This is a genomic window from Winogradskyella aurantia, from assembly GCF_002266855.1.
GTDB classification, from domain to species: domain Bacteria; phylum Bacteroidota; class Bacteroidia; order Flavobacteriales; family Flavobacteriaceae; genus Winogradskyella; species Winogradskyella aurantia.
Map to the genome: position 1 here is coordinate 1 of NZ_NGJN01000004.1, position 115,343 is coordinate 115,343.

The following is a 115,343-nucleotide window of genomic DNA, read 5'->3' on the forward strand; positions in this document are numbered from 1 at the left end:
ATGCGCTGTTAGTGTAATTTGGTTTAACCCTTGTGATGATAACACATTTACTTTAAGATGCTTTGTCTGCGAAGCAGCGCAGATTAAAGTTCGCCTTTGGCGAATGTGTTATCATCGGTCTTGTGTATGGTTAGTTGCGTGTTTAAGCAACTAATTTAGTAAACAAAAACGAACGCGAGAAAATTCCGAAGGAATTTTCCAAATAAGCAACGACCAAAGCAATTAATTATACACGTTGTTGGCAACTGGCTTTATTATTCTATAATTCCGCTAAATGTTTTCGATTCGCTATAAATTTTAATTCCGAAAAGATTCCATTTCAAAATTCCATCAGCAATATATTCCGCTTTTTCATTCGGTTTGTAATTGTTCGTTTGAATCGACTTAAATTCCCAAACGTAACCACTAACAAATCCTGTCAAAAAACTATTGCTTTCAATTGGGATGAATTCGTTTTTTTCAACTGAATATTTTACGTGCATATTTATGTTGAAAGTCAAATTATCTTCGAGTGTTACTTTTTTAATTTTTGAATTATTCTTTTTGTTATAATCGTTATTTATCGTTATTCGATTCGTGCTTTTTTCCGAGTTTGAAGCCGAAATTATTTGAACAATTCCGATTACCATTATAAAAATTGAAACAACTTTAAATTGAGGTTTGAAAATTCGTTTTCCTTTTGCTATAAATCCGACAATCAGATATAGAAAGTACAAAACAATTATTCCGTTTATTATTGACCAAATTAAATGTATCATAGGTCTCTGTTTTTTCAGCTTGTTGCCAACGCCCTGCTAAACGCAGTGACGTTCTGGGTTAAAAATTTATGGTGACTGAAAGTTACATATAAATTTTAAAGACAGGCAGAACGTTGCCAAATTGCTTTTAGGAATTGTTGGGTCGGGTTTTTGGTGTTTTCAAAGTTGTGGCCTAAGGCTTTGAGTCCCAACCGATGTTGCAATTTGGTTTAGCAGGGCGTTGGGACGGATGTCCAAGGGGCGGGAATTGCGCAGCAATGTAGCGACTTGGTAGAAGCCGCAGGCTTTAAATCCGTCCCAACGGTCTCGGCTATGAGTAGTTGCGTGGGTTAGCACTTAACTTTGCAAGTACATACCTAGTTGGAAATTCCGCAGGAATTTCCAAAGTAGGCGAGAAAAAGCAATTACTTATAGCCATTGTTGTAGCACGTTTTTTTAATTTATTTTTTCATTTTCCAATTCCGCAAACTTTTGTTTGTCCGTTGGTTTAATATTAACTAATTCAAATCGGTTTTTGTCCAAAACATTGAAGTCGACAAGACTTAAATAAAGGTCAACAACATTTCTGTCAATCATTATTTTTCCGCTACCAGCCCAATGTCTGTCTGTTCCGTTTTTCTTAATTCCAGAAATCCAATATTCGTCTCCGTTTTCTATGTCATAATAGTTTCCAGATATTCCACGAGCATTTGAATTTTTAAAAGCTTTTCCATTGAAATATACAGTTCTGCCAGATTTTGAAAATTCAGCCATTCCAATCCAAGCAGGACCATTGTCTCCAAATCCAGTTTTTAATTCAATACATTTCAGTTCAGGTTTCATAAATTATTCCATTCGGGATTTAGAGTATCACTATTATTTACTTTTCGTGTATTAGAAATCATCGATTCTTCACAAGCTCCAAACTTGATATAATTTTGCCGTGCTTGTATTAATGAAACTCTATTTGCGCCTCCTACAAAATTTTCATCTTCAAATCCAATAGGGTCATCTTCCCAAAAACAAATTGGACAAATGCAATAATTCAATCTGTCTTTAGGGTCAAATGTGTCGTATCCGCAACAAGGACAATATTCATTCAATTTATGTTTCATTGGATTTTCTCAAATGTGCTACAACGGTTCGGTGTATGGTTAGTTGCGTGGTTAAGAACGTAATTTAGCAAATAAATCACAGATAGAATATTCCGCAGGAATGTTCGTAAGTCGGCAGTGAACCAAGCAATTAATTATACACGGTGTTAGCAAAAGTTATTGATTACATTGCCCATTTATTAAATCATCTAAAGTTGGGTTATATTGGTTTTGAAAAACTTCATAAGCTCCGGGTATGCCACCGTTTATTAGAGAATTATTTAATGCACAGTAGTCTGAAAGATTTTCATTGAGAATTATATTGATTTGAAATCCAACGCTATTCAGGTTTTCTAATCCATTTAAATCAGTCAAAGCTGTTCCCGCAATAATGAGATTTTCTCCAATATTGGTCAGATTGCTTAATTGACTAATGTCGTTCAAATTGTTAACGTTTGAAAGTTGTAATCTTCCACCAATAGTTTGAAAATTATTTAATCCTTCGAGGTTTGTTAATTGCGGACATTCGATAATCTGGATTCCACCACTTAGATTCTCAATATTTGAAAAACAGTTTAAATTTTGTAGGCTAGGATTTTCAGCAACTGTAATGTTTTCAATAAAATCGGGTATGTTAGCAAGTCCATCAATATTTTCTAGTAATGTATTTCTAAATATTGAGATAAATGGTAAAGCAACTGTGATGTTACTTAAAGCGTTAACATTCAGTAGCTCATTGTTATCATAGATTTCGATACTAAATCCAACTGATTTCAATGAGTCAAATCCGTTCAACTGTGTTAAGGCATTACTAGTTTTTATAGTAAACGTTTGGTCAATATTTGTAATTGAGTTCAGTGGGCTTAGGTCAATTATATCATGAATTCCATCTTCTATATCTGATATAACCAAACTTCCAGAAATTGAATTGTAATTATTAGCACCAAAGGAATTCACTTCTTCTTGCGATATGAGTAGAACATCACCATCAAAAGTTAAATTTGATGGCTCGTCATCATTATTTGAATCACATGAGAGTATAAGAATGAATAGGAATAATAATGATGTTCTATAGGTTTTCATTGAGCTTTTTTTTAATTTTTGCTAACGGTTTTGTGTATGGCTCGTTGCGGAAAATCAGCTATGATTTTCCGCCGTAACCGAAAGATAGCAAATTGCAATGAATTTCGATTAGGAATTCAGCCGCAATGAGCTATACACGTTGTTGTGTGTAGTACTTTATTTCAGAAATCTGATTCTTTCTCCAGTGTCAGGGTCTGACAAAAAATACCACAATTGATAATTATTTTTTAATTTATAAATTTCTAAATCCGTTGTAATATTTGATTTGTCGAAATTCAGCTTAATTTTTTTCGTGTTGTATTGTTCAATAATTTTCCACGTTCCAGTTGAGATTCCGTTGTTAATTTCTCGGTCAAATAGATTTTGTGAATTATTCATTTCGAATTTATTATTAGGCTTAAAGGTCAGCACAATACTGTCGTTCTTAATTTCAGAAAGATATTCGTATGAGAATTTGTCCATTTTCCAAGTTCCAATAATATCATTTGAATTTACTTCAACATTTTTTCTCTCAATATTCACATCAATTGGTCCCATAAACTGGCAAGATGTAAATCCTAGAATTAAAATCAATAAAATCCAATAATGTCTTTTCATTTCAGTTTTTGAGTTTGATTGGGTATTACACACAACGCCCTGCTAAACGCAGTGACGTTCTGGGTTAAAAATTTATGGTGACTGAAAGTTACATATAAATTTTAAAGACAGGCAGAACGTTGCCAAATTGCTTTTAGGAATTGTTGGGTCGGGTTTTTGGTGTTTTCAAAGTTGTGGCCTAAGGCTTTGAGTCCCAACCGATGTTGCAATTTGGTTTAGCAGGGCGTTGGGACGGATGTCCAAGGGGCGGGAATTGCGCAGCAATGTAGCGACTTGGTAGAAGCCGCAGGCTTTAAATCCGTCCCAACGTGTTTGTATATGGTTTGTTGCGTGGTTTAAGCACTAAATTTAGCAAATAAAAACCGAATAGAAAATCCGCGAGGATTTTCGTAAGTAGGCTAGAACTAGCAATAAATTATATACGGTGTTAGCAGCAGTTATTTTATCCTATTATTTCTCCTTTATGTGTGAAAATACCATCAAAATATTTTAGTAAAACAGGTTTCAACACTAGGCAATTTTTTAAATGTGTATTTAAAGCAAAAATTAAAAATGCAAAGTTTGCGGCAGCTCTATTTTCTATAGTACTAAACTCCAAATAAACCCATTTATATTCTTTTTTGTTTTCAGTTTTAATAAATTGTGGGAATAATTCAATTGATCCCAAAGTAGATTTATTATTTTCAATAAAAACTTTAGCCTTAACAATCATTCCCTGATCTAATAAGCAGATGAAATTAGGTAAATACTTATCATCAGTTTTGATTAGTAAATCTTTAATGTTATTAATTTTAAAATCATTTGAATCAACAAAAAGTATAAATTTAAAGAGAGGGTTTTTGTAAGGTCTTGTGTCCTGGACTGTAAAATTAATTCCATATCCAAAATTTAATCCAATATCTTGACTTAATTGATTGTGCGGTGTTTCATCTCTGTTTAACTCCTCATAAATTTTGGTAGTTGAATTAATAAACGATTCGACATATTTCTTATTTGCGTAATACGTTGACTTAATTTCGGCGAAAGAATAAATCGATTCAAAAGGAAAATATTCAGTTCCATTTTCGGATGTAAATAATACAGGTGAACCAGTATTATCAGCTATTATTAAATCTAATTGGCTACTTGTTTTGAGTTTTTTGTCAACAATATGTCCTTGGCTAACGTAATACTTTAATGGTAATTTTCTTCTAATAACTCTTCTAACGGAATTTTCAACTTCATCTCCTGAAGCATCAATGTCTTTAGTTTTATGAAGAACTTTACTTTTTTGCCGAGAGCTAAAAATTTCTTCAACATCTTGTTGCAGAATTGACAATATCTCTAGTTTTGGTAGTTCCATTTTAGTATTACTTGTTTTTAATTGCTGCTAACGCCCTGCTAAACGCAGTGACGTTCTGGGTTAAAAATTTATGGTGACTGAAAGTTACATATAAATTTTAAAGACAGGCAGAACGTTGCCAAATTGCTTTTAGGAATTGTTGGGTCGGGTTTTTGGTGTTTTCAAAGTTGTGGCCTAAGGCTTTGAGTCCCAACCGATGTTGCAATTTGGTTTAGCAGGGCGTTGGGACGGATGTCCAAGGGGCGGGAATTGCGCAGCAATGTAGCGACTTGGTAGAAGCCGCAGGCTTTAAATCCGTCCCAACGGTAACGTATAAGAGCAGTAGCGGATTTCAAAGCATTTACCTTTCCGCCATCACAAAGGTTTGTTAGATGCACAGACCTTGAATTTACCACCTTACCCGCTATTGCTTTTATACAATGTTGTAGCCAGTTTTTTTTTGTATTTTCTCTCTATTTCATTCGCAAAAGCCGTTTTATCATTCCTTAGTAATTCCATTGCTTCCGCATTCATAATGCTAGGATGTAGGTCTCTAAGGTTCTTGTCACTCCATGATGCAAGCTCTACAAGAATAGGTGTTAAGGCCAAGCCTTTATCAGTCAAAAGATAGAGGTTGGTCTTTTTATTGTCAGGTCTTTTTGTTTTAATAATGATTCCGACTTCTTCCAAAAGTTTGAGTTTGGCAGAAAGAATATTGGTTGCAATAGCTTCTTCGCTTTCTGTAAAGTCCTTAAAGGTCTCTTTACCTTCTATCAGCATTTGCTTTACAATAACCAGCATCCACTTGTCGCCTAATATGTCAAGGGCAGAGGTAAACGGGCAATCACATCTAAAATCTAGCGGCATCTGTTAAGTCAACATTAAATATTACTTGCAAAATAAAATTAATCTCTAGTATTACTTGCTTATTGAAAGTAATTATCTATTTTTGCTTGCAAAACAAAAGTAATAAATCAAAATCAAATGGCAAAATCAATGAGAACATCATTAAGTGCACTCCTACTTTCAGGTATTCTCGCTTCCTGTAGTATGAGTCAAACTAAAACAACAAGCGAGGTTAATTCAATAAAAACCGCAACAATGAGCAACAAAGAAATCGTAGGAACCTTTCTAGGTGCCGTTCTAAAGAATGACGCAGAAACCATGAGAAAGCTGGCAAATAGCGACTACATTCAACACAACCCTTTTTTACCAACAGGCTTAGAGCCATTCATTCAGATGCTGCCTGTTCTTCAGGAAAATGGAACGACAGCTGAAAATATACGGATGTTCCAAGATGGTAACTACGTTTTCATGCATAACATTTGGCGCAATGCTAAGCCATTCGGAGCGGATGAAATGGTTTCATTTGATATTATTCGAATAGATGAAAATGGCAAAGTAGCCGAGCATTGGGATGCGATGACACCATTGGTTAAAGAAACCGTCAATGGAAGAACCCAAACTGATGGTCCAACAGATGTACGGGATTTAGACAAGACCGAAGCTAATAAAGCACTTGCAAAAGCCTTGGTTGAAGATGTATTGATGGGCAAAAATCCAAACAAAATCACAGACTACATCAGTGCGGAGACTTACCATCAACATAACCCCGACATCAAGGACGGGTTACAAGGAATTGTAGAAGCGGTTGAATATCTCTCTTCTCAAAACAACATGTTTCAATACACTAAAATCCATAAAGTCTTGGGTCAAGGGAATTTTGTTTTGACCGTAAGTGAGGGGAACTGGAACAATACGAATAATGTCTTCTATGATTTATTCCGAATAGATAACGACAAAATTGTAGAACATTGGGATGTGATTCAACCCATACCTACCGAAGGCTTGGCAAATGATAATGGAATGTTTGGGTTTAAAAACGATTAATGATGAAGAAAGCACTAATAATAAACGCACATCAAGAATACCCCTTTGCTAAAGGCGAATTGAATCACGAAATCGCCAAAAGGATTGGTGAACACCTTAAAAATGTCGGTTATGAAATAAAAACAACCACTATGAAAGATGATTGGGATGCTGATGAGGAAGTTGATAAACATACGTGGGCAGATGTAGTCATCTTACAGTCTCCTACCAACTGGATGGGCTTGCCTTGGAGTTTCAAGAAGTATATGGACGAGGTTTATACGGCAGGAATGTTTGGTAAAATGAGCCAAAATGATGGCAGAACAGCAGAATCACCGAAGAAGAATTATGGCAGTGGTGGATTGATGCAGGACACGCAATACATGCTTTCACTGACATTCAATGCACCAGAAGAATCATTTAATGATGAAAAAGAGTTTCTTTTTGCAGGCAAATCTGTGGATGACTTATACTTTCCTCAACACATGAATTTTAAGTTTTTCGGCATGAAGCCCATACCTACGTTTGCTTGCTTTGATGTCATGAAAAATCCGAATATTGAGAGCGACTTCAAGAGACTTCAAAAGCATCTTGAGGAAAATTTTGGATAATCGGTTTTAGTATTTTCAAATACGAGTAAAGTTGAAATCACAAGAATTTCTGTTCTTGTGATTTTTTTGGTTTTACTTTTCTCAAATTGGCTACAACGGTCTAGTGTATGAGTAGTAGCGGATTTTAAGTGCTAACTTTTCAGTTTTGAACTGACCTTTATTTTATGTTCTATCTCTCGTTTTATCACTTAAACCGCTATTACTTATACACATTGTTACCTGCTGGCTTTATTCATTTTCAGTCCGTTAGCGTTGGCGTGAAAGCTCTTTGCAACCGCAGGGACGAGGATTGCAATGTGCTTGAACATTGCGTTGGCTTTAGAATAAGAAATCCTTAGTCAAAATTTCCGTTATTCTCGCCCAATTAAATTCAATTCCTCTACCGACAGTAAAATATCTAGTACCTCTTGTTTTTAAAAGTCCAAGTTTATTCCAAAGTTTTAATTCATCTCTGATATAACTCTCTTTATTTCCTGTGGTGGTTCGACCCTCTTTTCTTTGCCCAATTGAGTTGTTCTCATCTAAATAGGTCTCAAAATCTTTTCTGAATTGAGTACTGTTAGCCAAACTTGCTGAATTAGCTCTTGTTTTGTAATCTTCCAAATCCTGAATCAAAATCAAGTGTTTTCCTTCAATCAAAACAAGTTTTGTAAGGTAATCCATATAAAGACTGCTTTCAATCCCAAAAATCTTTCCTATCGAAATTAATTTATAGCCTTCGGCTGTCAATCTACCTTCTGAAGGTTCAATTAAACCTAATTGAAAAAGTGGGATTTTATAATTTTGCTTTTCACTCCTGTAGTTGGTCTCATTATCAGTCTTAGTTCTTCCAGCACCTTCCCAAGTTCTTGTTTGTCCGTTTACCATTAAACGCCAAAATTCAGGCCAAGCATTGTTTGTATATATGTCTCCTGGTTCACTTGCATATTTGTCAAGAAGGTTTAGTAAAGTGAAAATCTCATAGTGGCTGATATCTCTCCACCAACACCAGTAAGTTTCGTTTATGTGTTCAGTTACAATTTCTCCAGTTCTCTCGTGTTCGATTGGTTTAAATAACTGAATTGAATTGAGCGGGTCTGATTCAAGTGTTCTCTCATTATATCCTATAACTGAAATATAATGTCTTGAAAACACATCAAGCGAAAGAATATTTGTCAAATGTTGAGCAATATTATAACCCTCTACAAATGTGGGTAGAATTATACCTGAATAATGGTGTTTTTCTAGATAAGATAATGTTTGACCAAGACCAGTTAAATATTCTCTTTTAGAATGGTTTGGTGGTTTAAATTCAAATGCGACACTTTGGTCTAAATCATAGTCAAAACAAACATAGTCAGGTCTTGGCCAACTAAAATCCCCTGCTTTATTCAGGTTGTCTGAAAAAACTTGCCCCCAATTGTCTACACGATTAACAATTTTAGAAACAATTGCTCTTCCTGCTTTATCTGCTAATAAGTCGTGATTTGCTCCCATTCTTCTACTAAAATTTGTTTTAAATGTTCCGCAAATATTTTTGACAACTTTACTGGAACTGCGTTACCAACTTGTATGCATTGTTCTTGCCTTGTGCCTTCAAAAATCACATCATCTGGAAAGGTCTGAATTCTTGCAGCTTCTCGAACGGTTAAACTTCTATTTTCTATTGGATGCAAGGGAAAAGCATTGTGTCCAGGAACCATAGTTGTTGCTGGTTTATCTCTGTGTAATCTTTTATAAACGTGACTAAAATTTTTCAATTTATTGTCCTTAAAATCACTTCTTGACCCCTTCAATAGATGTTCAGGAATATTTGGATGTATTCCTCCACCTTCTAAAATATAGCTAATTCTTTCCTTAACAATAGGATTATGATTCATTGGAATATGGTTTGGTACTTGATTTTCTTTGCCAACCAAATCCATTATGTGGTCTCTCAAAGTCTCAGGATTTTGTTTTGAGAATTCTTTTGGGTAATCAATTTCTTGACCGTCTTTAGAGCCAATAAAAAACACTCTATATCTTTTTTGTGGAACACCATAGTCGGCAGCACAAATTATCTTGCATTGAGCATTTTCGTAACCAATTTCCTTAAATCTTTCGAGTAGAATATCTCGGAAATATCCATTTTTTGATGAAACTAAACCACGAACATTTTCCATAATGAAAAAGTCTGGTTTGAGTGTTTTGACTGTTCTCAAAAATTCTAGTATGAGATTATTTCTTTCGTCATTTGGATTTCTGTTTCCAATTGTTGAAAATCCTTGACAAGGTGGTCCGCCAACAACAACATTGACCTTTTTTCCTTTGGCGGACTTTATAAACTCTTCATTGGAAATTTCTCTAATGTCTTTTGAGAGTAGTGGAACGTTTGGATAATTTGTTTTGTGAGTTTCAATAGCTGGTTTCCAATTTTCAACTGAAAATAATGGCTCAAAGCCAGCATCCATAAACCCTCTTAAAAATCCTCCAGCTCCTGAAAATAAATCGACAAAGGTTAATTGCTCACTATTCATATTTATCTAATATTTTTAAAACGTGATTAGCCCAATTTTCTGCTAAAACTGGTGGTACTGCATTACCCACTTGAATACATTGGGCTTGTCTATTCCCTGTGAAAATATAATCGTCTGGGAATGTTTGAATTCTTGCGGCTTCTCTGACTGTTAAACTCCTGTTTTCCGTTGGATGAATTGGGAAAGCATTGTGTCCAGGAACCATTGTTAAAGATGGTTTCTCCCTATGTAATCTTTTAAAAGTATTTCCGAAATTCTTTCTGTATAGTTCTGGTGGTAATTTATCCTCAGGCATTCTTTCGCCTTCAGGAATTAATTTATACCTAGCAATATTTATTTCACCGTGTTTGAGTGGTGCGTGGTTTGGTATTTTATTCTCTTTTCCCACTAAATCATTAATTGCTTGACCAACGGTCTTGTGTTTATGACCATTAATTCCATTTTCAAAATGCGTTTGTTCAGGATATGGATTTTCCTCTAATAAGGTTCTATGACCAAACACAAAAGTTCTATATCTTATTTGCGGAACACCATAATCTGCAGCATTTAAAATTTTATGCGAAATTTTATAGCCAGGAATGGAATTGAACTCTTCCATTACGTCTTCAAAAAAATTACCTTTTCTATAAGTTGTTAAGCCTCGCACATTTTCCATTATAAAGTACTTTGGTCTTAAAACACGAACGTGATTTATAAAATGACCAATTAGATTATTACGGATATCGTATTTTTCCCTTTTATTGGAATTAGATGATGCTCTATTTCCAATTGTTGAGAAGCCTTGACAAGGTGGTCCTCCAATTAATACATCAACTTCTTTTATCCCTTTTTCATCCCAATATTTTTGTTCGTCAATTAGAGATAAATCAACCTTTTCAAAAGGTAGTTCTGGATGATTTTCTTTGTGAAATGATTCACAGTCTTTGTTAAAATCGGCAGCCATTAGCAATTCAAATCTTCCTGTATTTAAAAATCCGCTATGGAATCCACCAATTCCAGAAAACACATCTATTAGTGAATATTTTTTCATTCTAATTCTAATTTTCCTTGTTTGACGTTTTTGTTTCTTATATAGCTTGCTGTTTCTTCTGCTACCGAAAAAATTGTTTCTGAACAATGATATTTTTGAGCCTCTCTTGCAAACTTATCTGCAAAGAACAAGTCAACTACTTTTTGTTTATCTGCTTCAAATAGTTTTGAGAGTAACTCAAGTTTATTTTTACTAAAAGTTTGAGTTCCATTTTCAATTCGACTTACCGCACTAGAATTCACTCCGATTTTAGCACCAAAATCTGTCTGAGTCCATTCTCTTTTTTCTCGTTCAACTTTTATATAATCACCAAAGCTTGCCATTTTTCTGTATTTACGTCAAATGATTTGATATAATTTTAGCAAATATAAAAATGTTTTGCGAATTTACTATCAAGTTTAATAAATTTTTTCGGGTGGTGGTGGGGAAGTGAAAGCTCTTTTTATTTTGTGAGGAATGAGCAAAATGAAATGTGCTTGAACGTGCGGTGGCTTTTTTTCAGCTTGCAGGTAACTTGTTATATCAGAACAAATATATGTGTTTATCGTTTAATATTTCGGGATAACAGAAGTTTTGACCTGTCTTTTTGGGTTTCTGTTATCTCCTTTACAGCTAGGTCTAATGGACTTTTAATTTGCATCAAGTCCCTTTGGGCAACATGGGTGTAGATCATGGTTGTTTCGGGCTTGGCATGGCCTAAAAGCATTTGTATATGTCGTAAATCTACCCCGTTTTCCATTAAATGAGTAGCATAACTATGTCTTAACACATGCGGTGTCACTGTCTTGGTTATACCTGCTTCTTTACATGCAGTTTTTAAAAACCCACGAACACTCTCAGCTGTATACATACCACCACCACGTCCTTCAACAAAATAATATTTAGGATTGTAAGTGTTTACATAGTTCAATAATAATGGCTTTAATACTTCACTCATTATTACAGTTCTGTCTTTTCTCCCTTTAGCCTGCCTCACATGTAACTGATTTCTATCTAAATCCAGATCCTTCAATTTTAAATTTAAGAGTTCGCCAATCCTGAGTCCACTAGAATAAATTATTCCGATAATTGCTCTGTGCTTAAGGTTTTTAGTCACCTGCATGAGGTCTATAATCTCTTCCTTAGACAACACCACCGGTAATCTTTTGCTTTTTTTTGGACGTGTTAATCCTTCGGTGTCAAAATCTTCGAGATTGCAATAACTTCCAAGGTACTTTAGTGCACTCACACTCTGCCTATGGCTGCTGATACTGTAATTCTCCTCAGCCATAACCTTTTCAAAAAACAAATCCATATCGCTTTTTTGCCATGTATCTAAAGGCTTTGGCTTTACAAAATCCAAAAAGCGTAAAATAAAAAAACCATACGTGCGTACCGTACTTGGGCTTAAGCGTTTGCCTTTTAAAAACCCGGTATAGGCTTTAAGCAACGCCTTGTATTCTGCGGGTAGGTCAGTGTGCATGGCGGCCATAGTCATTTCGGGCTTTGTCTTTTTAGTAGCTTTGTAAACCTCTTGCGGCACATTGGAAAAGGCACTGTAGTCCACATAAAAATTATGGTCTCTCAAATAGGTAAACAGTGTATGGAGTCGTGTTTTGGAATAGGCCGTGTAAAAGGTTCGGTGCGTGGCCGACCATTTGCTACCATCAAAGTCGTTAACAATAGATTTTGTACGGTCCGAATATCTAAACGCTATAGCAATTTGCTCAGCACCCCTATGATGCAGTGGTGATAATACAATGGTTTCCTGTACCATAATGACATGAATAGTAAGACAAAATACTGAAAAGTAAGTCCTTAGGCAAGCCATAACTTAAAATGCTACAATTTGTAGCATCAGCAGCACTAGTCTATACGCTTGCCCTGAGTGGTAAAGGACAAGCCTTGCTGGCCAGATGTTGAAATCATGATACCTTCAAAAAAGGGTTCGTTAGAATTTTTGTCAGCATACCAATCAAAGACAAAGTTGCCTCCGGTGCCACCTTTCTTATCTACTTCATTGATCACAATTTCTACAGTTTCCATGGGTTTAAGGTAAATAGGGAAGTCGAAGTAGGTTCTGATTGAATTGCCACCGGAATCAAAATATTCGGCCCTGCGTATATAAATGGAATCTGTTTTATTTACGTTCCGCATACTTACGGTTACCGTTAAACTATGGGTTTTGTGCTGTACCAAACTATAAATTTCAGAGTATACCGAAAGGTAGGTGCTTCCTTGCAATAACGAATCCTGCGGATGTATTGAAGCCCTACGCGCTTCCCAATTTACAGCAGCTACAGGCTCCGCCTTTTGCTCTTTGACGCAAGCAGCCATTAACAGACCGCACAAAATTAGGATAGCTTTTTTCATGATATTATATCTTAATCCATAGAAGCCAGTTAATCGGTAACTTCCTCCATGGTGTGGTACACGTTCTGTACATCATCGTCCTCCTCAATCTTCTCGAGTAATTTTTCCACATCTTCCATCTGTTCTGCCGATAATTTCTTGGTGACCTGCGGAATACGCTCAAAACCAGAGGAGAGGATCTCTATGTTGTGTTCCTCTAAATAAGACTGAATATTCCCAAAACTCTCAAAGGGCGCGTATATCATAACGCTGGTTATCTCATTACCATCTTCATCCTCATCCGTGTCCTCAAAGATCTCTTCAACACCGTAATCGATCAACTCCAACTCCAATTCCTCAAGGTCTAGGTCGTCGCCATTTATTTTGAAGTTACACGTGTGGTCAAACATAAAGACCACGGAGCCCGATACACCCAAACTACCGTCGCATTTATTGAAGTAACTTCTAATGTTGGCTACCGTACGGGTATTATTATCGGTAGCGGTTTCTATTAAAATGGCAATGCCATGGGGCGCATAGCCCTCAAAGACCACTTCCTTGTAATCGCCTTGGTTTTTATCTGAAGCCCGCTTTATGGCGCGCTCAATATTATCTTTGGGCATATTCACGGACTTGGCGTTCTGTATCACCGCCCGAAGACGTGCATTACTGTCCGGATCCGGACCACCTTCCTTAACGGCCATAACGATGTCCTTACCAATTCTGGTAAAGGCTTTGCTCATCGCAGCCCAACGTTTCATTTTACGTGCCTTTCTAAACTCGAAAGCTCTTCCCATATAAAACCTTTTATAGTATTCCCAAAGCTTTGGGAACGCCTTTTAATTAGCGTGTTGCAAAAATAACACGCTGAAGATTAAAAACAAATTACTCTTGTACTTCAACTATCGCTTCAATGGCCTCGGCCAAATCAAAGTCTTTTTGGGTAACGCCATCTGCATCATGGGTAGATAAGGAGATGCGTAATACATTGTAGACATTGCTCCAGTTGGGGTGATGATTTTGGGCTTCGCACTCAAAGGCAATGCGGCTCATGGCACTAAAACAATCCTTGAAGTTTTCAAATTCAAATTCTGCATTTAAGGCGTTATCGTAATAATCCCAATCCGGAAAACGAAGTAATTTTTTTTCTATAATGGCGTCATCTAGTTTCATATAATTCCAATTTTATGTTATAGGAAAAATAGGCAATTATACCAAGCTTGACAAATTATTTCTGAAGTTCTTCCAACACTTGTTGGCTGGTAATCTGAAGGTGCTTTGGTAACTTATTGAACTTGGGCAATACTGCCAGATACCGGTCTTCATTAGTGGTGTACACATGCTTCATCAAAACCTTTTGCCCCGTGAGCAAGGTGATGACATCTTCGATAAATTCATCATGGTGCACTAGATCGGTACTGCCCAAATGAAAAATACCGGTTTTATTACGGTTGATGATGTAATGGATCTGTTGGGTCACCTTTTTGTCCAAGGTGACGTTCATTATCAGATTTGGGAAAATCTCCACAGGCTCCTTTTGCTCTATTTGCTGCTTTATATCTAAAATCCGTGGACAGTTAGGTCCAAAGACCATAGGCAAGCGCAAGATGGCGACTTGCTTTTTGGGCAAGCGCAAGAGCATATTTTCAATCTTAATCTTAAAATGACCGTAAATACTGTGGCTTAAGGTTTTGTCTAGCTCATAGCTAGGGTACTTACTGTAGGCGTCAAAAGCGTTGGCCGAAGACAAAAAGATAAGTTTGGTGTTGTATTGTACGGCGTATTCCGCAACGTGTTGGTGCGCTATGGTTTGCGCATGGAAATCACCGCGCAAGGCGGAAATAACAATGGAGGGCCTGCACGCTTCAAGGATTTCATAGACATCATCCTCTTCAACATTGTATTGAAAGAACTGTTTGTTCCTTTCAAACTCAGAGGTGGATGTCCTGTAGGTACCGTAGGTTCTAAAATAGGGGCCTAACTCCTTATAAATGGCATGACCTAAAAAGCCACTGGCGCCAAGAATTAAAATACGATGTTTCTCTGGGGCTTTCTTCATTAATCCTACATCATTTACTATAAATTATTAGTTGCCTTTGTAAAAGGGCAATTTCACCACAGTTGCGGGTATGGCCTTTTGACGTACCTGGATGTATATTTTACTGCCAAAATCTGAAAATAACGGCGATACATAGCCCAAACCTATACCTTTCTTAAGGCTAGGGGACATCGTACCCGAAGTGACCTTACCAATGGGTTTGCCGTCTTGGTCTACAATGTCATAACCACGTCTTGGAACGCCTTTTTCATTCAGTTCAAAGGCTACGAGCTTTCTGTCAAGGATACGCTTTTTCTGTTCGGACAGATTTTCAGAACTGGTGAAGGACTTGGTAAACTTAACGATCCATCCCAAACCGGCTTCAAAAGGGGAGGTGGTATCATCTATATCGTTGCCGTAAAGACTATAGCCCATTTCCAAACGCAAGGTGTCCCGAGCAGCCAAACCAATAGGCTTAATGCCGTAAGGCTTACCGGCCTCCATTACCTTATCCCATATTTGCTTAACCTCTTCGTTTTTGCAGTAGATTTCAAACCCGCCACTTCCGGTATATCCCGTAGCCGAAATAATAACATGGTCTATACCCGCAAAATCACCGACAATAAAATTGTAAAAGCCTATTTGAAACAAATCGTGAGACGATAGGGTCTGCATAGCCTCAACCGCCTTTGGTCCTTGAATGGCCAATAGGGCATAGTCGTCACTTAGGTTACGCATTGTTGCGCCAACATCATTCTTTGAGGAGATAAAGGCCCAATCCTTTTCAATATTAGAGGCGTTAACCACCAGTAAATAGGTCTCCTCTTTTACTTTGTACACGATTAAATCATCGACAATACCACCATTGTCATTAGGGATACAGCTGTACTGTGCTTTGCCAATCGTTAATTTGGCAGCGTCATTACTTGTAACCTTCTGAACTAAATCCAAAGCCCGAGGTCCTTCAATTAAAAATTCGCCCATATGCGACACATCAAAAACACCCACCGAGTTGCGTACGGTTTCGTGTTCAATATTAACCCCTTCGTATTGCACGGGCATAGAGTAGCCCGCAAAAGGTACCATTTTAGCACCTAGGGCAATATGGGTTTCAGTTAAAGCTGTGGTCTTCATATGTGATGATTTTTTTAATTTCAATGCGCAAAATTAAGGAAATTTTATGGCTTAACTTTATATTTTAAAGGTTTACAAAAAGCAATAAAAAAACCACCTGAAAATGGTGGTTTTATCTATATTATAAGCTACTGATCAGAACTGGTAACGTATCCCTAAAGCGATATCAAAATCCAAATCGTCATTAAAATTTCCCAATCCTAATTCTGGCCTAAAATCCAAGGACAGCAATAAAGGGATATCAAAATTATATTCAATACCAATATTTCCGGCTATAAAAACAAAAGTTTCGTCATCAATACGGTTGTCATCAAAATCGTAGGACGCAATACCAGCACCAGGCCCGGCGTACCAGTTAAAGTTACCATCTAATTGCCAAACCCAATGGTAGAGTCCGGTGAGTTTAAAACCATCATAATCGCTGCCACTACGCCAGCCTAAGTCCAATTCAAGCCTATTGTTATCGCCTAAGGCACGTTGATAGGAGACCTCGGCACCAAAACCGTCACTGTCGCCAAGCCTAAGACCTATGGCATTATCAGCTATCTCTTGTGCGCTTATAAATGTAAATCCGACAAAAAGGGCAAGAATGGAAAAAATCAATTGTTTCATTGTTTCTCGTTTTTTAAAAGAATGAATTATAACGTACAAAAATAACGTTATTAATGCATTTATATTGGAATTCTTCATAGTTTTATAAGCATTTTATCTGCAGAATATGGCGCAAAACATCAGATTGGAAACCCTAAAATCCCAACTTAAGGGCGAATTGTATTTTGATGACTTAATGCGACGATTGTATGCCACTGATGCCTCCGTCTACAGAAAATTACCCCTCGCCGTGGCCTATCCGAAAGACGACGCAGATATTAAGACCATTATTGATTTTGCAAGGTCTAACCAAACATCGCTAATACCACGAACAGCAGGAACCTCCCTTGCAGGGCAATGTGTTGGAGAGGGCATAGTTGTAGACGTGTCGAGACACTTCACTAGAATTATAGATATAGATGCAGTGAACAAAACCGTAACGGTACAGCCAGGTGTTATAAGAGATGAACTTAACAATATACTAAAACCCTACGGTCTGTTTTTTGGGCCCAATACGTCAACCTCTAACCGTTGTATGATTGGCGGTATGGTTGGTAATAATTCCTCTGGGACCACCTCCATTAAGTATGGTGTTACCAGAGATAAGGTCCTTGCCCTAAAAACCATTTTAAGCGATGGAAGTTCAGTGGAATTCAAAGCCTTGTCAGAGAAGGCCTTTCATGAAAAACTGAGATTAGACAACTTGGAAGGTCAAATCTATAGCACTGTTTTTAAAGCCTTGGCGCCTAAGGAAAATCAAGAGCAAATCATTGAACAGTTTCCCAAGCCTAGCATACATCGCCGAAATACAGGTTATGCCATAGACGCACTCATAAAATCCGTACCCTTTTCAGACGATGACAGCGCACCCCATTTTAATATGTGCCAGCTGTTATCGGGCAGTGAGGGCACACTGGCCTTTACCACTGAAATTAAACTGCAACTTGACGATTTGCCGCCGCCTGAATCTGCCATGGTAGCACTTCATTTCGCAACTATTGAAGATTGCCTTAAGGCGGTAAAAACAGCTATGCAGCACAATCTGCATACCTGCGAGATGATGGACAGTACTATTTTAAATCTCACCAAGCACAATAAAACCCAGCAAGAAAATAGACAATTTATAATTGGCACTCCTGCTGCTATTTTGATGTGTGAGCTAAAATCCGTTGACCAAGAGACTTTGCAAACACAAATAGAACATTTTGTCAATACCTTTAAGGGTAAAGACCTGAGCTATGCGGAAGTGGTTTTGGAGGGTGAAGACATTGACAAGGCGCTTGAATTGAGAAAAGCGGGCTTAGGTCTTTTAGGCAATATGATAGGCGATAAGAAGGCTGTAGCTTGTATTGAAGATACAGCGGTAGCGCTTGAAGATTTAGAGCCCTATATCAGCGAGTTCACCGAATTGATGAGAACCTATGGGCAAAACGCCGTGTATTACGCCCATGCTGGTGCTGGCGAGTTGCACTTAAGACCAATTCTCGATCTGAAACAAGCTAAAGACGTTGAGCTATTTAGGCAAATCACAACCGATGTGGCCAAACTGGTAAAGTCTTACAACGGATCCATGTCTGGGGAACACGGCGATGGTATAGTGCGTGCGGAGTTTATTCCTTTTATGATAGGAGAGGCCAATTATGCACTTTTAAAACAAATAAAAACGGCGTTTGATCCAAATAATGTATTCAATCCTGGTAAAATAGTGGAGGCCTATGCCATGGATAAGGATCTACGTTATGAACCAGAGCGTAAGGAACCTCAAATAAAGACCCTACTGGATTTTTCAGGTTCTATGGGAATTCTAAGAGAGGCGGAAAAATGTAACGGTTCTGGGGATTGCAGAAAATTGCCGGAGTTTGGAGGTACCATGTGCCCGAGTTATAGGGCAACACGAGAGGAAAAGGATACCACAAGGGCAAGGGCCAATGCCCTGCGTGAATTTTTGACGCATTCAGATAAAATCAACCGTTTTAACCATGAGGAGCTCAAGGAGGTGTTTGATTTGTGCTTGAGCTGTAAGGCTTGTGCCAGTGAATGCCCGAGCAGTGTAGATGTAGCTGCGCTTAAAGCAGAGTTTCAATACCAATATCAAAAGGCCAATGGTGTGAGTCTAAGGACGAGGCTATTTGCTCATAACAACAAATTGAATGGCCTTGGCAGTCGCTTTCCAAAACTGACCAACGCTATATTTTCTAACCTTATAACGGGGAATATAATTAAGTCGTTAGCTGGTATTGCCAAAAAAAGACAGCTTCCTTTAGTGTCAATTAAAAGTTTAGATAAAGCGTATCAAAAAATTAAAAATGAGTTAGTTATAAATAATTATATAAAGGAGGTATATATTTTTAACGATGAGTTTACCAATTATTTGGATACAAGCATTGGACTAGATGCCATAAGCCTTTTGACAAGACTGAACTACAAGGTCAATATCATTCAAAATGTAGAGTCCGGTAGAGCTATGATTTCCCAAGGCTATCTTGAAATGGCACAAAAACACTGTAATCAAAATATCGCCCTTTATAAGGATGTAATTTCTACCGATACGCCCTTAATAGGTATAGAACCATCCGCCATTTTAACTTTTAGGGATGAGTATCTCAAACTCGCCGATGATATGGATACGGCTAAATCCATAGCATCAAACACCTTTCTCATTGAAGAGTTTATCCAGAAAGAGATAGAACTAGGCCATATTAAGGCTAATCAATTCACAACAGAAGAAAAAGTCATTAAATTCCACGGGCACTGCCATCAGAAGGCCTTGTCTAATCAAAAGTCTAGTTTTGACATCCTCAATTTGCCAAAAAACTACAAGGTGACCATAATTCCTAGTGGCTGCTGTGGTATGGCGGGGAGCTTTGGTTATGAAAAAGAACACTACGACGTGAGTATGGCCGTGGGTGAGCAAACCTTGTTTCCAGCGGTGCGCAAAGCATCGGAAAATATTATCATCGCTGCCAATGGCACCAGTTGCCGGCATCAAATCAAGGACGGTACAGGACGTATGGCCCAACATCCGATAACGATTCTCAAGGAAGCGCTTTTGTAGTTACTTAGGCTTTTTTGTTTTTGTTTGGAGACTTAACTATAGTGATGGCCGCAATTAAATCCTTAACAGTCATGTCCTTTAGTTCCTCATCAGCAAAAAAAGGGGAGAGTTTATCCTTATTGTAATTGTATATTTTCCAGCGTTTGAATTGGTATTCCAATGCCGTGAAGTTTTCTACCCAATCACCGGAATTTAAATAGGTGGTTGTACCGTGCTTATTTTCCATCACCAACATCTTCGGTTGGTGGATATGGCCACACACTACATAATCATAACCGTTTTCAATAGCGAGATCTGCCGCAACCTTTTCAAAATCCTTCACATACTTTACGGCACTCTTTACACTATTTTTAATTTGTTTTGAAAGCGAATAACGCTCCTTGCCCAGTTTTTCAAGTCCCCAGTTCACAAAGCGATTAAGAAGTGTCAGCACATCGTACCCCCAGCCTCCCAATTTAGCGAGCCACTTGGCATTCTGGATGGAAATGTCAAAGACATCACCGTGAAAGAACCAGGCTTTTTTACCATCTAGCTCTAGAACGAGCTTATTTACGATAGAGATGTTGCCAATAGATGTATCGGCGAACTTACGTAGCATTTCATCATGGTTGCCGGTAATGTAATAAACCTCTGTACCGTCTGCTGCAAAATCCATGATTTTTTTGATCACGCTTAGATGCGATTTGGGAAAATACCGTTTTTTAAATTGCCAAATATCTACAATATCACCATTGAGTATTAATTTCTTAGGCTCAATACTGCTCAGATAGGTTAAAAGCTGTTTGGCATGGCACCCGTAGGTGCCAAGATGGATGTCGGAAATGACGGCTATTTCTACTTTTCGCTTTAGATTCACAGCAGGACTTTAATAATGCAAATAACATCATCTGTTATTACCTGATTATAAAGCCATAATTAATTAACTATAAGCAAATTGTTATTAAATTGTTACGTTGTATTAAATTGATTTTAAGCACTCCAGACCCTATTTAATGTAGATTTAAAAGTCCTTGGGTTTTTCTTTCTGTGATAATACATTTACTTTAGCGGAAAATATAATTTAATGGCAGGAAATACCTTCGGAAAATTATTTAAACTAACGACGTTTGGGGAATCACATGGTGTCGCAATCGGTGGCATTATTGATGGCTGTCCGGCTGGCATTCCACTGGATTTTGAAGCGATACAGCAGGACATGCGTCGTAGAAAACCTGGGCAATCGAAGATAGTTACCCAGCGAAAGGAAGCCGATGAGGTAGAGTTTTATTCAGGTATTTTTGAAGGTGTTACCACAGGTACACCGATTGGTTTCGTTATTCATAACACCAATCAAAAATCCAAGGATTATTCACATATTAAAGACGTCTATCGTCCCAGTCATGCCGATTACACTTATGACAAAAAATACGGTGTACGCGATTATAGAGGTGGAGGTCGCAGTTCGGCAAGGGAAACGGCTTGCCGTGTGGTTGCTGGCGCCATTGCGAAGCAAATGCTTGGCGAAATAAAAATTAATGCCTTTACGTCCGCCGTTGGAACCATACAATTAAACACCCCTTACCAAGATTTAGATTTCAGTAAAATAGAATCTAATGTGATTCGTTGTCCAGATACGGATTTGGCAGAACAAATGATAACACGTATCAATGAAGTAAAGAAGCAAGGCGATACGGTTGGTGGTGTGATTACCTGTGTGATTCAAAATGTACCGGCCGGTTTGGGAGAACCCGTTTTTGATAAACTCCATGCAGAACTCGGAAAAGCCATGCTCTCCATAAATGCCGTTAAAGGCTTTGAATACGGTAGCGGTTTTGAAGGTTCTAAAATGTTAGGGAGTGCCCATAACGATAAGTTCAATGCAGACGGTACAACACAAACCAATTTATCTGGTGGTGTACAAGGGGGAATTAGTAACGGCATGGATATTTATTTTAACGTGGCCTTTAAGCCCGTTGCGACTACACTTCAAAAGCAGAACACCATAAATAGCGAAGGCAAAACCGTGGAAATGCAAGGAAAAGGCAGGCATGATCCTTGTGTGGTACCAAGAGCCGTACCCATTGTTGAGGCTATGGCGGCCTTGGTCATTGCAGATTACCAATTGCTACGTAGGCAGGAATCAAAGACATGGTAATTTTAAAATTACAAGCTTTAAAACAGCTTCTATTTTAGCGATGCGGATGAATACACTTTTTTACTGAAAAAGATATCATCCAACAGTATTACAAGGTGTAAAACACAACATAAGAATTATGAAATGCCTGCTGTTGCAGGCCTATAGCGTATGAAAAAACTAGCATTACATTGGAAGATTATTATAGGAATGGTTCTCGGAATTATCTGGGCTTTGGTATCGAGCTCAATGGGTTGGAGCGCATTTACCATTAATTGGATCGATCCTTTTGGCACCATCTTTATAAATCTGTTAAAGCTTATCGCTGTTCCTTTGGTTTTGTTTTCCATAATTAGTGGTGTGGCCAATATTGGGGATCCTTCAAGTTTGGGTAGAATGGGAGGTAAGACCTTAGGGATTTATTTATTGACTACCATTATGGCAATTTCTTTAGGGTTGTTACTGGTAAACCTTGTAAAACCTGGTAAGCTCATGGACGAACAAAGCCGGATAGACAACAGGATTTCCTACGAGATTTGGGCTGATGCAGAGGGCTATAAAATAAAGGACGGGATAAATTATCTTCAAAAACCTGAGTTTTTTAAGCGTGCCCAAGAAATCTCCGAACTGTCCAAAAGTCAGCTTCAAGAGGCCGCAGTAGCCGAGAAAATGGAAACGGTTAAAAAGCGAAAAGAAACTACGCCATTACAGCCTTTGGTAGACATTGTGCCCAGCAATTTTTTCTATTCGCTATCCAATAACGGGCTTATGCTTCAAATTATATTTTTCGCTATCTTTTTTGGAGTCTGTTTGCTTTTTATTCCAACAGATAAATCCCAACCAGTTTTAAACATAGTAGATGGTATCAATGAGGTCTTTCTTAAGATGGTAGATATTGTTATGCAAGCCGCTCCATTTTTTGTGTTTGCCTTATTGGCAGGTGTTGTAAGTAAAATGGCAGGGGATGATATTGGTAAGGTCGTTGAGATATTTAAAGGATTGAGTTGGTATTCCTTAACCGTTTTGGCAGGATTGCTTTTAATGATATTTGTGGTCTATCCTACGATTTTGAAGTTATTTGTAAAGAAAATACCGTATACCGGCTTTTTTAAATCTATGAGTCCGGCGCAAACCTTGGCATTTTCTACCTCTAGTAGTGCCGCTACACTTCCCGTAACCATGGAGTGTGTGGAACAGAACTTAGGGGTTAACAAAAAAATCAGCAGTTTTGTATTGCCTATTGGTGCTACGGTTAATATGGATGGTACCAGCCTCTACCAAGCGGTAGCGGTTATATTTCTGGCGCAAATGCACATGATCGATTTAACTCTTGGCCAGCAAATCACTGTGGTTTTAACCGCAACATTGGCCTCTATTGGTTCCGCAGCAGTACCCAGCGCAGGTTTGGTAATGCTAATCATTGTGTTGAGTTCGGTGGGCTTAAATCCGGCTTGGATTGCTATTATTTTTCCCGTAGATCGTATTTTAGACATGTTCAGAACTGTAGTGAATGTTACGGGAGATGCTACGGTATGCTCCATTATTGCGGATGGCGAAGACATGCTAGACTACCAAGAGCATGAGAACCCGACACAAACCTTTGATTTGGATTCTTAAATTTTTCAACCTCATTAAAAGTACTTAACTTTAAGTCCATAAAATCAGCCAAAATAAGATAACATGAACATTTGCTTTATAATGTATCCTTGGGATGAGATTGATCCAGAAAATGACACGAGTCTAGCCTTAATCAAGGAATGTGTGAAACGTGGTCACGGTGTGGCCATGTGTACACCGGCCAATTTAACCATTAGAGACAGTGTAACCAACGCGTTTTGTAATGTGATCGGTCGTATGGATAAGGTGCCATCAACTTTAAAATCATTCTACAATAAGGTGAAACTACGTGAGGAGATGTTACCCTTAGCTGGTTTTGACGCTCTCTTTTTCAGGGCCAACCCACCTTTAGACCCTTTAATGCTCAATTTTCTGGATTCCGTAAAAGAGGATGTGTTCATAGTCAATTCCCTTGAGGGCATGCGTGAAGCCAATAATAAGCTTTATACCGCGGCTTTTGGTGCATCACACAGTAATATTATTCCCAATACCCATGTGTCCAAAAATAAAAAGTACCTCATTGAGCAAATCAAGGAATCGAAAAGTGACAAAATGATCTTGAAGCCGTTGAACGGTTTCGGCGGATCTGGGGTAATTCTTATTGAAAAATCGGCTATGAGCAATATAAATTCCTTGTTGGATTTTTATATTACAAGTTCAGACGGCAGTTCTAATTACGTTATCCTTCAAGATTATATAGACGGTGCGGACCAAGGTGATGTTAGGATTTTATTGCTTAATGGCGAGCCCGTAGGTGCAATGAGACGTGTTCCTGGATCTGATGATCACCGCTCAAATGTCTCTGCGGGAGGCTCCGTGCAAAAACATACCCTGACTAAGGCTGAAAAAGCACTATGTAAGCAAATAGGACCAAAATTGGTTAAGGATGGCCTTTATTTTGTGGGGATTGATGTGATTGGCGGAAAACTAGTTGAGGTAAATGTTATGTCACCCGGTGGTATTACCTACATCAATAAAGTCTATAAAACTAAAATAAAGGTAGAGGAAAAGGTCATTGATTTTCTGGAAAGTAAGGTTTTGGACAAGCTTCAGGCGTTTGATAGAAGAACCAGGTTGCGGAAGACCGTTGATGAGGCCTAATTGAATAGTTGTAAAACGTAGCACTTAAATTTAATTCCAATTTTATATAAACAATGAAAACGGTTGATTGGACCCGCGATGAACTTTTAGCTTATATCCTACTGTTTGCCGCAAATTCAGATTTTAAAGAGGATAATAAAGAGCGCAATGTGATTATATCCAAAGTAGATGTCTACACATTTCAAGAAATCCATGATGAATTCAACAATGACAATGATTATCAAGGAATTCAAAAAATAATGGCCAGTCTTAGACAGCATAATTACGAGCAGGAGGATGTGGAAATCCTTTTGGCTGATATTAAAACCTTATTCTTTTCGGATGGTAAGTTTAACATCCAGGAACGGAATATGTTGAAATGTTTGAATCGCTTATTTAAAACGCTTTAATGGAAAAACTCCCTATCGAGGCCATCATAAGAAAAATAAAGGCAGAAGAAGTCTTCCACGCCGTTTCTGAGGATTATAGCTTTACGCTAAAAATAGAAAGTTATGCACACTATGTATGCGCTGCCATTCATGATGGTCACCAATTTAGAAAAGACCTTTGGGATAATTGTTTGCATACAGAGTACGACCGTTGGTACGAGGAAGACCCAGAGACCAAGGCTATGGTGCAGTCTCATCCTATAGTTATTGCTGCACGCGATTCGCGTTTTGAATACGACCTAAATCGTTTTCCAGAGGAAGCGGTTTTTGAAACCGCGTGGGGCAAGCAGTTATGGAAACAGCCATTACCAGCTAAGGAAACAGCCAAAAGCCTACAAAAACATACTAATTTTTTTAGGGTCGTTGAAGCCTTAATCTCTAAACTTGAGGACAAATTTGGAGCGTGTATCGTTTACGATATGCACAGCTACAACTGGCAACGCTGGGATAGGGAAGTACCGACGTGGAATTTAGGAACCTCTAATATTGACAATGATAGGTTTGGAGCTTTGATTGAGTCTTGGCGACTGGACTTAGAGAGCATTGAGTTACCCCACCAAATAAAGCAGACAGCAAAAATTAATGATACCTTTTACGGTAACGGGTATTTTTTAAGGTTTATAACCAATACCTTTGACCACACTTTGGTTTTGGCTACAGAAATCGCTAAGGTCTATTGCGACGAGTACAAACAGATTATTTACCCAGAGGTAGTGGATGCGGTAGAAAGACAACTTAAAAGATTAGTACCCAAACACGCACAGGAATTTTACGAGACCTTTATACACTAATGGCCCAAATAAAAACAACGGATGAGTTTCAGGAGATATTTGAAATAGATGCCAATATCAATCGTCTGGTGAAGAAGATTGAATTGCTCAATTACATCAATCCACAAAATATCGCAGCAGAGAAAAAGAAGTTTTTTTCTGCCAAGTACAATTACGAGCCCGAATTTAAGTATCCTAAAATACGTTTTAATGGTTACAAGCTGCACCGCCTGTTTTTTTCTCAGCGTCTTGAGCGGATTGAAGATGACGATATCCGAGCCTTATACGAAGATATTATTTACGACTATTCTGGACTGGTTGAATGTATTGAAACCATAGGGCAGGGCCGTAAGTTTTATTTCAATAGCCTTAAGAGTTTCGGTACTCCGACCGAACGGTCTCTCGACAATGCCAAATTCATTCTTCGCTTTGAGGATTCCGAGTTTAATGAAGAAATGTTGCCATTGTATAATGCTGTAGAGGCCAGGGAATACTTTGATGAATTTTCTAAACGTTACGATTTTAAGTACAATATTAAGATATCCAATAATCTCTCCGCGGCTGCCATGGTTTTGAACAACACACAAACCTTGGTATTGAGGAAAAGCCATAAGTTCAGTTTAAATCAGCTTAAAGTACTCACCAATCATGAAATAGGTGTGCATATGGTTACGACGTTCAATGCCCTGTCACAGCCTTTAAAAATATTCTCTAATGGGTTTCCCAATAATGTTGAGACCCAAGAAGGACTTGCCGTCTATTCAGAATTCATGAGCGGATGTTTAACGGTTGATCGCCTTAAAGAGCTGTCCTTTAGGGTTATTGCGGTGGACAGTTTAAACAAAGGCTATAACTTCTCAGATACGTTTCATTTATTGCACAACCAGCACAAGCTCAATAGAGACAAAGCCTTTGCCATTACATTGAGAGTGCATCGCGGTGGAGGGTTTACCAAAGACCATTTGTATTTAAAAGGTATTCGTAATATCTACAAATACGCCAGGAACGGTAAGGACTTAGGCCTATTGCTAACCGGAAAGGTTAGTGAGGAATACTTACCCGCCATAAATAAACTTTTAGACCTAGGTTTGGCAGTGCCACCAAAATATAGTACTGATGCTTATAGCACCAATGACAACAAAGACCCCAATCTAGATTTTATTCTTAAAAGTCTAAAATAGCTTTTGAAAGTGCTGAGATTCTTTTATCTCAAATGGCATAACCTATCCGGTCTTAATGAGAAGTCTAATAGTTTTTTGCTTTACTACAATTCTTTAAGCCACGTGAAGTTAACTTCGAGTTTTCATATAAAACATAAAACATAGCTCCATGGTTTTATAAGTAACTGATGCAGTTTATAGATGATTTTTACGGGTTGTAAATTTTAATCAAGAATTAAGGCTCTATATCGATTATTTTTTAAAACATCAGTGATAGTATTCTATATTTGAACGGACAAAATAATGTGCTATTAATCAATACTATATGTTCCCTCAATTTAAAAAATTGATATAGAGTTTTTGTTTACATTAAATTAGTTTAAGTAAGTTGTTAATTTAAGAAGGCCTTTTGGAGTTTAATCTAAAAGGCTTTTTTAGTCTAGGAATTTAGCTTGAAGCTCAGGTGTTGGAACCATACAACTTTCTTTTTTACCGAACCACTTGTAACGGTTTTTGGCTATTACGTCATAAGCCCAATTTCTTATAAAGTTGGGTACCAAAAAGAATACGGAATAAAGGTACGTAGGGAAACTAAGATGTCTTGCAATGTGCAAGGCCGCAGATGATTTATACCTTAGTCTGTTTGAGACGGGGTCGTAAAGTAATATTGAGTCAATTTTATGTGTGTCTACATTGAACTTCTGGATAACCGCTTGACCAACCTCACTTTGTAAGGGAGCAAAAATAAATCTATTGTTTTGATCACGCTTAATTATATATAATACACTGGTATTGCATAAGTTGCAAACGCCATCAAACAAAATCAATTGTCGGTCTTTTGGAATATCTAAAATCACAAAACAAAGATAACCTTTGTATCTATAGGGTATTTAAAAATTCCGTTAAATCCACATCCTTGTCCAGTTCAAGTTTCTTTTTTAAACGGTACTTCGATTTAGTGACACTATCGGGCAACACATTGAGCATTGAGGCTATTTCCTTTGTAGAAAGTTTCATACGTAAAAAAGACGCAAGACGTATGTCCTTTTCAGATATATCACTGGCCATTTCCTTAATTTTAACATCAAAATTATTATGTACCTCAGAGAAATAGGATTTAAAGACCTCCCAATCCTTATCTTCCGCACTTTCTTTTCTTAAGAGCATCACCAGACGTCTAAACTCAACTTTAAATAATTCGGGCGATTGTTTGATCTTTTCTAAATTCTCCTTTAATTCTTGTATAAAGGTATTTTTCTGAACCAAATGAAGGGTTTGGGAGGCGAGTTCCTTCTTCTTAAATTCAATCTCTTGCTTGTAGATTTCTTCTTGCTTTTGGCGCTCTATCTTATTTTTTTTCATGCGCTGTTTAAATCCAAAATAGAGCAGACCCGAAATAGCTAGAAACGAAAACATCCCAATGCTATAGATGGTTTTGGTCAGCTTATCATTTTGAGCCTGGGCATTTAAAGTTTTTATTTCCTCATTTTGAAGTGCTATCTTAGCTTTATTCTTGTCGGTCTCATAGATAGTTTTTAGCTCTTCAATTTGTTGTGACTTCTTAATATTGAACAAGCTGTCCTTTATCTTTTGGGATTCTTTTAAATAATAGATTGCAGGGTCAGCCTTTTTGGATTTCAAGAGAATGTCCGACTGGAGTTTGTAAAAATCTGCTAAATAGGGTAGTGCGCCCATAGATTTAGTAATTGAAATCGCCTTATCATTGTAGCTTAAAGCACTTGACAAGTCGTTTAATTCATAATCGATTTTTGATAATCCGTTATAGGCATTGGCCAAACCCAATTGAAGGTTTTCAGTTTCTGTAATTGTCTTTGCTTCATTGAGTAGCGTCTTTGCCTTGGTGTAATTTTTATTCATCAATTCTAATTCCGCAAGATTATGCATACTGTTTGAAAGTGACATTTTATTTTCAACAGCTCTAGAATTTTCAATAGCTAAATCAAATTGTCTTTTAGCTTCATCATAGTTATTTAGGTTTTGAAAAGAAATTCCCAAAGAGTTATGCGCATAGGCCGCGTAAATTTTATCATCGAGCTTTTTGTATATATCGATGGCCTGTTGAAAATAATCAATCGAAGAACTATGATTCCCAAGGGCAGATTCAATATCACCGATTTGCTTCAACACATCTGCTTTTCTTGATTCATGATTAATGTCTTCAAAACACTTTAATGCGGCAAGGGCTTCTTCTAGTGCCAATTTATAACTACCCTTTTCAATGTATATGTTAGCTAATGAATTATGTTGAGCACCAATAAATTTGGTCTTTAAATCGCCATCGGCTTCATTGTCTTTTATGGATTGTAAGGTTTCCTTTGTGAGTGCAATAGCTTCATCCATTTCCCCATTGAGTCGTTTGATATCTGATATAGAGTGATTGATGAAGATGATACCTCTGGTACTATTTATAGCTTTAAAATATTGTTTTCCTATATTGTAATAATATAGAGCAGAGTCGTTCTCACCTCTGTTAGAATGGTAGTTGCCAAGGTGCATATTACCTACACCTAGACCTTTGATGTAATTAATTTTTTTTGAAATTTCTAATTCTTGTAAGGCGTACTGTTTGGCTTCTTCCGGTTGCGAAAACATCAATTTTTCGTGAAGTAGGGTTAAGATGGCGACTTTAACGGAGTCATTTTCACTTCTGTTTTTTAATTCCAGTTTTAGACTATCAATGAGTTTTGTTTGTTGTGAAAAACCGAATTGGAATAATAGGGCAGCTAGTATAATAAAGGTGGTTTTTTTCATAACAGATTGGAATAAAGGTATTAAGACGAACTAAAGATACTAAAGCTTTTGCTATACATCAAGTCTAAGGTTTTGGACATACAATCCCCAATCGTGAGTTTACCCCTAAAATGACGCTTAAAAACCGCTTAACGGGTTATTAGATGGCTTCAACCAATTCTAAAAGATCTAAGCTTACATTGGTCGTAAACATCCCGTAGTTGACATTGGCTTTGTTCTTTTCAATAGAATCAATACTACCGACCGCACGACCATCGTGCATACGTACGCGATCGCCAACCTTAAGGATAGGTTTTGGTTTTTCCACGACGACCTCTTTCTTCTTGGCTTCTTTTTTCTTTTTACGGATGACATCAACCTTTTTTTCGGCCTCTTGTTGTATTTGTTTTTCTTTGGCCTTTTCGGCACGTTTTTGTTTGGCTGACATCTTTTTTCGTTTGGCATTCTCTATTTGCACCAATCTAAAAAGTTCGTTCATCAGTTCGCGCTTGCGTTTGTTGTCAAAGAATTTTTCGGCCAAATCGTTTACCTTTTGCCCTAAGTAAATAAGTCGTTGGTTGCTATCATATAACTCCTGAAAGCTCTCGAGTTTTTTCTGAATTTTGATATTGGTTTCCTCTAACCGTTCAGCCTCGGACAGCTTCTTTTTCTCATTTTCCTTAAGGGAGCGTTCCGTGCGCTCTAACTTACTGCGTTCCTTTTGGAGCTTTGCAATGGTAGCATCAAATCGTACTTTCCCGCGTTCAATCTTCTTTTTTGATTTATTGATTAAACTGTAGGGTATACCATTTTTCTGCGCAACTTCGAAGGTGAAGGAACTTCCGGCCTGTCCAGTGACCAGTTTGTACATGGGCTCTAGACTTTTCTCATTAAATAACATATTGGCATTGGTCATATGTGGTAATTCGTTTGCCAACAGTTTGAGATTTGAATAGTGTGTTGTAATTATGCCATAGGCACCGCGCTCGTAAAATAACTCTAAAAAGGTTTCAGCTAAGGCACCACCTAATTCAGGGTCGCTACCGGTCCCAAATTCATCTATTAAAAACAAGGTATTTTTATTAACCTTCTTTAGAAAGTAGTTCATTTGTTTTAACCGATAACTGTAGGTACTTAAATGATTTTCTATAGATTGGTTGTCACCGATATCACTGACAATTCTGTCAAATAAGCATACTTTACTGCGTTCGTGTACAGGTATGAGCATACCACTCTGTAGCATGGTTTGCAGCAGCCCTACGGTCTTTAGGGTAATACTTTTTCCTCCTGCATTCGGCCCAGAAATCACAATAATCCTACTGTCTTCGCTTAAATGAATAGTTTGGGGAAATGTTTTTTCGTGCTTCTCCTTGTTGGTTAAATAGAGGAGTGGGTGATACGCATCTTTCATGAATACAGTTCTATCCTCCGTAATTTCAGGTAAAATAGCACTCATGCTTTGCGCATATTTAGCCTTTGCTGAAATAACATCGATACGAGTTAGAAAGTCCTGGTAACTTGTGAGAAGGGGTAAATAAAGTCGGATATAGTCTGTAAGGGATTTAAGAATCTTAACCACCTCTTCCTTTTCCTCGTATTCCAAATTATTGAGTTCCCTAGAGTATTGTAATGTGGTTTCAGGCTCTATGTAAACAATGCTTCCCGTCTTACTGCCACCCATAATGGCACCCTTAACTTTTCGACGATACATGGCTTTTACGGCTAAAACACGCTTATTATCGACCACAGATTCACGTATCTCATCCAAATAATCTAAGTTGTGGTAAGTGTTCAACGCCGAAGAAAAGCTGCTATTGATCTTACCCTTGATTTTGTTTATAGAGCGTCTAAGCTCGGCCAATTGCGGTGAAGCATTATCTTTGATATCGCCAAATCGATCGACAACAATATCAATTTGTTCAATGACGGTCTCCGTGATTTCTATACTGCTGGCGTATTGCTGAAGCTTTGGGTAATAATCCTTAAACTTATCCAGAAACTTCAGAATGCTGTTTACCGTTAAAGAGGTACTTACTATTTTTTTTAGGCTTGGTGTTTCGAGAAAGGTATTTTCAATTTTTAAAAGCTTTAGCTCCTTACTTATGGTTTCAAACCCATGATTTGGAATGCGATTGTCATTTTCAAATGAAGATAGGTACTCGTTTACATAAGCCAGTTCCCTAGCTAGTTTGTCTTTATCATTATAGGGCAAAATATTAAGCACCGCCGTGCTCCCCAATTCGGTTAGGCTATGTTCGCTAATTTGTTTTAAAACCGTTGAAAACTCTAAGTCTTTTAAGGTTTTTTCATGTATGCTTATCATGAAGTCACGCTTTCAGAATGCAAATTTAGGGTAAATCAGAGGATATGCCTAGTACTTAACTTTACTTTTGGAATCCTTATTTTTGATAAAATTAATTTAGAATGCAAGTAGACATTCATCCAAGTTGGACACCGTATTTACAGTCTGAATTTGCTAAGCCTTATTTTAAGGATTTGGTTGACTTTGTTAAGCTTGAGTACAGGCATCACCAATGTTTTCCTAAGGGGACTGATATTTTTAATGCCTTCGACCACTGTCCGTTTGAAAACGCCAAAGTGGTTGTAATAGGCCAAGACCCGTATCATGGTCCTGGCCAAGCCAATGGCTTATGCTTTTCTGTTAACGATGGGATTAGCCATCCGCCTTCACTTGTAAATATATTTAAGGAAATAGAACAGGATTTAGGGATTCCATACCCTAGCAGTGGTAATTTGATGCCTTGGGCAGACCAAGGGGTATTACTATTAAATGCCACCCTAACGGTAAGAGCTCATCAAGCTGGAAGTCACCAAGGAAAGGGCTGGGAGTTGTTCACCGATACAGTTATTAAAATAATAAGTGAGAAAAAAAACAATGTCGTCTTTCTGCTTTGGGGTGGATATGCCCGAAAAAAGAAACGTCTTATTGACCTAAATAAACATCATGTTTTGGAATCTGGACACCCTTCCCCCTTAAGTGCTAATAGGGGCTATTGGTTTGGTAATAAACATTTTAGAAAAACTAACTCCCTGTTGGAGCAAGCTGGCGAGAAGGTAATTGATTGGTCGCTATAGAGCGCTTTACCTTATTAAGATTTACAGCCTTATGATTGTCTATGGTCTTTGTGGTTTTATTGCAACTAAAAAATAAAAGGAAAAAATTAAGAGCAACTAAAAAAGATAAAATAAGAACAATCGTTAAAATCATACAGTTTTGGTTGATTAATTAATTAGTAGTATTCTGTGTATAACAAATGTAACTAAAATTTTGAAAAACTAAAAGTAACAGTAGGAATTCGGTGCATTATACTGATTTTCAATTAAATAACATGTAAATCTTTGCAAAAGCAATAGCTTTTAAAGAAAACCCTCTTCATAAAGATACAAATAGCATTGGTTAATCAGATGCTATAGGTCAATTGATCGTAAGGTAAAACCTCAGGAATTATGCTGAGATTATAAAGCTCCTTTTGAACCATATCTAAAGTGGGTTCATCAATTAATTCTTGTGACCATTCGGTGAGGGATAGCCATTCTTGAACGTCATTTATATCCTGTTCGTACCTAATGGCTATGGTTTTGTCTATACTAGGAATATACTTAAACTCCCGTGTCGTTTCGTTGATAATGCGCAATATAGTTTCTAAATCATCCTTATGGTTGTCTATAAAATCGTTACTAACCGCTATAACAAAACATGGCCATGGTGAAGGACAATTGCCAATCCGTCTGAAGACACCATCATCAACGATAGGTTTTGTGGTAAATTTTTCCCACATAAAATAATCGGCTTTACCTCCTTGTAAAGTTTTAATGGCATTGTCTAAGTTCTTAACCACTTCAAAGCGGAGGTCCTGTTCTAAATCCCAGCCATTATTCTTGGCGTTGATGTAGGCCATGAGATGAGACCCTGAACCATATCTACTTATGGCAGCATTTTTACCTTTTATGTCTTCAATAGTTTTAAATGGTGATTTGGCATCAACATGAATGCCCCAAATCAAAGGTGTCTGTACAAATGTTTGAACAATTTTTGAAGGATTGCCAGCTATGATGTCTTTAACTATACCTTCTGTAAGAATAACTGCAATATCGATATCGCCTGACCTTAAACCTTGGCACATGTCTCCAGTACCGCCGTAATAATCATGCCATCTTAAATTAATGTCTTCAGTTTTGTATTCACCATTCTTAAGAGTTAAGTACCACGCTAAATTAAAATGCTCTGGCACACCACCAATATTGACTTTCTTCATTTTATCGTTTATAATTCCTATACTAAATTCTTAAATGTTCACTATACGCTCTAAGGTGTACAGGATTAATTTTTCGACTGTTTTTTTAGGGTTTTTACTGAACCTACCCGTTGCACGATTGGCAATAATGGCATTCAGGGAGAGGGCCTCGTGCCCTAATAGTTTAGACAATCCGTAAATAACAGAGGTCTCCATTTCAAAATTGGTTATACGGAATTCCTTGTAGTTGAAACGTTCTAGTTTAGTATTAAGATTAGGATCAAATAAAGGCAGTCGTAATACTCTGCCCTGTGGGCCGTAAAATCCACCTGCAGTTCCGGTCATACCCTGAAAAATAGTATCACTTTCAAAGTACTTTTGTAAGTACTTACTATTTGAGATAATGATAGGTCGTGCTTTGTTTTTATCCCAACCCGTATGCTGAATGAAGGCATCTTCAATTTCAGGATTACTAATGCCTGCTATTTGGTAAAAGTGGAGCATACCATTAACGTCCAATCCATGAGTACTCATTAAAAAGCCATCAACAGGAATATCGGCCTGCAAGGAGCCAGATGTACCAATTCTTATGATGTTAAGACTGGTGAGATCGGTTTTTGGTTTGCGCGTTTTTAAATCAATATTCACAAGGGCATCTAACTCATTTAAGACGATGTCAATATTATCGGGACCAATACCCGTGGAAATAACAGTGATTCGCCTGTCCTTATAATAGCCTGTTTGGGTTTTAAATTCGCGCTTTTGTGTACTGAACTCTATACTCTCAAAGTAATTGGTTATTTTCTCAACCCTGTCCTGATCACCGACAAAAATGATGGTGTCTGAAATATTTTCTGGCTTGAGATTTAGATGATAAACGCTACCATCTGGATTTAATATTAACTCAGAGTCCTTAATTGCCATTAAAAATGGTTTTTACAAGTTTATTTTCTTCTACACTAAATTGAAATTCTAATCGATTAACGCCACCGTAGGTCATATCATTATTGATTTCTGAAGCGTAATTATACCGTTTCAATAGTGCTTCGTGCCCTTTTCTGTTGAGTTCTACACCATCTTCAGTGACATCAAAGAACAAGGATAGTTTACTTATGATACGTTTCAGCTGAATATCACTAAAGCCATAATAGCCTTGATAATTTAGGCTGTAGCCCAATAAATGATGTTCTGATTTTACATGGTTATCCTTTACTATCCGCAATATGTTGGCTTCTAAAACGCTAAGTCCGCTTTTCTGATGTGGAAACCTTTTGAGATGGGCCTTTAAACAATTACTCATATAGGTAAAATTGGATTTCTTAACTATATAAGGCTTAAATATATTGTGATCCTTGCCGCAATAGGTACGCCATAGGGTAATGGCTAAATCTTTATCGTCATCGGTCAGACGTACCTTATCCTTATAATGATTTCGCAATTGTACAGGTGAAAGCTCACACAAACCCATAAGGTTTTTTTCGCCTTCTACGCGTCCACTAGAAATTAGATAAAGTGGTTTATTGATTTCTTTTTGGTGCAGGAGGTTTATAACCCCCAAAAGATTGATATGACAGAACAAATCAAATTCAAACCATAGATTAATTTCATCATACCTATCGGCATCATCCAATTTCTCTAATTCCTTTTGAAGCTCCGAGTTATTAACCTCTATGTTGTAATATGATTTTAAGAAACTAGCACGCACCTCAAAAAATTCAGTTGAGTTTATTGAAGGTATAGTTGGCCCTTCACACAGCATTTCTTGCCAGGTTAAAATTTCATCCTCAAAATCTAAATCCCTTAAATAATCCGTTAGATTACTCCCATTTGTAATATGTAGAATACGTTTAGCCATAACCCTTTAGCCTCCAACACGTTTCACTTGAAACCCCTTATCCTTTAAGATTTCCATGATTTTTTCACGGTAATCCCCTTGAATAATAATCTTATCGTCCTTAAAACTACCACCAACACTTAAGGCTGTCTTTAATTCCTTTGCCAGTTTTTTAAAATCTTGTGTGGCTCCGGTGTAACCTTCTAAAATAGTAATGGGCTTACCCTTCCGTTTTTCATATTTGCAAATAATAGGGTCGTCCTGTAGCCAGAGGTCATTTTGGTCATTATTATGGTGTTCCGTTATCTCAGGAACGTGATCGGGAAACAAATTCTTTAATTGATCTTTTAAATCCATTAAACTAATATAAATTGTTAGGCCTGTTATTTTTTAATAAGACCTAATTCTACCAAACGTTCATTTAAAAATTCTCCAGCCGTAATATCCTCAAATTGTTTGGGGTGATCTTTGTCAATACAACTTTCAAGTACGTCTAATTTCATGCTGCTAATGGGGTGCATAAAAAAAGGTATAGAGTATCGCGACGTTCCCCAAAGCTCACGTGGTGGATTAATGACTCTGTGAATTGTTGACTTTAATTTATTATTGGTATGTCGTGATAGCATATCACCAACATTGATCATTAATTCATCTGGCTCCGCAATAGCGTCAATCCACACGCCGTCGTGGCGTTGTACTTGTAATCCTCGCCCTTGAGCTCCCATAAGCAGGGTAATAAGATTAATATCGCCATGGGCCGCAGCTCGCACTGCATTCTTTGGTTCTTCCGTAATTGGTGGGTAATGAATAGGACGGAGAATGGAATTGCCGTTATGTATGTAATCATCAAAATAGGTTTCCTTTAATCCTAAATGTAAGGCTAGGGCCCTTAATACATATTTGGCGGTTTTCTCCAACATCCTGTAGGTTTCCTTACCTATTCTATTGAATTCTGGTAATTCCTTGACTTCTACATTTTCTGGATATTCTTTTCGAAGTTCGTCATTATCCTCCACGTATTGTCCAAAATGCCAAAATTCTTTTAAATCGCCCTCCTTTTTTCCTTTAGCACTTTCCTTTCCAAAAGATACATATCCTCTTTGGCCACCGATTCCGGGAATTTCATAACGCTTTTTTACCTCGACAGGAAGTTTGAAGAAGTTTTTTACCTCCGCATAGAGTTTATCAACCAATTGGTCTTCTAAAAAATGCCCCTTTAAAGCCACAAAACCGATGTCTTCATACGCCTTTCCTATGTCATTTATGAATTTTTGCTTGCGCTGAGGGTCTCCCGAAATAAAATCGGTCAAATCTACGCTTGGTATTCTATCCATGAAATTAAAAATTTATAGTAATATACAAATCTAACCAAAATAGTACTAAAAATTGCACTTAGTATTGCACACAAAAAAAAGCCGCGCGTACCATATTGTATCAATTTTACTTACATTTGAACTATACAGAAGGATTAATTTATGCCCACAATAACCAAAAGTAATATCGACTACGATAAACGGAACTTAAGTGATAAGACCTTATTGAAGCTTTACTACAACATGTTAAAGCCTAGGCTTATAGAAGAAAAGATGCTCATATTATTACGTCAAGGTAAGATATCTAAGTGGTTTTCTGGTATAGGTCAAGAGGCCATAGCAGTTGGTGTTACCATGGCCCTTAAAACAAGCGAATATATATTACCTATGCATCGAAACCTCGGTGTATTTACAACCCGAGAAATTCCGTTGCACCGTTTGTTTAGCCAATGGCAAGGAAAGGCCAGTGGTTTTACCAATGGTAGAGACCGCTCATTTCATTTTGGTACGCAAGATTATAATATCGTGGGTATGATTTCTCACCTTGGCCCGCAATTAGGCGTGGCTGACGGAATTGCTCTGGCCAACTTACTGAAGAGCAATGGTCAGGTGACCGCTGTATTTACCGGCGAAGGCGGCACTAGTGAAGGTGATTTCCACGAAGCTCTTAACGTAGCTTCGGTTTGGCAATTACCCGTATTATTCTGTATAGAAAACAATGGTTATGGCTTATCAACACCAACCAATGAACAATACCATTGCAAGCACTTGGCTGATCGCGGTAAAGGGTATGGTATAGAGTCCTTTATCTTAGACGGCAATAATATTATAGAAACCTATACTAAGGTTAAAAAATTAGTCGAAAGCATTAGAAAACGTCCAAGGCCAATCCTCATTGAGTTTAAAACGTTTAGGCGGCGCGGTCATGAAGAAGCGAGTGGCACCAAATATGTCCCCAAAGAATTGATGGAAGACTGGGAAGCCAAAGACCCCATCGAAAATTTCAGAAGTTATCTCTACGCTAAGAAAATCCTAGATCCTATTACTGATGAGACCTATCACAATGATATTAAGACGGAAATAGAGGAGGCCCTAGAGTCGGCATATGCTGAAGAGGCTATTGTACCCGATGAAAGCAAAGAATTACATGATGTTTATAAAGATTTTGATTTTGAACATATTAAGCCAAATAAAGAAACAAAAGAATTAAGATTGGTGGATGCTATATCTGAAGGTCTTAAGCAGTCAATGCTAAAGCACGACGACCTAGTTATTATGGGTCAGGATATAGCAGAATATGGCGGTGTTTTTAAAATAACCGAAGGCTTTGTACAGAAATTCGGCAAAGACCGCGTTAGAAATACACCGATATGCGAATCTGCTATTGTCGAAGCCGCAATGGGCTTATCCATTGCCGGAATGAAAGCGGTTGTGGAAATGCAGTTTTCGGACTTTGTTACGTCTGGGTTTAATCCCATCGTTAATTATTTGGCAAAATCCTTTTATCGCTGGCAACAAAATGCTGATGTTGTTATTAGGATGCCTTGCGGTGGTGGGGTAGCGGCCGGACCTTTCCATTCACAGACCAATGAAGCCTGGTTTACCAAAACTCCTGGATTAAAAGTGGTGTATCCTGCATTTCCTCATGACGCCAAGGGGTTATTGGCTATGGCCATTAACGACCCAAATCCTGTTATGTTTTTTGAGCATAAAGCACTGTATCGCAACATTAGACAAGAGGTACCCACCGATTATTTTACATTACCTTTTGGACAGGCCTCACTAATTAGGGAAGGCGAGGATATTACGATCATCACCTATGGTGCTGGCGTACACTGGGCTTTAGCGAGTTTAGATGCCCATCCTGATATTTCGGCAGACCTCATTGATTTAAGAACACTTCAGCCCTTGGATGAGGAGGCATTGTTTAATTCGGTAAAGAAAACAGGCAAGGCGATAATTCTTCAAGAAGATTCCCTTTTTGGTGGCATTTCTAGTGATATTTCAGCTCTTATAATGGAGCATTGTTTTAAATATCTCGATGCACCCGTAAAGCGTGTGGCTAGTTTGGAAACCCCTATTCCCTTTGCATCGCAATTGGAAGAGCAGTATTTACCGAAAGCTAGATTTGAGAAAGCATTATTAGAGTTGGCAGCCTACTAATAGTGCTAATACTACCCTATAAAACAACGCATTAACTGTAATTTTGTCATATAATCTGAAATTTTTTCAGTGTATTTGACTTGGTATTCTTTTTGCCTCTATGTGTAAAAAATGTTTAACTTAAATGTAAATCTTATGAGTAATTTAATTCCAACTTTAAAAAATGGTAGTGAATCAAATTCAGGTTTAGGATTTAGAACATTACCACGCATGTCCTCTTGGATTGATGACATTATCAATAGTAGTTTTAACGGCGAATTTATGTCTAATTTCAATACAGGTATAACATTACCTGCAGTGAATATTATCGACAACGACGAGGATTATATTGTAGAAATGGCTGTTCCAGGATTGAAGAAATCAGATTTTGATATCAGCATAGACAATATGCTTTTATCAATATCAGCAGAACGTCAATCAGAGCATGAAGATGATAGTAAAACTTTTACTCGAAGAGAATTTGGATATGCTTCGTTCAAGCGCACATTCACGTTACCAGAAACTGTCCAAACAGAAAAAATAAATGCTAGTTATAACGATGGCATATTACGTGTTGTTTTGCCTAAAAGAGACGAGGCAAAAAAGAAGCCAATAAAACAGATAAAAGTAAACTAAAAAAGTAGAAAAAATCAAAAAGCCGGCTGTCATGCCGGCTTTTTACATCCTGTAAACGTTAAAGGTTAATCCCATAACTTTAAATTTGTTAAGTCATCATCTAAACTATTAGATGTATTGACAATTTTACTTAAGGCTCTCATAACTGTTTGATTTATTGATTGATGTTTAACGTAATTATCTATAACGTCTTCGTTTGTTCCACTCGTGAGTCTTGGATTCTGCAAAACTCCCTGTAAGCTGATTGTTGTTTAAAGTTCTCATAACTGTTCGATTTATTGATTGATGTTTAATGCTTGTTATCTGTAACGTCTCCTTTTGTTCCATATACAAGCTTTAGTTTCACTAAAATTGTTTGTAAGCTGATTGTTGTTTAAAGTTCTCATAATTGTTTGTTTTTAATTGATTACACTATATAGACGACACAGTTATGAATTTGTTACAGTACTTTGCATAACATAATACTTAATTAACATATTTTAACGTTTTGTAGTATATTTATGATAATGAAAACAACCAGATTGATCACCCTAGTAGCTTTACTCATCATCCATTCTTGCCAGAATAGGATAGGGAAGGACTGTGATTCAAAAGTCATTGAGGTAACTGCAACTGCCTATAACTCTTTAGAATACCAAACAAGTCCAAATCCACAAATCACAGCCTTTGGTGATAGTTTAAAACCTGGATTAAACTATATTGCAGTATCACGAGATCTGTTAGATTCTGGTTTAGTTCACAATACAAAGGTTAAAATCGAAGGTTTTGATGAGCTCTTTGTGGTCAAGGATAAAATGAACAAGCGCTGGCGCAAACGTATCGATATTTATATGGGCCTTGATGTTGATAAAGCAAAAAATTGGGGCAAAAAAAAGGTGTCCATTGAATTTTGCAGTCCTGAAAAAGATGCAATGGCTAATTGAAATTTTTAACCATAACTTCTGATATCACCAACGGATAGGCTTTTTTTACCAACTCTAATTCGTTATGCGTAAGTTCTTCTGGCGATTTATTGAAAGTTCTTTCCGCATATGCTGCCCTTAGATCGTAGTAAGCCTTAGTAATTTCATCCTGAACGGTAATAAACAATTCATATTTGGTTTTTGTGTCAAAACCTAATGAAATAACGGCATCTTTCGGGTGATCTGAAAATTGGGATGATTTTATACCTTTACAATAACTACAATAAGATGCCCCATTATTGTCTGCGAAGGCCTTAACACGATTTCTAATATCTGAAATTTCTACAACGTCATCTTCAATCATTATCTCTTGGTCATAATTTAAGTGAATCCTTAAAATGTTTCGTTCATGACGATTTTTAGTACAATCCTCATTTGAGGGGCATTCACCTGGTAGTTTGCGTAAAATCCCTTTATCTGCAGAAATAGTGGTGCTTACTAAAAAGAACATAAGTAACAAAAAGGCAATGTCTGCCATTGATCCTGCATTGACCGTTGCTGCATGTCGTCTAAATGATTTCATAGTACCGTGATTTAAAATGTTTGTGAGTTAGGAAATACAATAACGGTACCAATCTTGTCAAAGGTTATTAACAAAACCATCAAAAAACCCTTACAATATGCTATTTTTGCAAAATTAATGTTTTAAGATTTTTATGGCTACGGATACATTGAAGGACAATACAACAGAAAAACGATTATACGATTATCAGATAAAAGATCTCAATCGCATTTTTGATGTTATGAATGAAGAACCTGAGGACTTCAATCTTTTGTATCAATTACCAACAGGTGGAGGAAAAACAGTGATTTTCTCTGAAATAGTAAGACGTTACATTGCCAAGCACAACAAAAAAGTAGTTATTCTAACACATAGAATTGAGTTGTGTAAGCAAACGTCTAATGTCCTATCAGGATTTAAAGTTAAAAACAAGGTCATAAACAGTAAGGTAAAAACCTTACCGGATCAAGACGAATATCAGTGCTTTGTGGCAATGGTTGAGACACTTAACAATCGCCTATCCGATAAGGATTTTGTATTAAAAAACGTAGGTCTTGTCATTATTGATGAGGCGCATTACAACTCCTTTAGGAAGTTGTTTAAGTTTTTCGAAAACTGTTTCATTCTTGGAGTTACCGCAACACCTTTAAGTAGCAACATTAAGCTACCCATGAAGGACAATTACGACAAATTGATTGTTGGTGACGATATTTCTACGCTAATAAAAAATGGTTTTCTGGCCGAGGCCGAAATGTACCATTACGATGTGGGACTAACATCGCTTAAAATTGGTATTAATGGCGACTATACCGTAAAATCATCCGAAGCGCTTTACACCAACGGTGTAATGCAAACTAAACTTTTAAGTGCCTATGAGGAACTATCAAAAAATAAAAAGACCTTAATCTTTAATAATGGTATTTACACCTCCAAGGAAGTGTATTACACCTTTAATAAAGCAGGATATAATGTGAGGCACCTTGATAATACGGCCAGTAAACAAGACCGAAAAGAAATTTTAGATTGGTTTAAGCATACACCGGATGCCGTACTGACCTCTGTAAGTATCCTAACAACTGGATTTGATGAGCCCTCTGTAGAATCAATCATACTAAATAGGGCCACACGTTCTTTGACGTTGTTCTTTCAAATGATTGGCAGGGGCAGTCGTATCTATAAGGATAGAACCACGTTTCAGGTTATTGATTTAGGAAATAACATAGCAAGGTTTGGTCCATGGAGCCAGCCTGTAGATTGGCAGCATATTTTTAAATATCCTGATTTATATTTAGACAATATTGTGGATGACGAATCTTTAGAAAGAGAATTCGTTTATGTGATGCCAGATACGTTAAAAGAACGCTTTAAAAATTCAGAATCATTGGACTTCGACGTAAAGGCAGAATACAAAAAAGTTCTCAATTCAGGTAAGAAGTCATTCAAGGTCATAGAGCAATCTATTGCTCAGCATTCTAAAATATGTATTGAAAACAGCAAGGATGTTTATGAGGCACGCGAACTTGTAAAATTACTACAAGACGAAATTCAGTACCGCATTAAACAATACTCCTACTGCATTATGAACAGTACTGATAACTACAAGGATTGGCTTTTTGACGAATATAACAGAAAACTACGGATCAGTTTCAACGGTAAGTTTTAACGTTTTTTTGTAATGAAATCCATTTTTATACGTTTATTTTGAGTAAGGTATGATTGTTGCTATACTTAGGTAAGATTTAAATGGATTAAAACGGTGAAAACTCTTAAACTCATAGGTGTTCTTTGTTGCATGATGTGTGGTTCTATGGTTTTTTCGCAGGTTACGGATAAGGTAAAAAAATCCATCCGAATTCCTGCTGAGCCATCGAAAAAAGAAAAGGACTCTAGCCTTATTAAAGCTAAGGTGGCACCACAACCTAAACTTGAGGATGACTCATCCAAAGGTAAATCTAAAGACGACAATAAGAAGTACATTTTAAAGGAAACGGAAAGGCCTTTTTCCATGATTGAAAATGACGGTTTAAAAAGTCCAAGTGAAATTTTCGAGAAACGTTGGCAAAAAGAGGCGGTCAAAGGTGGGATTGTAAGAACAATGTCCGACCAATTTTTAGGTGAGCATCGTGTTGATACAAAATTTGTAAATATAGTCTGTAGAGACCACGAATATCCCGATGGCGATAGAGTACAGGTTGTTGTTAACGGTGACATTGTAAAGGCAAGTTTACTATTAACCAGCAGTTATCGACGGGTAGAGGTCAACCTAAAGGAAGGAAAAAACATTGTGGATATAATTGCTCTCAACCAAGGGGAGTCCGGACCAAATACGGCCGAGTTTGTTATTTACGATGACAAAGGTAGTGTGGTGTCCTCGAAAGAATGGAACCTTTTAACGGGAGTCAAAGCTAGAATCGTTTTCATTAATGAAAAAATGTTAATTCAGCCAAAAAGTGAAGAGACCAAGTCGGAGCAACAGGATGAAGCATCTAATAATTAAGAGGTCTAAAAGTCTTAGCTTCACCAGGCTTTAGTTCATCTAACCTAAAATCACCAATTCTTACCCTAACCAACCTCAATGTTGGAAAACCAATCTGGGCAGTCATTTTTCTTACCTGCCTAAATCGACCTTCAGTTAAGGTTATGGACAGCCAAGATGTTGGACCATGTTTATCGTCCCTGACAAACCGCTTTTCAATATGAGATATGTCATGTAATAGTCTTGCTTTACACCGCTTGGTAAAATAAGGGTTTCCATCAATTGAGATTTCAACGCCGTGTTGCAGCTGCTGTATGGAATTCTCATCGATGACACCGTCTACCATAACATGATATTCCTTTTCAATTCCTTTACTTGTTATGAGATGGCTGAATTTGCCATCGGTTGTTAATAACAGTAATCCTTCAGACTTTTCATCCAAACGACCAACGGCCATGGTGCCATCAGGAAAATCCCATAAACTGCCAAGGAGTTTTTTATTGCGCCGTTGGCCTTGATTATTTATAAATTGGCTTAGATAGCCATATGGCTTATAAAGCTTATAATAGGAATGCGCTACCACCATGTTATAAAACATTTGTCTATTTTTCCATTACCCTTTTTAATCCATAGCATTGGAGAGTGTTTATGTGATATTTCAATTTCTAGGATGTTTAGGGCCAAATCAAAAGGCAACCATTCAACATCTATATGGGGCACTATTAGCCATTCGAGTTTTTTAGGTATGTAGACCAGATAATCCTTTAGGATTTCTATTTGTTTAAAGTTTATATAATGGCCAATCACACAAGATTGATTTAATTTATCACCTCTTGTTTTGTCTGTACCATAAGGCAAAAAAAGTTGCCCTTTAAAGTGAACATATTGTTTCACGTGTTCTATTGAAACTTGCGCTTTACTGAGGTAATCCGTAGTGTTTGGGTGGTAAAGCAGAGGTAACTGTTTTTGAATAAGCTTATTAAGCTTAAGGGGGAGATTATCTTTCCTGTTTGGTCCAATCCATTTAGCCAAAGGCTCTTCTGTAATAACGTTAGGGTCGTACAAGTAGAATTTATAAACCACCTCTAAGTGTATTGGAATTCCGCTTTGTAAACATACTATATCCAACTCCCCAATAGTTGTTTTATCTTTTTTAATCTGAAGGCCTTCGGCAATAATTTTAGTGTTTTTATGCTGCTTTAATTGAATGGTCACAAATTTCTCAACCCATTTTCCTAAGCGCAATCTAGTTTGATGCTGTTTGAGCCGGACTAAATGTGGTGGTTTAAGTTCTAACGGGAACTGTTTTAAACCACCGATGGCAGCATCGCTCCACAAAAGAGGTGTTTGCAGGTAACCCTCAAACATTGCTGTTAAATTAATTTCTGGATTTATTTTTTGCATATAAATAGAGCCCTGTCTTAACAAAATTTCAGAAGCTAACTTTTGTCATGTTTTAAAAGACTAAACAAAGGTACCTTTAAAGGTATAATTTTTAAGGAATCCATAACATTAAAATCACATAACAGATGAAAGTATTTGACGAGAAACACATAAAGAATGTGGCTTTTGTTGGTGCCCATCGGGCTGGCAAGACCACACTATCTGAGACCATGCTCTTCGAAGCGGGTCTAATTAACAGACGTGGCACCGTAGAGCAACAAAATACAGTTTCTGATTACCATGAATTTGAGCACCAACGCGGTGCTTCTGTTTTTGCTACCCCTTTGCATACAGAATGGCGTAATTATAAAATCAATATTATTGATACACCTGGATTAGACGATTTTATCGGGGAAATAATGTCATCTATAAAAGTAGCCGACACTATAGTTACCGTAATCAATGCCAAACACGGTGCTGATATTGGTACCGAAATAATTTGGAATTACATAGACCGTTACCATAAGCCTACTTTGTTTGTTATCAACAAAATTGATAGTGAAAATGCCAATTTTGAAATGAGTTTCAACAGTTTAAAGGAGTTGGTCGGTAATAATGCCGTAATGGTTCAGTATCCAATAAAAATTAATGGAGCCCAGTGTATTATAGATGTTCTGAAAATGAAGTGCTATAAATTTGGACCTGAAGGAGGGAAACCAGAAAAATTACCTATTCCAGAGGACCAAATAGAGCAGGCCAATACCTTACACAATGAACTTGTAGAGAAGGCAGCTGAAAACGATGAAGAACTCATGGAATTGTTTTTTGAAAATGGCACCTTAAATGAAGATGAACTCAAACAAGGCATAAAATTGGGTATGCTAAATCATGATATTTTTCCAGTATTTTGTGTTTCTGCCTTGAATGACATGGGAACTGGACGATTAATGGGCTTTATTGATAATGTAGCTCCGGCAGCGGCAGATTTGAAACCTGAGCAAACTATTGAGGGTGATATCTTGGAACCTAAACTAAATGGAGACACCTCGCTTTTCGTGTTCAAGAATATCTATCAGCCAAACTTAGGACAGATTACCTTCTTCAAGGTCATGTCTGGTGAGGTCAAGGCCAACGATAAACTCTTCAATACCAGAACAGGAGAATCGGAAACCTTGAATCAGTTGTACATTATGGATGGTAAACAAAAACACGCCGTACAAAAATTAACTGTTGGCGACATTGGTGCAACTACCAAACTAAAATTTACAGAAACCAATGATACCTTGGCCTCCAAAGCTGAAGCTGGTACTATAAAGCCCATAAAATTTCCACAAGCTAGACTGACCAAAGCTGTGTTGGCTGAGACAGCCAGTGAGGAGGAGAAATTAAGTGAAGCCTTAAGGCGTATTCATAGTCAGGACCTAACTGTGGATCTCAGTTATAATAATGAAACCCACCAAACCTTGGTGGGCACACAAGGCGAACTGCATTTGGCGACCTTAAGTTGGCTCTTAGAGAATATTTATGACGTTAAAGCCAAGTTTGAAGCACCTAAAATTTCTTATCGAGAAACCATACAACGGAGCGCTACAGCTAATTACAGACATAAAAAGCAGAGTGGAGGTTCAGGCCAATTTGGACAAGTACATTTAAAAATTGAACCCTATTATGAAGGGATGCCAGAGCCCGAAGGCTTTTCCTTAAGGGGAAAAGAGGTTGTGGATTTACCTTGGGATGGAAAATTAGTGTTCTATAACTGTATTGTAGGAGGTGTTATTGATCAACGCTACCTTCCATCAATAATGAAAGGAATCTTAGAAGTTATGGAATCGGGTCCAATGACCAAATCATTTATAAGGGATGTTAGGGTTATGGTTTACGATGGAAAAATGCATCCGGTTGACTCCAATGATATATCATTTAAAATTGCAGGGGCTCATGCTTTTAAAGAAGCATTTTTAAATGCTAATCCTAAATTACTAGAACCTATCGAGCACATGAAGTTACGTGTGCCTGACCAGATGATTGGTAGCGTGATGACTGAGCTACAGAGTAGAAGAGCCATTATTCAAGGCGTGGAAATAGAAGCTCATTATCAAGTACTAAAGTGCACCATTCCTTCAGCCGAACTTAGTGGTTTTTCAAACCAACTACGGTCATTAACACAAGGTAGGGCCACATACACTTCAAACTTTGAGGGGTATAATGCCGTGCCAACACATATCCAAAAAGAATTAATAAAAGCAACTGATTTAATAACTACATAAAACACCAAAGACATGCAAAGTAAAATTATGTATTTAAGCGATTTAAAGTTTAATATAGACACCTGGAGAAGAGAATTGAGATTTCATCTTAATGAAATGGATACTTTTCAAGAAAGACTAGAAGAAATAGTGCAACGCGAAAAAGACCCATTAGCTTTCATAAAGCTAGAGGTTTTTCAAAACCGCATTATGATAGAAAAGAATGCTATTTCCAAATTACTGCATAGATGCAGAAATAAAATCGCAAACATCAATAATGCTAATCTAAATGAAAATAGGGATGGACGTCTTCAAAATGAGCAACATACCTTAAAAGAGGATATGCGCACCTATATTAAATTGCATTACGACTTAAAGGAAGACATGATGGACTACTTTTTGGAAGTTCTTTAATTCAAAAAAATAAAGCCATATGAAAATAATATGGCTTTATTTTCCCTTTTTTAAATTATCTTAATCCTAGATGAATAATTCACAAAAGCATCATTTGATTGAAGTTTTAATAAATAATCGTAACTTAATCGTATGAAAAAGAGTGTTCTAATATTGTTTCCTATTGCGGTGTTTCTAATGGGCTGTTCAACGACCAAAACATCAATGGATAAGCAGGATCAACTCAACAAGTTAAATAATATATCGAATTATATTGAGAATAAGCAGTTTCGTTTTGACGCCGAACAGGCCTTCCCTTTGCAAACAGCTGCAGTGAGTGACTTTTCCAATAAATATCTGAATTACACAGGTAACAATGCTGGAAGAATCAGACTTGAATCTGGTTATTTTTTGAGAGTAGAAGGCGATTCAACAAATGCCGTTCTACCGTTTATAGGTGAATACCGAGCTGCAAATTATAATACTGCTTCTAACGGCAATATATCTTTTAATTCTACAGTCAAGGACTATAGCTATGAGGTTGATACAAAAAAAAACTCCATTCAATTAAAGTTTGCGGCGTCTAAAGGAACAGAATCTTTCGACATGTTTTTGGAAATCTTTCCAAATCATTTTTCTACATTATATGTTTCCAGCTCCAATAGAACGCAGATACGTTATACAGGTCATATTAAACCATTAGACAATGAGGATTAGATGGTATAAGCGCCTCTTTGAGATTACTATCTGTAATAACTACGACTAGAGCCTTTGGTACAAGCACAATTACTAATGCCTTGCATAAGGTTTAGGCCAATTGTGACCATATGCGTCCCGGAGTTAAAGCCTGCCAATTCATTTATGGTCAGTTGATATGAGTAGGCAAAGTAAATCTTGCCATTCTGCATACCTGCCATAGGTCCGATGTTCAGCGGTTCAAAAAACTGGTCGTTAAGGAATCGATAGGATGCACCTACCCAAAAATAATCACCATCTCTTTGAAGTTTTCTAAATTTAAAATTAATGTCTGTACTAGAACGTCTATCACTATTAAACATTTGGTAGAATACAGAAGGTTCAAACTCTATGCTTTTATCCGTTTTACTCCCAATAACCAGCCCTGAATACACCTGAAAATTTAAAAGTCTACTAGGTTCTAAACCGGTAAAGGGATCTGTATCCTTATCAATTAGATTATTCGCATTCAAACTCAAGAAAAATCCTTTGTAGCGATAGAGTATACCTGCATCAAAGTTGTTGTTAGAGATAGCGCGATCACCATCAATCGATGGATCAATAATAGGGGTCTCAAAAGTGGTATTGAAATTTTCAATGTCTATCCTGAAACTATTGATATTATAAGAAATACCAAAGGATAAAAATTGCTTTGTCTTATAGTCGAGAGTCAAATGGTGGGCAAAAGAGAACTTAATCCCTTTTTGCCGTGTATTACCATTTTTATCGTTGTAGGCTGAGATTCCTACACCACTGCGGTTTGAGATTCTAAAATCGGCATAAATGGATTGGTTATCTGGAGCGCCCTTAATACCTACCCATTGAGTAAGCCCGTTCGCTCTAATCTTAAGCTCATCACCAATACCAGCATAGGTGGGAGAAACGACAAAGTCATTATCCGCTAAATACTGTGTAAAAACGGGAAGATTCAACTCTTGTCCAAACCCATTCAAAACTGTCAAGAAAAATATAAATGTTATAATTTTTTTCATCCTTTTAATTTTTTAATACACAGTATTATTATCTGTAAAGTGTAAAATGTCCTACAAACTCTCTATCTACATTGGGGTCATTAGTCTTTACGACAAACCAATAATCACCTGTCGGTAACTCAAAGCCATTATACCTACCATCCCATACTTCGCCAACTCTGTAAGTTGCCACCATACGACCATAACGATCAAAAATATCGAAGGTAAGATTTGGGTAATTTTCCGTACAACCAGGAGCCCAGGTATCATATTGGCCATCTCCATTTGGTGTAAACCAATTAGGAATACAGATATCAATGAATTCCAGTTCAATCATAGCAGTAGCAATACAGCCACTACTATCTGTAACCGTCACCTCATAAATTCCTGATGCTGTAATGATAAAGGTGTTAACATCGCCATAATCCTCACCATTCATAGTAAAAGTATATTCACCTGAACCGCCTGAAGCATTGGCAATAAATTCATTAAGCTCACCTTCCGTAAGTGTCAAGGCTACAGGCTCAAATCCCTCTATATCAAAAGTCTCGGTCATTTGAATACAGCCATTTGTATGCCTCACCTCTATATAATGGTCCGTACCTACAGGCACATTAGTAAAGACATTACTCATTTGATAAGGGCCTCCATCTAAGGAATAATCCAATTCCTCTGCATCTGCTGATGAGTCAACAATAACAGTAACCACATTACTCTGGGCATTGTCTTCACAGGTATACACTAATTCAACCTCAGGGTTAATCGTGACCGATTCAGGGAAAGTAATATTCCACTCGGATTCACAACCTTCCGCATCTCTGATATAAACAATATGGTCACCGCCACCTAAATTTGTGAAATCGAATTCCGTTTGTGTTGGGGCTCCTACGGTATAATCCCCATCATAATCATCAAGGCTCACACTATAGGGTAAATTACCTCCAGAGATTTCGATACTAAATTCACCATTAGCATCACCATCACAAACCTCTGGGAACAATGAGTTTGGAACGATACTGATAATAACAGGCTCAGGTTCTGAAATTGTAAAGTTGAAGGTCAAATAACAACCTAGCTCATCCTGAACAATAACATCATAATCTCCAGGTGCTAAATTTTCAAATGTATTTGACTCAAAAAACTGGTTCAATTGTGGTGAAATCGCATATTTAATTATACCAGTTCCACCCGTTGCTGTTATTTCAACCGATCCATTATTAGTACCCGTACATGTCACATCATTTACGGCTAAAGTAGCATCTAGAGTTTGAGAAGGTTCCGTTATGCTAATAGGTGCCGTTGTCGCAGTACAATCACCACTTTCAACAAGCACTATATAATCCCCAGCCACAAGCCCTGTAAATAGTCCTGGTGTATTTTGGGTTGCTGACAAGGTATTTCCTAATCCATCCTGTAATGTATAAGTATAGTTGCCTAAGCCACCTTGGGCCGATGCAATTATGGACCCTGTATTATCCCCAGCACAATTAATGGTAGGATTAATATTTTCTAAATTGATAACAAGGTTTGGAATAGCCTCTATAGTAATTTCATTACTTATACTAGTGACACAGTTATTGCTATCTCTAACAAAATATGAATAGGTACCAGGTGCTACATCGAATGTAGTTGATGTACTAAATGTCCCTAATATGGTCGTAAAATTACTGTCGTCACTATAAGCATAAGGACCTATACCTCCAGTAGCACTTAGTGTTAGTGAGGCAGATGTTAAACAGGTCTGTGTTGTTGAGGCAACCAAGCTGGCTTCAACTTCTGTTGGCTCGTTAATTACAATATCCAATGATGTTGTACTACATTCAAAACCATCTGTAATGGCAACATTATAGGTTCCAGCACCCAGGTTGTCAAAAACATTCGATGTTTGAGGACCAGATGAGCTTGGTGTAGGTAAAATCGTGTTTAAGGTATACGTATAATTAAACCCTTGTCCTCCAGTTACATTCGTTACTATTATGGAGGCGTCCTGATCACCGAAACAAGCTAATGTAGACGTACTAGCACTGAACGTAGCATTTATTGGCGCAGGCTCTGAAAGGATTATAGCTTCAGAAGTAATACAGCCTTCGGCGTCTCGAACATTAACTATGTAATTACCAGAGGATAATCCAGAAAATACGTTGTTGCTAGAGAAAGCTACCGAAGCATCACCAGAAAGTTCGTATTCGTAATTACCCCAGCCACCTTCAGCTATTGCAGTAATGGTTCCTTCACTATTTGTACAGGTAACATTAGACGTTTCCAGTAGGTTCAAGGTCAAAGCATCTGGTGGAGATGTAATTACTGCCGTTGATGACACCGAACAAAATGGTGCTGACAGTTGTGTAATCACGATATCAAAGGTACCAGCTGTTAACCCAGAAATACTTATCGGATTAATAGAGGTGTTGGCATTGACAAGACCAGTAACTGATACACCTAAGTCATTAAATACTTCGTAGCTATAATCCCCAGAATAACCATTAACAGTTAGTTCAATAGTACCTGAGTTATCTCCAAAACAGGTTATGATATTGGGTACAACATTTAGAGTAGGAGGTATAGCTTCAGGAACTACAACGGTTACTTCTTCAAAACAGGAGTTTGAATTATCCGTAACGGTAATATTATAGGTGCCTGACGGAACTCCAGTAAAGGTATTTCCAATCAAACTAATGGACGCTGGACTAGGGTTAATTCCATAGGTAAAAGACCCTGAGCCACCTGTTGTACTTATCGTGATTTCGCCATCATCATTATTACATGAAGGGAGAGCCGTAACGTCAGGTATGATATCGAGTGGCAATAAAATATCTACAGAAACTAAATTCCCGCAGCCATTGGCATCTTGAATTTCTATGGTGTGAGTTCCAGCAAAAAGATTAGAAATGGTGAATGGTGCGTTTAATGCTTGAAAAGCACCACCATCAACACTATAACTGTATGGAGGAATACCAGCGGAATCCAAATTTACATCAATCGCAAAATCACCATCAGCTAACGCACATTCATCAACAATAGTCGCTGATATTACCGGAGATGGATCTTCTGGTAAAATTATGGGCTCAGTCACAATACAACCATAAGCATCAAGTACATGTACAAAATAATTGCCTGCATCTAGGTTAAAAGTATTAGTCGTGTTCCATAATGGATCGGTCTCTAATGGCTGGGTTGCCGTTGTTGTAGCCTGATATTGGTAGGGTGGAGTACCATTTTGGCCAACCGCACTTATAACACCAGAATTCGGGTTACAATTGGCGTTTTGGTTTACCGATACTGTTAATTCTAAAGGGAACTGTGATTCAGTAATATTGAAAGGTAAGCTTACTACACCACAGCCTGCGTTTGGACCTGACGTTTCAGAAATCAATACATAATAATTTCCGAAAGGCAGAGGACCTAAATTATTCACATTCAGCGATCCATTTGCATTTACCGTACCTGTACCACTGATTCCTGTTGATATCTGGGATAACGAATCAAAGATCTCATAGCTTATATTTACGGGTGAGCCGTAAACACTATTTACAGTAAAGGAAACATTACCATCAGCACTGCCCGTACAAGAAATATTCTCAGAGGATACAGCACTTAAGGTTAAAGTCGAATTGGTAGGAATTGGAGCCGTCGCAGGCTCATAGTAACTACAATTGGTAGATTGATCAAAGACGATAAAAGTATAACTTACTCCAGGAGTTAAATTTGTGAACGTCGCTGATTGGCTACCAAACGAATCTTCAGGTATCCAAGACCCAGGTGGATTAGGATAAACAGATATAGGACCTTGATAAATACTAAAGAAAAATGGTCCAGAACTACTTAGTGTTGACCCTATGCTAACTACAGCCTGACCTCCATTAGTACAGTCTACAGATGTATCTATAACTATATCTAAATCAGTAGGAGGGGAGGCTACAAGGACATCTTGTTCTAATACAGAACATCCATTAGCATCAACAACATTTATTTGATACAGACCAAAGTCTACAACATCAAAACTGACAGATGTTGTTCCAGAGGCATTGAACTCAGAATTGGCATAGCCATTTGTTCCTGTAACAAAATAATTGTAGGGTGGTGTACCACCTGTTACACTATTTATTATAATAGACCCTTGTGATATACCACTAGCAGTACACGAGATATCAACCGTGTCAAAATCTACATTAATGGGAGTAGGTTCGGATATCGTAACGGTGTCTGTCGCTGAACAGGAAATAGCATCAGTGATAGTTATGGTATAATCACCAGCTGGTAAGCCAGCAGTTTGTGTGCCATAATTTGTACCCGTGGAATCATTGTTTACGTTGATTGTAAACGGAGGCGTACCTGAGGTACTATCTATAGTAATGTCTAAGGCACCTGTTGAATCACCATGACATAGGATATCTTGAACCAATGTTATTGAATTAATAGCTGGTGGTGAAATAGGATTTACAGTTACCACACTAGAAAGTGCCGTACATCCATTAGCATCTGTTACTTCAAACTGATACGTTCCAGGGTTTGGCGTGGTATAGACAAATGATGTTCCTGTGCTGCCTAAATCAACAAAAGTTCCGCCATCTATTGACACGGCATAGGTATAGGGAGCTATTCCTGTAACTGAACCTGTAATAATAGCATCAGGCGCAGCCGTACAATCAAGTGCTTCAGTCAAGACAACATTAACCGTTGGATCTTGAATCGGATTTATAGTATAGGTTTCACTATAGGTACAGTCGTTCTCATCCCTTACTTGAAAGGTATAAGTTCCAGGTTGTAAACCAGCAAAACTATTAGAAGCCTGGTAAGGGGTTGCGTCTGCTGCAGGAGCAATAATTTGATAGTCTATAGTTCCTGTTCCTCCAGTGACACCTGTAATAGTAACGGTAGATGTATTATCAGGACAAGTAACAGGTGAGCTGTCAAAATCCATATCAGTAATTGGTGCTAATGGGTCAATTACAATCTCATTAGTGATGAAAGTACAGCTGTTGGAATCTCGAATCGTAACAGTATAAGTGCCTTCTGTAAGACCCGTAAAGGTATTACTTGTTTGGAATGAGACACCATTTAAGCTATACTCGTAGGGTGGAACACCACCTGTAACACCAGTGACTTCAATAGTTCCGGTTGAAGAACATGTGTATGGGGCTGTCAGTTCAGCCAGACCAGTAATTTCTGGGTTGGTATTAATCGTCACAGTTTCGGCAAGTGTGGAACATATGCTAGCTCCAAGAGTATACTGAACAACAACATCGTAATCACCTGCCGGTAATCCTGTAAATACCGAAGACGGGAAAAAACTAGTTCCACCATCAATACTATAGGCTATACTATTTCCATTGGGGTTAGTCACATTAATATTTATAGAACCCGTTCCGCCTGAACTTGGGCAGACAATATCCGTAGTTGAAATAGTAAACTCCGGCTCTGGAATGGCTTCTACGGTCACAGTAGTAGTAGCTTCACAATTGTTAGCATCAACAACTAGGATATTATAGGTGCCCGCAGATGTAATAACAAATACTGGCTCTGTTTGAAAATCAACCGTACTATTTACAAAATAAAAGTAGGGAGGCGTACCGCCCTCTGGATATATTGTTATTTCACCATCTGTACAATTCAACGGTGCGGTAACTGCTGCGGTTACAGTTAATAAAGGAGGTTCAACTATGGTAATATCCTCCGTATAGGTACAACCATCTTCCGTTTCAACAGTTGCCGTGTAAGTCCCTGGATTTAGGTTTTCAAAGGTGTAGTTGTTATCCATTGTTGGACCAACACTATTAACTAGGTTGCCACCATTAAACAGGCTGAAGAAATATTGTGGGTCCGCATCATTTGCGGCTAATTGAATACTACCCAGCTCGCCATAACATAACGGCTGTATAACAGTTGAAGTCACAGTGAAATCACGATCTCTTATTTGAACATCAGGAACAGTAAAGACACATGGATTGGTAGGTACACCAACTTGTCTTATATAAACAGTGTATATTCCAGGTGTATTAACTGAAAACGTATTACTGGCTTGATAATTCACCCCATCTAAACTATACTCATATCCAGAAGGCACATCATTTACCGTAATACTTCCTGGTGTCGTACAGATTATATCAGTAGAGGTTACAGTTGGGCTTAATAGATTTTCGTAAACATTAAAATAAAACTGTACAAAACACCCACCCTGATAATTGATAGTAATTCTAAATTGACCTGCGGAATCAGCAAGATAATCAGGACCTGTAGCAACTTCATTCCACACACAGGAATCATCTTCATTTGCACAATCTTCATTGGGAACCGCAGCACAACTACTTTCATCTAACTGTTCCCATATAATTGAGGTTGAATCTGAAATATTGGTTTGTATGAACCTTGAGTCATTAGCACCACACAGAAAAATATTTGGTAAAAGTTTACCGTCATTCGGACACGTAACGACCTCATCAGCATATGGTATAACAGGATTGGTCGTGTTTCCGCCAAACAATTCAACATCAAAAATTTGGTCTATGGACTGGCAAGGAGCAGTTGCTATATTTCTCACGTAATAAGTACCTGATGCATCTACGGTAATGGTTTGAGTAGTTCCAATTACCGGTGAATAAGTAGGGCTGGTTGACCAAATATACTCATCATAACCATCCGCCGCTGTGATATCAACTGTACTGCCACAAAGGGTAACGGTTTGTTGGAAAATACAATCATCTAAATCGGCTAAGAAGTTCGTAGTCTGTGGAGACAACAAACAACCCGTATTTGAACTAAAACTAGGATCATCTGTAATAACAAAAGAAGGATTGGTTTCTCCATTATACGTAGCAAAAGCTTGATTTTGAATTAAATCAGAACAAACATCAACCAATTGTTGACAGCTTTCCACAACGGTTACCTGAATGCGTATCTCATAGGCGGGATCGAACTCCTCTACTAAAGAGTCATCAATGGCAAAGACAAGCTCCCTCGTTGCAGGATCATAACTTTGAACGGTTACTCCTGGTGGTAAAGTAAGACCAGCAGGGTAATCTAATACGGTGTTGATGGGTAAAATATCCCTTATGGTAAAATTAATGGCATCGTCATTTCCCGTATTCTGAAAACCTATGACATAGGTTAATTCTTGACCTAGATCAACAACTTGACCACCAATGTTACTTCCAAACTCGTCTTCGACAATCTTGGTTAATACAATGTTGGGTTCTATAATTTCTACAGAGAAAGCAGTGGCAAAAGCACCATAACCATCACCATTTGTTGTTAGTTTTAAATCTCCTGCGGTAGCATCATTAGGAAGTACAATATTACCAGGGTTCGGTATATCAACGTTATTAATGTCCAGTCCAAGCGTATTTAAACTCGGCGGATTTCTATCGACATTGTGAACACCATTTCGAGTAATCGATGAATTAAAGAAGTTATTCTGTTGATTAATAGCATCAGAAATAACGGTGAAATTGGGATTAGTACTCGCTTTAAATTGAAAGGAGTCTCCTGTTATCCCTATATCTCCCTCTAGAGCTGCAACGCCGATATTTGCGTTTACAGGTAAAGGCGCTGGCAAGGTCTGGAAGCCGGAAACAGGAATTTCAAGTTCAGTTGTATTTTGTACTCCTGCATATCCATCAAAAAGAGCGATGTACTTGCTTGGGAGCACTGGACTTTCATAAATTACTACAAGCGTCCAACCTGCGGAACACCCGCCAAGTCTTCTACCTCTGGTTGCACGTAGGTTAGCAACTGTGTAATTACCATCTGCCTCTGGTAAGCCTTGAAGCAAATTAGTGACATTTTTGTAACATATAATAGGGGAGTCCTTGAATGAATTTTCAACTCCAGGACCATAATACTCGTAACCATCAAAAATAATCTCATCTTCTTCACCTGCAGGGTCTGCATCATTATCGGCTACCAAATCTATAAAATCACCAGTTGGGAGTTTAAATTTTATTGTGTTCCAATCCTCAAGCCTCGGTGTACCCTCAAATTGCACTGAAGGATTATCAGCTACTTCTAATGGGTAAACAGATGCCCAATAAAGACCAGCGTATAAAATTCTCTTACACGAATTATCAGTAATTAACTCGGCACTACTAGAACTGAATATGTTTGGGTCTCCACCACTAGCTACATTTACATAGACCCCTTCATTATTATTATTGATGCCATTGCCGTTATAGGGCTGAGGCAATCCAGCACCAGTTACAATACCATTTCCAATAAATACAATGTCCCCTTTAACTTTGATACTTCCACCATCTAGTCTTGGTGTGAAGGGTACTGGTAATTGTGCAAATGCATCTGTACTTATCAATAAAACTAGACATAAAAACATTTGATATGCCAATCGTTTTGATGCTATTCCTGTTCGTACCATTGAAAAACAGAATCGCAGTGGTGCAATTAAGCACAGCGACAAGACATGTAATATCAGCGCTATGGATTTCATTTGAGTAGGTCTTTTCATGATATTTATTTTTTATTCCTGATTTTTCCTAAGGGCATAGAAAAAAGAGGAAAAGCTTAACTATTAATTTTCAATTTTTACTATTGACATTTTACTATTATATGGTCTACTACCTTTAGCTTCTAATGCTTTTGTTGCTTCAGATATGTCATTGTACTTTTCATAATAGATGTAATACTTACTCGTATTGACATCATAGAAAAAGTCTACATCCTTACGTCCGGAAGCCACGACTTTGGTCAAAAAGTCATTCCGCTTATCAACATTACTGTGCACAGCAATAATCATATAATACCCGTTGTCAACTTTATTTATATTCTTTAATATTTTAATATTGTTTCCTTGGTCTTCGCCAAAATCAAAATCCTCACGAGTTAAGACGGTATCTGATAAAGACGTGGTTTCCTTTATATTCTTGAGCATGGCCCTATCCTGTAAATAACGCTTTTCGTCTGTGTCAAAACTGGCTCGCTTAATTCGGCGTCTTTTTTCAAATTCCGTTGCCACCCTAATTCTTTCCAATTCAACATCTAATTGTGTTTTGGTTTGTGACGCTTTTAATTGCTCGGCCTTTAAGCGTTTAATTTCTTTCTTGTAGTGGAGCAATACCACGTCATTAGTAAGCGTATCACCCACAATGGTTTCTTCGTATAAGGCTTCTAAATCCTTTATCTTTTCACTTCTATCCTTTATAATGGCCTCTAAATCAGATTTAATAGCATTAAGTCTATTGTTCTCCGCCGTTATACTTTTAAATGGTCTTGGTTGCACAGTAATACCCTGCTCACTTAAATCGTTTTCTTCTTTGAGAGCTTTTAAATCTGTATCCTTAACAATAACAAGGCTATCTAATTGTTGCAATAAAACTTTTTGCGAAGCCAAGCTTGCCTCTGCTTGTTGCGTAATAGCCAACATGGCTTTTGTACGTTCATCCTTAGGGTTGTTTATAAGTTCCATATCAGCTTGCTCCTCAGTCACTTCATTAGCTTTCTGATCTGCCTCTTCTTGTGCTTTTTGCTCTGCAAGGCGTATAGCTTCAACTTCAGCTGCCGCTTTGACTTTCTGTTCTGCCAATACCTGTGCTTGTTTTGCAGCCTCTTCCTGTGCCCTCTGCTCTGCAAGACGTAAGGCCTCGGCCTCAGCTGCTTCTTTGGCTTTCTGTTCTGCCAATACCTGTGCTTGTTTTGCAGCCTCTTCCTGTGCCCTCTGCTCTGCAAGACGTTTGGCTTCTGCCTCAGCTGTTGCTTTGGCTTTCTGTTCTGCCAGGAGCTGTGCTTGTTTAGCTGCCTCTTCTTGGGCTTTCTGCTCGGCAAGTCGTTTGGCTTCTGCCTCATCATTCGCTTTGGCTTTCTGTTCTGCAGAAACCTCCGCTTGTTTTGCAGCTTCTTCTTGGGATTTTTGCTCGGCTAGACGTTTGGCTTCTGCCTCCTCTTGCGCCTTTTGCTCTAAAGCTAATTTACGTGCATTACGCTCCTCACGTGCCAATCTGGCTTGCTCTGCCCGTTCTTCGTTCGACAGGCTCGCGTTTGTCTTGTTCTTTGTTCTGTTTGATGTTGTAGTGCGTTTTCTGCCTCTGTTAGCACCAGATAGTAAACCGGCCATATCATCGTCATTACTATAATCTAGGTTTCTGTCTGGCTTAAAGCGATAGGCTAGAGTTATTTCATGGGAAGGACCAAAATTACCCAATGTTCCAACCGCAGTTTCAAAATTGTATTCTATAGCAATTTGCTCTGTTATGTTAAGACCTAAACCACCAGACATTCCAAATACGGAATTATAGCCAGCTTGTGCCCATAGTCCTTTTGGTACAGTTACCATAACCAATCCTGAGATTATGGTTTCTTCTTTGAAAAATTCAGAACGGATTAAGGTTGAAAATTTAGCCTCATCAAAAAAACCTCGACTAGCCATATAACCCGTATACATGGCGTGAAGTTGAAAGCTTTGATCCCTATTATCTTCAATTATGGAAGAGGATTCAAAATTATATAAGGCTAAATTATTTACGGATAGCCCAAAATCTAAAAATTCCAATCCAAAATTAATTCCAGGGTTTACCGTTAACAGAAAATTGTTAGGCACATTCTGTAAAGCAGGATCAACAAAATTGGTCACCACATTAGATGTATTGATACCACTTTGGTAGGCACCTACGTTAAGTCCAAATGTTAAATTAGTATCACGTGCAAGTTTTGCATTATAGGCAAAGTTTAAAACGCCTCCAAAAGTGGTGAGAACACCATAATTTTGTTGGAACAATCCGATACCTGCACCAATGTTTTCTGCAAACCGACCTGAATAACTGGCTAAATACGTCTCAGGTGCATCTTCAAACTGCACCCATTCGCGTTTATTTGTTATGTTGATGAATCGCGTTTGTTCCCTGACAAAACTGAAGGTAGGATTAAGGGCATAACGATTAAACGTTAGGGAGTTTCTAATAGGTAAATTAAAGGATACGACACCGTCAGCATTTTGCCCAAAGCTGCCGTGCATAAAGCAAATAGATAATATCAATATGAAAAGATATACTTTCATTCTATTTTACAACTGTTATTGATCCTTTTTTTGTTTCATTAGCCGTTGTGGTAATGATGTAATAATAAACTTGATTAACACTGTTTAAATTCAAATCGTTTTGAGGCCAATCGTTTTGGTAATCCTTGGTTTTAAATATTAATTCACCACGATTACTATAAATTGTAACCTCTGTATTTGTACCGGTTGTATATTGCTGTGGTATCACCCAGGTGTCGTTAATGGTATCTCCATTTGGACTAATTACATTTGGAATGTTACTGACATCTGGAAACATATCAAGAGTTTCCTCAATACTAAACACATATTCCACAGTACTCTCGCAGCCCACAGTTTCGGTGATGACCACACTATAATCACCGAAATCTGAGGCTACATAAGAGGCTCCGTTTGCACCTGGGATTAAAATTGTATTATAAAACCATTCATAAATTGGAGCATTTGCATTTGTTGTCACTGTAACGGTTAATGTTTCTCCCTCTTCTAAAGTGTTGACATCATCTACATTGATATCACTTTCAAATAATTGACTTTCTAAATCTATAGAACCTGAAGCTGAGCATTCTCCTAAATCCACTTGGACGGAAAAAGTTCCTGATTCATTAGTTTGGTACATTTGTTCGTTCGCACCAGCTATAGCAACGCCGTCTTTAAACCATTGATATGAATTACCTCCAAGGGTGGTTAAGGTTGTAAGACCTTGCTCTGGACAATACGGATTACCTAAACTAGATGTTATGGTAGCATTAGCCTCACCTGAGACGGCCTGCGTAATAGTAACACGGTTAGAAAAAGAATTAGACGTGCAGGTACCATAATTAGTTTCTACAAAATAAGTACCTTCCTCATTAACGGTAAGGGTAGGGCCCTCAGCCACAAAAACAGATGTCGTTGGACCCGTCTCTTTAAACCAATTAAAGGTTAAGGAAGGGTAGTTAAGAGGTGAGTCATTACTTCCCGTTCCTGGATTATCAATACTCAATAAATAGCTGCCACCTGCGCAGAATGCACCTGTAGATACCAGATTATTAATGGTAAAAGGGGCGTCTTGTAATTTAAAATAGGCCGCAAATGGGGTAGACCCTGAACTTGTTGCTACCGGAGCACTACTTTTTATTCTAATACGGTAATTTTCACCTGCTGTTGTTTCTGGAATGGAAAAGTTAACAGTGGCTGGAGAAGCGGTTATAGCTCCAGGCTGCGATGTAAAAAGTGTTACTGAATTTGAGAAATCTCCATCGGCATCAGACATTTCAACTGAAAATTGGTTTGATGTGCTTAGTCCAGATTCTGGGGAAAAAATAAAGGTTGCTGAATAGGTATTAAAATCCTCACTAGCACAAGCCTGACTAAATCCTAAATTAGGAGTGCCTATTACAATTTGGGCATTAACTTGCCCTATTAGCGTTAGAAAAGCAACGCTAATCCATAGGAGTAGGTTTTGGGCGGTTGTGGTCAAGTACATGTAGTTGGGGATTGTAATTATCTAATCAATACATTCTTTATTAAGATTAATATCGGCGCTAGTATAGGTGACAGTATATAAACTAATCATCATTGGGGTCATTTGAAGCGATGATTTTATTAATTCGTAACCTGTAATCTGGTCTTTTCGTGCTCTGGGCATCAATAAAGGTTTCACTATCCGGGCCTTTGGAATACACATTGTTAAATGCTCTGCTACCATACCAGCTTTCTAAATCGTCATTGTTTGAATAGCCTTTTACGAAAATATTACCATTGCAATTGTTAAAATAAGTTCTTGTAAATTGAATCTTTTTAAGGTTATCGTTATTAATTTTTATACCAGCGTCAAAAATGACTGCAGGGTTAAATCCCGAGATAACACTTTTATCTATTGAAAAGGAAGTGTCCTTATCAACAAAAATAGCTTCACGAACCAGACCTACTTCAATATCAGACTCTAAATTGTCTGATACATTTACCAGTGTTAGATTTTCAGCATGAACACGTGTTTCTTTTTTTGTGGAGTTTGAACTTTCTTTATCATCATATGATTTAATAACCATGCATCTTGAACCATAAGGACTGGAAACATAGGGCGACCTTACCGCGAGGGAATTTAGTATATTACAGCTGGTGCCATAATTAAATTCATAATCGTTTTGATTGCTTCTAAAGGATACCAGTTGCATTAAAAATGGTTCACCACCGAGAATTTCAAAGGAATTACCCTCACAATAGCTTACCATTATGTTTTGAATAACTGTTTCACGACCAATTCCCGCAAGCGTAAGGCCGTTAAAATTACCAAAGTCCTTGGTGCGTTTACCTGCAAACTCTACTCTGACATAGCGTAACACCCCAGAATTACTATCTGTATCGCTGCCCCCATAACTTATATAATCAAAGGAGGAAGGCTTGAGACCGAATTCAAGAGAAGCCGCATTTCCAAAGGTGTTGGTTGGTGCGTTGCCAAGAATGAATAATCCTCCCCAGTCTCCAGCTTTTTTAACACTTCTGCTTGATGTAAATATGATTGGGTCAGTACTAGTGCCGTCTGCGATTATCTTAGAACCTCTGCTAATTGTTAGGGATCCCTTTGTTTTGAAATCACCGAGTATAACCGTACCTGGCTCTATAACTAGGTTGGCATTATCTGTTACAAAGACATCACCGAGCAAAAGATAAACGTTGTTTTTTGTCAGTTTGGTGTCTTCAGAGATATTGCCGCTAAGGATTTGTGTAGGTTCACCGAAATCTTTTTGGCTTGGCCTAAAATCCGTCCAGTTATTTAACCAATTACTATATCCGTTAATTCCTTTTTCCTGTTGTGCTGAAGCGGTAGTTATTGCACAAAGAAATACTAATGCTATTTTCGTAATTCTCATCATAGTAGTTAAATTCAATTGTTTAGTAGTTGGGGCTAACAAACATTATAGTCCAAACATAGCAATATAGCCTACGAAATACAAATAATATCGATGAAATGCACTTTTTTTATTAAAATTAATTAATTTTCCTACAAAATATGCTATAACTAGAGGCTACCTGAAGATTTCAACACTAAAATCTTTAATCTATTTGAGGATAGGGCATAAAAAAACCCCGATAAAAAATCGAGGTTTATTCATTTTTATTGGTAGTCTTTTACTTTTTAAAATCTTCATAGGTATGAAGCGATTTTAAGGTTTCTTCATAGAATAAAATCGCAGCAATGAGATCTGACGTATCTGAGTAAGGCAAAATCTTTCTTTGAAATTCTACCGCTTTATCAAAGTAGGTGGTTGAGGCTTCAATATTTTCCTTAAGCGCTTTTTTATTGTCTTTGGTTTCAGGTATTCCAAGAGACTCCATGGTAACACCTGGTTTTGTGGCGAAGGCAATATTAGGCAGAATATTAACTATGACCTCTATGCGTTCTATATACAAATCCAATAATTCTCCTTTAGACATTTTGTCTAATTCTTCCCGATTGTGATATTTCGAAATATTTACTTTACCACTTATAATACTATGCGTATCCTCTTTCTTTTGAGCATAACCCATATTCATTACAAGCAAAATAACAATACTTAGTAGGGTAATTTTAGTTTTCATTTTGAGGCTTTTTTATCATCTTAGATAGGCAAATCTATATAAATTATCCACAAAAACAACTAAATTTCTCAATTTTTGACGAAAAAATTTTAACACTTTAAGTGCATATTTTAGCGATAAACTGCGTATTTACTGGATTAAAAGCATTTTTTATCGTTAAAATGTAAAGGTCAAAATTTAACAGAATAAGGCTTCGTTTGTTGTGGAATAAGCTCTGATTTTAGTCATTTCATAATTCGATTAGTACAAATACACTCCAAATCTTCGTGGTTATTTATCGATACTTTTTGCGTCATTCCTCTATTAATCGTGTAAAATCATCACTTCGTATAATTTTTTAGTCAGATCGATAAAATACTGGCAATTTTGGGTCATCAAAAAAGATTCAGCCCCATGAAAAATCGACTTTTACTTTTAATATTAGTTTGTTTTTACTGTACGATAGCTCTTGTCAACGCACAAACCGTAACATTTGACGAAAATCAGAATTATCTTGAACGTCATCCCATATACGACTATACTGAAGCACAATTGAATAGTGTTGATAGTGTTCCTGATTTTGAATCAAAAACAAATAAAATAAAGCTTACAGGTGTGATCTACGAAAGCGATGGTCTTACACCTGCTAAAGATGTCATTCTTTTTATTGAACAATCCGACGAGCACGGTAATTTTGATTTGAGAGTAGAAAATGATAAGCGTTATGTGCACCATAGAGCTTGGGTAAAAACAGATGAGGAGGGACGTTATACCATATATACTTTCATTCCGGGAAACGATAGAACGCATAACCAGTTTAAACAATTATTCCCTGTCATAAAAGAACCTTCCGATGATGCTTATGAAATTGAAACGTTTTTGTTTGATGACGATCCATTAATTTCGAAATATTGTAGAAAGCGTTTGGCTAAAAAAGGTGACATAACACGTATTCTAAAACCTAAAAATGTTGATGGGATGTTAGTGGCTGAACGAAATATTATCCTACCCATAAACCATAAGGACACAAAATAAGTTTAAGTTAGAGTTTAAGTTTAAATTAGTATCTAACCCTCACTCAATACAAGAGTGGGGGTTTTTTGGTTCTAGTCAAGGTATCTTGTTCAACTTTGATTTCCATATTTACTCAAATACTATGCTGTCTTAACTATAGTTTATTGACATCAAAACACCAAGGTTTTTATTTTGAATAATGTTCTTTAATGCCTATCTTTATGTGTTAATTGATTAATTACCACACGTTTCACCTTAAATAATTTATAAATGTCTACAGGAACACTAATTATCGTCATCATAGGTGCCTTATGTCTTTTATTTGGAATTTTATATACTAAGAAGTCAACCTTAAGGGTTGCCGTTGGCCTTATCGGTGCTATATTACTTATATATGGTGGATATACTTACGGCAATATACAACCCGTACCGCAGATAGAAACCTTTGATGTTGGAAACAAATTAAAGGTAACCTATCCTGTTAAGGCAGTACAGGTATTATCCCCTGTTGATGGAGATACAATTAAGTGCCGTATTCTAACCTTAGGGGTTTATCCTGAAGCTCACGACAAGGATATATGGGTTTTGCTAGAGCCAAGCGACGAGAAATTTTACCCCCAATCAGACGATACAAACACATCCTACAAAGAGGACGGTCAATGGCAGGTCGTGACGAGATTTGGAGGGGACGAAGGTGAAACTTACCATCTTATTGTCTATGAAGCAGACGATTCAGCTTCAGCTTTTTTTAGTGAAACCATTGCCAAATGGAAAGCAGCTAATGATTATGTCGGCCTAGAACTGGACGAAATTCCAGAGGGTGCAGTTGAAATTGATCGTATTAAAGTGACTTTAGGCAGAGACTGCAGAGGAGTCCATTAAAACTACGCACCCTTTCATTTTAGTATACCTTCTAAGCAGTGTGAAAAGCCTCACAGGTATCTTTTGAGTAAACAAAACGCACAGCCATTTAGTTTACTTAGAATCGCTTGCCATTTTATGGATTAGTTTTCGTAGCTTTAGAAATCACTTAAAATCACCTAAAAATGGAAACTAAAAGGGTCAAGGCCTTCGGTACGGAATCATCTGAAGCTGACTTAAAACAATTGCAAATTGACCGTAGAACAGTCCTTGCTAAAGATATAGAAATTGATATTTTATTTTGTGGTGTATGCCATTCCGATTTGCACTTTGCTCGAAACGATTGGGGTATGACCACTTACCCTGTTGTTCCTGGACATGAAATAGTAGGAAAGGTCACTGCCATCGGTTCAGGGGTCACAAAGCATAAAGTTGGTGATATTGTTGCTGTAGGGTGCCTAGTAGATTCTTGTCGAACTTGTAATAACTGTAAAAATGATTTAGAACAGTACTGTCCGGAATGGGTAGGAACCTATGGTGGTTATGACAAACATTTAGATACAAATACGCATGGAGGTTATTCAGAAACGATTGTAGTAGATGAAGCTTTTGTTCTAAGTGTTCCTGAAAATCTGGATTTAGCGGGTTTAGCACCTGTCCTATGTGCAGGCATTACAACTTGGTCGCCTCTGCGCCATTGGAATGTCGGTAAAGACAGTAAAGTAGCTGTAGTTGGTCTTGGAGGATTAGGTCATATGGCTATTAAATTGGCCAATGCCCTTGGTGCTCATGTTACCTTGTTCTCCAGATCACCTGGTAAAATTGATGATGCAAAAGCCCTAGGGGCCCACGAGGTCATTATTTCAACAGACGACCTCCAGATGGAAGAGGCTATGAGTCGTTTCGATATTATACTGGACACGGTGCCTTATGAGCACGATTTTAATCCTTATATTGCAACGCTTAAAACCAATGGGACAATTGTAGTTCTAGGTTATTTAGGTCCGCTAGACCCTCCATTGGTAACAGTACCAATGATTATGGGACGAAAGTCTTTGGCTGGGTCGCTCATCGGGGGTATTGCAGAAACACAGGAGTTATTAGATTTCTGTGGAAAACATAATATTACGTCAGATGTAGAAGTTATCGATATTCAAAAAATCAACGAGGCATATGAGCGTATGCTTAAGAGCGACGTAAAATATCGTTTTGTCATAGACATGACATCGCTTAAAAATTAAGATCCAACTAGTTGATTCTAGAGGGTTAAAAAATATAAACCTGGGGATTTATTCTCCTTTAAAACAATTATTAGTATTGCCTATGGCACGATCGCAACAAACCTTTAGTAAAAGTGAAAAAGAAAAAAAGCGTTTAAAAAAACGTGAGGATAAAAGAAAAAAAATGGAGGCTCGCAAACTCGAAAAGGAGGAAAATGGTAGCCAAGGCATTGAATTTGCTTATGTAGACCACAACGGTCATTTAACGGACACGCCTCCAGACCCGTCTAAAAAAGTTAAGGTAAAAGCGAAACATATTGAGATAAGTATCCCAAAAACATCAGACGGCGAAAAGGAAGAATTTGATCCTGTTAGAATGGGAACTGTATCCTTCTTCGACCATTCTAAAGGTTTTGGGTTCATCATTGACTCGGAAAATCAGGAAAAGTACTTTACGCACATCAGCGGTGTTGTTGGTGAGATTAATGAGTCTGACAAAGTTTCTTTTGAATTGGAAAAAGGCCCTCGCGGTTGGAATGCTGTTAAAGTTGCAAAGGTGTAAGGACCTCGATGAAAGGTTAATATTTGGCATTAAGGCCTTATTTATTTAGAGGAGAAACCATGGGTTCTAATACCTCCCAAACTGTATGTGCTATCCTTTTATGACCTTCAGCCGTTGGGTGAATACCATCGGCTTGATTAAGTTCTGAGATACCACCGACATTCTTTAGGATAAAAGGAATAAAGGTAACATCGTTTTTCTGGGCGAGTTCAGCAAAAATCTTACGAAATTCAGTAGTGTATTCCTGTCCCATATTGGGAGGCAATTCCATTCCTGCCAATATTATTTTTGTCTTTGGGTTTTTAGTCGCAACGGCATCTATTATAGCCTGTAAGTTAGAGCGTGTTTCACTCAGAGGAACACCGCGTAACCCATCATTGGCACCAAGTTCCAGCAAGAAAATATCAGCATCTTGATTTAAGACCCAATTAATCCTACTTTTCCCCCCTGCTGAGGTCTCACCACTTAAGCCCAAATTAATAACAGTATAGTCCAAATCTAAAGAATCCATTTTAGCCTGCAATATTGCAGGGTACGCGTCATTAGCATCATTTAATCCATAACCAGCCGTAATACTGTCTCCAAAACAAAGCATTGTTTTTGTTGTTGTGCTATCTGATGCTTTAGCTGTTGTGGTCACTGTTTTTTCTTTATTTACAGTTTGCTTTGAACTATTGTCATCTCCACAACTACAGGAGAAGAGGATGATGATAAAATAACAAAATTTTAAGATTTTAGCTGCAAATGGGGTTAGTGGTTTCAAATCCAAATGTGTATTTTCCGCTGGAAACATAAGTGGTCTATAAATTTAATATGAATATGTCAAAGATATTAAAGATTAATGGTTTAGAGAAGACCTATACCAGTGGTGCAAAACAATTAACCGTACTTAAAAATATTTCATTTTCCGTAGACAAAGGACAAACGTTCTCCATTGTTGGGCCATCAGGGAGCGGTAAAACAACCTTGCTTGGGCTATGTGCTGGGTTAGACCAGCCCACTGCGGGTAGTGTAGAATTATGCGGTTTTGATTTAAAGGACTTGAATGAAGATGAAAGAGCCCAACTGCGCAATAGGGAAGTCGGTTTTATTTTTCAAAATTTCCAGCTGCTACCAACACTAACGGCACTGGAAAACGTCAGTGTACCTCTTGAGTTACAAGGAGCAAAAGATGCTACAAGTAAGAGTATGGAGTTATTGGAAAAAGTTGGCTTAACCGACAGATTTCATCACTATCCATCGCAATTATCCGGTGGTGAGCAACAGCGTGTGGCCTTAGCAAGGGCGTTCTCTAACATGCCTTCCATACTTTTTGCAGACGAACCTACAGGAAATTTAGATGAGGAAACCGGTGAAAAAGTGATTCAGTTGCTGTTTGATTTAAATAGGGAGGCGGGAACTACCTTGGTTATTATTTCACATGATTTGGACCTAGCCAACCGTACACAGCAAATACTGCGATTAAAAGGTGGGCAAATTTTAACTAATCAACGAACTGAAGTATTTTGAGTACAGCTTTACCTAAACTAAAGACAAATACGTCTTGGCTTTTTAAAATGGCATGGCGTGATGCAAAGGCTAGTAGGATTCGCTTACTGTTGTTTATGGCATCCATTATCCTTGGAATTGCGGCTGTTGTGGCCATACAACTGTTTAGCACAAATCTTAAGGACAATATACAACGCCAATCTAAAGCCTTAATGGGTGCGGATTATATCATCGACACCAGGCAGGAACCAACGGAACGTGCACAAGCCATTATTGACTCATTAAGGCCTGATGCTAAAGAAGTCAATTTTGTGTCTATGATAGCCTTCCCAAAGAATGGAGGTACAAAATTAGTTCGTGTACGCGGACTACAAGGTGCCTTTCCATTTTACGGTGATATTAATACAGAACCAGCCTCAGCAGCAAGTACTTATCAAGACTTAGGTGGCGCTTTAGTTGATGCCACTTTACTGTTACAATTTAATATAAAACCCGGTGATTCCATAAAAGTTGGTCAATTAACCTTACCTATTTTAGGAGCCTTAAAGGCTATTCCAGGAAGCACGGCAATCTCAACATCTGTTGCACCACCAATTGTCATTCCTTATAGATTTATTGATGATACAGAGCTCATTCAATTTGGAAGTCGTAAGGAATATCAATTTTTTTATAAAGCAGCAGATACCTTGAATATAGAACGGTTTGAGGACAAAATCGAACCAATGCTAGATTTGGAGAATGCGGACTTAGATACGCATACCAGTACAAGCAGACGATTGGGGAGACGCTATGACAATGTGGGCAAATTTTTAAATCTTGCAGCTTTTATTGCCTTGCTTTTAGGCTGTATTGGCATTGCAAGTTCTGTACATATTTATATTAAAGAAAAGTTGAAAGCCATCGCTATTTTAAAGTGTATGGGAACTTCAAGAAAACAAAGCTTTCTCATTTTTCTAATTCAGATTTCCGGGATAGGTTTTTTGGGAGGGCTTATAGGAGCAAGCATCGGCGTGGGACTACAAGAATTATTTCCTTACATCTTAAAGGAGTTTTTACCTTTCGATGTTGAAATTACAATTACAGCCGCACCCATACTTATGGGTATTTTTCTAGGTGTTTTTATGTCTGTTTTATTTGCCTTACTACCCCTACTTAGGACCTGGTATGTTTCGCCATTAGAAGTACTTCGTGTAAATGACAATGGTGGAAAACAACCAAAAAATATTAAATTGTTAGTGTTTTTGGCGATTGTTATATTTCTATTTTTATTTTCGGTTTGGCTGCTGAAGGATGTGAGATATGCTTTGGCTTTCATTGGAGGGACAGTCATAACATTTGCCACATTAGGGGGTATAGCTATTCTTTTCATGAAGACCGTTAGGCGTTATTATCCAAAAACATGGGGCTACACATCTCGGCAGAGTCTTTTAAATTTATTCCGACCTAACAATCAAACTTTAGTTTTAGTGGTAGCCATTGGTTTAGGGACGTTCCTTATTAGTACCTTGTATTTCACGAAAGATATTTTACTAGCTAAAACGGAAGTAGGGCAAACGGTGGAAAATGCCAACATCATTATTTTAGATGTACAAAGTGACCAGCGCAATGCTGTTCAACAGCGCATCGAGGCTAATGACTTACCAATTCTAAGTAATATTCCGTTGGTAACCATGCGTATGCATAAAATTAAAGACCAATTGGTAAATGATTTGCGGCAAGATACCACACGTCAAGTAAGAGGTTGGGTTTTAAATCATGAATTTAGAACTACCTATCGCGACAATCTAATTGATTCTGAAGAGCTTTTAGAAGGGGAGTGGACACCTCAATTAAATGCTAGTGACCCCGTAGTCATCTCCATATCAGATAATTTAGCAGAGGATACCAAAGTTAGCATTGGTGACACCATCATATTTAATATTCAAGGTGTACTCATGGAAACGACAGTTGGTAGCATTCGGCAAGTTGATTGGGGGCGTTTACAACTTAACTTTTCAATCGTTTTCCCAAAAGGCGTGTTGGAGCAAGCGCCACAGTTTAATGTATTTACAACAACGGCTCCTAATGAAGAGCGTTCGGCCGCTTTACAGCGTGACCTCGTTGCAGAATTTCCCAACGTATCCATTATAGATTTAAGACAAGTGTATACTATTGTAGAAGATATTTTAGACAAAGTTTCTTGGATAATCAATTTCATGGCCTTCTTTAGCATTATTACAGGCATCATTGTTTTGATTGGTTCTGTAAGGACCAGCAAATATCAACGTATTAAGGAAAGTGTCTTATTGCGCACTCTAGGTGCCAAGAATTCTCAAATTTTAAAAATATCAGCACTGGAATATACGTTTTTAGGAATGCTAGGAAGTTTAGTGGGTATTTTATTGGCCTTAGCAAGCAGTCTTTGTTTAGCTCTTTTCGTGTTTGAAGAATCTTTTGTTCCGTCCATAATTCCTTTTGTGGTGTTTTTACCGGGAATCACGATTTTGGTTTTAATTATTGGCCTGAGCAATATTAGAACGGTTCTGAACAGCTCACCTTTGGAAGTTCTACGTCGTGAAGGCTAGTTGACGCTGTTTTAACAGTTGAAAAATTATAAAAAGCGTTCATCACCCGTCTGACGCTGGGTAACTGGCTCCTCTGAGTGCATGGTTTTTGTTAATCCGGCAGAGTCTACATTATAAAATTCTAATAGCTGAGTGTAACGGAGTATGTGGGAGATACGTTCGCCTTCCATAACAATAGCACCTTTTAATGCTTCAGGGTGATTCGCCAATATTTTAACTAAGCTTTCTTCATCAAAATCCGATGTTTGGTCAAATAATTTAAGCTTTTGGGTATCAATAAGCATCTTTAGGCTAATATTTAAACGCTCTGCTATATCATGCCATTGAGTATCAGATGGCATTGTTTTACATATATCAATTTTCAGCGTAGCTTTATCAGCAGATTCTAGGAAAGCCTGTACTTGGTCGCTGAATTTACTGCCACTGGCGTAAATACATGTTATTTGGTTTTGAATAGTCTGTGATTCCATAAATTTTTTAATAAGATTTTAAAATTTCTGTACGTTTCGCTAATTGTTGCCGTAATTGGTCAACACATTCACTTAAAGCGGCCCTAAAATTGGATTTTGATGCTTCTGCATATAATCTTGGTCCCGGAGCACTTAATCGTATGGCTGCTATCATTCCAGTATCAGTATTGGATGTGTTTTCTGTTTTAAAAAAAACATCCGCTCGAACTAGAAAATCATTCCGGGTAAAGAGTTTTTCAATTTTCTCCTTGGCATAAGTTTCCAAACTTTCGCTTGAACTCACACCATCATATTTAAATAGTATAGTTTTCATTTTTTCATAGTATTTAAAGATAAACTACATATTTTTAGGTCAATTCCAAGGGTTTTAATAGTAATTTAAGAGGTTTTGGTCATAATAAAAGCTTAAATCATATATTTCTGTAAAATATCCGTGTTTTACGAGAAATCGTGCCTTTTTATAACTTTTTTAAGGAAAATTGAGATTTTGAGCTTTATATTATTGAAAAAAGTCAAACTATGGAATACAAACTTACACTAGAAAAGATAGAACACGTCAATCACAATGTCTTGCGCCTTGTAACCAACAAACCTAAAGGATACTCGTTTTCACCGGGTCAGGCGACAGAATTAGCCATAGACAAGGACACGTGGAGGGATAAAAAACGACCGTTTACCTTTACGAGCTTACCTGAGGACGACCGTTTGGAATTCACCATAAAAGTATACCCTTCACATGACGGGGTTACCGAACAAATAGAAACCTTGAAGGTCGGTGACCACCTAATTATTGGAGAGGCTTGGGGTGCTATACAGTATCATGGTGAAGGCACATTTATAGCCGGTGGAGCAGGGGTAACGCCATTTATATCCATTTTAAAGGATTTAAGACGAAAGGCTGAGCTCAAAGGGAATACATTGTTTTTCGCCAACCATAGAAAAAAGGATATTATCTATAAGAACCAATTAGAAACCTGGTTGGGTGATGACCTTCATGTCGTTTTATCTAAAGAAAATCTCAACGAATACAAATATGGTCATATTGATAAGGAAATCTTACAAACTTATAACCTAGACATTTCCAAGCCTGTATATCTTTGTGGTCCACCCGCAATGATGGACGCAGTAAAAACAGACTTATACGAACTAGGACTATCAAAAGACTTATTAGTTACAGAAGCTGCCTAGCGAGCTAGCGCTAATGAACTTTCATCATGCTAAGCTAAAAATCAATATATTGTAAATATCGACTAAAACAATAATTAGTATATTTGATAGAAACCATGTTTAAAATTAAGCCTCTTATCAGTGTTTTAGTAGTCCTGTTTTTGGTGTCTTGCCAACAACAAGACAAGACTCTTGGTGCTAATGTCGAAGTCTACAATGAAATCGTAGCCAATTCTGTGGACCGCGACTTTGATGCCATCAAAAAAGATGGTATACTTAGAGCATTGGTCATATATAGTAGTACGAGCTATTTTTTATACAGGGGCGAACCCATGGGATTTGAATATGAGCTATTAAAACGATTGGCTGATGACTTGGACCTCAAATTAGAACTCGTAGTTTCAGATGATTTGGATTCTGAATTTGAAGTCTTAAATAGAGGAGATGTGGATATTATTGCACATGGTATGACCATTACCAACCAGCGCAAGTGGGAGGTTGATTTTACAGAATACCTATATCTTACCAAACAGGTCTTGGTTCAAAAAAAACCTGACAATTATAGAAATATGTCTTGGAGTTCCTTGCAAAAAGAATTGATACACGATGCTATAGAGTTGATTGGTGATACCGTTTCTGTGAGAAGAAATTCGGCGTATTTTGAACGTTTAATGAGTTTATCCAATGAAATAGGGGGGACCATTGTTATTGATACACTGAGCAGTCAGCTAGCCACCGATGAAATCATTAATATGGTAGCCGATGGAGAGATAAAATATACTATAGCAGATGAAAATTTGGCCAAAATAAATGCGGCGTACCAACCGATTCTCAATATCGATGTACCTATTTCATTTTCTCAGCGTATTGCTTGGGTGACGCGAAAGAAGTCCAAAGAATTCCGAAAAGTAATTAATAAATGGATTAAGAAGCAAAGGAAAAGCACGGACTATTACGTTATTTACAACAAGTACTTCAAAAACAAACGATCATTCAATAGGCGAGCTAGAAGTGATTATTACAGCCTATCCAAAAATCAAATCGGACCTTATGACGAAATCATACAACGCTATGCTAAAGAAATTAACTGGGATTGGCGTTTGATAGCCTCCCAGGTGTATCAGGAATCTAAGTTCGACCCCAATGTACAATCGTGGGCAGGCGCCGAAGGCTTAATGCAAATTATGCCCGCCACCGCAGCTTCCTTAGGGGTAACTGAACCTACAGACCCAAATGAAAGTATAAAAGCAGGAACATCCTATTTAAAACAAAATTATGACCAATTTCAATCAGTTCCTGACTCCCTGAACCGAATTAAGTTGACCCTAGCGGCCTATAATTGTGGTTTAGGTCATGTCTTAGATGCCCAGCGCTTGGCCGAGGAAAATAATCTAGACCCTAACCTTTGGTCAGATAATGTAGAACCTATGCTCTTGGCGTTGAGTTCACCAAAATACTATAATAAGCCCTTTATAAAATATGGCTATGTGCGCGGTGCGGAACCCGTAGATTACGTCAACGAAATTTTTGAGCGCTATGCGCACTATACCACCTTTATCCCTATGGATGATTCTATTTCAAATACGACATCCACAGCGTCATCGGACCAAAATTTGTTAAAGTCACGGCCCGTCAAGGCTGGCTTATAGTTTAAAATTGATATATTCCAGATAGGAGCAAATGATACATTCAGCATTTGGTTCATATTAAGATTTTTGAAATTTTGTGGCTTTTAACACCTTTCGTTTAAACCTATTGGTGCTAAATAGCTAATACTGGTGAGTGTTTTCTTTACTCCATTGGTAAATGTCGTTTAAGTCCGGGTATTCTTTACTTAAGCTGAAAAGTTTGTTTTTTAATGCTTATATTTAAAAAAATGCAGGATTCATGCATTTTATATCTACTAATTAATGTCTCTTTTTTAATGCCTAAAATAAAATTCACGAATTACGAGATCAAAGGTTTTTATGACGAAATGTTTAATGAGCATCATAAGGTAAGGCCGAATTATAAACTCTTTAAGGAGCGTCTTGAGAGAATGGGGCATAAAAAACTAAACACCTTACAGCACGCTACCGACAGGGCACAGTTATCTCTAGGTATGACCTTTAATGTGTACAATGACAATCAAGGTACTGAACGGATTCTACACTTGGACATTATTCCAAAAATTATAGGTAAAAATGAGTGGACACATCTTGAAAAAGGTTTGCAGCAGAGAATTAAAGCCTTAAACCTTTTTATACAAGACCTTTACAACGACCAAAAGGTACTTAAAGACGGCATTATTCCTAAAGAATTAATATTTAGCAGTGCGGCCTACTTAAAACAATTACAAGGATTTAAACCGCCCAAGGACATATGGTGTCATATCACCGGGTCTGATTTAATTAAAGGTGCAGATGGTCAATATTATGTCTTGGAAGATAATTTGAGGTGCCCTTCTGGCGTATCCTATATGCTTGAAAATAGAGAAATTCTTAAACGTACCTTCCCTGAATTATTTGAAAAACTGGATGTAAGGCCGGTTTATAATTATACACATATATTAAGGGATTCCTTAGAGTTCTTAACAGAAATAGACAATCCAAATGTGGTGGTTTTAACACCAGGCATATACAATTCGGCCTATTTTGAACATTCCTATTTGGCTCAGCAAATGGGTGCCGAATTGGTTGAGGGAAGGGATTTAATCGTTAAAGATGACATTGTTTATATGATAACAACTCACGGCTTGAAACAAGTAGATGTTATTTACCGCAGAGTTGATGATGATTTTATTGACCCTTTGGTGTTTAATAAAAATTCCCTATTAGGAACACCTGGTTTATTCAATGCCTATCTCAAGGGCAATGTGGTACTCGTTAATGCGCCTGGTACAGGTGTGGTAGACGATAAAGCGGTATATGCTTATGTGCCAAGAATTATAAAATATTACTTAGGTGAAGATATGATTTTGCCCAATGTAAAAACCTATATCTGTGCTGAGGAACAAGACTGTAAATACGTTCTTGAGAATCTTCATAATCTGGTTGTCAAACAAACGGACGCCTCTGGTGGTTACGGTATGCTCATTGGTCCTAAATCTACCAAATCAGAACACGAGGAGTTTCGAAAAAAAATCAAGAACAACCCCAGAAATTATATTGCTCAACCCATGATCAACCTGTCGAGGGTCCCCACCTTAACGGGGGATACTATTGAAGGACGTCACGTGGACTTAAGACCTTATGCCTTATACGGCAAGGACATAAAAATCATTCCAGGCGCATTAACACGTGTAGCCCTAAACAAGGGGTCTATTGTTGTTAATTCTTCACAAGGCGGTGGCAGTAAAGATACTTGGGTGTTAAACCACTAAATAAAAAAACATGTTAGCAAGAGTAGCAAATACCATGTATTGGATGAATAGGTATATAGAACGCGCCGAGAATTATGCGCGCTTTATGGACGTTAACTATAACTTGTCCTTGGAGTTGCCCCCAAATGAGTCTGAGCAATGGAAACCGCTGGTATTGGCAACTGGCGATTGGGACTTATACGAATCCTTATACGCCCATGCTGAAAAAAACCAGGTTATTTTCTTTTTAGGATTTGATATCAATAACCCAAATTCAATCTATAGTTGTATTTCCAATGCCCGGGAAAATGCCAGAGCCATACGTTCAGAAATTACTAAAGAAGTCTGGGAACAAATCAATCACCTTTACTTTTTGGTTAAGGAAGGCGTAGAAAAAAAGCGCTACAAATCGAAGAATTTAAGGCAATTTTTTACTGAGATTAAGAATGGTTGCCAACTACTGTATGGTATGTTTGATGCTACCCTATCAAGAACAGAGAGCTGGCATTTTGGAAAACTCGGCCAAGTCATAGAACGTGCAGATAAAACCTCTAGAGTATTGGATGTGAAATATCACATTTTATTGTCTTCGCCAAAGGAAGTGGGATCGTCCTTAGATTTAATTCAATGGGCTGCCTTGCTAAAATCAGTCAGTGCTTATGATATGTACAGGAAAAAACACGGAAAATTAAATGCAGCAACCATCGCTGAATTTCTCATATTGGATACAGCGTTTCCGCGCTCCATATTAGCCTGTCTGGTGCATGCTGAGATTTCACTTAACGCTATTTCTGGTAGTTCAGTAGGTTTTACTAATCCAGCTCAAAAACAACTAGGCCTATTAAAATCACAGCTTGAATTTGCTGCAATTAATGACATTATTGAACAAGGAATGCACGAATACCTCGATGATTTTCAACGTAAATTGAATGCCATTTCTTCTGCAATTTATGAGTCTTTTTTTGTTATTGATCAAGTAACATAAATGTCTTATAAATTGTTCCCCTAGTGTAATCCAAAAAAAGAACACCACCGAAATGGAAGTTGCAAAAACTTATAAAATTACCCATCAAACTCAGTATATCTTTGATTCGGACGTGTTCCTAGAGCCTCATTATTTGAGATTCCGCCCAAAAGAAACAGCCTTTTTAAAAAATTTGGAGTTTTCATTAGAGCTAAATCCAAAACCAGCGGGTCATCGCATTATAGAAGACGAGAACCACGCTTTGGTGGATTTTTGTTGGTTTGAAGGTCTCACCAACCAATTTACAATTAGCGCTCAAAGTGTGGTGAATACAGTAGACTATAATCCCTTTAATTTCATTCTATATCCCACCCGCTACAATCAATTGCCCTTTCAATATAGCGAAAAACAAAAAAAATTACTAGGTTCTGCATTAGAACACCTGCCCATATCCAAGGACCTAATGGCTTTTGGTAACGCCATACAACAGTCAGCCAAAAATAATACGTTGGATTATATATCCAACTTAACCAAACAGGTGCATCAGGATTTTAAAGTGGTCTATAGAGAAGAAGGTGCACCAATGCATCCAAACGAGACGTTTGAATTAAAAAAGGGCTCCTGTCGTGATTTGTCCTGGATGCTCATCCATCTTCTAAGGCAGCAAGGAATGGCAGCACGCTTTGTCAGTGGCTATTTTTATTTTGAAATGGACAAACCGGGATATGAGCTCCATGCTTGGGTGGACTTGTATTTACCAGGTGCTGGATGGCTAGGCGTAGATCCAAGTCATGGTATTTTAACTGGTAACTCCCATTTTCCCGTGGCTTCAAGCACACATTATGATGATACTATGCCAGTTTTTGGTGGTATTCGCGGTAGTGCAACTTCTCAATTAATCACCAATTTATCCATAGAATTAGTCTAATTTTGCCCTTGTTAATTTCATGGGTTTTACCATAGCATATTAGAAATGAAAATATTTCAGTGCGGCCACTGTGGGCATGCTTTATACTTTGAAAATCACCTCTGCGAAAACTGTGGCCATTTATCAGGTTTTAGGGACACAGACCGCAAAATGCTTACCTTTAATCCTAATACGCAAACAGCTCTAATTTCCGATAGGGAACAACGGGAATATAAGTATTGTAAAAATAAGATTCACGAGGTGTGCAATTGGGTTATTGATAAGGACAGTGACGAAGAGTTTTGTACCGCTTGCCAATTTAATAGAACCATTCCAAATCTCACCGATGTAAATAATTATGAAAAATGGAAAGAGCTAGAAATTGCCAAACACCGTTTGATTTATCAACTCCAGAAAATCGGTCTGAGTCTAAGCAGCAAAATAAAGGACAACGACGGTTTTTGCTTTGATTTTGTTACCCAACAAAACGACCCAAGTCTTATGACGGGCCATGCCAATGGCGTTATCACCATTTTATTGCGTGAAGCGGATGCCATACTGCGCGAACAAATGCGCAAACAATTCTTAGAACCTTACCGAACATTAATAGGCCATTTAAGGCATGAGGTAGGTCATTATTACTGGAATCGGCTTATCCTCACGGACAAAGAGGCGTTATCACAATTCAGATCTATTTTTGGCGATGAACGACAGGATTATGGGGAAGCTTTAAAAGCCTATTATAAGATGGGGGCGCCAGAATATTGGCAAAATACCTTTATCAGTAAATACGCAACCTCACATCCTTGGGAAGATTGGGCTGAAACTTGGGCTCATTATCTCCATATTATGGACATGGTTGAGACGGCCTATTTTTTTGGGGTTGATGTAAAACCAAAAAATTTGGACGATGAAACTACAACGAAAGTATCGTTTGATCCTTACACGGAAACAGATTTTAGCGCCATTGTGGATGTTTCCATCCCTTTATCTTTTGCAGTAAATAGTATCAACAGAGCCATGGGATTGCAAGATGTTTATCCATTTGTGATCAGGCCGGCGGTTGTAGAAAAAATGACATTTATTCACCAATTGCTTCTTCCAAAGCGCTAAGAGCATGTGAGATTTGTCAGTTCTGAGATTGTTATAGCTTTTAAACAGCGGGATGTACGTGATACTTAAGACCGAAAACAAGGTCTTTTAACCAAATCCAATAAAACATTATATACTTTTATAAAGTTATATGATAGGATATACCCCTTTTTTCCGGTTATATAGACGGCCCCCTTTTACTCTAGATAATTTTGAAGTTATACTTAAAATAATAGTCTTTTACATATTAATAATTAAAAGCTTAAGGATTTGTAGTTTTTAATCTATTTATGATACACCCTAATTTTTCCAAAATTTTTCGTTGAACCATTTTATAGCCCATACCTTTGTGACGTTTTATTTAAAAATTACAAATTAATACTTATGAGTAAAGTAAAGGAAAATGATACCGTGAAGGTACATTATACAGGAAAATTAAACAATGGACAGGTATTTGACAGCTCCTTAGAGAGAGAACCTTTAAAAGTACAATTAGGCCAAAGCCAACTTATTCCAGGTTTTGAAAAAGGCCTTATTGATATGGCGGTCAATGAAAAGAAAACTATAACTGTTGCCAAAGAAGACGCCTATGGTGACATTAACAAGGAGCTTTTTCACAAGGTACCTAAAACAGACCTTCCAGAGGACATCAAACCCGAAGTAGGGATGGGGCTGGTAGGTTCTAACGCAGACGGTTCTCAGCAGCAATTTAGAATTGCAGAAGTAGAGGAGAACCACATCATCATAGATGCCAATCATCCACTATCAGGTCAAGACCTTGTCTTCGATTTAGAGGTGGTTGAAATTTTATAGTGGTAAAACCATTAAGCGTACTACAACGTCTTATCTGCGGATAAGGCGTTTTTTTGATTCCTTTTTTTAACTTGTCGCCGTTCCCATAAGGTTGGACTACCAAAAAGGATATTCCAGCTTTTTGCAGGACGTTGCCAAATATCTGCAAATAAATCGCCCCATGCGTGAAATACTAAATACACAGGGTTAAATGAATTCACCGGCTTGGTAATACCATATATGGCCTGCTCTTTTTCCTCCTGGAAAGAACCGAACATACGGTCCCAGATAATCAATGTAGAGCCATAATTCTTATCAATATAATCCACATTTACAGCGTGATGTACACGGTGGTGGGAGGGAGTTACAAAAATATACTCAATAGGTCGCGGTAGTTTTCGAATCAACTCGGTGTGAATCCAAAATTGATAAAGAATCTCTAGCTGGTGAACGATGATAAAAACTACTGGGTCAAAACTCAACATAATAACAGGTAAAAAGAATATAAGCTTCAGGTTCTGCACCCAAGATAGACGAAATGATGTCGAGAAATTGTAATATTCAGAACTGTGGTGAACCACATGGGTCGACCACCAAAAGCGCTGTTGATGCGATATTCTGTGCGACCAATACCTAACAAAATCAAGGCTTATAAAGCAAAATATATAAGACCACCAAGTATTGGGAATACTCCAAGGGGTTAGATTATAACAGATAACCACGATATAAAAAATGCCCACCTTGGTTAGAGCATTGACAAATAAGTTGCCAAATCCTATTGCCGAAGAGGCCAAAAAATCCTTGCCATGATAAAGCGATCGTTGTTGCTTGATGGACAGATAATATTCTAGGGCCACTAAGGTAAACATTAGTGGTGCCGCAATCCAGATAATGGTGTTAAAGTCTAATTCTAAAAGCGATTCGAGGGTAAGTTTCTTGTTTTCGATGAAGTTTCTTATGGTGATTTGTAAAAAACCAAGTTACGGATTATGTATTGGAATGTGAGGGTGTTTGTAATTATTTTAACGGTTCATAAAATTAGGCATCACCGTTTGCAAGGAGTCTTTATCGATATGGTTTAGCTCGAAATGGCAATTAAATGTATTGCAGTCGTGATTTCTCGTTATAAAATGTATTTTCAGTTACAACTTCCAATCAGTGCACAGATAATCCTTATAGTCTTTTGTTAAGTAAATATGCTAAAAGGAACTTTTTGAAATAAAAAGTAAACGTATATGGTGCCAAAAGTCATCTAAAAATCACGTATCTTTAAAATTCATTTTAGAAGCAAAAATTAGATGCGATTTATGAAGTACACCCCATTTATATCCTGCCTATTTCTGGTATTATTCCTCAGTTGTAACGAGGTTAATCCTAAGGGTGAAAAAGAGGTAATTAAGTTTGTAAAACAGTGGAACGCTGACCATACCCAAATAAAATCACCATACCTCAGAAGCGACTATATGGATTTGGTGACCTATTATGGAAACGAATGGACCAGGAATCAAGTCCAAGCACATAAAACGCAGCTGTTTGAACAATTTCCAGACTATTCCCAGCGTATTTTAAATGACCAAATAGACATTACAAAAGAGGGACCAAGCTACCTGGTGACCTTTACCAAACATGTCAGCTACAACGGCATAGAAGCCGATTACCCGTCATATCTTTCCGTGATGACTAAAAATGGGGCTTTTAAAATACTACGCGAAGGGGTTGTGAATTCAGCTCAAGATCTTAATGCGCCTATTTTTCCCAGTGCGCGCGGTGGTAGTGCTGGCATCTCTTATGAACGCCAAGTGTTCGGCGATTTTAATGGGGACGGCCTATCAGACTATGCCTCTGTAATCTCCCCCATACGGCTTTCTGTTGCAGCGACGGATGAAGCAGTACAATGCGAAGGCGGATGCAATAGCATTATCACCTTTAGCAATAAAGACCTAAATCCTATCACTATCAAAGGAGTCTACCAATCACAATTGGAGAATCTTAAAGACCTTAATGGGGATGGTGCAGACGAGGTTGGTTTTTGGGATATAAAACCCAGGTCGAAGACGCTCTATGTCTTTGATGCTGTAACGAGTCGTTTACTTTGTGAACCTATTTTTATTAATACCACCGTTCATAAAAATCTTAGTCTTATCGACGTTTTTAAGAAATCAGGACGAAATAAAATTACAATAACCTACAGCACACAAGTCAATGGGAAGTGGGTCTTAAAAAGCAACGTTGTTGTCTTAGACTAAACGAATTTAATTGTGTAAATGTTGTAAAAGCGCTTTAGTGAAAATCATTTAATAAAGGAGATTCTGGTATACTCTTTGATTTCTGATGGCTTTAAATGTATATGTATGGTATACCGGTGTTTTGTTTTTAGAGGTCAAGTAGTCGGTCTGGCGTTCTTTGTGCTATGGTTGTGCTGGCCATTCCAAGTATTACATGCACAAGATTATGAACCAGGATACATCGTTCTCAACACTAATGATACACTTTACGGATCCATTAAAAATCGTAATGATGGTGCGCTTTACAAAAAAATTAGGTTCAAGGATAAACATGGCAAGGTTAACCGCTATACGGCAGAAAATCTTTTAGGCTATAAAGCAGGTATTTACACCTATGAATCGCTTTGGTATAGAGAAGAAAGTCAATTTTTTAAATTTGATTATTACAGTAGACCTGGCTATGGCGAGAAGGTTTTTTTAAAGGTATTGGCCAAAGGCCATCTAAGTTGCTATGCCAAAGAATTTATACATGACGACAATGACTATGTTGATGAATTCGAATTATTTCTTAGAAATGGCGATCAAACCATGGCTCGGGCTACCCAAGGTATCTTTGGACTTAAAAAGAAACGCTTAACAGGTTATTTTTGGGATTGTCCAAAGTTGGTGGAAAAAATAAACAACAACACTATTACTAAACCTTTGGATGTGGTAACCTATTACAATGAATTTTGTGGGCCAGTTAAGAATTAATTTCATGCGACTGCTACAATATCCTTTGTTAGAGTCACTATGAGATAATTCAAGAGCTGCGACTATTTTGTTTAATATTTTGTTAATATTGCTAAACACGAAGATGTATTGGTTAACTTTACTAACTAATTAACTAATAAACTCATGATGAAAACAATTAAAACATTAAGCATTTTAGCACTAAGTACATTTTTATTTGTCGGTTGCGGCGACAAGAAAAAAGAAGATACCGAGGCTACGGAAGTGGAAGATGTAATGGAAGTAGAAGAAGTGGAAGAGGTTACACCAAATATAGTGGAAGTAGCATCTGGAAATGATAATTTTTCTACGCTTGTTGCTGCTGTTGTAGCTGCTGATTTAGCCGAAACACTAAGCGGTGAAGGTCCATTTACGGTGTTTGCACCAACTAATGATGCTTTTGCAAAATTACCAGAAGGAACGGTTGATACGCTATTACTACCAGAAAATAAAGACCAATTAACAGGTATTTTAACCTACCATGTGATATCAGGAAAATTTGAAGCCGCTGCGGTTGTTGATGCCATTACTAATAACGATGGTAAATTTACGGTAACTACGGTGCAAGGCGGGACTATTGACTTAAGTCTTAACGATGGTAACGTCGTGTTAACGGATGCCAAAGGCGGTAGCGCTACGGTTGTTATAGCTGATGTTGCAGCATCTAATGGTGTCATCCATGCTATTGATACGGTAGTAATGCCTAAATAAGGATGTAACCTTAAGCAAAAAATTTAAAAAGCCACTGTTGCCCCACAGTGGTTTTTTTTATTTCATAATATCAAGGTTTTTCAAAACCTTCAATATTTTGATAACTATTTCAAAGATGCTGAAGCACCGCTGTGGATAAAGGAGGGCATACCTCATTTGAAAAATCACCGCTTGGGGCCTGAAGTTCTGAAAAGACCGACTAAATATACAAGGCTTTACTTTTCTAAATCTGCATAGTTTTAAGTGAGCAAAAGCTGTTACTAAGGTGTGTTTTTTACTCTTAAGATTATAGCTATTTAAGTATTCAGTGTAAATCTAGATTCCGTTAAATTGACTATATTTAAGACTTACTAAAATGTAAACTAATTAATCCTAACTAAAAATCAACCAAACATGTCAGACAAATTTCAAAAAATACAAGTAAAGAGCAGTGGGCAATACCTTAATATTTTTCAGAAAACCGATGAAGAGGGGCGCTATGCCTGTCAGGGTGTGGACCCCACCACTGACAACTTTTATTGGGATATTATTCCATCTCCAGTTGATTCAGAGTATATCCTTCTTAAGGTGAAATACAGCGGCATGTACCTCAATGTTTTAAATAATTCCATGCTGGAAGGTGCCTCTACCGGTCAGAATTCCTTGTCTAATATCAACGAAGCACCGGATAATTTTTTATGGAAAAAAATAGAGGTCATTAATAAGCCAGGCTGGTTTTTGTTACAGGCTAAAAGTTCCTCGCAATACCTTATGATACCAAATGGTGCTAAAAAAAATGGGGACCCGGCTATTCAAGGGGTTGTCGACGAGCCTCAAAACCCCATATCAAATACCGTATGGCAACTTGTCGTTAAGGACTCCAAGCCCGTTAAAATCAACCTCCAAATAAATTGTGTGACTATCTATCCCTTGTCACCAGGCCCCATATCTGATGAGCAGGCTCAGGGCAATTTAATTTTTTCAGATGATAATAATGGTAAAAATGAAAACCCCAATAAACCCAGTACTTTCGAGTCTTTCTTAAATCCAGGTAGCACGGTTAATTGGAAGGCCAGCACTTTTCAAAAACAAAATGACGATTACAGCGTGACTATAGATGATATTATTTACGATCCTAATACTGGTACTGGAGATGTCCTTACCCAAAGTATTACAAAAGGCAATGGAGATGTAAGTTCACAAGTAGCATGGACAGCCATAGGGCCTGAAATTGGTGATAATGAATATTATACGGTTCGCTTTACAATAAATCCCAAAAAAGGTACTTATAAAGACCAACCGAAGACATTTACTATAGATCCACGTATTAGAGTATTAGCAAAACCTTCGACATGATAGCCAAGAAATTAGCCTATAAATATATTTTAGGCTTTTTTTATGTTTTTATTATACAAACTTGTCCTGCGCAAGACCAACGCGAAGCAGATAGACTGGCGACAATCTATGAGGCAGATACACTAAGTGGGCAGGATAAACTTGAACTGCTCAAAAACTTGGCCTTTAATGAAATTTCGGATTTTGACAAAAAACAGGCCTATGCCCAAGAGCTAATAAACCTTGCTGAACGGGCCCAAAACATACAATATTTATATTATGGCCATTATATAAAAGGAGACGCTATTCAATATCGTGGTGATTTAGACGAGGCGTTGTCTGCCTATCTTAAAAGCGCAGAAGTGGCAGCTTCTCAAAAAACACTCCTTAATGAAAAAGGCGCGGCTTATGGCGCTGTTGCCGATATTTACGCAATGTCCGACAACCATAAGAATGCCATGTTGTACTACGACAAAGCGATAAGTACCTTACGACAGACTGAAGATACCATTGCTTTAGCTTCATTTATTTTAAATGCTGGTGATGCGCTGCTCAACAATAAAAAATTCGACTCCGCACTGGCGTATTTCAAGGAATCAGGTGCACTCTTTGAGCAGGCCGATTATACTATTGGCAAAGCCTATTATCTGGGTAATACAGGGATGGTCTATGCCTATACCGGCAAGAATAGCATCGCTGAAAATAACATTAACGAAGCTATTGAAATCCTTGAGGCTTACGAGGATTATTATGCCATTAGCGTCTATTTAATGACTATGGCAGATATTTACATTGAAAAAGGTGATCTGGAAACAGCTATTAACTATACCCAGAAAAGCCTAAGTTTAGCAAATCGGTATGGGTTATTGGAACAGCTGACCGATGCCAATGAAAAATTAGCTGAGTTGTATGACAACAAAGGTCAAAAAGAGATAGCCTTCAAACATTACAAAGACTACATCGTTCACCGGGATTCTCTTTTGAATTTAGAAACACTACAGCGGCAATTCGATGAACGAACGGAATTTGAGGTATCTCAAAAGCAAATAGAGGTAGAGCTTCTAGAAGAACGTACTAAAAACCAACGAATTATTCTGGGCTTTACAGCGTTGCTATTTGCTGGGGGCTTATGGTTTTATAGGGCTATTTCAACAGAGAAAAAGAAATCAGATAAGCTGCTACTCAACATACTACCAGAAGACACTGCTACGGAGTTAAAGACACATGGCAAGGTCAAGGCTCGAAAATATGAAGCTGTTACGGTATTCTTTAGCGATTTTAAGGGCTTTACCAGTTATTCTGAAAACTTATCTCCAGAAGAGCTTGTAAAAACTGTGAGTTTTTACTTTTCCAAATTCGATGAGATCATTGATAACCACGGTTTGGAAAAAATCAAAACCATTGGAGATGCTTATATGTGCGTTGGAGGTATTCACGATAGCAAAGAGGCGCACGCCCAGCGCATGGTCTCAGCAGCTCTTGAAATTGCAGACTTTGTAACGCAGACCAAAAGCGATACCACCAGCGAGCTAACCTTTGATATTCGTATCGGAATCCATAGTGGTCCCGTAGTAGCCGGTGTTGTGGGTACTAAAAAATTCGCTTATGATATTTGGGGTGATACGGTAAATGTGGCCTCACGGATGGAATCCATGTCAGAACCTGGACGAATAAATGTTTCTGAAACGACCTATCAATTGATAAAACAAGACTTTGACTGTGAGCCGCGCGGCGAAATAAGTGTTAAAAACCGTGGTAAGTTGCAAATGTATTTTGTAAACAATGCAGTCAGCGCTTGATCTAATATTGATTGAAATAATCTGTAGCCAAAAGATGAGAGATAGGTATGACATAAGAAAAGCTAGCATCTATTGCTAATTTAAGACTTATTATAATTTGAACACAATGAGTGAATGGTATGAAATAGAGGATATAGAAGCTATTGATTCACCGTCCTTGGTTCTGTACGAGGACAACTTGATGTACAACCTTCATAACATGCTTGCTATGGTTGGTGGATATACCACAATGCTTATGCCACATCTTAAAACCAATAAAATGCCGAAAGTCATTCATCGCATGATAGCTTTAGGTATTAAAAATTTCAAAGCGTCAACAATTGCTGAGGCAGAAATTGCGGCTAGGGAAGGGGCATATGGCGTGTTAGTTGCCCATCAACTGGTTGGTCCAAAACTGAACCGCTTTTTGGCCTTATGTCACAATTTTCCAAACACCAGCTTTTCAACCCTAGTGGATAATATTGGTTCGGCTAAGGTTTTAAACGACCTCGCCATTGACGCTCAAAGAGTGGTGGATGTATATATAGATATTAATAGCGGGATGAATCGTTCTGGTATTTCGTTAGGTCCAGGTTTAGAGACTCTTTTGGAGACAATTTCCAACTGCAAAGGCTTACAATTAAGTGGACTACACGTTTATGACGGACATTTAAGAGATTCTGATTTTCAGAACAGAAAGCATCAAATTGAAGAGGAGTTCGAACCCATAAACAACTTATTTGAAAGACTTAAGCCAACACAGCCAGATATCAAATTAATATGTGGTGGCACACCCTCCTTCACTTCCCATAAACATCAAAAGAACCGTATTACAAGCCCAGGAACTTGCGTGCTTTGGGATTGGGGTTACGGTGAACAACTAAAAGAACAGGACTTTAAGCCTGCTGCTCTATTAGTATGCCGGGTTATTTCAAAACCCACAAAGGATATTATTACCATAGATTTGGGACATAAAGCCGTGGGTTCCGAAAACTCTATTGACAAACGGGTGAAGTTTTTAAATTTGGAGCATTACGAATTAATTTCTCAAAGTGAAGAACATGGGGTGTTGAGCGTAAGTACCTGGGACACTATCGCGGTTGGTGATGTGTACTATGGTGTTCCCTACCATATTTGCCCCACGGTAAACCTATATGATAAGGTTTCACTTATACAGAATAAAAAGAAGATAGACACCTGGGAGATTACCGCAAGGCAACGAAAGGTAACAATTTAGAGAATTAGATATCGCAGAATAAACCAAAAAGAAACCCTAAAGAAGAGAAAAATGAATCGCATATATAATTTCAAGATATTTAAACAAGGTCATCTTATTGGGTTTCGTGGTATTATCGTAATTTTAATGACATCTTGCTTGCTGTCCTATGGGCAAGACAAGGAAATTGACCAGAATCATCCAACCACTGAAGACATGGTTTCCAAAATACAAACGGATATCGACCCGGAATTTATGTATGAGTACCAACAAACAAAATTTGTTCCACCAGAAGGTAAAACCCTGCTCATTATGGGGCAAACCGTAGAGGATATTAGTGAATACAGGGCCCATTTTAAGGGACAACCGACGCCAGGTGGCTGGTCTGCCTATTGGGGCATTCCCGAGTTTAGTGGTGTACGAAAAGCCCATAAAAATGAGACCGGTGCTAGCCAAGACCATCAAATGTTAGTGGAGGACTTTCCAAATACGGTTATCCAAAGTGCCATGTGGATGGTGGGGAAGTGGGAGGTTGCCAAAAACGCAGGTAAAGGCCAGTACGATGATGTGATTATAAAATACAGCAATTGGGCCAAAGCGGCCAAAAGGCCCATTTACTTAAGGATTGGTTATGAATTTGACGGTGTACACAACGAATTAGAGCCTGAAGCCTATGTTAAGGCCTATAAGCATATTGTAAATCTTATGCGCGCGGAAGGCGTTGATAACGTGGCATTTGTTTGGCATTCCTATGCGGCAAAACCCTATAAGGATTATCCCTTATCGGCGTGGTATCCGGGAGATGATTATGTAGATTGGGTAGCCATTTCGGTATTTGGTCATGCCTACGGCGGTACTGACTTTGGTCCGTATTGTGATGATGTTCTGGCCTTTGCCAAAGCACACCATAAACCGGTCATGATTGCAGAGTCTAGCCCCATCCAGGGCATTGACAAAAATAGCAATGCCGTATGGGACCAGTGGTTTGTAAATTTTTTGTCCTTTACCTATCAAAAGAACATAAAGGCCATAAGCTTTATAACCACCAATTGGTCTAAGGCTAGTATAGACGGTATTTCAGAATGGAAGGACAGTCGCCTCAACAACAACGCACAGGTGGCTAAGGCCTGGTTTAAGGAGACCAATAAGGCGCGTTACCTAAAGCAATCCCCTAAACTCTTTAAGGATTTGGGCTATTTAAAACCTTAGGTAGATCAACCAGTTAAAAAAGGCCTCGTTGTTTTTTGTTATTTTTATAAAAAATTATGTTGGAAGAGAGTTTTTTTAAAGTTATTAAGGCTGAGTTAATCAATGGTACGGTAAAAAAGCGGCATCCGTTCCGGTATTTTAGCCTGGCCACCCTAAGTCAGGGCGTACCGCGACAACGCACGGTCGTTTTGAGAAAAATGACGACCGACCTAAGCTTAATCGTTTATACGGATACTCGGTCTCAAAAGGTCATGGATATAAAGAACAATCCCGAAGTCAGTGCCTTATTTTATCATCCTAAAAAACTGATGCAGATCACCATCATTGGTGAGGCGCAATTCGTAACCGATAAACAGGTGGTGCAACAGCATTGGAGCAGTATTTCAAACACCTCCAGAAGAGATTATATCACCACATTGGCACCGGGAACCTCTATAAAACAACCTGATGCTGTAGATTATAATGCGCAGGATTACAATTTTACGGTACTGCAAATTGTACCAAACAGAATCGAATACTTACAATTGAAACGTCCAAACCATTTACGGATAGCCTATACCAAAAAGAATACGTCTTGGAAAGGGCAGTTCATGGTACCGTAAATGGTCTTAGTCTGAGATCAAAATATGGTTTGGATAATGTGTGTGTCATTATACAAAATCGTGTATCCCCAAAAAAAAGTCATTATTCAGTTTTAAAACGATTTTGCAATGCCTACGCCAAAAACAACGTAATTAACATCAATATTGGAGGTGATTTCCCCTAATTCAATATCTCTGGAAAGAGCACGATAGCCTATTTGTGGTCTAATATGCCAGTTGCTTCCTAACTCGTAATTAATTCCAGCCCCAATTTCCCAACCAAAGCCATGACCCGAATCGTCAACAAGGTCACCATCACTATTTTCGAGCTCAATATGATTGTAGATTCCACCAGCTCTAAGTAGGTAAGACAGTTTTTCGGAAGTGCCTAAAGGATGGATAAACTGGAAGCCAAACGTATAGCCTGTTTCATCAAATTCGAAACCAGAATCCTCAAGCTTAAAATTATTGTAACCCCAACCGACATAAGCTCCTAAATGCTCCATAAAGCGGTAGCCTATTGCGGCCTCAAATCCAAACCCTGTTTTGATATTGGCCTCCCCAAAATCCGAAGTTGGGAGGTTTACTCCTGGTCGTACTTCAACAGACCATTTTTCCTGGGAAAACAGTGCGCCGTTAATCCATACCATTGAAAGCATTAAAATTACAATTTTTGAAGTTTTCATGTTTTAAGTCTTTAGTTTTGAGTATTTGGCAAATTTATCCCAAGAAGGTATTTCTAGGAATGATGCTTGTCAGTTTTGTAAAATTCTAGTTCATAGGCTTAAATCTTCCTGAAAACCCTATTCGTTGTGCATCTAAGGTTTTAGTTGCCAAAATTCCAGAATTTCTTGATATTTGAAGCTGCTAAATTCAAATCATCATCACATGAAAAAACCTCTAATGGTCCTAGCTGCTTTACTTGCATTTGTCGTTCTGTGCAGTCACGATATGTTCTTAAAGCTTGACGCGTATCACCTTCAACCCAATTCAAAAGCTGTTTTGCAACTCTTTAATGGCACTTTTGAAAAAAGCGACAATGTTATAGACCGAAATAGAATGCTAGATGTAAGCTTGGTAGGAAATGGAAAGCGTACCGCAGTAGATTCATCCAATTGGTTCGAAAAAAATGACATCACCTTTTTAAATTTCACTACTGGAAATGAGGGCACATGGGTGGCCGGTTTATCCACTGCTTCTAGGGATATTGTGCTTAAGGCAGACGATTTTAATGCCTATTTGAAGAGTGATGGGGTTCTTGAGGTCTTGGAAAATCGGAAAAAAACAAACACATTAAATGATGATGCTGTTGAGAAGTATGCCAAGCACGTCAAAACCATTTTTCAGGTAGGCGACAAATTATCAAACGATTGGAGCGTTAATTTAGGCTATCCACTAGAGTTTATGCCGCTTCAAAACCCTTATGATTTGCACCCAGGGCATAATTTGGAAGTGCGCTTACTGTATAATGGAGAGCCTCTAATTAACCATTTCGTATATGTAGGAACAGATGCCACAGCAAAAAAAGAAGAGACCACGCATAGTCACGATGGTGAAGCCGCGCATTCGCATTCGCATGACAACTCCGAAGCATCGGAACATCAGCATCCATCCACAAAACAGTTCAAAACCAATAAAGAAGGTATCGTGAGTATTGAAATAAACACCCAGGGGACTTGGTATTTAAGAACCATAAAAATGATTGAATCCGCGGATCCAAAACTGACGCATGAATCTGATTGGGCCACACTTACTTTTGGAATTGGTGCCGGGCACAACGCAGACCACAGTCATGATGAGGTCCAAGAACATGAACACGGTGCGGATACGCATACCCATGATGCCAGTACACATACCCATGAAGCACATACTGATGATGGTTTTCCGACTTATATCTTTTGGATGGCGAGCATTGTGGTGTTAGGGCTTTTGTTTTTTTGGTTCAACAGGAAGACATAAAATGAAAAAGCCTTTAAAGCCACTTAGTTTTACCTGCTTTATTTTATTACCAAGCATACTCTTGGCTCATGACGTTAGCACTGGTGATCAGGCTATTTTAGATAACGGAGGGCTTTGGTCTTACATTTGGGTAGGAGCAAAGCATATGCTTACAGGTTATGACCATCTTTTATTTTTAGCTGGTGTTATTTTTTTTATTGAAGGCTTTAAAGATATCCTTAAGTTTATTACGGTATTTACCCTTGGACATAGTATAACCCTAATTGGCGGAACCTATGCTGGCATTAACGTTAATGAATATCTCATAGATGCTGTAATTGCCTTAAGCGTTCTATATAAAGGGTTTGAAAATCTAGACGGCTTCCAACACCTATTTAAGACTAAAGCTCCAAATCTATTGGTTATGGTGTTTGGTTTTGGGCTTATTCATGGTTTAGGCTTGTCAACGCGCTTACAATCGTTTGATATGGGCCAAGACCAGTTCCTTCTTAAGATTATTAGTTTTAATGTGGGTGTGGAACTCGGGCAAATAGCTGCCTTAATTCCCATTATAATTATTATTTCCAAATGGAAGGAAAAACCGAGCTACCAAGCATTTTATAAAGCCTCCAATGTCTATTTGATTCTAGCGGGAATGGCGCTATTTTGTTATCAGTTGTATTTGTATTTTAAGTAGAGGTTTTAGCTAAAAGCCTAGAATTAAGATTATGTTGATTATCGCCTTTCAGCGCTATTACGCTAATTGTTTCTTAATGCCCTATAATGTTCTGCGTTATGCAACTTTGCTTTGGGAAAAAGCTTTTACCAAAGTAAAGTTTCTTTATTTTTTTCTTCTTAAATGTTTCTTTAAAAAATGTAATGGAATACGCTTTGCCCGAAGCGACGATAGGAGTGAAGTGGGAATGTGTATGGAATGGCTTTAAAGTCTTAATGCACAACATAATAACTAATTTATGTTACAAAAATTAGATTAAATATTACGTTTTTATACAAAAATATTACGATTTACAACATATATATTACGTTTTTTAATATATTTGTACAGTTATTTGAATTTATAAAACAAATTAATGTACACTGAAATCGTAAAAATAATTGAAGGAGGATTGGTTAACGACCCTAAGAAAGTTGCTAGTTACGCTAAACATCTTGCATCAAAACTTATAGAAGATGGAAATGAGAAACTTGGAACTAAAATATTAAATGTTTTAAAGAATAAGAAAGGACTGCCTGTCTATCAAGACAAATTATTCACCGCTCCAGTTGATAATGAAACGCGATTAAATATAGCAAACATATTGACACCTCCTGATATTGAATTAAATATCAAAATTTCTGATTCAATCAAAAGTTCGATTGAAGAATTTGTTGGAATTGTGAATGCAAAAAGTAAGTTAAACGAACTTGGAATAGAAGTAAATTCTTCTCTTTTGTTATATGGTCCTCCTGGAGCTGGCAAAACAACAATTGCAAAATATATTGCCAAGGAATTAGATTTACCATTAATCACAGCACGTTTCGATTCATTGATATCTTCGTTATTAGGAAGTACTTCTAAGAATATCAGAAAACTTTTTGATTATGCTAATGACAGGCCTTGTATATTGTTTTTAGACGAATTTGATGCTATAGCAAAAGCTCGTAATGATTCTCAAGAAATGGGAGAATTAAAAAGGGTTATTAATAGCCTATTGCAGAACATAGATGAATTTACTCAAAACAATATATTAATTGCTGCAACAAATCACGAGGAGCTTTTAGATAAAGCTATATGGAGACGTTTTGAGAAAGTTATTGAAATAGGAAAGCCAAGTACAGAGGAAATAGCAGATTTAATTGGTCTTTTTCTTCACGAAGTAGAAACAGATTTTAGGAATGATGAAAAAAAATTAAAAATTTTATCTGGAGAATTTAATTCTTTATCACATTCTGAAATTAAAAAAATAATAAACAGCTCTGTTTCTAAGAGTATTATAAATAATAAAAATGTTGTTAGATTTGAATATTTCTTATTGGAGATTTTTTTGTACAAAAATCACAACATAAAGGATGTTGACAAAGCAGTCAAGTATCTAAACGAGCACGGAGTATCACAAAATGCAATAAAAGACACTTTTGATATTTCTTTAAGACAAGTACGTAATATTTTAAGTCCACTATTATGAGCAAAAAGAATTTACCAATAAAGATTTTCGAAAAAAGAAAAGAGATAGACGAAAGGAGAGTAGAAGGAGGAGGCAATAGTGACCTTCCTAAATTTGTGCTATCAGATTCTGAGCTTTATGAAAGAGCCGAAGAATATTCAAATGTTGTTCACGAAAAATTAGAGGAGTTTGAAAAAAGACCTGATAACAGGAAATTTATTCCAACGACTTTAAATGTTGAGATTAATGATAAAGCAATAGCAAAATCACACAGGTCAGAAATTAAAAAAATCTTCAATGTTAACTACAAGCACAATTTCATTGGATTTAATGGAGCTAATAATTTGTTAGTGAAGATTGATAGTCCAAGAGACATTTATGCAATAGAAAAAAATTTAAAAAATATCAATAAGCATAAGGTTGGTTTGTCAGCTATTAGCCATATTGAAGATTTTTTTCCAGAGGTTAGAGTTGAAGAAAACGATGGAAAAGATTTAAAAGTCACAATGATTAATTACCAGAATATGGAAATTAATAATGCTGTGAAAAATGTTTTTGAAAGCTTTTGCGCTGATAATCAACTAAAATTTAAAAGAACTAATTATTCGCCCGAATTAATTATTTATAAAATTTTTGAAACAACTCATTCTACAATTGATAAGCTTCAAGAGTTTGAAGCAGTTGAATCTATAAGCTTTATGCCACAATTTACGGTAGGGTTAGATTTTGTAGAATCTAATGAAACACTTGAAATAAAAACGCCAAGTAAAGATGTTGATTACCCCATAATAGGAGTTTTGGATTCGGGTATTTCAAAAAATAAATACCTAAAACCTTGGTTAATTGACAAAAAATTTTCCTCTTATCCAGATAACTATATCAATAAAAATCACGGTACGTTCGTTTCAGGAATAATAGTCTATGGTGATGAATTAGAAAATAGAAAACTTTCTGGACTAGAAGGGTGCAAATTATTTGATGCAACAGTAATACCTGATGAAAATATCGAAAAAATCTCGGAGGATGAACTTGTAGAAAATATACGAGAGGCAATAAAACAAAATTCTGAAATTAAAATTTGGAATATGTCACTTGGGTCGAGACAGGAATCAGATGAGCATAACTTTTCGCATTTTGGGCAAGCACTAGATAGTATACAAGAAACATTTGATGTGCTAATTTGTAAATCAGCTGGAAATTGCACAAATTTTGTGAACGGCAATCCTAAAAGCAGAGTTTCGAGGTCAGCAGATTCAATACTTTCACTAGTTGTAGGTTCCATCGCTCATAATAAGAAATTAAATGATTTGGCAGATGTAGATTACCCATCTCCATTTACAAGAATAGGTAAAGGTCCATCTAATATTATCAAGCCAGAATTAGTCAGTTATGGAGGAAACGCTTCTGTCAAAAATGGAAGGATTATTAAAAATGGAGTAAATTCATTAAGTACAGATGGACGATTAGTTACAGAGGTAGGAACAAGTTTTTCTACACCCAGAGTGAGCGCTTTACTTGCTTCATTAGATATGAATATTAATGAGGGGTTTAATCCTTTATTATTAAAGGCTCTTGCTATTCATTCCGCAAAATATCCATCAGCCATCAATATGGGAATAAACGATAGAGTAAAACAAATGGGTTTTGGATTACCATCTCCAACGGACGATATTATATATAATGATGAATATGAGATAACTTTAATATTGCAAGACACTCTTATAAAAGGAGAGTTTATGGAGATTTTGGAGTTTCCTTTTCCAGAAAGTTTAATTGATGATGAAGGATATTTTTATGGTAATATCAACTTGACTTTGGTCGGCTCTCCAGTTTTAAGGAATCAAGGTAGTGAGTATTGCCAATCCAATCTTGAAGTACTCTTCGGCACATATGACAACATAAAACAAAGAGATACGAATGTTGCTACAATAATAAATGAGTTTGGACCAGATGGCGTTGAAAATGTTTTCAGAAATGGAGCTTATAAAGCAAAATACAAAAGAGATTTTGATAGTGATTATGCAAGGGAAAGAGTTCTTTTGGATTATGGAAAGAAATATCATCCTATAAAAAAATACTCAGTAAATCTAGAAGAATTAACTCCAATGAATAAAGAAAACAAACTAAAGAGTCCTAAAAAATGGTTTTTACGAGTTAAAGGCCTTTTTAGGGATTTTGCAGAAGAAATGGCTGCTCAAGATGGAGAAGAACTTAGTCAAAGCTATTGTTTAATTCTAACTATAAAGGATAATAAAAGAAAACATAAAATATATAATGAAGTAAATCAGCTATTAAGTAATGGGAATTTTAATCATTCAAATATCAAACTTAGGGAAGAGGTTAGAATAAATAATATAGCTGGTTAGTAAAAGAAATAACAAGTATTTATTAATTAAAAAAATAAAGATTATGGGGCTTAAACCAGGACCAAAAAGAATTGCTAAATCTACTGGAAAACCAGATAGGCGAGCACGAGATAATAAAAACACGCCAGGAAATACACCATCACTAAAACCACCTAAACGTAAAAAAAGTAGATAATATTAATTTTTAGATATTATGTAAAATAGAATATAAAAGCTCGAAAACGGCCTCAGAAAACTTTGGTTAAAACAATAGGCGAAAGAGCGTATATATTTTAGAGGGCTAGCAATACATATTTTTAATAAACGTAAGGTTTAAAGGTAGTTCAAAGTAATCTTAATCAGTTACAATGCTTTCTAAAATATAGCGATTGACCGGTGATTGTTTCCAAAGTTTTATGCAGCCTTGATTTTTTTTCTTTTTTTATCAAGAAAAAAAGAAAATAATAAACGATTAATAAACTCGATTTCAAATTTCAGTTGTAAATCTTGTTAAACAATTAAAATCAAAAAAAATTGAATAATAGCACAATTAGAGCAAGTGTATAGAAATTATCTCGCAGAGTAATTTTATACTCTTGCGGCAACCTTGACGAGAATCGCGTAGAAAAAAATATTGCAGGATTATTATCGAATACGCGAATTTTGAAACAATCTAAAAGGTTAGCTTTTTTATGGCGATGGCTATGCGGCTGGAAATTATTCGCAGATTTTTATTGTTTTAATAAGGAGCTCATGAATGCTTCGCTTTTGAGTTAAAAATAAATTGCAATAAGCAAAAACGATGATTAGCAAATTGCTTTGACATAAAATCGGTATCGTTATAGCACTAAAGCGTTAGAACTAATTTTATATCAAATAGCATAACTTTATGCAATATGCTTCAATAATACTTTTGTCCTATAATTTATATTATGTAAAATAGAAATTATAACCGTAACCTCTGCTTCTTTTTCCTTATAGTTTCACCCACTGGATAAAACTATTAGGTTAGTCTGTATCTTCTATGAAATATCCAAACGTCTTAGTCTATTTATAATTCATAGCATATAACGCTCCAATTCTTTTTTTGATCGGATAAGATCATAATAAAAACCTTTTACCAAATCGCCATAGCCATTGATATACAAAAACCTTAAGGATGCAATTTTGGCTTTGTGCTCGTCGCTGTATAATAAATAGCGCACACAGTCATTACCACATTTAAAATCGGTAATGAGTTCCGTATACCAAGGTTGTGTAGATTCGAGATGTTCCAAGTTGGTCTTAAACTTTTCGTAAATAATCTTTTCTATATCGTCAATATTCTTAAAATACAATTTATAGACACCGCTGAGATTAATAAGACTTTCTGAGGCTTTGGAATTGTCTAATACCGCATTATCAATCCAATTGATGCTCTGCTGGTCGAGCCCCAAATCCTTAACATCAAATAATATGGTTGAAATGAGACCAGCGTCATTGACCTTGGATTTGTCGTAATCACGACCCAGTGTTTTTAAATACACTTGGTCTAAAGAGTCCAATTCCTTCTGAAACCTATCTAAATCATGGATGTCTTTGTTCAGCTGCACCAGCACCCTGTTTTGTAGGTCTACATTGGCAGCCACCAGTTGCTCGTTAGTACTCCAATTATTAAGATACAAGGCAATGAGAATGCCCAGCACCACCAAAATAATTTCACCTAAGGCATAGATTAGGTAATTGCTAAAGCGCTTATTTTTTAAACTCGCCAAACGTATTTTATTAAAAAATTTCATAGGGTTCTAAGACTTTAAATAACGCAGCATGGCTTTTAAATCCTTTTGATACTGCTCCACACCATATAAGTAATCGTCAAAATAGATGGCTTCATAATACGTGAGCCTGTTCATATAATCTTGACCTGTAAAATAATCCAAGCAGCCGTCATTGCACTTGCCTGAAATAAACCATTCTGAAAACCAATCAAAGTTATCGCGTAGATATTTCATGTTATCCACAATTTCCTCTAAAATGATGTTATGCCTCACCTCAAAAGCCTCACGCTTGTATGCACTGTAAAATTTAACTATAGAATCGACTTTCTTACTATTCGTTTTAACGTCCTTATTAAAATTAGACAGTAAATTATAGCCATTGGAATTATAGTTGGGTATAGCAACTCTTGCTAAAATATAACGACAATCCTCACAACCCCTTATAGAGTCCTTGAATTTAGGATTATACAGCATTTTGACGGTGAGTTCTTGATCTAATTTAGATCCGGAGATAACCTCTTTGGTTTCGCTTAAATCTCCTTCAAGGTCCTTGGCAATAACCGTAATAATCCGATCTAATTCTTTTTGATCGGACTGCTCTTCTTTCCAGTTGTTCATGGCTAGAGCTAACATGATGCCAATAACCACAAGTACAATCTCTCCAAGACCATAGATCAGGTAATTTTTAAGTCGTTTCCCTTCTATCATTTTAAATCTAAACTTGTTAAATAATTTCATGGATTATCGCTTTTTTAAGCGCTCATTTAACTGCGTAATGGTTTCAATATTATAGTTTTGAAGTGCCTTTAATTGCGGTTCCAAATTGCTAAAAACCAAAGTGGAATGAATGGCTAATTGTGCTTTATACTGTTCACTTAAGTAAAATGGCATTATATCTGGATCGTCTAATTTTCCCAGAAGTAAATCCGCAATCCATGGTTGCTCCATTTTTAAATACATCATATTGTTATCAATATCGTCACTAATGCGCTTAATGGACGTAGTTATAAGATTGTCATAATACCTGTGCATGGCTAAAATATTTGAAACCAAGGTGTCTTGTTCAATTTCGGAATCTGAGTCGTTTACGTAATTTTCTAAAAGACTTATACCCTTTTGCTGCAGCTGCAGTGGTGAATACGACAGGGTAAGTCCATAGCCTTGAGGATTATCCTGATAGGTTTTAGCAGTCACCGTATCGCTTAAAAATAGTTTAAAAAAAGGCTTTCTTGTGTCTATAAAATTCAAAGTTTGGCCTACAACGGTACTGTCTATTTCTAAATCTTGCTTGTATACGCTCAGATAATTCTCTAATTGTATTTCCGCGGCCTTTTGTTCTTGGTAGTCATTTATGGCTACTGCGATTAAAATACCGATAGCCACTAAAATGATTTCTCCTAAAGCATAAAAGAGGTAATTTCTGAGACGACGTCCTTCTATCATTTTAAATCTTAGCTTATTATAAAGTTTCATGCCCTTAAAATACAAAAAAAGCCCAGCTTAAAAGCTTTAGTTCTGTTCCAGTCGGCTTGTCTTAATTAAGACAACAATACCACCTACAAGCAACGCAATACCTAGTGTGCCGCCACCTACCCAAACCCAAAAGGGCTCCTCTGAATGTTTCCAATGGCTGGCTTCTATCGCCAATGAAAGTCCAAATCCTATTAAACTTGCCCCTATTCCGCCTTGTACTAACCATTTTCGACGCTGCTTATTCATTGCCAATTATTATATAGCTCAAACCTCAAGGATAATTTGAGCTTTTTTCTTTTAATTTTTACGGTGTAACAATATAGTTAAATTCATCAATAATTCTTGCAGCTTACGTTTATCCTAAATTTTGGCACTAGAAGGCACTCATAGCGATTAATTTCGTCGTTTGTCTTAAATCTTCGGTGGCTCAGAAGCCTTGTTTATATCTTGCATATACCCTCAAACCCTAACATATAAAACTTAATCGTATGGACAAGAATCTCTCCTTATTCAATCAGATTAATAGCCTCTCATACTGGCTGTTAAAAGAAAGTCATTTTAAAAGTTCCATTTCGTTAGACGCTAGTGATGATAGTTTCTTTATTTCCATAAAAGAAGGATCTGAATCTATCTATAAGCACCATATTGAAGACTTTAGCAAAAAAGACAGTCGCTTTCTGCAGTATGAGCTATCTTCCATTGTTAGTCATTTACTTGAAATAAAAAGACATGTCTCAGCATCGTTAAGCCAAGGTTTAAACCCTTCAGGTATTGATTTAAAGTCACTCACTTAAAAGTATACGGCATAATTAAATACCTAAACATAAACACCTCTCTATTCCTTGAAATTTAGTAACTTCAGTCACACTATTATACGACTGAAACTTGAAACCTCCCATCACAACACTTAAAAAATTTGGCACCTTTGGCGGTGTTTTTACACCAACCTTTCTAACCATACTCGGTGTTATTATGTATTTACGTCTGGGCTGGGTGGTTGGTAACGCCGGTCTTTTAGGCGCTTGGTTGATTATTATCATTTCATTTTTAATCACCTTATGTACGGCACTGTCCATGTCTGCAATAACCACCAATATCAGAATTGGCGCTGGAGGCGCCTATGCCATCGTATCCCAGGCCCTGGGTCTTGAAGTTGGTGGCAGTCTAGGTATTCCGCGTTATGTGTCCCAAGGTCTTGCCGTAACAATGTATATCTTTGGGTTTCGAGAGGGCTGGTTAAGCATCTTTCCTGGACATAATGCCTTTCTAGTGGATATTTCGGTCTTTTTAACCCTATTCGTTATAGCCTATATCAGTGCCAATCTGGCTATAAAGACCCAGTTTTTTATAATGGGCGTTATTATACTCTCCTTGCTGTCCATCGTCATTGCCGCCTATAATGGTTCTATGGTAGCCCCAACCAGTGAAGCTCTAAGTTGGGGAACCTTTAAGGGATCTAGTGAGAATGGCTTCAGCGGAAGCAGTTTTTGGGTTGTGTTTGCGGTCTTTTTCCCGGCAGCCACAGGAATAATGGCCGGTGCAAACATGTCTGGTGAACTTAAAAATCCAAAGAAGAGCATCCCTACCGGTACCTTGTGGGCCATTGGTATCAGTTTTGTGATTTATATGCTCTTGGCCTTTTGGATTGCCCGAAGCGCCACGGAAGAAGAATTGCTGACCAATTATTATGTAATGGTAGATAAGGCGTATTTTGGACCACTAATCATAGCAGGTGTTTTAGGAGCTACCTTCTCCTCTGCCTTGGCTTCTATTGTTGGCTCATCGCGCATACTATTTGCTATGGGTGAACATAAGGTACTGCCCTACTCCAATATCCTGGCAGGGCAAAGTGCTAATGGCCAACCTCGAAATGCCATGTTGGTGACGGGTATTTTAGTTTTCATTACCCTTTTGTTACGAAATCTTAATGCTGTGGCACCACTGGTGACTTTATTTTTCTTGATTACCTATGCCATGATCAATATTGTAGTGATTATTGAGCAGCGCTTAGGGCTTATTAGTTACAGACCTTTATTTCCTATTCCGAAATGGGTACCCTACCTGGGGCTTGTGTCGTCCATTTTTGCCATGTTCATTATCAATCCTACCATAAGTCTTTTATCTGTTGTCATTGTGCTGGTTGTTTATTTTTATCTGTCGCGTCAAAATTTGGAAACCCCCTTTGAGGATGTCCGGTCTGGCTTGTTTGTATCCTTTGCGGAATGGGCCGCCAAGCATACCTGGGGTATGAAAAAAATGCAGCAACGTGCCTGGAAGGCCAATCTCATGGTCCCCGTAAGGGACATTCACGGTTTAAAGGGTAATTTTGAATTTCTTCGGAATATCGCCATGCCCAAAGGATCTATAAAACTTTTGGGAATTGAACCCTTTTTAGAACAAAGTAAATTGGTTGAAAAATTAGACGACATGTCAGCTGCTTTCAGGGCCAAAGGGGTGTTTTCCTCCTCTGCCGTAATTCATACACATGAATTTGCCAATGGTATCAATTATGGAAATCAAGCTCTACAAGGTGCTTTTTTCAGACCCAATATCATGTTCTTAAATTATCAAAATCACGATGACTACGAAAACGAGCTTAAGCCCGTAATGCGTGAGGCCATTCGTTTAGAGATTGGTATTCTTTTGTTTGTATCGCATCCCAAGGCCTTGTTGGGTCAGCGTAAAACCATAAATGTTTGGGTGAGCGACCGCACAGGAAACTGGGAACTCAGTTGGGACATTGGTAATTTAGACCTTTCCATTCTAATAGCCTATAAGCTCAAAATGAATTGGGGCGCAAAAATAAGGTTGATTACGGTTGTAAAGTCAGCAGAAGAAGAAATAAACGCCACTGACTTCTTAAACCAACTCATAAATCTGGCTAGGTTGCCTGACACCTTAATTGAAGTGCACTTGGGTGATTTTAAGACTGTTGTTGCCGATGCGCCTCCTGCTGATTTAAATATTTTTGGAATGGATGATACATTGGCCTATACATTTCTAAAGGATATGACCGAAAAAACAGGAAGCTCCTGCCTTTTTGTAAAGGATTCAGGACACGAAAGTATTCTGGCATAAAAAAAGCCACATTTAGTGGCTTATAACAGTTTTTTAATTTAAAATTTTAATAATCGGTGTAGCCCTCCGCTCCCGGTGTATAGAATAAATTGGGGTTAGGGTCTTTCAAATCTTCACCTTTTTTAAATTTCTCGGGTAAATCTGGATTGCTAATAAATGGTCTTCCTACGTAAACTAGGTCAAACCCTTTTTCCAATATCTTTTCCGCATCTTCCTTTGAGTTGACATCACCTCCTGTAATAATGGGTCCTGCAAAATTAAGTTTTATCGTTTTTTTAATGTCTGTTTTGAAATCTGGAGCACCCATTGTACCACTATGGTCGGCGATGTGGATATAAGCAATACCTATTTTTCTAAGTTCTGTGGCTAAGTAGGCATATAACTCTACCAAATCGTCATAATCGTAACTCACGTCATTCATAGCACCATATGGCGATACTCTTATTCCAACCTTCTCAGGACCTATAGCAGAAGCCACCTTTTTAGTGGTTTCAATGACAAAACGGGCTCTGTTTTTAAACGACCCGCCATAGTCGTCCGTGCGAAGATTAGATTTTGGATTTAGAAATTGATCCATTAAATAGCCATTGGCTGAGTGCAGTTCAACGCCATCCACTTTTGCTTTTTCTACAAGTGATTTGGCACTGTTGACGTATTCTTGCTGCGCATGCTCAATATCGTTTAAGGTCATCGCTTTGGGTGTAACGTGCGGTACATTCCCTTTTTGATCTGTATACATTTCACCAGCGGCCTTTACGGCTGATGGCGCAACAACCTCTCCTCCTTCCGGTACATTTTCTGCGGCAGCAATACGTCCGCAATGCATGAGCTGCACAAAAATATGTCCTCCATTATGGTGAACTTCTTTAGCTACTTTTTTCCAGCCTTCAATTTGCTCGGGACTGTAAGCTCCAGGAATTCTAGGATAACCTAATCCGTTTAACGAAGGCGAGGTTCCTTCTGATATGATTAGGCCAGCCGAGGCCCTTTGGCCGTAATATTTAGCCATTAAGTCATTAGGGATGTTATCAATAGCCCTAGAGCGCGTCATGGGGGCCATAATAATATGGTTTTTTAACTCTAAATCGTTTAATTTAAAGGGTTTAAATAAGTTCATGTAAAATTTGTTTTTAGTTAATTATTATGTACTTAAAAATAAGCATCCAATTATTCTTCATTGGTTGATACAACAGCGATGGGCTGTATCTCCGGTTTTAACTTTGTGTAAAGTTCAAATTGAGGCTTGGTTAAAATGTTTCTCATTTCCATGGTTTCCGCAGCTCTTAATTTTGTGATCATATCCAACTTTTTCTTACCGGAATAGGATAGGTGAATTTTCTCTTCCCGGATGAGGTATTCTTCAATTTTTTTTTGAAAAAGTATGAATTGCTTCCCATCCAAACCTATTTGATTATCATAGGTCTTCGCAATATTTTCTGAAATCACTTCAAGCGATTCTTCAGATTTTTGAAGAATTGGATCTTGTGCGTTTATGGAAATTGTTAAAAAAACAGATAGTAATATTAGTAAGGGTTTCATAATTTTTGGTTTTAATTAAGGTAACTTTTTAACGGATTCATATAAAATAATTTAAGAGACCTTAACGGTATAGCTGTGCTTTTAACATAACCTTAGCAAGGCTTGATGTAAGTTACAGATATAGAGATTATGTGCACAACTGATCTCTTTCATACACTAGAGTTGTTAAAGTGATTTGTGAAGAATAATATATCCTTTATTTTCGCGTTGATTGAAAAAAAATTCGTAAGCACTTAGAATGAAATCCCTCATTATCTCTTTAGCATTTGTCTTTGCATTTCAATCCTCAACAGCCCAGAGTGAAGAGACCCAGGGTTTAATCATAAAACTTCCCGTATCCCTATTAAAACAGGGCCTCAATTTTCAAGAAGTGGAAATCCCTATTAGTTCCCCAAAAGATAGTTCGACCGTCTATGGTAATACTCTAACAGCGGATTTTTGGGATACTACTGTCTACGATCCTTATAAAAACACCATTACAACATTTCCTTTAGCAATAAAATTTACGGATAGCACTTACGCGCCACCCATAAAACGAAGTAAGGTCATTACATCCCGATACGGCTGGCGCAAAGGAAGGCCTCACCGAGGCATTGATATCGATTTAATAACCGGTGATTCTGTTGTGGCCATGTTAGATGGTATTGTGCGCTTTGCTAGATATAGCGGAGGCCACGGTAGAACGGTAATTGTTCGTCACTACAATGGTCTAGAAACAACTTATGCCCATCTTTCTAAAATTGGCGTAAAAGCCAATGATACGGTAAGCAAAGGACAATATATCGGTAAAGGTGGTAACACCGGCCGTTCAACCGGTAGCCATTTACATTTGGAAGTAAAGTATAAAGGACAATATATCCATCCGGAATATCTCTTTGATTTTACAGAAGCAAATACCATCCGGGCACAAGAAGTTTGGGTAACACGCGAATGGGCCCGGGCTAGTTACCACAATGCAAGACAGGAGAGCGAGCTCGCCTTGTACACCACTGAGGACGAAGCCATCGCCAATGCGGTTCCAAAGCAAAACATATATGTGGTGGAACGTGGTGACACATTGTACGGTATCTCAAGGCGCAATAATGTGAGTATTACATCACTTTGCAAAGTAAACGCCATTAGAAGCAGTTCTACTCTTAAAATTGGTCAAAAGTTAATTATAGAGCCGTAATAGGCATTGAAATCTCTATATTAAAAGTGTTTCGCCTCCTAGATGGATTAACAAGAAAGTACTATCGAACACACCTAAAAATAAATAAAGTTTTACTTTTATTAACCCCTCTTAATACACTTAAATATAAGTGATTATAAATTTAATAAATTTTATATGGGTACAGGTGGATTTTATGAAATGGCAAATAGACGATTTACAGGTCTAGATATATTCAGACGTAAGGTTCTCGACGACCAACCCATCTTCCAAGCTCATAATTACACCCTGTGCGGCACGCTCTCCCGAAGTCATGGCTGCATTTAGGGAACCGTTTAACAAATGGTCTCCAGCTAAATAAATCGTGGGTTTCAATTGTGTTTCGGTTGGTGAGATGTCATAGTGCAAATCTTCCAAGTCTGGTAAGGCTTGGTTAATGTGGTACATTTTCAAGAACTTTGGTTGTTCTACACCACAGAACTGTTGTAATTCCGAAACAACCTTCTCAATTAAGTCCTTATTGGATAATTGATGGTCCTTGACTATGGTAACCGATAGTAATTCCTTAGGTCCGGATTGAGTGGTTTCAACACTATTGTGATAAAAGATATTATTAACCAAAGCATTCTTGTCAGCAACCAAGCCAATAAGGGGCTTAGATATGGTGCGTTGCTCTACTTCAAAGTAAAGATTGTCACAAGATTTCCACTTTTGGTGTTGATTCTTCAAATTAGAAACCAGTTGTGCAGCTTCTGTGGCTATAATGGTAAAGTGCGTTGGGATTTTTTCATCATTTTCTGTTAAAATATGTTTGTCCTCAACAGCCTTAACCTTGGTGTTAAATTTAATTTCAGTGTGTTTTAGCTGCGATTGTAACTGCTCTGAAATAGCACCAATTCCAGATTTAGGAAGTACGGCTAAGCCCTCTCCAAACATTTTATACACAAATTCAAACATGTGGCTAGAAGTCCTTAAGTTAGGTTCTAAAAAAATCCCTGAGAAAAATGGTCTAAAAAACTGCTCTATAATCTTATCTGAAAACCCTTTTTCTTTTAGATAAGCCAAGGTGCTTTTTGATTCGGACTCAAAAATTGTTTCTAAGGTTTTTCCTTTTAAGGCTCTGTTGAGTTTGAAAATCTTCCACTTGTCGGACAACGACCCTACAGAAGCAAACAACGTTGACCAAAAAAAGCTTATATCTCTTAAGGGGTCCCCTATGGTTTGTGATTTTCCACTATTGAATATAATAGCACCGGGAAGTAGGGGTTGTAAATTGAGTGATTTGTAGTCGAGATAATCTTTTGCTTTAGGATAGGCTTCCAATAAGACCTGAAAGCCACGGTCTAGCTGGTATCCGTTAACAATATCAGTCTTTACGCGTCCTCCTACGTTGTCAGAGGCCTCGAGAATAACAGGTTTATACCCAGCGTTCTTTAGATTAATGGCCGCAACAAGCCCGCTCACTCCCCCACCAACGATATGAATCTTATACTCGTGCCGCTCCATATTCAACGGTTTAATTTAAGTTAAAGTGCTTTAATCTTACCCGTCCAAGATATAATATCCATAGGGCTCTTTTTTACGGTTAAAAATGCATTGCCATTAGATTTAACATCTATAAATACATCATACATCTCGGATTCTGTTTCTACCTTAAATTCCACCCTAATAGTTTGTTTGTCATCATTAAAAACAGCTTCATAATTCCTAATCATGCCATCAAGGATAAAAGTCTTTTTTTCTGTTGACAATGAAGTTAAGCTCCCTTTTACATTTGATGTGTTAATTATAAATGTATTGGAATTGTCATCTATTTTCTCTCTGTTTTTATTATTGTACACATATCCTCCAATAAATTGATACTTTTGAGATTGTATCTTCTTTTTTGAAGCATTGTAACTGCTTTGAAATACATCCTTTTGTGATCTCTGGCTTTCTTGTGAAATCGCTGTAAATGAAGACATCAGACCTGCGACTAAGAAAACAATACATATATACCTCATGATACTATTTTTATTCTAAGATAATATTAATTACTGCAATATAATTACTGTCATTATATTTTGTCAATGAAACAAATGCCTAGTTACAAAAGAACGGTGCATTTACTTTAACAATTATAATTCTCTGTAAAGATAACCAATAGAATTGTAGTAATATTCTATTTCTTAAATCCTGTTAAAACTGGTGTTAAATGTAAAATCTAAAGTATTTTTGCAAAAATTTCAATATGCTAAAACTGTTATCAATATTTAGGATTACGGCCTTTTTGGAAGGGATTTCTTATATCTTACTTTTGTTTTTGGCTGTTCCCATAAAATATGTTTGGGAAGACCCACAGTATGTGAAATTATTGGGCATGCCACATGGCCTGCTGTTTATAATCTATATTGTCATTGCCTTTTGGATAAAAGACGATATGGAATGGTCTTCAAAAGATTTCGCTTTGGTTTTATTGGCATCTATTATTCCTTTTGGTACCTTTTACGTTGATAAGCACTATTTAACCAATTCAAATGGATAATAACATTAGGCATTTTTTTTACGAATTTCTTACAAGCCGTGGTATTTCTGATGAAATTGCGGCCTACCTCAATATGGTGTTTTTATTGTTGGCCCTATTGCTCTTTGCCTTTATTGTCGATTATGTTACAAAACGGTTGCTATGGCGATTTTCTTCGGGTATTGCCAAAAAAACAAAAACCAACTTTGACGATATTTTAATTGACAACAAACTTCCTAGAAATGTAGCGCACATCATTCCACTTTTAATACTTATTGAGTTCGTACCACAGGTGTTTGTAGATTTTCCATATGCGGAAGATATTATTGAAAAAGTACTCAAGGTTTTAGCCATTCTGCTGACCCTACGGATAATCAGAAACTTCTTTAATTCGGTGAAGGATTACCTACAAACTAAACCAAGGTATAAGGACAAACCGCTGCATAGTTACACACAAGTATTTATGATATTTGCCTGGCTCTTGGGCATCTTTGGGATTTTTGCGATTATTTTTGGTATTTCCTTTATAAAGTTTGCTACTACCCTAGGAGCAGCATCAGCCATTATCCTTCTCATCTTTAGAGACACTATTTTAGGATTTGTAGCTAGTATTCAAGTAGCCATAAATGATATGGTACGCATTGGCGACTGGATTACCTTTGAGAAATATGGTGCAGATGGTGATGTAATTGAAATATCGTTGGCCACTGTAAAAGTACAGAATTGGGATAAAACCATTACCACGATTCCTACCTATGCCCTAATATCAGATTCATTTAAGAATTGGCGTGGCATGATGTCTTCTGGTGGTCGCAGAATCAAAAGGTCGGTGATCATTAGAACCTCTTCAATTCATTTTTTAGAAGATAACGAAATAGAAGAATTTAAAAAAATTGAGCTCATCAAAAATTACATTAATACACGGTCCAAAGAAATCTCAGAATACAACTCCAAGAATGCCGTAGATAAATCCGTTCTAATTAACGGTAGAAACCTAACCAATTTCGGTGTGTTTAGGAAGTATCTGCAAACTTATATAGAAAACCATTCCGCTATTAACAAGGATATGACCTTGATGGTTAGGCAGCTAGAACCTACACCGCAGGGCATTCCTATGGAGGTTTATGCCTTTAGCTCAGATATTAGATGGCAAAATTATGAGTACATTATGGGCGATATTTTCGATCATATTCTCGCTTCGGTAGGCTATTTTAATCTTGAAATTTATGAACTTGGTTTAGCCCACCCAAGCTGATTATTTTTCATTGAGCCTTTCATTAACAAACTCCACCTTTGTTTTTCCATGGGCTTCTGGCCTTCCATCAGCCCCAAGATTGACCATGGTCATCTGATCAACGGTTAATATGGTCTCATGGGTCATTTTGTTTCTGGCCTCACACCTTAAGGTTATGGAAGTCCTCCCAAACTTTATAACCTCAATGCCAATTTCAACAATATCACCAGCCCTTGCAGAAGCCATAAAATTGATTTCAGACATATATTTGGTGACTATTTTCGGATTCTCCAATTGAATAAGAGTGTATAACGCGGCTTCTTCGTCAATCCAGGCCAAAAGGCGACCTCCAAAAAGCGTACCGTTAGGATTTAGGTCTTCTGGTTTTACCCATTTTCGTGTATTAAATCGCATAATTGATATTTTTAAAGTGCAGTTAAGGCTACTTTCCCTTATATAAGCGATACTCTTCTTAAATGCTGTAGTCTTGAGACCGATCGAGTTATTTAAGCTGGTGCGTCTCATATCTCCTCGCTACCAAAACCCCTGTAATGCATATCCATGTGGGTTAAAAAAAGAACAATTAACCCAATAAGCTATTTAATCTAGTTCGTTGTACAATGTGATGTCATTAAACAACAAATGCTTCAATTCAACACACAACAAGTTAGGCAATTTGTGATTTACACAAGACTCATTTATTAAAAAATTCGAAGCGTTGTTGATAAGACTGTTTACAATAATATAAAGATGTATTTCAGCCTTCTTTCTTAATACTTACATTTAAACGTAATAATAACCTATAACGCAACACCATGACTACTAGATCTAAAGACCTACTTGACATAAGACCCACTATTAGCTCTGCCAAGCTTTATGATACAATGAGTGCCGAAGAGCGTTTTCAAAATGAAACCCTGCGTCCAATTATCAAATTGCAACACGACCTATTCATAGCGGTCTTTAAAAATTACATCGCTAAACGTAAAAACGTGTTTTATGAATTAACCTTGCCCAAACGTTTGGCCTATATAGAGCATGCCATACATAAGGACATGAAGTTTAGAAATTCTTTAAAAGGCATGATTATTGGCCAATTTACGGTTGAGGAATACGACCTATACATTCAGAATTCCTCGGCATTGAATAAACGCATGATGAATATTGTAAGAGAGCGACTCGTAAACAGTGTGCAATTGTTTGAAAAACCAGACTTGCTCAAGGCTGTTTAAAGCAGGGATTCACCGTTAAGATTGGTGGTGAGTACATCACTCATATAATCTAAGTAGGGTCTTGCCAATTCAAAGCAAGCATTTACTTTTGGAACAAAGTCCTTTTCAAGAATCTCTTTGTCCGTGAAAGGCTTGACAAAAATAAATTGTTTTCTTCTTATTAAATCAATGGCCTTATGCTCGCGATCAAACCCTTTGGGTGCCGTTTTAAGCTCATCCCCTACGAAGCCTCCCCAAACCGACTTAAAAGCTTTGTCTTCAAGAATGTCCCTAATCTCATTATCGTCCATTTCAAATTCTTTTCTAATTCTAAATAAATCCTCCTTATTCGGTTCCCAAAACCCAGTAGCTATAAAGGACTCATTGTTGGGTTGTATGTGAAGGTAATACCCACCGCGTAGCTCCGGTTTTCTTCTTTGAAACGAACCGCCAAAATGGGTTTTATAAGGAAGCTTGTTTTTTGAGAATCTCACATCGCGATATATTCTAAAAACTTTGACTTTATCTATTATATCATGCATGTTCATCAATTCTCCTATATAATTGTAGGTTGCCTTTACCTTTGCTTCAACAGCTTTAAATTCAGGTTTATGTTCATTGAACCAATCCCGATTGTTATTTTGACTTAATTCTTCTAAAATTTGTAAGGCTTCCTTTGGTATGCTCTGCATGTTTTATTCTTTGTATAAAAATAAATAAAAGCTATCCCGTGAGATAGCTTTTATAATTTATTTATAATTTAGGTAGGTCAAAAAAACCTACAAGTATTCGGTTATATTTTAAAAATTACACTATACTTTCCTTTAATTGTGATGATGAGTCCTTTGTAAAGGCATCAAGCATCCAGCTCGTTTTTTCCAATTCCCTAATGTAGGCTCCAATTAAATCGATAGTACCTTCGTCATTAATTTTTTCCGCTTTGTTAATCACTTTGGCCATTTGCTCTAAAAGTATTGCATGATTATCTAAAATAATCTTTACCATTTCGATATCGGTTTTATTAGATGACACCTCCTTAATGGCAGATACTTTCAAGTAATCCTTTAAATTACTCATAGGATGATAGCGTAAGGTCAAAATACGCTCTGCAATTTCATCGATTTTTAGACGCGCATCTGTATATAATTCTTCAAATTTCTCATGCAATTCAAAAAAATTCTCTCCGAGTATATTCCAATGAAAATTTCTTAGATTTTGATAGTAAATATGATAATCGGCCAAGAGCGTGTTAAGTTCTACAACGGTTGGTAATAATTTTTCATCATTCATATTCAAGTAACTCATAATTGTTTTATTTAATTTTTATTATTCACTAAATAATATAACTGTAAAAGCAGGTTGTATGCAATGACTTAACAGGGTTTAACTTCCAACCAGAGATGTTAACATAATTTTTTGTTAAAACAAATGCTTTTTGTTAATGAAGTTTAAGGGTTTTTTATACAGACTGAGAATTGTTAAAAATATCCTTGTATTTTGAAAGAAATTTCACTATTATGCACCACTTTTTAAACATTCAACAATATTTATGGGTAGACCAGCAACACGACCAACCAAATTAAAGGATGGTTATTACATTGAGATCAGAAATAAGGGAGCGAAATCAGGCGTGAAATTATATAGCGCTACTAAACTACAAATGCATCGCGCTATAAAGATGTACGAACGCTCTAAAGAGGTATTTATACTAGGGGAATCTGTCAACGGAAAATTTGTTGATAAAGAGCCCAAACTGCATGTAGCAGAATGAGATATAAAAAAGAGTGAAAGAAATTTCACTCTTTTTCATTTGAAGACAATCCTATTTAAAATCAGACCTGATGCCGGAGCTATATAAGCTTGATGGGACACTACACCGTCCTTAAGACTCTCTTCTATATAGCTCAAACCGATTTCTCCTTTACCCAACCTAATTAACGTACCCATCATGAGCCGTATTTGATGACGCCCAAAACCTAGACCCCTTACACTGAGCACAAAGCTGTTCTCAGGAAAAAAACTTGCCGTAAACAATGTGTTTTGTGAAATAGAACAGTGGTCTATAGCTCTATTGTAAATCCCCTTATCAGTTGCCTTATAACAATAGTTTTTGAAGTTATGTTTCCCCTCAAAAAGCTTTGCACCTTCCATCATTACATCTATATCCAAATCATCTAAAATAGTCGTTAGTATTGGTGCACAAAAGGGATGAAACTTTCCTCCAAAGGCAAACAAATAAATGTACTCTTTAATTTTAGGATGCTGAATGATATTAAAGCTTTCATCAACTTCCTTTATGGTTAAAGCCCGTATATCTTGTGGCAGATTGTAGTTGAACTCTTTTAAAAATTCAGGTGCGTTATCAATTTTATGGTATGTAAAAAGTTCAAAAGCGGTCTCATTGGCTGATACCATAGCATCTGTCCTACCTGCAATTAAAGTCTTAAAGCGTTTGTCTTCAAAAACGTATTTCAATGTTCTATCTACCATTAAATGTAGGGTCTTAAGATTAGGTTGCTTTTGCCAACCATGAAATCTATAGCCCAAATACTGTAGTTTTATGAGGTAATAATAACGTTTCTCAAATGCCATATTCTGGTCTAATGTAATTTAAAACCATAAAGCAATCAAAAAAATTTATAACTTGAAATTATAATCTAACTAAATCCATTTATTATGACTGCAACAAACAAACCACCAATTTGGTTTTGGATTATCGCCGTAATTGCGCTAATCTGGAATGCTATGGGCGTCAATGCCTATCTACAACAAGCCTATAACACAGAAAGTTACAGGGCCATGTACACCAAAGAACAAATTGAAATTGCGTCTAATTTGCCGGCTTACGTTACAGCAGCATTTGCAATTGCCGTTTTTGCTGGTGCCTTAGCGGCCCTGTTGTTAGTGTTTAGAAAGAAGCTAGCAACGACGTTATTTTACCTGTCTCTTTTAGGCGTTCTGGTGCAAATGGGCTATTTACTTGTCAACGGTTATATGTCTGATATGATTATGACAATCCTGATTATAGTCTTTGCTATATTTTTAGCTTGGTTTGGGAAATTTTCTTTGTCCAGGCATTATATCTCGTAATCCTATTTTATTGATCCGTAAAAAGCATCAATAATCGTGATGCTTTTTTTATTTTTATACATCTAAAAATACCCTTTTGAAGCGAAATTATCCATTCGACCCTCTATTGAAGCATCATGTTCTAATTAGCTTAATGTTAGCGATTTGGATTTTTATTTTCCTCTATTTTACAGAACCATTGGATGTGAGTTCATTTGGTGATCGTGAAAAGCTTATTTTTCTCCCAGGTTACGGAATTGTTGGCGGTCTTTGTTATTTGTTATTTATTCCCTTACAGCAATTTTTGTTTCATAAAAACAATAAGCAGTGGACACTAGCGAGTGAAGCCATTTTCCTAATTAGTGTTTCAGTAATTTCAATTGTCCTTGCAAGAAGTTATTATCTCTACGTCGTGATGGCAAATGATCGTAATCCTTATGATTTGTGGTATATGCTCAAAACGATTTTTTTGCCCGCAATTATAACGATTGTACCTATAATTGGTATTGGTCGATTTGCCTTTGGAAAGTATCACGAAAAACGCTTAGACCGTCAGAAAATTGAAATTAAAGGCGAAGGTAATTACGAAGGCTTGCGTTTGCTATTAAATGATCTTATCAGTATTCAATCTTCAGATAACTACATAGAGGTATTTTACCTTTCCGGTAATCAAGTAAAGAAGACCCTAATCCGCAATACATTGTCGGCTATAGATGAGGAATTTCCCGAGTTAATTCGTACACACCGTTCCTATCTGGTTAATCCATTTCATTTTATGCAATGGAAAACCGATAGCGGAAAACGCTTTATGCAACTGAATTATGATATTATAGTGCCAATATCCAAAACCTATCAAAACGAAGTGATATCCGTAATTAATTCCACCACAAAACTATAATATTTCGCCCCAAAAGGCGGGTTTTGTTCGATTAAATGGCATAGTGTGAAATATATTTGTGTCAGAAAGTTTAATCACATAAAACCATTGAATCATGAAAAATTTAGCATGCTTAGTCACGATACTATTAACTTCAAGTTTAACCATCTTTGCACAATCTCCAACATGTGATTGTAAAACAGATTTAGATTTTGTCGTAAAAAAACTTAAAGACACACCATCGTTCAAAGAACAAATGAAAGGTGAGGCTTTAAATCTCTTTAATGAAACTTACAATCGTCTTTCCCAAAAAAGTGAACAGGCTTTACCCGTAGCAGATTGCTATTCGCTTTTGCAGGAGCAAATCGGTATGATTGATGATTTTCATCTTAATCTGCTTTTTAATGGCTCTGCTAATTCGTCGTATCTAAAAGCTCAGCCCTATTC

General features: G+C 37.3%; 106 protein-coding genes (1 of these 106 running past the window's edge). 53 read left to right on the forward strand and 53 right to left on the reverse strand.

The window, feature by feature from the left end; all coding sequences use genetic code 11:
* Positions 1 to 254: 254 nt before the first annotated feature.
* The 7 genes from CA834_RS07970 to CA834_RS08000 all read right to left on the reverse strand — a co-directional run bounded on the left by CA834_RS07970 (position 255) and on the right by CA834_RS08000 (position 5,699).
* Complete coding sequence (locus CA834_RS07970) at positions 255 to 758, reverse strand: hypothetical protein (RefSeq protein WP_094968174.1); 504 nt, start codon at positions 756 to 758, stop codon at positions 255 to 257.
* A gap of 435 nt (positions 759 to 1,193) precedes the next feature.
* The gene (locus CA834_RS07975; RefSeq protein ID WP_094968175.1) at positions 1,194 to 1,580 is read right to left on the reverse strand and encodes a hypothetical protein; all 387 of its coding nucleotides are present in this window, start codon (positions 1,578 to 1,580) and stop codon (positions 1,194 to 1,196) included.
* Complete coding sequence (locus CA834_RS07980; RefSeq protein WP_094968176.1) at positions 1,577 to 1,852, reverse strand: CPCC family cysteine-rich protein; 276 nt, start codon at positions 1,850 to 1,852, stop codon at positions 1,577 to 1,579. Before CA834_RS07980 ends, CA834_RS07975 begins: the two co-directional genes overlap by 4 nt.
* A 156-nt stretch (positions 1,853 to 2,008) precedes the next feature.
* Complete coding sequence (locus CA834_RS07985) at positions 2,009 to 2,914, reverse strand: hypothetical protein (protein ID WP_094968177.1); 906 nt, start codon at positions 2,912 to 2,914, stop codon at positions 2,009 to 2,011.
* 156 nt (positions 2,915 to 3,070) lie between these two features.
* A complete protein-coding gene (locus tag CA834_RS07990) occupies positions 3,071 to 3,511 on the reverse strand; it encodes a lipocalin family protein (RefSeq protein ID WP_133085473.1) in 441 nt (146 codons plus the stop codon).
* A 442-nt stretch (positions 3,512 to 3,953) separates the two neighbouring features.
* Entirely contained in the window at positions 3,954 to 4,853 is a 900-nt protein-coding gene (locus CA834_RS07995) for a DUF6602 domain-containing protein (protein ID WP_094968179.1), read from the reverse strand.
* A 396-nt stretch (positions 4,854 to 5,249) separates the two neighbouring features.
* Positions 5,250 to 5,699: a winged helix-turn-helix transcriptional regulator gene (locus CA834_RS08000; RefSeq protein ID WP_094968180.1), complete on the reverse strand. Its 450-nt coding sequence runs from the start codon at positions 5,697 to 5,699 to the stop codon at positions 5,250 to 5,252.
* Between the two features lie 117 nt (positions 5,700 to 5,816).
* Between CA834_RS08000 and CA834_RS08005 the strand changes: the two genes are divergently transcribed.
* Together CA834_RS08005 and CA834_RS08010 are read left to right on the forward strand one after the other, a co-directional pair.
* Positions 5,817 to 6,722, forward strand: coding sequence for a nuclear transport factor 2 family protein (locus tag CA834_RS08005; RefSeq protein WP_240507525.1), 906 nt, complete (start codon positions 5,817 to 5,819; stop codon positions 6,720 to 6,722).
* On the forward strand, positions 6,722 to 7,312 hold the full coding sequence (locus CA834_RS08010) for an NAD(P)H-dependent oxidoreductase (protein WP_240507527.1): 591 nt from the start codon (positions 6,722 to 6,724) through the stop codon (positions 7,310 to 7,312). Before CA834_RS08005 ends, CA834_RS08010 begins: the two co-directional genes overlap by 1 nt.
* A gap of 318 nt (positions 7,313 to 7,630) precedes the next feature.
* Here CA834_RS08010 and CA834_RS08015 read toward each other — a convergent pair whose 3' ends face one another.
* From CA834_RS08015 to CA834_RS08065, 11 genes are all read right to left on the reverse strand, one after another.
* Positions 7,631 to 8,788 carry a hypothetical protein gene (locus CA834_RS08015; RefSeq protein ID WP_094968181.1) on the reverse strand — a complete coding sequence of 386 codons (1,158 nt, stop codon included), beginning with the start codon at positions 8,786 to 8,788 and terminating at the stop codon, positions 7,631 to 7,633.
* A complete protein-coding gene (locus tag CA834_RS08020; protein ID WP_094968182.1) occupies positions 8,764 to 9,807 on the reverse strand; it encodes a DNA cytosine methyltransferase in 1,044 nt (347 codons plus the stop codon). The genes CA834_RS08015 and CA834_RS08020 overlap by 25 nt, the downstream gene beginning before the upstream one ends.
* Entirely contained in the window at positions 9,800 to 10,837 is a 1,038-nt protein-coding gene (locus CA834_RS08025) for a DNA cytosine methyltransferase (RefSeq protein ID WP_094968183.1), read from the reverse strand. Before CA834_RS08025 ends, CA834_RS08020 begins: the two co-directional genes overlap by 8 nt.
* The gene (locus CA834_RS08030) at positions 10,834 to 11,160 is read right to left on the reverse strand and encodes a helix-turn-helix domain-containing protein (protein ID WP_094968184.1); all 327 of its coding nucleotides are present in this window, start codon (positions 11,158 to 11,160) and stop codon (positions 10,834 to 10,836) included. The genes CA834_RS08025 and CA834_RS08030 overlap by 4 nt, the downstream gene beginning before the upstream one ends.
* Positions 11,161 to 11,378: 218 nt before the next feature.
* A complete protein-coding gene (xerA, locus tag CA834_RS08035; protein WP_094968185.1) occupies positions 11,379 to 12,593 on the reverse strand; it encodes a site-specific tyrosine recombinase/integron integrase in 1,215 nt (404 codons plus the stop codon).
* Between the two features lie 89 nt (positions 12,594 to 12,682).
* Positions 12,683 to 13,189, reverse strand: a complete 507-nt coding sequence (locus CA834_RS08040; protein WP_094968186.1) for a DUF3124 domain-containing protein — start codon at positions 13,187 to 13,189, stop codon at positions 12,683 to 12,685.
* A 29-nt stretch (positions 13,190 to 13,218) separates the two neighbouring features.
* Positions 13,219 to 13,965, reverse strand: a complete 747-nt coding sequence (locus CA834_RS08045; RefSeq protein ID WP_094968187.1) for a YebC/PmpR family DNA-binding transcriptional regulator — start codon at positions 13,963 to 13,965, stop codon at positions 13,219 to 13,221.
* Between the two features lie 88 nt (positions 13,966 to 14,053).
* Positions 14,054 to 14,341, reverse strand: a complete 288-nt coding sequence (locus CA834_RS08050) for a 4a-hydroxytetrahydrobiopterin dehydratase (protein ID WP_094968188.1) — start codon at positions 14,339 to 14,341, stop codon at positions 14,054 to 14,056.
* A 55-nt stretch (positions 14,342 to 14,396) separates the two neighbouring features.
* On the reverse strand, positions 14,397 to 15,227 hold the full coding sequence (locus tag CA834_RS08055; RefSeq protein WP_094968189.1) for a sugar nucleotide-binding protein: 831 nt from the start codon (positions 15,225 to 15,227) through the stop codon (positions 14,397 to 14,399).
* Positions 15,228 to 15,254: 27 nt separating this feature from the next.
* A complete protein-coding gene (gcvT, locus tag CA834_RS08060) occupies positions 15,255 to 16,340 on the reverse strand; it encodes a glycine cleavage system aminomethyltransferase GcvT (RefSeq protein ID WP_094968190.1) in 1,086 nt (361 codons plus the stop codon).
* Between the two features lie 135 nt (positions 16,341 to 16,475).
* Complete coding sequence (locus CA834_RS08065) at positions 16,476 to 16,952, reverse strand: hypothetical protein (protein ID WP_094968482.1); 477 nt, start codon at positions 16,950 to 16,952, stop codon at positions 16,476 to 16,478.
* 106 nt (positions 16,953 to 17,058) lie between these two features.
* Here CA834_RS08065 and CA834_RS08070 point away from each other — a divergent pair, with 106 nt between their 5' ends.
* Positions 17,059 to 19,986 (forward strand): FAD-binding and (Fe-S)-binding domain-containing protein, encoded by a 2,928-nt coding sequence (locus CA834_RS08070; RefSeq protein ID WP_094968191.1) that lies wholly within the window; start codon positions 17,059 to 17,061, stop codon positions 19,984 to 19,986.
* Positions 19,987 to 19,990: 4 nt separating this feature from the next.
* On the opposite strand, the gene CA834_RS08075 is transcribed toward CA834_RS08070, so the two are convergent.
* Complete coding sequence (locus CA834_RS08075; RefSeq protein WP_094968192.1) at positions 19,991 to 20,842, reverse strand: UDP-2,3-diacylglucosamine diphosphatase; 852 nt, start codon at positions 20,840 to 20,842, stop codon at positions 19,991 to 19,993.
* 207 nt (positions 20,843 to 21,049) lie between these two features.
* Between CA834_RS08075 and aroC the strand changes: the two genes are divergently transcribed.
* The 6 genes from aroC to CA834_RS08105 all read left to right on the forward strand — a co-directional run bounded on the left by aroC (position 21,050) and on the right by CA834_RS08105 (position 27,196).
* On the forward strand, positions 21,050 to 22,120 hold the full coding sequence (aroC, locus tag CA834_RS08080) for a chorismate synthase (RefSeq protein ID WP_094968193.1): 1,071 nt from the start codon (positions 21,050 to 21,052) through the stop codon (positions 22,118 to 22,120).
* A 150-nt stretch (positions 22,121 to 22,270) separates the two neighbouring features.
* Complete coding sequence (locus CA834_RS08085) at positions 22,271 to 23,716, forward strand: dicarboxylate/amino acid:cation symporter (RefSeq protein WP_094968194.1); 1,446 nt, start codon at positions 22,271 to 22,273, stop codon at positions 23,714 to 23,716.
* 63 nt (positions 23,717 to 23,779) lie between these two features.
* A complete protein-coding gene (gene gshB, locus CA834_RS08090; protein WP_094968195.1) occupies positions 23,780 to 24,817 on the forward strand; it encodes a glutathione synthase in 1,038 nt (345 codons plus the stop codon).
* A 53-nt stretch (positions 24,818 to 24,870) separates the two neighbouring features.
* A complete protein-coding gene (locus tag CA834_RS08095) occupies positions 24,871 to 25,206 on the forward strand; it encodes a hypothetical protein (protein WP_094968196.1) in 336 nt (111 codons plus the stop codon).
* Positions 25,206 to 26,036, forward strand: a complete 831-nt coding sequence (locus CA834_RS08100) for an N-formylglutamate amidohydrolase (protein ID WP_094968197.1) — start codon at positions 25,206 to 25,208, stop codon at positions 26,034 to 26,036. The genes CA834_RS08095 and CA834_RS08100 overlap by 1 nt, the downstream gene beginning before the upstream one ends.
* A complete protein-coding gene (locus CA834_RS08105) occupies positions 26,036 to 27,196 on the forward strand; it encodes a flavohemoglobin expression-modulating QEGLA motif protein (protein WP_094968198.1) in 1,161 nt (386 codons plus the stop codon). Before CA834_RS08100 ends, CA834_RS08105 begins: the two co-directional genes overlap by 1 nt.
* Before the next feature lie 413 nt (positions 27,197 to 27,609).
* On the opposite strand, the gene CA834_RS08110 is transcribed toward CA834_RS08105, so the two are convergent.
* From CA834_RS08110 to CA834_RS08120, 3 genes are all read right to left on the reverse strand, one after another.
* Positions 27,610 to 28,032 (reverse strand): thiol-disulfide oxidoreductase DCC family protein, encoded by a 423-nt coding sequence (locus tag CA834_RS08110; protein WP_094968199.1) that lies wholly within the window; start codon positions 28,030 to 28,032, stop codon positions 27,610 to 27,612.
* Between the two features lie 22 nt (positions 28,033 to 28,054).
* The gene (locus CA834_RS08115; protein WP_094968200.1) at positions 28,055 to 29,947 is read right to left on the reverse strand and encodes a tetratricopeptide repeat protein; all 1,893 of its coding nucleotides are present in this window, start codon (positions 29,945 to 29,947) and stop codon (positions 28,055 to 28,057) included.
* A gap of 139 nt (positions 29,948 to 30,086) precedes the next feature.
* Complete coding sequence (locus tag CA834_RS08120) at positions 30,087 to 32,249, reverse strand: endonuclease MutS2 (RefSeq protein WP_094968201.1); 2,163 nt, start codon at positions 32,247 to 32,249, stop codon at positions 30,087 to 30,089.
* Between the two features lie 101 nt (positions 32,250 to 32,350).
* Here CA834_RS08120 and CA834_RS08125 point away from each other — a divergent pair, with 101 nt between their 5' ends.
* On the forward strand, positions 32,351 to 33,022 hold the full coding sequence (locus CA834_RS08125; protein WP_094968202.1) for a uracil-DNA glycosylase: 672 nt from the start codon (positions 32,351 to 32,353) through the stop codon (positions 33,020 to 33,022).
* 326 nt (positions 33,023 to 33,348) lie between these two features.
* Here the strand turns inward: CA834_RS08125 and CA834_RS08130 are convergent, their stop codons facing one another.
* From CA834_RS08130 to CA834_RS08150, 5 genes are read right to left on the reverse strand one after another with little or no spacing between them, the layout of a single operon-like run.
* Positions 33,349 to 34,203 (reverse strand): substrate-binding domain-containing protein, encoded by an 855-nt coding sequence (locus CA834_RS08130; protein WP_094968203.1) that lies wholly within the window; start codon positions 34,201 to 34,203, stop codon positions 33,349 to 33,351.
* 30 nt (positions 34,204 to 34,233) lie between these two features.
* Positions 34,234 to 35,106, reverse strand: coding sequence for a nucleoside phosphorylase (locus tag CA834_RS08135; RefSeq protein WP_094968204.1), 873 nt, complete (start codon positions 35,104 to 35,106; stop codon positions 34,234 to 34,236).
* Positions 35,096 to 36,037: a DUF1835 domain-containing protein gene (locus CA834_RS08140; protein WP_094968205.1), complete on the reverse strand. Its 942-nt coding sequence runs from the start codon at positions 36,035 to 36,037 to the stop codon at positions 35,096 to 35,098. The genes CA834_RS08135 and CA834_RS08140 overlap by 11 nt, the downstream gene beginning before the upstream one ends.
* A gap of 6 nt (positions 36,038 to 36,043) precedes the next feature.
* Positions 36,044 to 36,373: a translation initiation factor gene (locus tag CA834_RS08145; RefSeq protein ID WP_094968206.1), complete on the reverse strand. Its 330-nt coding sequence runs from the start codon at positions 36,371 to 36,373 to the stop codon at positions 36,044 to 36,046.
* Between the two features lie 26 nt (positions 36,374 to 36,399).
* Entirely contained in the window at positions 36,400 to 37,350 is a 951-nt protein-coding gene (locus tag CA834_RS08150; RefSeq protein ID WP_094968207.1) for an isopenicillin N synthase family dioxygenase, read from the reverse strand.
* Between the two features lie 141 nt (positions 37,351 to 37,491).
* On the opposite strand from CA834_RS08150, the gene CA834_RS08155 reads away from it, so the two are divergent.
* The 3 genes from CA834_RS08155 (at position 37,492) to CA834_RS08165 (ending at position 41,030) form a co-directional block, all read left to right on the forward strand.
* Positions 37,492 to 39,492, forward strand: a complete 2,001-nt coding sequence (locus CA834_RS08155; RefSeq protein ID WP_094968208.1) for an alpha-ketoacid dehydrogenase subunit alpha/beta — start codon at positions 37,492 to 37,494, stop codon at positions 39,490 to 39,492.
* A 135-nt stretch (positions 39,493 to 39,627) separates the two neighbouring features.
* Complete coding sequence (locus CA834_RS08160) at positions 39,628 to 40,107, forward strand: Hsp20/alpha crystallin family protein (protein WP_094968483.1); 480 nt, start codon at positions 39,628 to 39,630, stop codon at positions 40,105 to 40,107.
* 506 nt (positions 40,108 to 40,613) lie between these two features.
* Positions 40,614 to 41,030: a 3D domain-containing protein gene (locus tag CA834_RS08165; RefSeq protein ID WP_094968209.1), complete on the forward strand. Its 417-nt coding sequence runs from the start codon at positions 40,614 to 40,616 to the stop codon at positions 41,028 to 41,030.
* Here the strand turns inward: CA834_RS08165 and CA834_RS08170 are convergent.
* The gene (locus tag CA834_RS08170) at positions 41,023 to 41,592 is read right to left on the reverse strand and encodes an ExbD/TolR family protein (protein WP_094968210.1); all 570 of its coding nucleotides are present in this window, start codon (positions 41,590 to 41,592) and stop codon (positions 41,023 to 41,025) included. The two genes, CA834_RS08165 and CA834_RS08170, sit on opposite strands and share 8 nt — an antisense overlap.
* Positions 41,593 to 41,725: 133 nt before the next feature.
* Here CA834_RS08170 and CA834_RS08175 point away from each other — a divergent pair, with 133 nt between their 5' ends.
* Positions 41,726 to 43,234 (forward strand): DEAD/DEAH box helicase, encoded by a 1,509-nt coding sequence (locus CA834_RS08175; protein ID WP_094968211.1) that lies wholly within the window; start codon positions 41,726 to 41,728, stop codon positions 43,232 to 43,234.
* 93 nt (positions 43,235 to 43,327) lie between these two features.
* Positions 43,328 to 44,068, forward strand: coding sequence for a hypothetical protein (locus CA834_RS08180; protein ID WP_133085474.1), 741 nt, complete (start codon positions 43,328 to 43,330; stop codon positions 44,066 to 44,068).
* On the opposite strand, the gene CA834_RS08185 is transcribed toward CA834_RS08180, so the two are convergent.
* Together CA834_RS08185 and CA834_RS08190 are read right to left on the reverse strand one after the other, a co-directional pair.
* Positions 44,058 to 44,645, reverse strand: coding sequence for a pseudouridine synthase (locus CA834_RS08185; RefSeq protein WP_094968213.1), 588 nt, complete (start codon positions 44,643 to 44,645; stop codon positions 44,058 to 44,060). The genes CA834_RS08180 and CA834_RS08185 overlap by 11 nt on opposite strands.
* Positions 44,624 to 45,451: a DUF1853 family protein gene (locus CA834_RS08190; protein WP_094968214.1), complete on the reverse strand. Its 828-nt coding sequence runs from the start codon at positions 45,449 to 45,451 to the stop codon at positions 44,624 to 44,626. Before CA834_RS08190 ends, CA834_RS08185 begins: the two co-directional genes overlap by 22 nt.
* 125 nt (positions 45,452 to 45,576) lie before the next feature.
* Between CA834_RS08190 and CA834_RS08195 the strand changes: the two genes are divergently transcribed.
* The 3 genes from CA834_RS08195 to CA834_RS08205 all read left to right on the forward strand — a co-directional run bounded on the left by CA834_RS08195 (position 45,577) and on the right by CA834_RS08205 (position 48,786).
* Complete coding sequence (locus CA834_RS08195) at positions 45,577 to 47,697, forward strand: elongation factor G (RefSeq protein ID WP_094968215.1); 2,121 nt, start codon at positions 45,577 to 45,579, stop codon at positions 47,695 to 47,697.
* Positions 47,698 to 47,709: 12 nt separating this feature from the next.
* Positions 47,710 to 48,090: a hypothetical protein gene (locus CA834_RS08200; protein WP_094968216.1), complete on the forward strand. Its 381-nt coding sequence runs from the start codon at positions 47,710 to 47,712 to the stop codon at positions 48,088 to 48,090.
* A 132-nt stretch (positions 48,091 to 48,222) separates the two neighbouring features.
* The gene (locus CA834_RS08205; RefSeq protein WP_094968217.1) at positions 48,223 to 48,786 is read left to right on the forward strand and encodes a DUF4251 domain-containing protein; all 564 of its coding nucleotides are present in this window, start codon (positions 48,223 to 48,225) and stop codon (positions 48,784 to 48,786) included.
* Between the two features lie 26 nt (positions 48,787 to 48,812).
* Here the strand turns inward: CA834_RS08205 and CA834_RS08210 are convergent, their stop codons facing one another.
* From CA834_RS08210 to CA834_RS08235, 6 genes are all read right to left on the reverse strand, one after another.
* Entirely contained in the window at positions 48,813 to 49,796 is a 984-nt protein-coding gene (locus CA834_RS08210) for a PorP/SprF family type IX secretion system membrane protein (protein WP_094968218.1), read from the reverse strand.
* A 28-nt stretch (positions 49,797 to 49,824) separates the two neighbouring features.
* A complete protein-coding gene (locus CA834_RS08215; protein ID WP_240507530.1) occupies positions 49,825 to 58,230 on the reverse strand; it encodes a T9SS type B sorting domain-containing protein in 8,406 nt (2,801 codons plus the stop codon).
* A 63-nt stretch (positions 58,231 to 58,293) separates the two neighbouring features.
* On the reverse strand, positions 58,294 to 60,771 hold the full coding sequence (locus CA834_RS08220; protein WP_094968220.1) for a PorP/SprF family type IX secretion system membrane protein: 2,478 nt from the start codon (positions 60,769 to 60,771) through the stop codon (positions 58,294 to 58,296).
* A 1-nt stretch (position 60,772) separates the two neighbouring features.
* The gene (locus CA834_RS08225) at positions 60,773 to 62,236 is read right to left on the reverse strand and encodes a T9SS type B sorting domain-containing protein (protein WP_094968221.1); all 1,464 of its coding nucleotides are present in this window, start codon (positions 62,234 to 62,236) and stop codon (positions 60,773 to 60,775) included.
* 82 nt (positions 62,237 to 62,318) lie between these two features.
* The gene (locus CA834_RS08230; RefSeq protein ID WP_094968222.1) at positions 62,319 to 63,626 is read right to left on the reverse strand and encodes a hypothetical protein; all 1,308 of its coding nucleotides are present in this window, start codon (positions 63,624 to 63,626) and stop codon (positions 62,319 to 62,321) included.
* Between the two features lie 256 nt (positions 63,627 to 63,882).
* The gene (locus tag CA834_RS08235; RefSeq protein WP_094968223.1) at positions 63,883 to 64,332 is read right to left on the reverse strand and encodes a hypothetical protein; all 450 of its coding nucleotides are present in this window, start codon (positions 64,330 to 64,332) and stop codon (positions 63,883 to 63,885) included.
* A gap of 393 nt (positions 64,333 to 64,725) precedes the next feature.
* On the opposite strand from CA834_RS08235, the gene CA834_RS08240 reads away from it, so the two are divergent.
* The 4 genes from CA834_RS08240 to CA834_RS08255 all read left to right on the forward strand — a co-directional run bounded on the left by CA834_RS08240 (position 64,726) and on the right by CA834_RS08255 (position 67,968).
* Positions 64,726 to 65,346: a peptidase associated/transthyretin-like domain-containing protein gene (locus CA834_RS08240; protein WP_094968224.1), complete on the forward strand. Its 621-nt coding sequence runs from the start codon at positions 64,726 to 64,728 to the stop codon at positions 65,344 to 65,346.
* Positions 65,347 to 65,595: 249 nt separating this feature from the next.
* Entirely contained in the window at positions 65,596 to 66,207 is a 612-nt protein-coding gene (locus CA834_RS08245) for a hypothetical protein (RefSeq protein WP_094968225.1), read from the forward strand.
* A gap of 164 nt (positions 66,208 to 66,371) precedes the next feature.
* A complete protein-coding gene (locus CA834_RS08250; RefSeq protein WP_094968226.1) occupies positions 66,372 to 67,427 on the forward strand; it encodes an NAD(P)-dependent alcohol dehydrogenase in 1,056 nt (351 codons plus the stop codon).
* An 82-nt stretch (positions 67,428 to 67,509) separates the two neighbouring features.
* Entirely contained in the window at positions 67,510 to 67,968 is a 459-nt protein-coding gene (locus CA834_RS08255; RefSeq protein WP_094968227.1) for a cold-shock protein, read from the forward strand.
* 37 nt (positions 67,969 to 68,005) lie between these two features.
* Here CA834_RS08255 and CA834_RS08260 read toward each other — a convergent pair whose 3' ends face one another.
* Positions 68,006 to 68,761 (reverse strand): arylesterase, encoded by a 756-nt coding sequence (locus CA834_RS08260; RefSeq protein WP_094968228.1) that lies wholly within the window; start codon positions 68,759 to 68,761, stop codon positions 68,006 to 68,008.
* Positions 68,762 to 68,787: 26 nt separating this feature from the next.
* Here CA834_RS08260 and CA834_RS08265 point away from each other — a divergent pair, with 26 nt between their 5' ends.
* Both CA834_RS08265 and CA834_RS08270 read left to right on the forward strand, forming a co-directional pair.
* The gene (locus tag CA834_RS08265) at positions 68,788 to 69,477 is read left to right on the forward strand and encodes an ABC transporter ATP-binding protein (RefSeq protein WP_094968484.1); all 690 of its coding nucleotides are present in this window, start codon (positions 68,788 to 68,790) and stop codon (positions 69,475 to 69,477) included.
* Between the two features lie 47 nt (positions 69,478 to 69,524).
* Complete coding sequence (locus CA834_RS08270) at positions 69,525 to 72,020, forward strand: ABC transporter permease (protein WP_094968485.1); 2,496 nt, start codon at positions 69,525 to 69,527, stop codon at positions 72,018 to 72,020.
* Positions 72,021 to 72,046: 26 nt separating this feature from the next.
* Here the strand turns inward: CA834_RS08270 and CA834_RS08275 are convergent, their stop codons facing one another.
* The gene (locus tag CA834_RS08275) at positions 72,047 to 72,490 is read right to left on the reverse strand and encodes a hypothetical protein (RefSeq protein WP_094968229.1); all 444 of its coding nucleotides are present in this window, start codon (positions 72,488 to 72,490) and stop codon (positions 72,047 to 72,049) included.
* 7 nt (positions 72,491 to 72,497) lie between these two features.
* Positions 72,498 to 72,803: an HPF/RaiA family ribosome-associated protein gene (locus CA834_RS08280; RefSeq protein ID WP_094968230.1), complete on the reverse strand. Its 306-nt coding sequence runs from the start codon at positions 72,801 to 72,803 to the stop codon at positions 72,498 to 72,500.
* Between the two features lie 206 nt (positions 72,804 to 73,009).
* On the opposite strand from CA834_RS08280, the gene CA834_RS08285 reads away from it, so the two are divergent.
* The 7 genes from CA834_RS08285 (at position 73,010) to CA834_RS08315 (ending at position 80,773) form a co-directional block, all read left to right on the forward strand.
* Entirely contained in the window at positions 73,010 to 73,678 is a 669-nt protein-coding gene (locus CA834_RS08285) for an FAD-binding oxidoreductase (RefSeq protein ID WP_094968231.1), read from the forward strand.
* A gap of 95 nt (positions 73,679 to 73,773) precedes the next feature.
* Positions 73,774 to 75,306: an MltF family protein gene (locus CA834_RS08290; protein ID WP_094968232.1), complete on the forward strand. Its 1,533-nt coding sequence runs from the start codon at positions 73,774 to 73,776 to the stop codon at positions 75,304 to 75,306.
* 275 nt (positions 75,307 to 75,581) lie between these two features.
* On the forward strand, positions 75,582 to 77,018 hold the full coding sequence (locus CA834_RS08295; RefSeq protein WP_094968486.1) for a circularly permuted type 2 ATP-grasp protein: 1,437 nt from the start codon (positions 75,582 to 75,584) through the stop codon (positions 77,016 to 77,018).
* 10 nt (positions 77,019 to 77,028) lie between these two features.
* On the forward strand, positions 77,029 to 77,982 hold the full coding sequence (locus tag CA834_RS08300) for an alpha-E domain-containing protein (RefSeq protein ID WP_094968233.1): 954 nt from the start codon (positions 77,029 to 77,031) through the stop codon (positions 77,980 to 77,982).
* 52 nt (positions 77,983 to 78,034) lie between these two features.
* Positions 78,035 to 78,889: a transglutaminase family protein gene (locus tag CA834_RS08305; RefSeq protein WP_094968234.1), complete on the forward strand. Its 855-nt coding sequence runs from the start codon at positions 78,035 to 78,037 to the stop codon at positions 78,887 to 78,889.
* A 45-nt stretch (positions 78,890 to 78,934) separates the two neighbouring features.
* Positions 78,935 to 79,981 (forward strand): zinc-binding metallopeptidase family protein, encoded by a 1,047-nt coding sequence (locus CA834_RS08310; protein ID WP_094968235.1) that lies wholly within the window; start codon positions 78,935 to 78,937, stop codon positions 79,979 to 79,981.
* A 363-nt stretch (positions 79,982 to 80,344) separates the two neighbouring features.
* On the forward strand, positions 80,345 to 80,773 hold the full coding sequence (locus CA834_RS08315; RefSeq protein ID WP_094968236.1) for an FKBP-type peptidyl-prolyl cis-trans isomerase: 429 nt from the start codon (positions 80,345 to 80,347) through the stop codon (positions 80,771 to 80,773).
* 20 nt (positions 80,774 to 80,793) lie between these two features.
* Here the strand turns inward: CA834_RS08315 and CA834_RS08320 are convergent, their stop codons facing one another.
* Complete coding sequence (locus tag CA834_RS08320; RefSeq protein ID WP_240507531.1) at positions 80,794 to 81,621, reverse strand: sterol desaturase family protein; 828 nt, start codon at positions 81,619 to 81,621, stop codon at positions 80,794 to 80,796.
* Positions 81,622 to 82,059: 438 nt separating this feature from the next.
* Between CA834_RS08320 and CA834_RS08325 the strand changes: the two genes are divergently transcribed.
* The 8 genes from CA834_RS08325 (at position 82,060) to CA834_RS08360 (ending at position 90,578) form a co-directional block, all read left to right on the forward strand.
* On the forward strand, positions 82,060 to 82,998 hold the full coding sequence (locus CA834_RS08325) for a hypothetical protein (RefSeq protein ID WP_094968238.1): 939 nt from the start codon (positions 82,060 to 82,062) through the stop codon (positions 82,996 to 82,998).
* Positions 82,999 to 83,103: 105 nt separating this feature from the next.
* Positions 83,104 to 83,730, forward strand: coding sequence for a hypothetical protein (locus tag CA834_RS08330; protein ID WP_094968239.1), 627 nt, complete (start codon positions 83,104 to 83,106; stop codon positions 83,728 to 83,730).
* Positions 83,731 to 83,877: 147 nt separating this feature from the next.
* The gene (locus CA834_RS08335; protein ID WP_094968240.1) at positions 83,878 to 84,459 is read left to right on the forward strand and encodes a fasciclin domain-containing protein; all 582 of its coding nucleotides are present in this window, start codon (positions 83,878 to 83,880) and stop codon (positions 84,457 to 84,459) included.
* Positions 84,460 to 84,852: 393 nt separating this feature from the next.
* Complete coding sequence (locus CA834_RS08340) at positions 84,853 to 85,794, forward strand: RICIN domain-containing protein (protein ID WP_094968241.1); 942 nt, start codon at positions 84,853 to 84,855, stop codon at positions 85,792 to 85,794.
* Positions 85,791 to 87,572 (forward strand): adenylate/guanylate cyclase domain-containing protein, encoded by a 1,782-nt coding sequence (locus CA834_RS08345; RefSeq protein ID WP_094968242.1) that lies wholly within the window; start codon positions 85,791 to 85,793, stop codon positions 87,570 to 87,572. The genes CA834_RS08340 and CA834_RS08345 overlap by 4 nt, the downstream gene beginning before the upstream one ends.
* Before the next feature lie 106 nt (positions 87,573 to 87,678).
* Positions 87,679 to 88,788, forward strand: a complete 1,110-nt coding sequence (locus tag CA834_RS08350) for a D-TA family PLP-dependent enzyme (protein WP_094968243.1) — start codon at positions 87,679 to 87,681, stop codon at positions 88,786 to 88,788.
* A 51-nt stretch (positions 88,789 to 88,839) separates the two neighbouring features.
* Positions 88,840 to 89,976, forward strand: a complete 1,137-nt coding sequence (locus CA834_RS08355) for a glycoside hydrolase family 26 protein (RefSeq protein WP_110476936.1) — start codon at positions 88,840 to 88,842, stop codon at positions 89,974 to 89,976.
* A 56-nt stretch (positions 89,977 to 90,032) separates the two neighbouring features.
* The gene (locus CA834_RS08360; protein ID WP_094968245.1) at positions 90,033 to 90,578 is read left to right on the forward strand and encodes a pyridoxamine 5'-phosphate oxidase family protein; all 546 of its coding nucleotides are present in this window, start codon (positions 90,033 to 90,035) and stop codon (positions 90,576 to 90,578) included.
* Positions 90,579 to 90,670: 92 nt separating this feature from the next.
* Here the strand turns inward: CA834_RS08360 and CA834_RS08365 are convergent, their stop codons facing one another.
* Positions 90,671 to 91,243 carry an outer membrane beta-barrel protein gene (locus CA834_RS08365; RefSeq protein ID WP_240507533.1) on the reverse strand — a complete coding sequence of 191 codons (573 nt, stop codon included), beginning with the start codon at positions 91,241 to 91,243 and terminating at the stop codon, positions 90,671 to 90,673.
* A gap of 202 nt (positions 91,244 to 91,445) precedes the next feature.
* On the opposite strand from CA834_RS08365, the gene CA834_RS08370 reads away from it, so the two are divergent.
* From CA834_RS08370 to CA834_RS08390, 4 genes are all read left to right on the forward strand, one after another.
* The gene (locus tag CA834_RS08370) at positions 91,446 to 92,516 is read left to right on the forward strand and encodes a DUF4198 domain-containing protein (RefSeq protein ID WP_094968246.1); all 1,071 of its coding nucleotides are present in this window, start codon (positions 91,446 to 91,448) and stop codon (positions 92,514 to 92,516) included.
* Between the two features lies 1 nt (position 92,517).
* Positions 92,518 to 93,192 (forward strand): HupE/UreJ family protein, encoded by a 675-nt coding sequence (locus CA834_RS08375; RefSeq protein ID WP_094968247.1) that lies wholly within the window; start codon positions 92,518 to 92,520, stop codon positions 93,190 to 93,192.
* Positions 93,193 to 93,586: 394 nt separating this feature from the next.
* Positions 93,587 to 94,681 carry an AAA family ATPase gene (locus CA834_RS08385; RefSeq protein ID WP_094968249.1) on the forward strand — a complete coding sequence of 365 codons (1,095 nt, stop codon included), beginning with the start codon at positions 93,587 to 93,589 and terminating at the stop codon, positions 94,679 to 94,681.
* Complete coding sequence (locus CA834_RS08390; RefSeq protein ID WP_094968250.1) at positions 94,678 to 97,026, forward strand: S8 family peptidase; 2,349 nt, start codon at positions 94,678 to 94,680, stop codon at positions 97,024 to 97,026. The genes CA834_RS08385 and CA834_RS08390 overlap by 4 nt, the downstream gene beginning before the upstream one ends.
* Before the next feature lie 1,037 nt (positions 97,027 to 98,063).
* Here the strand turns inward: CA834_RS08390 and CA834_RS08395 are convergent.
* Genes CA834_RS08395 through CA834_RS08410 form a run of 4 tightly spaced genes read right to left on the reverse strand, consistent with a single transcriptional unit; the run spans position 98,064 to position 100,481 of the window.
* Positions 98,064 to 98,783, reverse strand: coding sequence for a hypothetical protein (locus CA834_RS08395; RefSeq protein ID WP_094968251.1), 720 nt, complete (start codon positions 98,781 to 98,783; stop codon positions 98,064 to 98,066).
* Positions 98,784 to 98,789: 6 nt separating this feature from the next.
* The gene (locus CA834_RS08400; protein WP_133085475.1) at positions 98,790 to 99,500 is read right to left on the reverse strand and encodes a DUF6090 family protein; all 711 of its coding nucleotides are present in this window, start codon (positions 99,498 to 99,500) and stop codon (positions 98,790 to 98,792) included.
* Positions 99,501 to 99,503: 3 nt separating this feature from the next.
* On the reverse strand, positions 99,504 to 100,235 hold the full coding sequence (locus CA834_RS08405) for a hypothetical protein (RefSeq protein ID WP_094968253.1): 732 nt from the start codon (positions 100,233 to 100,235) through the stop codon (positions 99,504 to 99,506).
* 36 nt (positions 100,236 to 100,271) lie between these two features.
* Positions 100,272 to 100,481, reverse strand: a complete 210-nt coding sequence (locus tag CA834_RS08410) for a hypothetical protein (RefSeq protein WP_094968254.1) — start codon at positions 100,479 to 100,481, stop codon at positions 100,272 to 100,274.
* Positions 100,482 to 100,723: 242 nt separating this feature from the next.
* On the opposite strand from CA834_RS08410, the gene CA834_RS08415 reads away from it, so the two are divergent.
* Positions 100,724 to 101,029 carry a hypothetical protein gene (locus CA834_RS08415; RefSeq protein WP_094968255.1) on the forward strand — a complete coding sequence of 102 codons (306 nt, stop codon included), beginning with the start codon at positions 100,724 to 100,726 and terminating at the stop codon, positions 101,027 to 101,029.
* A gap of 91 nt (positions 101,030 to 101,120) precedes the next feature.
* Positions 101,121 to 103,313 carry an amino acid permease gene (locus tag CA834_RS08420; RefSeq protein WP_240507534.1) on the forward strand — a complete coding sequence of 731 codons (2,193 nt, stop codon included), beginning with the start codon at positions 101,121 to 101,123 and terminating at the stop codon, positions 103,311 to 103,313.
* A 46-nt stretch (positions 103,314 to 103,359) separates the two neighbouring features.
* Here CA834_RS08420 and CA834_RS08425 read toward each other — a convergent pair whose 3' ends face one another.
* Positions 103,360 to 104,430: an alkene reductase gene (locus tag CA834_RS08425; protein WP_094968256.1), complete on the reverse strand. Its 1,071-nt coding sequence runs from the start codon at positions 104,428 to 104,430 to the stop codon at positions 103,360 to 103,362.
* A 50-nt stretch (positions 104,431 to 104,480) separates the two neighbouring features.
* Positions 104,481 to 104,852 (reverse strand): hypothetical protein, encoded by a 372-nt coding sequence (locus tag CA834_RS08430; RefSeq protein WP_094968257.1) that lies wholly within the window; start codon positions 104,850 to 104,852, stop codon positions 104,481 to 104,483.
* Between the two features lie 238 nt (positions 104,853 to 105,090).
* On the opposite strand from CA834_RS08430, the gene CA834_RS08435 reads away from it, so the two are divergent.
* Complete coding sequence (locus tag CA834_RS08435) at positions 105,091 to 106,023, forward strand: peptidoglycan DD-metalloendopeptidase family protein (protein WP_094968258.1); 933 nt, start codon at positions 105,091 to 105,093, stop codon at positions 106,021 to 106,023.
* 204 nt (positions 106,024 to 106,227) lie between these two features.
* Here the strand turns inward: CA834_RS08435 and CA834_RS08440 are convergent, their stop codons facing one another.
* Entirely contained in the window at positions 106,228 to 107,508 is a 1,281-nt protein-coding gene (locus CA834_RS08440) for an NAD(P)/FAD-dependent oxidoreductase (protein ID WP_094968259.1), read from the reverse strand.
* A gap of 20 nt (positions 107,509 to 107,528) precedes the next feature.
* Positions 107,529 to 108,005: a DUF4251 domain-containing protein gene (locus tag CA834_RS08445; RefSeq protein WP_094968260.1), complete on the reverse strand. Its 477-nt coding sequence runs from the start codon at positions 108,003 to 108,005 to the stop codon at positions 107,529 to 107,531.
* 227 nt (positions 108,006 to 108,232) lie between these two features.
* On the opposite strand from CA834_RS08445, the gene CA834_RS08450 reads away from it, so the two are divergent.
* Together CA834_RS08450 and CA834_RS08455 are read left to right on the forward strand one after the other, a co-directional pair.
* Complete coding sequence (locus CA834_RS08450) at positions 108,233 to 108,526, forward strand: DUF3817 domain-containing protein (RefSeq protein ID WP_394346595.1); 294 nt, start codon at positions 108,233 to 108,235, stop codon at positions 108,524 to 108,526.
* Positions 108,519 to 109,760 (forward strand): mechanosensitive ion channel family protein, encoded by a 1,242-nt coding sequence (locus tag CA834_RS08455; protein WP_094968261.1) that lies wholly within the window; start codon positions 108,519 to 108,521, stop codon positions 109,758 to 109,760. Before CA834_RS08450 ends, CA834_RS08455 begins: the two co-directional genes overlap by 8 nt.
* On the opposite strand, the gene CA834_RS08460 is transcribed toward CA834_RS08455, so the two are convergent.
* Positions 109,761 to 110,153, reverse strand: coding sequence for an acyl-CoA thioesterase (locus tag CA834_RS08460; protein ID WP_094968262.1), 393 nt, complete (start codon positions 110,151 to 110,153; stop codon positions 109,761 to 109,763).
* A gap of 401 nt (positions 110,154 to 110,554) precedes the next feature.
* On the opposite strand from CA834_RS08460, the gene CA834_RS08465 reads away from it, so the two are divergent.
* A complete protein-coding gene (locus CA834_RS08465) occupies positions 110,555 to 110,971 on the forward strand; it encodes a glyoxalase (RefSeq protein ID WP_094968263.1) in 417 nt (138 codons plus the stop codon).
* Here CA834_RS08465 and CA834_RS08470 read toward each other — a convergent pair.
* Positions 110,968 to 111,642 (reverse strand): DUF2461 domain-containing protein, encoded by a 675-nt coding sequence (locus CA834_RS08470; protein ID WP_094968264.1) that lies wholly within the window; start codon positions 111,640 to 111,642, stop codon positions 110,968 to 110,970. The genes CA834_RS08465 and CA834_RS08470 overlap by 4 nt on opposite strands.
* 115 nt (positions 111,643 to 111,757) lie before the next feature.
* Complete coding sequence (locus CA834_RS08475; protein ID WP_094968265.1) at positions 111,758 to 112,255, reverse strand: Dps family protein; 498 nt, start codon at positions 112,253 to 112,255, stop codon at positions 111,758 to 111,760.
* Between the two features lie 244 nt (positions 112,256 to 112,499).
* Here CA834_RS08475 and CA834_RS08480 point away from each other — a divergent pair, with 244 nt between their 5' ends.
* The gene (locus CA834_RS08480) at positions 112,500 to 112,721 is read left to right on the forward strand and encodes a hypothetical protein (RefSeq protein ID WP_094968266.1); all 222 of its coding nucleotides are present in this window, start codon (positions 112,500 to 112,502) and stop codon (positions 112,719 to 112,721) included.
* Between the two features lie 35 nt (positions 112,722 to 112,756).
* Here the strand turns inward: CA834_RS08480 and CA834_RS08485 are convergent, their stop codons facing one another.
* Positions 112,757 to 113,542, reverse strand: coding sequence for a tRNA pseudouridine synthase A (locus tag CA834_RS08485; RefSeq protein WP_094968267.1), 786 nt, complete (start codon positions 113,540 to 113,542; stop codon positions 112,757 to 112,759).
* 84 nt (positions 113,543 to 113,626) lie between these two features.
* Here CA834_RS08485 and CA834_RS08490 point away from each other — a divergent pair, with 84 nt between their 5' ends.
* The 3 genes from CA834_RS08490 to CA834_RS08500 all read left to right on the forward strand — a co-directional run.
* Positions 113,627 to 114,040, forward strand: a complete 414-nt coding sequence (locus tag CA834_RS08490) for a hypothetical protein (protein ID WP_094968268.1) — start codon at positions 113,627 to 113,629, stop codon at positions 114,038 to 114,040.
* Between the two features lie 76 nt (positions 114,041 to 114,116).
* Positions 114,117 to 114,917, forward strand: a complete 801-nt coding sequence (locus tag CA834_RS08495) for a LytTR family DNA-binding domain-containing protein (RefSeq protein ID WP_240507540.1) — start codon at positions 114,117 to 114,119, stop codon at positions 114,915 to 114,917.
* A 94-nt stretch (positions 114,918 to 115,011) separates the two neighbouring features.
* A protein-coding gene (locus CA834_RS08500; protein WP_094968270.1) for a S41 family peptidase crosses the window boundary here: on the forward strand, positions 115,012 to 115,343 show its 5' portion. The gene runs 871 nt beyond the window's last position; the window shows 332 of its 1,203 coding nt (coding positions 1-332); the start codon lies at positions 115,012 to 115,014; the stop codon falls past the right edge of the window.

Coding starts and splice junctions, on each gene's coding strand:
- CA834_RS07970 (WP_094968174.1), bottom strand. CDS start 758: ATGATACATTTAATTTGGTCAATAATAAACGGAATAATTGTTTTGTAC.
- CA834_RS07975 (WP_094968175.1), bottom strand. CDS start 1,580: ATGAAACCTGAACTGAAATGTATTGAATTAAAAACTGGATTTGGAGAC.
- CA834_RS07980 (WP_094968176.1), bottom strand. CDS start 1,852: ATGAAACATAAATTGAATGAATATTGTCCTTGTTGCGGATACGACACA.
- CA834_RS07985 (WP_094968177.1), bottom strand. CDS start 2,914: ATGAAAACCTATAGAACATCATTATTATTCCTATTCATTCTTATACTC.
- CA834_RS07990 (WP_133085473.1), bottom strand. CDS start 3,511: ATGAAAAGACATTATTGGATTTTATTGATTTTAATTCTAGGATTTACA.
- CA834_RS07995 (WP_094968179.1), bottom strand. CDS start 4,853: ATGGAACTACCAAAACTAGAGATATTGTCAATTCTGCAACAAGATGTT.
- CA834_RS08000 (WP_094968180.1), bottom strand. CDS start 5,699: ATGCCGCTAGATTTTAGATGTGATTGCCCGTTTACCTCTGCCCTTGAC.
- CA834_RS08005 (WP_240507525.1), top strand. CDS start 5,817: ATGGCAAAATCAATGAGAACATCATTAAGTGCACTCCTACTTTCAGGT.
- CA834_RS08010 (WP_240507527.1), top strand. CDS start 6,722: ATGATGAAGAAAGCACTAATAATAAACGCACATCAAGAATACCCCTTT.
- CA834_RS08015 (WP_094968181.1), bottom strand. CDS start 8,788: ATGGGAGCAAATCACGACTTATTAGCAGATAAAGCAGGAAGAGCAATT.
- CA834_RS08020 (WP_094968182.1), bottom strand. CDS start 9,807: ATGAATAGTGAGCAATTAACCTTTGTCGATTTATTTTCAGGAGCTGGA.
- CA834_RS08025 (WP_094968183.1), bottom strand. CDS start 10,837: ATGAAAAAATATTCACTAATAGATGTGTTTTCTGGAATTGGTGGATTC.
- CA834_RS08030 (WP_094968184.1), bottom strand. CDS start 11,160: ATGGCAAGCTTTGGTGATTATATAAAAGTTGAACGAGAAAAAAGAGAA.
- xerA (WP_094968185.1), bottom strand. CDS start 12,593: ATGGTACAGGAAACCATTGTATTATCACCACTGCATCATAGGGGTGCT.
- CA834_RS08040 (WP_094968186.1), bottom strand. CDS start 13,189: ATGAAAAAAGCTATCCTAATTTTGTGCGGTCTGTTAATGGCTGCTTGC.
- CA834_RS08045 (WP_094968187.1), bottom strand. CDS start 13,965: ATGGGAAGAGCTTTCGAGTTTAGAAAGGCACGTAAAATGAAACGTTGG.
- CA834_RS08050 (WP_094968188.1), bottom strand. CDS start 14,341: ATGAAACTAGATGACGCCATTATAGAAAAAAAATTACTTCGTTTTCCG.
- CA834_RS08055 (WP_094968189.1), bottom strand. CDS start 15,227: ATGAAGAAAGCCCCAGAGAAACATCGTATTTTAATTCTTGGCGCCAGT.
- gcvT (WP_094968190.1), bottom strand. CDS start 16,340: ATGAAGACCACAGCTTTAACTGAAACCCATATTGCCCTAGGTGCTAAA.
- CA834_RS08065 (WP_094968482.1), bottom strand. CDS start 16,952: ATGAAACAATTGATTTTTTCCATTCTTGCCCTTTTTGTCGGATTTACA.
- CA834_RS08070 (WP_094968191.1), top strand. CDS start 17,059: ATGGCGCAAAACATCAGATTGGAAACCCTAAAATCCCAACTTAAGGGC.
- aroC (WP_094968193.1), top strand. CDS start 21,050: ATGGCAGGAAATACCTTCGGAAAATTATTTAAACTAACGACGTTTGGG.
- CA834_RS08085 (WP_094968194.1), top strand. CDS start 22,271: ATGAAAAAACTAGCATTACATTGGAAGATTATTATAGGAATGGTTCTC.
- gshB (WP_094968195.1), top strand. CDS start 23,780: ATGAACATTTGCTTTATAATGTATCCTTGGGATGAGATTGATCCAGAA.
- CA834_RS08095 (WP_094968196.1), top strand. CDS start 24,871: ATGAAAACGGTTGATTGGACCCGCGATGAACTTTTAGCTTATATCCTA.
- CA834_RS08100 (WP_094968197.1), top strand. CDS start 25,206: ATGGAAAAACTCCCTATCGAGGCCATCATAAGAAAAATAAAGGCAGAA.
- CA834_RS08105 (WP_094968198.1), top strand. CDS start 26,036: ATGGCCCAAATAAAAACAACGGATGAGTTTCAGGAGATATTTGAAATA.
- CA834_RS08115 (WP_094968200.1), bottom strand. CDS start 29,947: ATGAAAAAAACCACCTTTATTATACTAGCTGCCCTATTATTCCAATTC.
- CA834_RS08120 (WP_094968201.1), bottom strand. CDS start 32,249: ATGATAAGCATACATGAAAAAACCTTAAAAGACTTAGAGTTTTCAACG.
- CA834_RS08125 (WP_094968202.1), top strand. CDS start 32,351: ATGCAAGTAGACATTCATCCAAGTTGGACACCGTATTTACAGTCTGAA.
- CA834_RS08130 (WP_094968203.1), bottom strand. CDS start 34,203: ATGAAGAAAGTCAATATTGGTGGTGTGCCAGAGCATTTTAATTTAGCG.
- CA834_RS08135 (WP_094968204.1), bottom strand. CDS start 35,106: ATGGCAATTAAGGACTCTGAGTTAATATTAAATCCAGATGGTAGCGTT.
- CA834_RS08140 (WP_094968205.1), bottom strand. CDS start 36,037: ATGGCTAAACGTATTCTACATATTACAAATGGGAGTAATCTAACGGAT.
- CA834_RS08145 (WP_094968206.1), bottom strand. CDS start 36,373: ATGGATTTAAAAGATCAATTAAAGAATTTGTTTCCCGATCACGTTCCT.
- CA834_RS08150 (WP_094968207.1), bottom strand. CDS start 37,350: ATGGATAGAATACCAAGCGTAGATTTGACCGATTTTATTTCGGGAGAC.
- CA834_RS08155 (WP_094968208.1), top strand. CDS start 37,492: ATGCCCACAATAACCAAAAGTAATATCGACTACGATAAACGGAACTTA.
- CA834_RS08160 (WP_094968483.1), top strand. CDS start 39,628: ATGAGTAATTTAATTCCAACTTTAAAAAATGGTAGTGAATCAAATTCA.
- CA834_RS08165 (WP_094968209.1), top strand. CDS start 40,614: ATGAAAACAACCAGATTGATCACCCTAGTAGCTTTACTCATCATCCAT.
- CA834_RS08170 (WP_094968210.1), bottom strand. CDS start 41,592: ATGAAATCATTTAGACGACATGCAGCAACGGTCAATGCAGGATCAATG.
- CA834_RS08175 (WP_094968211.1), top strand. CDS start 41,726: ATGGCTACGGATACATTGAAGGACAATACAACAGAAAAACGATTATAC.
- CA834_RS08185 (WP_094968213.1), bottom strand. CDS start 44,645: ATGTTTTATAACATGGTGGTAGCGCATTCCTATTATAAGCTTTATAAG.
- CA834_RS08190 (WP_094968214.1), bottom strand. CDS start 45,451: ATGCAAAAAATAAATCCAGAAATTAATTTAACAGCAATGTTTGAGGGT.
- CA834_RS08195 (WP_094968215.1), top strand. CDS start 45,577: ATGAAAGTATTTGACGAGAAACACATAAAGAATGTGGCTTTTGTTGGT.
- CA834_RS08200 (WP_094968216.1), top strand. CDS start 47,710: ATGCAAAGTAAAATTATGTATTTAAGCGATTTAAAGTTTAATATAGAC.
- CA834_RS08205 (WP_094968217.1), top strand. CDS start 48,223: ATGAAAAAGAGTGTTCTAATATTGTTTCCTATTGCGGTGTTTCTAATG.
- CA834_RS08210 (WP_094968218.1), bottom strand. CDS start 49,796: ATGAAAAAAATTATAACATTTATATTTTTCTTGACAGTTTTGAATGGG.
- CA834_RS08215 (WP_240507530.1), bottom strand. CDS start 58,230: ATGAAAAGACCTACTCAAATGAAATCCATAGCGCTGATATTACATGTC.
- CA834_RS08220 (WP_094968220.1), bottom strand. CDS start 60,771: ATGAAAGTATATCTTTTCATATTGATATTATCTATTTGCTTTATGCAC.
- CA834_RS08225 (WP_094968221.1), bottom strand. CDS start 62,236: ATGTACTTGACCACAACCGCCCAAAACCTACTCCTATGGATTAGCGTT.
- CA834_RS08230 (WP_094968222.1), bottom strand. CDS start 63,626: ATGATGAGAATTACGAAAATAGCATTAGTATTTCTTTGTGCAATAACT.
- CA834_RS08235 (WP_094968223.1), bottom strand. CDS start 64,332: ATGAAAACTAAAATTACCCTACTAAGTATTGTTATTTTGCTTGTAATG.
- CA834_RS08240 (WP_094968224.1), top strand. CDS start 64,726: ATGAAAAATCGACTTTTACTTTTAATATTAGTTTGTTTTTACTGTACG.
- CA834_RS08245 (WP_094968225.1), top strand. CDS start 65,596: ATGTCTACAGGAACACTAATTATCGTCATCATAGGTGCCTTATGTCTT.
- CA834_RS08250 (WP_094968226.1), top strand. CDS start 66,372: ATGGAAACTAAAAGGGTCAAGGCCTTCGGTACGGAATCATCTGAAGCT.
- CA834_RS08255 (WP_094968227.1), top strand. CDS start 67,510: ATGGCACGATCGCAACAAACCTTTAGTAAAAGTGAAAAAGAAAAAAAG.
- CA834_RS08260 (WP_094968228.1), bottom strand. CDS start 68,761: ATGTTTCCAGCGGAAAATACACATTTGGATTTGAAACCACTAACCCCA.
- CA834_RS08265 (WP_094968484.1), top strand. CDS start 68,788: ATGTCAAAGATATTAAAGATTAATGGTTTAGAGAAGACCTATACCAGT.
- CA834_RS08270 (WP_094968485.1), top strand. CDS start 69,525: ATGGCATGGCGTGATGCAAAGGCTAGTAGGATTCGCTTACTGTTGTTT.
- CA834_RS08275 (WP_094968229.1), bottom strand. CDS start 72,490: ATGGAATCACAGACTATTCAAAACCAAATAACATGTATTTACGCCAGT.
- CA834_RS08280 (WP_094968230.1), bottom strand. CDS start 72,803: ATGAAAACTATACTATTTAAATATGATGGTGTGAGTTCAAGCGAAAGT.
- CA834_RS08285 (WP_094968231.1), top strand. CDS start 73,010: ATGGAATACAAACTTACACTAGAAAAGATAGAACACGTCAATCACAAT.
- CA834_RS08290 (WP_094968232.1), top strand. CDS start 73,774: ATGTTTAAAATTAAGCCTCTTATCAGTGTTTTAGTAGTCCTGTTTTTG.
- CA834_RS08295 (WP_094968486.1), top strand. CDS start 75,582: ATGCCTAAAATAAAATTCACGAATTACGAGATCAAAGGTTTTTATGAC.
- CA834_RS08300 (WP_094968233.1), top strand. CDS start 77,029: ATGTTAGCAAGAGTAGCAAATACCATGTATTGGATGAATAGGTATATA.
- CA834_RS08305 (WP_094968234.1), top strand. CDS start 78,035: ATGGAAGTTGCAAAAACTTATAAAATTACCCATCAAACTCAGTATATC.
- CA834_RS08310 (WP_094968235.1), top strand. CDS start 78,935: ATGAAAATATTTCAGTGCGGCCACTGTGGGCATGCTTTATACTTTGAA.
- CA834_RS08315 (WP_094968236.1), top strand. CDS start 80,345: ATGAGTAAAGTAAAGGAAAATGATACCGTGAAGGTACATTATACAGGA.
- CA834_RS08320 (WP_240507531.1), bottom strand. CDS start 81,621: ATGTTTACCTTAGTGGCCCTAGAATATTATCTGTCCATCAAGCAACAA.
- CA834_RS08325 (WP_094968238.1), top strand. CDS start 82,060: ATGAAGTACACCCCATTTATATCCTGCCTATTTCTGGTATTATTCCTC.
- CA834_RS08330 (WP_094968239.1), top strand. CDS start 83,104: ATGGTATACCGGTGTTTTGTTTTTAGAGGTCAAGTAGTCGGTCTGGCG.
- CA834_RS08335 (WP_094968240.1), top strand. CDS start 83,878: ATGAAAACAATTAAAACATTAAGCATTTTAGCACTAAGTACATTTTTA.
- CA834_RS08340 (WP_094968241.1), top strand. CDS start 84,853: ATGTCAGACAAATTTCAAAAAATACAAGTAAAGAGCAGTGGGCAATAC.
- CA834_RS08345 (WP_094968242.1), top strand. CDS start 85,791: ATGATAGCCAAGAAATTAGCCTATAAATATATTTTAGGCTTTTTTTAT.
- CA834_RS08350 (WP_094968243.1), top strand. CDS start 87,679: ATGAGTGAATGGTATGAAATAGAGGATATAGAAGCTATTGATTCACCG.
- CA834_RS08355 (WP_110476936.1), top strand. CDS start 88,840: ATGAATCGCATATATAATTTCAAGATATTTAAACAAGGTCATCTTATT.
- CA834_RS08360 (WP_094968245.1), top strand. CDS start 90,033: ATGTTGGAAGAGAGTTTTTTTAAAGTTATTAAGGCTGAGTTAATCAAT.
- CA834_RS08365 (WP_240507533.1), bottom strand. CDS start 91,243: ATGAAAACTTCAAAAATTGTAATTTTAATGCTTTCAATGGTATGGATT.
- CA834_RS08370 (WP_094968246.1), top strand. CDS start 91,446: ATGAAAAAACCTCTAATGGTCCTAGCTGCTTTACTTGCATTTGTCGTT.
- CA834_RS08375 (WP_094968247.1), top strand. CDS start 92,518: ATGAAAAAGCCTTTAAAGCCACTTAGTTTTACCTGCTTTATTTTATTA.
- CA834_RS08385 (WP_094968249.1), top strand. CDS start 93,587: ATGTACACTGAAATCGTAAAAATAATTGAAGGAGGATTGGTTAACGAC.
- CA834_RS08390 (WP_094968250.1), top strand. CDS start 94,678: ATGAGCAAAAAGAATTTACCAATAAAGATTTTCGAAAAAAGAAAAGAG.
- CA834_RS08395 (WP_094968251.1), bottom strand. CDS start 98,783: ATGAAATTTTTTAATAAAATACGTTTGGCGAGTTTAAAAAATAAGCGC.
- CA834_RS08400 (WP_133085475.1), bottom strand. CDS start 99,500: ATGAAATTATTTAACAAGTTTAGATTTAAAATGATAGAAGGGAAACGA.
- CA834_RS08405 (WP_094968253.1), bottom strand. CDS start 100,235: ATGAAACTTTATAATAAGCTAAGATTTAAAATGATAGAAGGACGTCGT.
- CA834_RS08410 (WP_094968254.1), bottom strand. CDS start 100,481: ATGAATAAGCAGCGTCGAAAATGGTTAGTACAAGGCGGAATAGGGGCA.
- CA834_RS08415 (WP_094968255.1), top strand. CDS start 100,724: ATGGACAAGAATCTCTCCTTATTCAATCAGATTAATAGCCTCTCATAC.
- CA834_RS08425 (WP_094968256.1), bottom strand. CDS start 104,430: ATGAACTTATTTAAACCCTTTAAATTAAACGATTTAGAGTTAAAAAAC.
- CA834_RS08430 (WP_094968257.1), bottom strand. CDS start 104,852: ATGAAACCCTTACTAATATTACTATCTGTTTTTTTAACAATTTCCATA.
- CA834_RS08435 (WP_094968258.1), top strand. CDS start 105,091: ATGAAATCCCTCATTATCTCTTTAGCATTTGTCTTTGCATTTCAATCC.
- CA834_RS08440 (WP_094968259.1), bottom strand. CDS start 107,508: ATGGAGCGGCACGAGTATAAGATTCATATCGTTGGTGGGGGAGTGAGC.
- CA834_RS08445 (WP_094968260.1), bottom strand. CDS start 108,005: ATGAGGTATATATGTATTGTTTTCTTAGTCGCAGGTCTGATGTCTTCA.
- CA834_RS08450 (WP_394346595.1), top strand. CDS start 108,233: ATGCTAAAACTGTTATCAATATTTAGGATTACGGCCTTTTTGGAAGGG.
- CA834_RS08455 (WP_094968261.1), top strand. CDS start 108,519: ATGGATAATAACATTAGGCATTTTTTTTACGAATTTCTTACAAGCCGT.
- CA834_RS08460 (WP_094968262.1), bottom strand. CDS start 110,153: ATGCGATTTAATACACGAAAATGGGTAAAACCAGAAGACCTAAATCCT.
- CA834_RS08465 (WP_094968263.1), top strand. CDS start 110,555: ATGACTACTAGATCTAAAGACCTACTTGACATAAGACCCACTATTAGC.
- CA834_RS08470 (WP_094968264.1), bottom strand. CDS start 111,642: ATGCAGAGCATACCAAAGGAAGCCTTACAAATTTTAGAAGAATTAAGT.
- CA834_RS08475 (WP_094968265.1), bottom strand. CDS start 112,255: ATGAGTTACTTGAATATGAATGATGAAAAATTATTACCAACCGTTGTA.
- CA834_RS08480 (WP_094968266.1), top strand. CDS start 112,500: ATGGGTAGACCAGCAACACGACCAACCAAATTAAAGGATGGTTATTAC.
- CA834_RS08485 (WP_094968267.1), bottom strand. CDS start 113,542: ATGGCATTTGAGAAACGTTATTATTACCTCATAAAACTACAGTATTTG.
- CA834_RS08490 (WP_094968268.1), top strand. CDS start 113,627: ATGACTGCAACAAACAAACCACCAATTTGGTTTTGGATTATCGCCGTA.